General features: G+C 72.1%; 110 protein-coding genes, 3 tRNA genes and 1 pseudogene (1 of these 114 cut by a window edge). 84 read left to right on the forward strand and 30 right to left on the reverse strand.

The window, feature by feature from the left end; genetic code table 11:
• Window positions 1-438: the beginning of a valine--tRNA ligase gene (locus RLT57_RS08115; RefSeq protein ID WP_311296686.1), read on the reverse strand. 2,190 nt of this gene lie to the left of the window's left edge; the window shows 438 of its 2,628 coding nt (coding positions 1-438); it begins with the start codon at window positions 436-438; its stop codon lies off the left edge, out of view.
• 117 nt (window positions 439-555) lie between these two features.
• Between RLT57_RS08115 and RLT57_RS08120 the strand changes: the two genes are divergently transcribed.
• A complete protein-coding gene (locus tag RLT57_RS08120; RefSeq protein ID WP_311296687.1) occupies window positions 556-1,449 on the forward strand; it encodes a hypothetical protein in 894 nt (297 codons plus the stop codon).
• Window positions 1,450-1,562: 113 nt separating this feature from the next.
• Here the strand turns inward: RLT57_RS08120 and clpX are convergent, their stop codons facing one another.
• From clpX to RLT57_RS08145, 5 genes are all read right to left on the reverse strand, one after another.
• Window positions 1,563-2,846, reverse strand: coding sequence for an ATP-dependent Clp protease ATP-binding subunit ClpX (clpX, locus tag RLT57_RS08125; RefSeq protein ID WP_311296688.1), 1,284 nt, complete (start codon window positions 2,844-2,846; stop codon window positions 1,563-1,565).
• Between the two features lie 187 nt (window positions 2,847-3,033).
• Entirely contained in the window at window positions 3,034-3,708 is a 675-nt protein-coding gene (locus RLT57_RS08130) for an ATP-dependent Clp protease proteolytic subunit (protein ID WP_311300629.1), read from the reverse strand.
• Between the two features lie 71 nt (window positions 3,709-3,779).
• A complete protein-coding gene (locus RLT57_RS08135) occupies window positions 3,780-4,385 on the reverse strand; it encodes an ATP-dependent Clp protease proteolytic subunit (protein ID WP_311300630.1) in 606 nt (201 codons plus the stop codon).
• 278 nt (window positions 4,386-4,663) lie between these two features.
• A complete protein-coding gene (gene tig / locus RLT57_RS08140) occupies window positions 4,664-6,079 on the reverse strand; it encodes a trigger factor (protein ID WP_311296689.1) in 1,416 nt (471 codons plus the stop codon).
• A 190-nt stretch (window positions 6,080-6,269) separates the two neighbouring features.
• Window positions 6,270-6,346 (reverse strand) — tRNA-Pro (locus RLT57_RS08145).
• Window positions 6,347-6,456: 110 nt separating this feature from the next.
• On the opposite strand from RLT57_RS08145, the gene RLT57_RS08150 reads away from it, so the two are divergent.
• Window positions 6,457-6,527: transfer RNA gene (locus RLT57_RS08150), tRNA-Gly, on the forward strand.
• A 113-nt stretch (window positions 6,528-6,640) separates the two neighbouring features.
• On the opposite strand, the gene RLT57_RS08155 is transcribed toward RLT57_RS08150, so the two are convergent.
• Window positions 6,641-7,093, reverse strand: coding sequence for an Lrp/AsnC family transcriptional regulator (locus tag RLT57_RS08155; protein WP_311296690.1), 453 nt, complete (start codon window positions 7,091-7,093; stop codon window positions 6,641-6,643).
• A gap of 124 nt (window positions 7,094-7,217) precedes the next feature.
• Between RLT57_RS08155 and RLT57_RS08160 the strand changes: the two genes are divergently transcribed.
• A complete protein-coding gene (locus RLT57_RS08160) occupies window positions 7,218-8,261 on the forward strand; it encodes an asparaginase domain-containing protein (protein WP_311296691.1) in 1,044 nt (347 codons plus the stop codon).
• On the opposite strand, the gene RLT57_RS08165 is transcribed toward RLT57_RS08160, so the two are convergent.
• Both RLT57_RS08165 and RLT57_RS08170 read right to left on the reverse strand, forming a co-directional pair.
• Entirely contained in the window at window positions 8,226-8,420 is a 195-nt protein-coding gene (locus RLT57_RS08165; protein WP_311296692.1) for a hypothetical protein, read from the reverse strand. The genes RLT57_RS08160 and RLT57_RS08165 overlap by 36 nt on opposite strands.
• A gap of 155 nt (window positions 8,421-8,575) precedes the next feature.
• Window positions 8,576-9,718 carry a PP2C family protein-serine/threonine phosphatase gene (locus RLT57_RS08170; RefSeq protein ID WP_311296693.1) on the reverse strand — a complete coding sequence of 381 codons (1,143 nt, stop codon included), beginning with the start codon at window positions 9,716-9,718 and terminating at the stop codon, window positions 8,576-8,578.
• Window positions 9,719-9,847: 129 nt separating this feature from the next.
• Between RLT57_RS08170 and RLT57_RS08175 the strand changes: the two genes are divergently transcribed.
• On the forward strand, window positions 9,848-11,077 hold the full coding sequence (locus RLT57_RS08175; RefSeq protein ID WP_311296694.1) for a GNAT family N-acetyltransferase: 1,230 nt from the start codon (window positions 9,848-9,850) through the stop codon (window positions 11,075-11,077).
• A 50-nt stretch (window positions 11,078-11,127) separates the two neighbouring features.
• Here the strand turns inward: RLT57_RS08175 and RLT57_RS08180 are convergent, their stop codons facing one another.
• From RLT57_RS08180 to RLT57_RS08195, 4 genes are all read right to left on the reverse strand, one after another.
• Window positions 11,128-11,943: an Fpg/Nei family DNA glycosylase gene (locus RLT57_RS08180; protein WP_311296695.1), complete on the reverse strand. Its 816-nt coding sequence runs from the start codon at window positions 11,941-11,943 to the stop codon at window positions 11,128-11,130.
• Between the two features lie 8 nt (window positions 11,944-11,951).
• The gene (locus tag RLT57_RS08185) at window positions 11,952-12,440 is read right to left on the reverse strand and encodes a ribose-5-phosphate isomerase (RefSeq protein ID WP_311296696.1); all 489 of its coding nucleotides are present in this window, start codon (window positions 12,438-12,440) and stop codon (window positions 11,952-11,954) included.
• Window positions 12,441-12,541: 101 nt separating this feature from the next.
• Entirely contained in the window at window positions 12,542-12,928 is a 387-nt protein-coding gene (locus RLT57_RS08190) for a VOC family protein (protein WP_311296697.1), read from the reverse strand.
• Between the two features lie 12 nt (window positions 12,929-12,940).
• On the reverse strand, window positions 12,941-13,582 hold the full coding sequence (locus tag RLT57_RS08195; RefSeq protein WP_311296698.1) for a DsbA family protein: 642 nt from the start codon (window positions 13,580-13,582) through the stop codon (window positions 12,941-12,943).
• 225 nt (window positions 13,583-13,807) lie between these two features.
• Between RLT57_RS08195 and pepN (RLT57_RS08200) the strand changes: the two genes are divergently transcribed.
• From pepN (RLT57_RS08200) to RLT57_RS08220, 5 genes are all read left to right on the forward strand, one after another.
• The gene (gene pepN, locus RLT57_RS08200; protein ID WP_311296699.1) at window positions 13,808-16,402 is read left to right on the forward strand and encodes an aminopeptidase N; all 2,595 of its coding nucleotides are present in this window, start codon (window positions 13,808-13,810) and stop codon (window positions 16,400-16,402) included.
• A gap of 347 nt (window positions 16,403-16,749) precedes the next feature.
• Window positions 16,750-17,844 (forward strand): hypothetical protein, encoded by a 1,095-nt coding sequence (locus tag RLT57_RS08205; RefSeq protein WP_311296700.1) that lies wholly within the window; start codon window positions 16,750-16,752, stop codon window positions 17,842-17,844.
• A 217-nt stretch (window positions 17,845-18,061) separates the two neighbouring features.
• Window positions 18,062-21,385, forward strand: coding sequence for a S8 family serine peptidase (locus RLT57_RS08210; protein WP_311296701.1), 3,324 nt, complete (start codon window positions 18,062-18,064; stop codon window positions 21,383-21,385).
• A gap of 350 nt (window positions 21,386-21,735) precedes the next feature.
• Window positions 21,736-23,784: a 4-alpha-glucanotransferase gene (malQ, locus tag RLT57_RS08215; RefSeq protein WP_311296702.1), complete on the forward strand. Its 2,049-nt coding sequence runs from the start codon at window positions 21,736-21,738 to the stop codon at window positions 23,782-23,784.
• A 119-nt stretch (window positions 23,785-23,903) separates the two neighbouring features.
• Complete coding sequence (locus RLT57_RS08220; RefSeq protein WP_311296703.1) at window positions 23,904-24,146, forward strand: hypothetical protein; 243 nt, start codon at window positions 23,904-23,906, stop codon at window positions 24,144-24,146.
• Between the two features lie 127 nt (window positions 24,147-24,273).
• On the opposite strand, the gene RLT57_RS08225 is transcribed toward RLT57_RS08220, so the two are convergent.
• From RLT57_RS08225 to pepN (RLT57_RS08235), 3 genes are all read right to left on the reverse strand, one after another.
• A complete protein-coding gene (locus tag RLT57_RS08225; protein ID WP_311296704.1) occupies window positions 24,274-25,536 on the reverse strand; it encodes an MFS transporter in 1,263 nt (420 codons plus the stop codon).
• A 316-nt stretch (window positions 25,537-25,852) separates the two neighbouring features.
• Window positions 25,853-27,280 (reverse strand): alkaline phosphatase family protein, encoded by a 1,428-nt coding sequence (locus RLT57_RS08230; protein WP_311296705.1) that lies wholly within the window; start codon window positions 27,278-27,280, stop codon window positions 25,853-25,855.
• A 336-nt stretch (window positions 27,281-27,616) separates the two neighbouring features.
• Entirely contained in the window at window positions 27,617-30,187 is a 2,571-nt protein-coding gene (gene pepN / locus RLT57_RS08235; protein ID WP_311296706.1) for an aminopeptidase N, read from the reverse strand.
• A gap of 220 nt (window positions 30,188-30,407) precedes the next feature.
• Here pepN (RLT57_RS08235) and RLT57_RS08240 point away from each other — a divergent pair, with 220 nt between their 5' ends.
• Complete coding sequence (locus RLT57_RS08240) at window positions 30,408-34,016, forward strand: beta-N-acetylglucosaminidase domain-containing protein (RefSeq protein ID WP_311296707.1); 3,609 nt, start codon at window positions 30,408-30,410, stop codon at window positions 34,014-34,016.
• 96 nt (window positions 34,017-34,112) lie between these two features.
• Here the strand turns inward: RLT57_RS08240 and RLT57_RS08245 are convergent, their stop codons facing one another.
• Window positions 34,113-34,649, reverse strand: a complete 537-nt coding sequence (locus RLT57_RS08245) for an HNH endonuclease (RefSeq protein ID WP_093737143.1) — start codon at window positions 34,647-34,649, stop codon at window positions 34,113-34,115.
• A gap of 269 nt (window positions 34,650-34,918) precedes the next feature.
• Here RLT57_RS08245 and RLT57_RS08250 point away from each other — a divergent pair, with 269 nt between their 5' ends.
• From RLT57_RS08250 to RLT57_RS08320, 15 genes are all read left to right on the forward strand, one after another.
• Complete coding sequence (locus RLT57_RS08250) at window positions 34,919-36,049, forward strand: mechanosensitive ion channel family protein (RefSeq protein ID WP_399128270.1); 1,131 nt, start codon at window positions 34,919-34,921, stop codon at window positions 36,047-36,049.
• Between the two features lie 325 nt (window positions 36,050-36,374).
• Window positions 36,375-37,610 (forward strand): ROK family transcriptional regulator, encoded by a 1,236-nt coding sequence (locus tag RLT57_RS08255; protein ID WP_311296708.1) that lies wholly within the window; start codon window positions 36,375-36,377, stop codon window positions 37,608-37,610.
• A gap of 155 nt (window positions 37,611-37,765) precedes the next feature.
• Entirely contained in the window at window positions 37,766-39,097 is a 1,332-nt protein-coding gene (locus tag RLT57_RS08260) for an extracellular solute-binding protein (protein ID WP_311296709.1), read from the forward strand.
• Window positions 39,097-40,047 carry a carbohydrate ABC transporter permease gene (locus RLT57_RS08265; RefSeq protein ID WP_311296710.1) on the forward strand — a complete coding sequence of 317 codons (951 nt, stop codon included), beginning with the start codon at window positions 39,097-39,099 and terminating at the stop codon, window positions 40,045-40,047. Before RLT57_RS08260 ends, RLT57_RS08265 begins: the two co-directional genes overlap by 1 nt.
• 1 nt (window position 40,048) lies before the next feature.
• Window positions 40,049-40,951 (forward strand): carbohydrate ABC transporter permease, encoded by a 903-nt coding sequence (locus tag RLT57_RS08270; protein WP_311296711.1) that lies wholly within the window; start codon window positions 40,049-40,051, stop codon window positions 40,949-40,951.
• Window positions 40,948-42,210, forward strand: a complete 1,263-nt coding sequence (locus tag RLT57_RS08275) for a 6-phospho-beta-glucosidase (protein ID WP_311296712.1) — start codon at window positions 40,948-40,950, stop codon at window positions 42,208-42,210. Before RLT57_RS08270 ends, RLT57_RS08275 begins: the two co-directional genes overlap by 4 nt.
• Entirely contained in the window at window positions 42,207-43,244 is a 1,038-nt protein-coding gene (locus RLT57_RS08280; protein WP_311300632.1) for an N-acetylglucosamine kinase, read from the forward strand. Before RLT57_RS08275 ends, RLT57_RS08280 begins: the two co-directional genes overlap by 4 nt.
• Before the next feature lie 365 nt (window positions 43,245-43,609).
• The gene (locus tag RLT57_RS08285; protein WP_311296713.1) at window positions 43,610-45,010 is read left to right on the forward strand and encodes a hypothetical protein; all 1,401 of its coding nucleotides are present in this window, start codon (window positions 43,610-43,612) and stop codon (window positions 45,008-45,010) included.
• A gap of 56 nt (window positions 45,011-45,066) precedes the next feature.
• Entirely contained in the window at window positions 45,067-46,107 is a 1,041-nt protein-coding gene (locus RLT57_RS08290; protein ID WP_311296714.1) for a glutamate ABC transporter substrate-binding protein, read from the forward strand.
• Between the two features lie 161 nt (window positions 46,108-46,268).
• Complete coding sequence (locus RLT57_RS08295; protein WP_311296715.1) at window positions 46,269-47,558, forward strand: hypothetical protein; 1,290 nt, start codon at window positions 46,269-46,271, stop codon at window positions 47,556-47,558.
• A gap of 202 nt (window positions 47,559-47,760) precedes the next feature.
• Complete coding sequence (locus tag RLT57_RS08300) at window positions 47,761-50,412, forward strand: tetratricopeptide repeat protein (protein WP_311296716.1); 2,652 nt, start codon at window positions 47,761-47,763, stop codon at window positions 50,410-50,412.
• A gap of 732 nt (window positions 50,413-51,144) precedes the next feature.
• Complete coding sequence (locus tag RLT57_RS08305) at window positions 51,145-52,026, forward strand: PP2C family protein-serine/threonine phosphatase (protein WP_311296717.1); 882 nt, start codon at window positions 51,145-51,147, stop codon at window positions 52,024-52,026.
• Between the two features lie 211 nt (window positions 52,027-52,237).
• Window positions 52,238-53,569, forward strand: coding sequence for a vWA domain-containing protein (locus RLT57_RS08310; RefSeq protein ID WP_311296718.1), 1,332 nt, complete (start codon window positions 52,238-52,240; stop codon window positions 53,567-53,569).
• An 18-nt stretch (window positions 53,570-53,587) separates the two neighbouring features.
• On the forward strand, window positions 53,588-54,550 hold the full coding sequence (locus RLT57_RS08315; protein WP_311296719.1) for an FHA domain-containing protein: 963 nt from the start codon (window positions 53,588-53,590) through the stop codon (window positions 54,548-54,550).
• 561 nt (window positions 54,551-55,111) lie between these two features.
• On the forward strand, window positions 55,112-55,516 hold the full coding sequence (locus RLT57_RS08320; protein ID WP_311296720.1) for a globin: 405 nt from the start codon (window positions 55,112-55,114) through the stop codon (window positions 55,514-55,516).
• 23 nt (window positions 55,517-55,539) lie between these two features.
• On the opposite strand, the pseudogene RLT57_RS08325 reads toward RLT57_RS08320, so the two are convergent.
• From RLT57_RS08325 to RLT57_RS08355, 7 genes and pseudogenes are all read right to left on the reverse strand, one after another.
• Window positions 55,540-56,192, reverse strand: a pseudogene (locus tag RLT57_RS08325) (SDR family NAD(P)-dependent oxidoreductase); the annotation flags it as partial.
• A 424-nt stretch (window positions 56,193-56,616) separates the two neighbouring features.
• Window positions 56,617-57,336 (reverse strand): hypothetical protein, encoded by a 720-nt coding sequence (locus RLT57_RS08330; protein ID WP_311296721.1) that lies wholly within the window; start codon window positions 57,334-57,336, stop codon window positions 56,617-56,619.
• Window positions 57,333-57,755 (reverse strand): acyl-CoA thioesterase, encoded by a 423-nt coding sequence (locus RLT57_RS08335; protein ID WP_311296722.1) that lies wholly within the window; start codon window positions 57,753-57,755, stop codon window positions 57,333-57,335. Before RLT57_RS08335 ends, RLT57_RS08330 begins: the two co-directional genes overlap by 4 nt.
• Window positions 57,755-59,419 (reverse strand): energy-dependent translational throttle protein EttA, encoded by a 1,665-nt coding sequence (ettA, locus tag RLT57_RS08340; RefSeq protein ID WP_311296723.1) that lies wholly within the window; start codon window positions 59,417-59,419, stop codon window positions 57,755-57,757. Before ettA ends, RLT57_RS08335 begins: the two co-directional genes overlap by 1 nt.
• 350 nt (window positions 59,420-59,769) lie before the next feature.
• Window positions 59,770-60,276, reverse strand: a complete 507-nt coding sequence (gene ssb, locus RLT57_RS08345) for a single-stranded DNA-binding protein (RefSeq protein WP_311296724.1) — start codon at window positions 60,274-60,276, stop codon at window positions 59,770-59,772.
• Window positions 60,277-60,528: 252 nt separating this feature from the next.
• Window positions 60,529-62,397 carry a GTPase gene (locus tag RLT57_RS08350; RefSeq protein ID WP_311296725.1) on the reverse strand — a complete coding sequence of 623 codons (1,869 nt, stop codon included), beginning with the start codon at window positions 62,395-62,397 and terminating at the stop codon, window positions 60,529-60,531.
• Window positions 62,398-62,402: 5 nt separating this feature from the next.
• The gene (locus RLT57_RS08355) at window positions 62,403-64,022 is read right to left on the reverse strand and encodes a dynamin family protein (RefSeq protein ID WP_311300633.1); all 1,620 of its coding nucleotides are present in this window, start codon (window positions 64,020-64,022) and stop codon (window positions 62,403-62,405) included.
• Window positions 64,023-64,358: 336 nt separating this feature from the next.
• Here RLT57_RS08355 and RLT57_RS08360 point away from each other — a divergent pair.
• Both RLT57_RS08360 and RLT57_RS08365 read left to right on the forward strand, forming a co-directional pair.
• Window positions 64,359-64,431 (forward strand) — tRNA-Arg (locus RLT57_RS08360).
• Between the two features lie 184 nt (window positions 64,432-64,615).
• Window positions 64,616-65,566, forward strand: a complete 951-nt coding sequence (locus RLT57_RS08365; RefSeq protein WP_311296726.1) for a tyrosine-type recombinase/integrase — start codon at window positions 64,616-64,618, stop codon at window positions 65,564-65,566.
• Window positions 65,567-65,571: 5 nt separating this feature from the next.
• Here the strand turns inward: RLT57_RS08365 and RLT57_RS08370 are convergent, their stop codons facing one another.
• Window positions 65,572-65,772, reverse strand: coding sequence for a hypothetical protein (locus tag RLT57_RS08370; RefSeq protein ID WP_311296727.1), 201 nt, complete (start codon window positions 65,770-65,772; stop codon window positions 65,572-65,574).
• Between the two features lie 151 nt (window positions 65,773-65,923).
• Complete coding sequence (locus RLT57_RS08375) at window positions 65,924-66,334, reverse strand: hypothetical protein (protein ID WP_311296728.1); 411 nt, start codon at window positions 66,332-66,334, stop codon at window positions 65,924-65,926.
• 251 nt (window positions 66,335-66,585) lie between these two features.
• Here RLT57_RS08375 and RLT57_RS08380 point away from each other — a divergent pair, with 251 nt between their 5' ends.
• From RLT57_RS08380 to RLT57_RS08635, 52 genes are all read left to right on the forward strand, one after another.
• Complete coding sequence (locus RLT57_RS08380; RefSeq protein ID WP_311296730.1) at window positions 66,586-66,876, forward strand: hypothetical protein; 291 nt, start codon at window positions 66,586-66,588, stop codon at window positions 66,874-66,876.
• On the forward strand, window positions 66,863-67,132 hold the full coding sequence (locus RLT57_RS08385) for a hypothetical protein (RefSeq protein ID WP_311296731.1): 270 nt from the start codon (window positions 66,863-66,865) through the stop codon (window positions 67,130-67,132). Before RLT57_RS08380 ends, RLT57_RS08385 begins: the two co-directional genes overlap by 14 nt.
• 93 nt (window positions 67,133-67,225) lie before the next feature.
• Window positions 67,226-67,579 carry a hypothetical protein gene (locus tag RLT57_RS08390; protein ID WP_311296732.1) on the forward strand — a complete coding sequence of 118 codons (354 nt, stop codon included), beginning with the start codon at window positions 67,226-67,228 and terminating at the stop codon, window positions 67,577-67,579.
• Window positions 67,576-67,881, forward strand: a complete 306-nt coding sequence (locus RLT57_RS08395) for a hypothetical protein (protein WP_311296733.1) — start codon at window positions 67,576-67,578, stop codon at window positions 67,879-67,881. Before RLT57_RS08390 ends, RLT57_RS08395 begins: the two co-directional genes overlap by 4 nt.
• Window positions 67,878-68,465: a hypothetical protein gene (locus tag RLT57_RS08400; protein ID WP_311296734.1), complete on the forward strand. Its 588-nt coding sequence runs from the start codon at window positions 67,878-67,880 to the stop codon at window positions 68,463-68,465. The genes RLT57_RS08395 and RLT57_RS08400 overlap by 4 nt, the downstream gene beginning before the upstream one ends.
• 45 nt (window positions 68,466-68,510) lie before the next feature.
• Complete coding sequence (locus tag RLT57_RS08405) at window positions 68,511-68,708, forward strand: hypothetical protein (protein WP_311296735.1); 198 nt, start codon at window positions 68,511-68,513, stop codon at window positions 68,706-68,708.
• A 136-nt stretch (window positions 68,709-68,844) separates the two neighbouring features.
• A complete protein-coding gene (locus RLT57_RS08410; protein WP_311296736.1) occupies window positions 68,845-69,189 on the forward strand; it encodes a hypothetical protein in 345 nt (114 codons plus the stop codon).
• Complete coding sequence (locus RLT57_RS08415) at window positions 69,182-69,526, forward strand: hypothetical protein (RefSeq protein WP_311296737.1); 345 nt, start codon at window positions 69,182-69,184, stop codon at window positions 69,524-69,526. Before RLT57_RS08410 ends, RLT57_RS08415 begins: the two co-directional genes overlap by 8 nt.
• Window positions 69,523-70,227 (forward strand): hypothetical protein, encoded by a 705-nt coding sequence (locus RLT57_RS08420; protein WP_311296738.1) that lies wholly within the window; start codon window positions 69,523-69,525, stop codon window positions 70,225-70,227. Before RLT57_RS08415 ends, RLT57_RS08420 begins: the two co-directional genes overlap by 4 nt.
• Window positions 70,220-71,053, forward strand: a complete 834-nt coding sequence (locus RLT57_RS08425) for a hypothetical protein (RefSeq protein ID WP_311296739.1) — start codon at window positions 70,220-70,222, stop codon at window positions 71,051-71,053. Before RLT57_RS08420 ends, RLT57_RS08425 begins: the two co-directional genes overlap by 8 nt.
• Before the next feature lie 2 nt (window positions 71,054-71,055).
• On the forward strand, window positions 71,056-72,081 hold the full coding sequence (locus tag RLT57_RS08430) for a hypothetical protein (protein ID WP_311296740.1): 1,026 nt from the start codon (window positions 71,056-71,058) through the stop codon (window positions 72,079-72,081).
• 5 nt (window positions 72,082-72,086) lie between these two features.
• Window positions 72,087-72,674: a hypothetical protein gene (locus RLT57_RS08435; protein ID WP_311296741.1), complete on the forward strand. Its 588-nt coding sequence runs from the start codon at window positions 72,087-72,089 to the stop codon at window positions 72,672-72,674.
• Entirely contained in the window at window positions 72,671-73,501 is an 831-nt protein-coding gene (locus tag RLT57_RS08440) for an exonuclease domain-containing protein (RefSeq protein WP_311296742.1), read from the forward strand. Before RLT57_RS08435 ends, RLT57_RS08440 begins: the two co-directional genes overlap by 4 nt.
• Window positions 73,501-73,737, forward strand: coding sequence for a hypothetical protein (locus RLT57_RS08445; protein WP_311296743.1), 237 nt, complete (start codon window positions 73,501-73,503; stop codon window positions 73,735-73,737). The genes RLT57_RS08440 and RLT57_RS08445 overlap by 1 nt, the downstream gene beginning before the upstream one ends.
• A 3-nt stretch (window positions 73,738-73,740) precedes the next feature.
• Window positions 73,741-74,355 (forward strand): hypothetical protein, encoded by a 615-nt coding sequence (locus RLT57_RS08450; RefSeq protein ID WP_311296744.1) that lies wholly within the window; start codon window positions 73,741-73,743, stop codon window positions 74,353-74,355.
• A gap of 208 nt (window positions 74,356-74,563) precedes the next feature.
• On the forward strand, window positions 74,564-74,701 hold the full coding sequence (locus RLT57_RS08455; RefSeq protein ID WP_311296745.1) for a hypothetical protein: 138 nt from the start codon (window positions 74,564-74,566) through the stop codon (window positions 74,699-74,701).
• Between the two features lie 47 nt (window positions 74,702-74,748).
• A complete protein-coding gene (locus tag RLT57_RS08460) occupies window positions 74,749-75,114 on the forward strand; it encodes a hypothetical protein (RefSeq protein WP_311296746.1) in 366 nt (121 codons plus the stop codon).
• On the forward strand, window positions 75,111-75,953 hold the full coding sequence (locus RLT57_RS08465) for a DUF2303 family protein (protein ID WP_311296747.1): 843 nt from the start codon (window positions 75,111-75,113) through the stop codon (window positions 75,951-75,953). The genes RLT57_RS08460 and RLT57_RS08465 overlap by 4 nt, the downstream gene beginning before the upstream one ends.
• Window positions 75,953-76,303, forward strand: a complete 351-nt coding sequence (locus RLT57_RS08470; RefSeq protein WP_311296748.1) for a hypothetical protein — start codon at window positions 75,953-75,955, stop codon at window positions 76,301-76,303. Before RLT57_RS08465 ends, RLT57_RS08470 begins: the two co-directional genes overlap by 1 nt.
• 16 nt (window positions 76,304-76,319) lie before the next feature.
• On the forward strand, window positions 76,320-78,062 hold the full coding sequence (locus tag RLT57_RS08475; protein ID WP_311296749.1) for a DnaB-like helicase N-terminal domain-containing protein: 1,743 nt from the start codon (window positions 76,320-76,322) through the stop codon (window positions 78,060-78,062).
• Window positions 78,063-78,074: 12 nt separating this feature from the next.
• Window positions 78,075-78,245 carry a hypothetical protein gene (locus RLT57_RS08480; RefSeq protein ID WP_311296750.1) on the forward strand — a complete coding sequence of 57 codons (171 nt, stop codon included), beginning with the start codon at window positions 78,075-78,077 and terminating at the stop codon, window positions 78,243-78,245.
• A 119-nt stretch (window positions 78,246-78,364) separates the two neighbouring features.
• Window positions 78,365-78,994, forward strand: a complete 630-nt coding sequence (locus RLT57_RS08485; RefSeq protein WP_311296751.1) for a WhiB family transcriptional regulator — start codon at window positions 78,365-78,367, stop codon at window positions 78,992-78,994.
• A gap of 35 nt (window positions 78,995-79,029) precedes the next feature.
• On the forward strand, window positions 79,030-79,446 hold the full coding sequence (locus tag RLT57_RS08490; RefSeq protein ID WP_311296752.1) for a hypothetical protein: 417 nt from the start codon (window positions 79,030-79,032) through the stop codon (window positions 79,444-79,446).
• On the forward strand, window positions 79,446-80,345 hold the full coding sequence (locus RLT57_RS08495) for a hypothetical protein (protein WP_311296753.1): 900 nt from the start codon (window positions 79,446-79,448) through the stop codon (window positions 80,343-80,345). Before RLT57_RS08490 ends, RLT57_RS08495 begins: the two co-directional genes overlap by 1 nt.
• Before the next feature lie 244 nt (window positions 80,346-80,589).
• On the forward strand, window positions 80,590-81,024 hold the full coding sequence (locus RLT57_RS08500; protein ID WP_311296754.1) for a hypothetical protein: 435 nt from the start codon (window positions 80,590-80,592) through the stop codon (window positions 81,022-81,024).
• Between the two features lie 724 nt (window positions 81,025-81,748).
• Window positions 81,749-82,270 carry an HNH endonuclease signature motif containing protein gene (locus RLT57_RS08505; RefSeq protein WP_311296755.1) on the forward strand — a complete coding sequence of 174 codons (522 nt, stop codon included), beginning with the start codon at window positions 81,749-81,751 and terminating at the stop codon, window positions 82,268-82,270.
• On the forward strand, window positions 82,254-83,198 hold the full coding sequence (locus RLT57_RS08510; protein ID WP_311296756.1) for a hypothetical protein: 945 nt from the start codon (window positions 82,254-82,256) through the stop codon (window positions 83,196-83,198). Before RLT57_RS08505 ends, RLT57_RS08510 begins: the two co-directional genes overlap by 17 nt.
• A 9-nt stretch (window positions 83,199-83,207) precedes the next feature.
• Window positions 83,208-85,520, forward strand: a complete 2,313-nt coding sequence (locus RLT57_RS08515) for a phage portal protein (RefSeq protein WP_311296757.1) — start codon at window positions 83,208-83,210, stop codon at window positions 85,518-85,520.
• A 3-nt stretch (window positions 85,521-85,523) separates the two neighbouring features.
• On the forward strand, window positions 85,524-85,721 hold the full coding sequence (locus RLT57_RS08520; RefSeq protein WP_311296758.1) for a hypothetical protein: 198 nt from the start codon (window positions 85,524-85,526) through the stop codon (window positions 85,719-85,721).
• Window positions 85,721-86,077, forward strand: coding sequence for a hypothetical protein (locus RLT57_RS08525; protein WP_311296759.1), 357 nt, complete (start codon window positions 85,721-85,723; stop codon window positions 86,075-86,077). The genes RLT57_RS08520 and RLT57_RS08525 overlap by 1 nt, the downstream gene beginning before the upstream one ends.
• Window positions 86,077-86,742, forward strand: coding sequence for an HK97 family phage prohead protease (locus RLT57_RS08530; RefSeq protein WP_311296760.1), 666 nt, complete (start codon window positions 86,077-86,079; stop codon window positions 86,740-86,742). The genes RLT57_RS08525 and RLT57_RS08530 overlap by 1 nt, the downstream gene beginning before the upstream one ends.
• A 173-nt stretch (window positions 86,743-86,915) precedes the next feature.
• Complete coding sequence (locus tag RLT57_RS08535; protein ID WP_311296761.1) at window positions 86,916-88,226, forward strand: phage major capsid protein; 1,311 nt, start codon at window positions 86,916-86,918, stop codon at window positions 88,224-88,226.
• The gene (locus RLT57_RS08540; RefSeq protein ID WP_311296762.1) at window positions 88,226-88,456 is read left to right on the forward strand and encodes a hypothetical protein; all 231 of its coding nucleotides are present in this window, start codon (window positions 88,226-88,228) and stop codon (window positions 88,454-88,456) included. The genes RLT57_RS08535 and RLT57_RS08540 overlap by 1 nt, the downstream gene beginning before the upstream one ends.
• Before the next feature lie 2 nt (window positions 88,457-88,458).
• Window positions 88,459-88,773, forward strand: coding sequence for a hypothetical protein (locus RLT57_RS08545; protein WP_311296763.1), 315 nt, complete (start codon window positions 88,459-88,461; stop codon window positions 88,771-88,773).
• 15 nt (window positions 88,774-88,788) lie between these two features.
• Window positions 88,789-89,457: a hypothetical protein gene (locus tag RLT57_RS08550; RefSeq protein WP_311296764.1), complete on the forward strand. Its 669-nt coding sequence runs from the start codon at window positions 88,789-88,791 to the stop codon at window positions 89,455-89,457.
• Window positions 89,458-89,492: 35 nt separating this feature from the next.
• Window positions 89,493-89,921 carry an HK97 gp10 family phage protein gene (locus RLT57_RS08555; protein WP_311296765.1) on the forward strand — a complete coding sequence of 143 codons (429 nt, stop codon included), beginning with the start codon at window positions 89,493-89,495 and terminating at the stop codon, window positions 89,919-89,921.
• Window positions 89,921-90,373: a hypothetical protein gene (locus tag RLT57_RS08560; protein ID WP_311296766.1), complete on the forward strand. Its 453-nt coding sequence runs from the start codon at window positions 89,921-89,923 to the stop codon at window positions 90,371-90,373. The genes RLT57_RS08555 and RLT57_RS08560 overlap by 1 nt, the downstream gene beginning before the upstream one ends.
• Window positions 90,370-90,693 (forward strand): hypothetical protein, encoded by a 324-nt coding sequence (locus RLT57_RS08565; protein ID WP_311296767.1) that lies wholly within the window; start codon window positions 90,370-90,372, stop codon window positions 90,691-90,693. The genes RLT57_RS08560 and RLT57_RS08565 overlap by 4 nt, the downstream gene beginning before the upstream one ends.
• Window positions 90,694-90,726: 33 nt before the next feature.
• Window positions 90,727-91,302: a phage tail protein gene (locus RLT57_RS08570; protein WP_311296768.1), complete on the forward strand. Its 576-nt coding sequence runs from the start codon at window positions 90,727-90,729 to the stop codon at window positions 91,300-91,302.
• An 86-nt stretch (window positions 91,303-91,388) separates the two neighbouring features.
• Window positions 91,389-91,904, forward strand: a complete 516-nt coding sequence (locus tag RLT57_RS08575; RefSeq protein WP_311296769.1) for a hypothetical protein — start codon at window positions 91,389-91,391, stop codon at window positions 91,902-91,904.
• The gene (locus RLT57_RS08580) at window positions 91,892-92,053 is read left to right on the forward strand and encodes a hypothetical protein (RefSeq protein WP_311300634.1); all 162 of its coding nucleotides are present in this window, start codon (window positions 91,892-91,894) and stop codon (window positions 92,051-92,053) included. Before RLT57_RS08575 ends, RLT57_RS08580 begins: the two co-directional genes overlap by 13 nt.
• 24 nt (window positions 92,054-92,077) lie before the next feature.
• Window positions 92,078-95,542: a hypothetical protein gene (locus tag RLT57_RS08585; protein ID WP_311296770.1), complete on the forward strand. Its 3,465-nt coding sequence runs from the start codon at window positions 92,078-92,080 to the stop codon at window positions 95,540-95,542.
• Window positions 95,542-96,399, forward strand: coding sequence for a phage distal tail protein (locus tag RLT57_RS08590; RefSeq protein ID WP_311296771.1), 858 nt, complete (start codon window positions 95,542-95,544; stop codon window positions 96,397-96,399). Before RLT57_RS08585 ends, RLT57_RS08590 begins: the two co-directional genes overlap by 1 nt.
• Window positions 96,400-96,413: 14 nt before the next feature.
• Window positions 96,414-97,517: a hypothetical protein gene (locus RLT57_RS08595; protein WP_311296772.1), complete on the forward strand. Its 1,104-nt coding sequence runs from the start codon at window positions 96,414-96,416 to the stop codon at window positions 97,515-97,517.
• Window positions 97,518-98,720 carry a hypothetical protein gene (locus RLT57_RS08600; protein ID WP_311296773.1) on the forward strand — a complete coding sequence of 401 codons (1,203 nt, stop codon included), beginning with the start codon at window positions 97,518-97,520 and terminating at the stop codon, window positions 98,718-98,720. It abuts the gene before it with no gap.
• Window position 98,721: 1 nt separating this feature from the next.
• A complete protein-coding gene (locus RLT57_RS08605) occupies window positions 98,722-99,210 on the forward strand; it encodes a hypothetical protein (protein ID WP_311296774.1) in 489 nt (162 codons plus the stop codon).
• An 11-nt stretch (window positions 99,211-99,221) separates the two neighbouring features.
• Window positions 99,222-100,034: an N-acetylmuramoyl-L-alanine amidase gene (locus RLT57_RS08610; RefSeq protein WP_311296775.1), complete on the forward strand. Its 813-nt coding sequence runs from the start codon at window positions 99,222-99,224 to the stop codon at window positions 100,032-100,034.
• Window positions 100,035-100,088: 54 nt separating this feature from the next.
• Window positions 100,089-100,355, forward strand: a complete 267-nt coding sequence (locus RLT57_RS08615) for a hypothetical protein (RefSeq protein ID WP_311296776.1) — start codon at window positions 100,089-100,091, stop codon at window positions 100,353-100,355.
• A gap of 30 nt (window positions 100,356-100,385) precedes the next feature.
• Entirely contained in the window at window positions 100,386-100,676 is a 291-nt protein-coding gene (locus tag RLT57_RS08620) for a hypothetical protein (protein ID WP_311296777.1), read from the forward strand.
• Entirely contained in the window at window positions 100,660-100,848 is a 189-nt protein-coding gene (locus RLT57_RS08625; protein WP_311296778.1) for a DUF7620 family protein, read from the forward strand. The genes RLT57_RS08620 and RLT57_RS08625 overlap by 17 nt, the downstream gene beginning before the upstream one ends.
• Window positions 100,848-101,162 (forward strand): putative phage holin, encoded by a 315-nt coding sequence (locus tag RLT57_RS08630; protein WP_311296779.1) that lies wholly within the window; start codon window positions 100,848-100,850, stop codon window positions 101,160-101,162. Before RLT57_RS08625 ends, RLT57_RS08630 begins: the two co-directional genes overlap by 1 nt.
• Complete coding sequence (locus RLT57_RS08635) at window positions 101,149-102,150, forward strand: hypothetical protein (protein WP_311296780.1); 1,002 nt, start codon at window positions 101,149-101,151, stop codon at window positions 102,148-102,150. The genes RLT57_RS08630 and RLT57_RS08635 overlap by 14 nt, the downstream gene beginning before the upstream one ends.
• On the opposite strand, the gene RLT57_RS08640 is transcribed toward RLT57_RS08635, so the two are convergent.
• The 3 genes from RLT57_RS08640 to RLT57_RS08650 are packed head-to-tail and all read right to left on the reverse strand — an operon-like array spanning window position 102,147 to window position 102,903.
• Window positions 102,147-102,338, reverse strand: a complete 192-nt coding sequence (locus RLT57_RS08640) for a hypothetical protein (RefSeq protein WP_311296781.1) — start codon at window positions 102,336-102,338, stop codon at window positions 102,147-102,149. The genes RLT57_RS08635 and RLT57_RS08640 overlap by 4 nt on opposite strands.
• Window positions 102,335-102,595 (reverse strand): hypothetical protein, encoded by a 261-nt coding sequence (locus RLT57_RS08645; protein ID WP_311296782.1) that lies wholly within the window; start codon window positions 102,593-102,595, stop codon window positions 102,335-102,337. The genes RLT57_RS08640 and RLT57_RS08645 overlap by 4 nt, the downstream gene beginning before the upstream one ends.
• Before the next feature lie 56 nt (window positions 102,596-102,651).
• Entirely contained in the window at window positions 102,652-102,903 is a 252-nt protein-coding gene (locus tag RLT57_RS08650; RefSeq protein WP_311296783.1) for a winged helix-turn-helix domain-containing protein, read from the reverse strand.
• A 158-nt stretch (window positions 102,904-103,061) separates the two neighbouring features.
• Between RLT57_RS08650 and RLT57_RS08655 the strand changes: the two genes are divergently transcribed.
• Window positions 103,062-103,277, forward strand: coding sequence for a hypothetical protein (locus RLT57_RS08655; RefSeq protein WP_311296784.1), 216 nt, complete (start codon window positions 103,062-103,064; stop codon window positions 103,275-103,277).
• Window positions 103,278-103,798: 521 nt separating this feature from the next.
• Here the strand turns inward: RLT57_RS08655 and RLT57_RS08660 are convergent.
• Window positions 103,799-104,686 (reverse strand): NAD(P)-dependent oxidoreductase, encoded by an 888-nt coding sequence (locus RLT57_RS08660; protein WP_311296785.1) that lies wholly within the window; start codon window positions 104,684-104,686, stop codon window positions 103,799-103,801.
• Window positions 104,687-104,995: 309 nt separating this feature from the next.
• On the opposite strand from RLT57_RS08660, the gene RLT57_RS08665 reads away from it, so the two are divergent.
• The 4 genes from RLT57_RS08665 to RLT57_RS08680 all read left to right on the forward strand — a co-directional run bounded on the left by RLT57_RS08665 (window position 104,996) and on the right by RLT57_RS08680 (window position 114,500).
• Window positions 104,996-106,192, forward strand: a complete 1,197-nt coding sequence (locus RLT57_RS08665; protein ID WP_311296786.1) for an MFS transporter — start codon at window positions 104,996-104,998, stop codon at window positions 106,190-106,192.
• A gap of 1,786 nt (window positions 106,193-107,978) precedes the next feature.
• Window positions 107,979-111,107: a hypothetical protein gene (locus RLT57_RS08670; protein ID WP_311296787.1), complete on the forward strand. Its 3,129-nt coding sequence runs from the start codon at window positions 107,979-107,981 to the stop codon at window positions 111,105-111,107.
• Window positions 111,091-112,833: a hypothetical protein gene (locus RLT57_RS08675; protein WP_311296788.1), complete on the forward strand. Its 1,743-nt coding sequence runs from the start codon at window positions 111,091-111,093 to the stop codon at window positions 112,831-112,833. The genes RLT57_RS08670 and RLT57_RS08675 overlap by 17 nt, the downstream gene beginning before the upstream one ends.
• A gap of 158 nt (window positions 112,834-112,991) precedes the next feature.
• A complete protein-coding gene (locus tag RLT57_RS08680) occupies window positions 112,992-114,500 on the forward strand; it encodes a hypothetical protein (protein WP_311296789.1) in 1,509 nt (502 codons plus the stop codon).
• Window positions 114,501-115,343 lie beyond the last annotated feature (843 nt).

The raw sequence follows: 115,343 nt of genomic DNA on the forward strand, positions 1-115,343 counted from the left end.
GCGCATCTGGCCCAGGATCCGGCCGCCGTACTCTTCCTTCCACTGCCAGACCCGCTCGACGAACGCCTCCCGGCCGATGTCCTGCCGGGACTTCCCCTCGTCGGCGAGCTGCTGCTCGACCTTGTTCTGGGTGGCGATGCCGGCGTGGTCCATGCCGGGCAGCCAAAGGGACTCGTAGCCCTGCATGCGCTTGCGGCGGGTGAGGGCGTCCATCAGTGTGTGCTGGAAGGCGTGCCCGAGGTGCAGCGTGCCGGTGACGTTCGGCGGCGGGATGACGATGGTGTACGGCGGCTTGCCGCTCTTCGCGTCGGCCTCGAAGTACCCCCGCTCCACCCAGCGCCCGTACAGCGCCCCCTCTACCTCGGCCGGCGCGTACTGGGTCGGCAGTTCGGGGGTGCTGGTCGGCCCGCGGTCGGGGCGCTGAGTGTTGTCGGTCACGGAGCCGATTCTACGGGGGCGAACCGGGCCGTTACGAACCGGTTGCCGCCCCGGGGAGTGGAGGGGACATGCCATCCGCGAGGATGGGCGGACGCGTACACGGAGGGGACGAAAGACATGAGCCACAACCAGCCGCCGCCGAACCCGTACGAACCGCCGCCCGCGGAGGGCGGCTACGGGTCGCCGCAGCCCCCGCAGGGGGAGCCGCGGCCCGGCTACGGCTCCCCTCAGGAGCCGCCCGCGCAGCCGGTGCACGGGGAGGTGCCGCCGCAGCCGGCGTACGGGCAGCCCGCCCACGGGTACGGGCAGCCGTCGGTGCCGCCGCGGGCCGGCCGGGGCCGGCGGACCGGGGTCGTCGTGGCCGCGGCCGTGGTGGCGCTGGTGGTGGCCGGCGCGGCGGTCGTCCTGGTCAACCGGGGCGGCGGGTCGTCCGGCGACGGTAAGAGGTACAAGCTGGCCACCCCGGCGACGGTCGCGACGGACTACAAGAAGAGCAGCGACCCGTCGGCGTCGCAGGACGGTTTCGACGACGACGACGTGGCCCTGCTCAAGAAGCTCGGCATGGCCGACCCGCAGCCGGTGTCGGCCGGGTACGTCGAGGGCTCGGAGACGACCGGCAGGCTGCTGTCGTTCAGCGGGGCGTGGGGCAGCGTCAAGGACCCGAAGAAGGTCGCCGACGGCATGATGGCCGAGATGCGCTCGCAGGCCGCGAAGGACAACGGTGTCGAGAGCGACGGCACCACGACCGAGCTGATCGGGGGCGTCCAGACACTGCACCCGGCCGGGGCGGACGACGCGGTCGTGGAGTGCCAGAGCGCGAAGATCACCGACGGGCAGTCGAAGCAGGCCATCACGCTGCCGATCTGCCTGTGGGCGGACCGCAGCACGGTCGGCACGATCACCCCGATCGACCTGTCGTTCTTCACCGCCGGCGGCGGGGCGACCAGCGCCCAGAGCACCGCGGACCTGCTGGCGAAGGTGCGCACCGACACCCGGGTGGAGGTCGGGTAGCGACCCGGCCGCCGGCCGCGCCGCCGCCCGGCGGCGGCGAAGGGGGCGCCCGGTCCGCGATGGACCGGGCGCCCCCCTTTCCGCAGGCTCGCAGCGCGTCGTACGGCCGCGGGCTAGGCGCTCTTCTGCTCGCCCTTGCCGATGATCCGGGGCTCGCGGGGCACCAGCGTGGGGTTGACGTTGGAGTGCACCACGTCCGCGGTGATGACGACCCTGGCCACGTCCTTGCGGGAGGGCACCTCGTACATCACCGACTGGAGGACTTCCTCCATGATGGCGCGCAGGCCGCGCGCACCGGTCTGCCGCAAGATCGCCTGGTCGGCGATGGCCTCCAGCGCGGCGCGCTCGAACTCCAGCTCCACGCCGTCGAGTTCGAAGAGCTTCTGGTACTGCTTCACCAGCGCGTTGCGCGGCTCGACCAGGATCTGCAGCAGTGCCTCGCGGTCCAGGTTGTGGACGTTGGTGATGACCGGAAGCCGGCCGATGAACTCGGGGATCATGCCGAACTTGACCAGGTCCTCCGGCATGATCTCGGAGAACTGGTCGGCCATGTTCAGCTCGCGCTTGGAGCGGATGGTCGCGCCGAAGCCGATGCCCTTGGCGCCCGCCCGGGCCTCGATGATCTTCTCCAGGCCGGCGAACGCGCCGCCCACGATGAACAGCACGTTCGTCGTGTCGATCTGGATGAACTCCTGGTGCGGGTGCTTGCGCCCGCCCTGCGGCGGCACCGAGGCGGTGGTGCCCTCCAGGATCTTCAGCAGCGCCTGCTGGACGCCCTCGCCGGAGACGTCCCGGGTGATCGACGGGTTCTCGCTCTTGCGGGCGACCTTGTCGATCTCGTCGATGTAGATGATCCCGGTCTCGGCCTTCTTGACGTCGTAGTCCGCCGCCTGGATCAGCTTCAGCAGGATGTTCTCGACGTCCTCGCCCACGTAGCCGGCCTCGGTGAGGGCGGTGGCGTCCGCGATGGCGAACGGCACGTTCAGCATCCGGGCCAGGGTCTGGGCCAGCAGGGTCTTGCCGGAGCCGGTGGGGCCCAGCAGCAGGATGTTGGACTTCGCCAGCTCGATGGCGTCGTCATGGCCGGGACGGCCGCTCTCGCCCGCCTGGACGCGCTTGTAGTGGTTGTAGACCGCGACCGAGAGGGCCTTCTTCGCCGGCTCCTGGCCGACCACGTAGCTCTCCAGGAACTCGTAGATCTCCCGCGGCTTGGGCAGATCCTCCCACCGCACCTCGGAGGACTCGGCGAGCTCCTCCTCGATGATCTCGTTGCAGAGGTCGATGCACTCGTCGCAGATGTACACACCCGGGCCTGCGATGAGCTTCTTCACCTGCTTCTGGCTCTTTCCGCAGAACGAGCACTTCAGCAGGTCTCCACCGTCACCGATGCGTGCCACGAGGTGTTTCCCCTTCGCCTGGGATCCGCCGACCTTCAACGGAGCCTGGTGCTTCTCTCATCGACGGTACCTTGCCGCGCCCCCCGTGTGGGCCCCCCTTGGACGTACTCGCTCTCCGAGTCCAAGGAGGGCCGGCCACGGGTGCGGGCCCACGACGCCGTCAGTCGCCGGCTGTCAGACGTTCACGTCAGACACTGACCGAGGTCTTGCGAGTGGAGACGATCTGGTCGATCAGACCGTAGCTCAGCGACTCCTCGGCGGTGAGGATCTTGTCCCGCTCGATGTCGTCGCGGATCTGCTCGATCGGCGTGGTGGAGTGCTTGGCGAGCATCTCCTCCAGTTGCTGGCGCATCCGGATGATCTCGTTGGCGGCGATCTCCAGGTCGGACACCTGACCGCGGCCGGTCTCACTGTACGGCTGGTGGATGAGCACCCGGGCGTTGGGGAGCGCCATCCGCTTGCCGGGGCTGCCGGCCGCCAGCAGTACGGCGGCGGCGGAGGCCGCCTGGCCCATGCAGACCGTCTGGATGTCGGGCTTCACGAACTGCATGGTGTCGTAGATGGCGGTCAGCGCGGTGAAGGAGCCGCCGGGGCTGTTGATGTAGACCGAGATGTCGCGGTCGGGGTCCATCGACTCCAGGCACAGCAGCTGCGCCATGACGTCGTTGGCGGAGGCGTCGTCGATCTGCACACCGAGGAAGATGACGCGCTCCTCGAACAGCTTCGCGTACGGGTCGTACTCGCGCACGCCCTGCGAGGTGCGCTCGACGAAGCGCGGGATGACGTAGCGGGCCTCGGCGCCGAACACACCGGGCCGCTCGGCCTTGGTGCGCTCGTACAGACCGCTACCGGGGAAGTTCATGGGGTTCACGTCCACCGTCCTGGTGATGAAGAGCTTCGAGGGATCTGCGGGGCCGCCGGGGCTCGGACCGGTCAGGCCGCACCGGTGCCGCCGCCGCCCGGGACATGCGCGGCGGAGAGCATCACGCCGTCCAGCAGGCCGTACTCCTTGGCCTCCTCGGCGGAGAACCAGCGGTCGCGGTCGGAGTCCTTGGTGATCTGCTCGAAGGTCTGGCCGGAGTGCTGGGCGATCAGCTCGGCCATCCGGCGCTTGGTGTGCAGCAGCTGCTCGGCCTGGATCTTGATGTCGGTGGCGGAGCCGCCCAGGCCGGCGGAGGGCTGGTGCATCAGGATGCGGGTGTTCGGCAGCGCGAACCGCTTGCCGGGGGTGCCCGCGGTGAGCAGGAACTGGCCCATCGAGGCGGCCATGCCCATCGCGATGGTCACGACGTCGTTCTTGATGAACTGCATCGTGTCGTAGATGGCCATGCCGGCGGTCACGGAGCCGCCGGGGCTGTTGATGTACAGGTAGATGTCCTTGTCCGGCTCGGCGGCAAGGAGGAGCAGTTGCGCGGTGATCTTGTTGGCGATGTCGTCGTCGACCGCCTGGCCGAGGAAGATGATTCGCTCGCCGAGCAGCCGGTTGTAGACCTGGTCGCCGAGGCCACCGAAGGTCGGCTCGCCGGCGGCGGAAGGCATCGGAGTCGTCACGTATCCACCTGCTCGTTGTCGCGGACGGCAGGAGTGCCGCCACAGGGTCTTCTCAGGGCCGGGGCCCGCGCTCCGGCGTCGCCGGTGCTGCACCCCTGCCCTCCTCCTTACGGACCCTAACGCGCAGGTGGGGCCCAGCAGTCCCCTACGTGGAACTGTTCGCTGTCAGCGCAGGGTGCGGGCCGGGGCCGGGCGAAGGGCACGGGCCCGAACGCGGCAGGGCGTTCGGGCCCGTGGACGGCTGTACGGACGGCGGTGCGGCCGGGTCAGCCCTTGGCGGTGTCGTCCGCGTCGCCGGCGCCGTCCGCCTCGTCCGCGTCGCCGGAGGCGGCGAGGGCGGCCTGGAGCGTCTCCGCGGCCGCGTCCTCCTCCTCGTCCTGCAGGTCCACCGGCTCACCGTTGGTGTCGGTGACCTTGGCGGCCTCGACGACCACCGCGAGCGCCTTGCCGCGGGCGACCTCGCCGACCAGGATCGGCACCTGGCCGCCTTCGACCACGGCCTGGGCGAACTGGTCCGGGGTCATGCCGGAGGTGGCGGCGCGGCGCATGAGGTGCTCGGTGAGCTCCTCCTGGTTGACCGACAGCTTCTCCTTGTTGACCAGCTCGTCGAGGATGAACTGGGTCTTGATGCCCTTGACCGCCTGCTGTTCGAGCTCCGCGTCGTACTCCTCGCGGGTCTTGCCCTCGCCCTCCAGGTACGTCTCCCAGGTCTGGCCGGTGGCCGGGAACTGGTGGTGCTCCAGGTTGTGGATGCGGGTGCCGATCTCGTCCTGGAGCAGCTTCTCCGGGATCGGGACCTCGACCAGCTCGATGAGGGCGTCCAGGACTTTCTCCTGGGCCTGGGTGGCCTGGTCGAACGACTTCATCCGGGCGAGGCGCTTGCGGTTGTCCTCGCGCAGCTCCTCAAGGGTGTCGAACTCGGAGGCGAGCTGGGCGAAGTCGTCGTCCAGCGCGGGCAGTTCGCGCGCCTGGACGTCGGTGACGTCGACCTTGACGGTGGCCTCGCGGCCGGAGGCGGTGCCGCCCTTGAGCTCGGAGGTGAAGGTGGCCGAGCCGCCCTTCTCCAGGCCGATGACCGCCTCGTCGATGCCGTCCAGGAGCTGGCCGGAGCCGATGGTGTAGCTGACGCCGGTGGCGACGCCGTCCTCCAGCACCTCGCCGTCGACGCCCGCCTCCAGGTCCACCACGACGACGTCGCCGTCGGCGGCGGGGCGGTCGACCGGGGTGGTGGCCGCGAAGCGGTCGCGCAGCTCCTCCAGGGAGGTGTCCACGTCCTCCTCGGTGACCTCGACGGCGTCCACGACGACCTCGATGCCGGAGTAGTCCGGGATCGCGATGGCCGGGCGGATGTCCACCTCGGCGGTGAACTTGAGCTCGTCGCCGTCGTTGAACTCGGTGATGTCGACGTCGGGCTGGCCGAGAACGTTCAGCTCACCTTCGTTGACCGCATCCGTGTAGAACTTGGGCAGCGCGTCGTTGATGGCCTCTTCGAGGACCGCGCCACGGCCGAACCGCTGGTCGATGACGCGCGCAGGGATCTTGCCCTTGCGGAAGCCCGGCACCGTGACCTGCTGGTTGATCTTCTTGTACGCCGCGTCGAGGCTGGGCTTGAGCTCCTCGAAGGGCACCTCGACAGTGAGTCGAACCCGGGTCGGGTTCAGAGTCTCGACGGCGCTCTTCACGGTTGGGTCTCCTTGGGGGCTTTACGTTGATGGGGCGGTTCGCCGTGCGCCGGTAGGTTGCGCGCGTCCTGTCACCGACCGCCCATCCTACCGGTTACCACAAAGCTCGCTGAGGGGGTCGTACCGCGGCCCCCGGGGGCCGCGGGCCTCCGGGACGGCGGCGCCGGACCCCGGCCCGCCACGGAACTGCTGGTCGGGGTGGCCGGATTCGAACCGACGGCCTTCCGCTCCCAAAGCGGACGCGCTACCAAGCTGCGCCACACCCCGCTGGTGCGACACGTAGAGTACATGCCTCCGTACCCCTGGGCAGCCCGTGCTCACGCGCCGTCGCGCCGGTTCGACCGGCCGCTGTCCGGTGTGCCAGAATCACAGGCGTCGCGGGCGTAGCTCAATGGTAGAGCCCTAGTCTTCCAAACTAGCTACGCGGGTTCGATTCCCGTCGCCCGCTCTCGGTCGTCCTTCCCGCGGCGGCCCGGCCGGCTCCCGCCGTCCGGGCCGCCGCGGTCTGCGCCCCCGGCCGGGCCGTCCGCTCCGCCGCCCGGCTCCGCCCGCTCCCGCGGGTCAGTCGACCGGGATGCCCTGGGGGGACTTGATGCGCTTCATGATCATCTGCGAGTTGACGTCGGTGACCCCCGGCAGGGCGATGAGGCGGTCGGTCCAGAAGCGCTCGTAGGCGTCGGAGTCGGCCACCGCGATGCGCAGGAGGCTGCCGGGCGCGCCGTAGAGGCGGTACGCCTCGACGACGTCCGGGATGGACTGCAGGCGCTCCTCGAAGGCGGCCACGGAGGCGCGGTCGCGGCGGACCTCGACGGAGGCGAAGACCTCGAACCCGCGGGCGACGGCGGCCGGGTTGACCACCGCGCGGTAGCTCTGGATGACGCCGTCGTCCTCCAGCTGGCGCACCCGGCGCAGGCACGGGGACGGGGTGAGGCCGACGCGCTGGGCGAGTTCCTGGTTGGTGAGCCGGCCGTCCGCCTGGAGCTCACGCAAGATACTTCTGTCGATGGCGTCCATGAAGGCACTTCATAGCACGGAACGACCGGATACCGGTGAGTATTAGCAATCATCTGGCAGGTCTACGCGCATATCATTGTGTCGGCGGGCAGCACCCATCAGCACCCTTGGAGGCGAAGGCATCGTGCGACACGTCGTGGTCATCAGCACCGGAGGCACCATCGCCAGCCGGTGGCAGGGCGACGGGTACGCGGCCGAGGCCGCGGGGCAGGAGGTGCTGGCCGCCGGGGCCGTACCGGAGAGCGTGGACGTGACGGTGGTGGACCTGTTCACCGTGAACAGCTCCCGGCTGACCACCGACCACCAGCTGCGGCTGCTGCACACCGTGCACGAGGTGCTGGCCGACCCCTCGGTGGACGGCGTGGTCGTCACCCACGGGACCGACACCCTGGAGGAGTCGGCGTTCTTCCTGGACCTCTTCCACCGCGACCGGCGCCCGGTGGTCTTCACCGGCGCCCAGCGGCCGCTGGACGCCGAGGACGGTGACGCGGCGGGCAACCTCTACGACGCGCTGCTGACCGCCGCCACCGGCCGCGACATCGGCGCGGTGATCGTCTTCGCGGGCCAGGTCTTCGCCGCCCGCGGCACCGTGAAGAAGCACACCGTGGACGCGCGGGCCTTCGGCGACCCGGACGGACTGCCGCTGGGCCGGGTCGAGTTCGGCCGGGTCAGCTGGGGCCGGCGGCGCAGCCGGCCGGCCGCGCTGCCGCTGCCGGCGCCCAGGGCCGCCGCCCCCAGGGTGGACATCCTGATGCACCACAGCGACGGCGACGCCGTCCTGCTCGACGCCTCGCTGGCGGCCGGCGCCCGGGGCGTCGTGGTGGTCGGCACGGGCGCGGGCAACGCCAACCCGCAGGTGGCCGGATCCGTCGCCAGGGCCACCGCCGACGGAGTGCTGGTCGCGGTCAGCACCCGGGTCGCGGCCGGCGCGGTCGCCCCGCTGTACACCGGAGGCGGCGCCGTGGACCTGGCGGCGGCCGGCGCGCTGCTGGCCGGCACGCTGCGCCCCGGTCAGGCGCGGATCGCGGTACTGGCCGCGCTGCTGGCCGCGGGGGCCCCGGGCGCCGACGGCGCGGACGCCGCGCAGATCCTGCGCGGCATCCTGGAGGCCGCCCCGCAGGCGCTGCCCGTCTCAGAGCTTTATCTGATTGATCGTGTCGGCAAGTGACGTGAGGAAGCGGTTGACGGACGGGGCCATGTTCGTCGAGGCGACGAAGAACCCGAAGAGGGCCGCCACGATCGCCGGGCCGACCTTGATGGACTTGCTCCTGATCATCACGAACAGCACGATCGCCAGCAGCAGCACCACGGACAGGGAGACAACCACAGCGGATCACTTCCTCTTTCGGTAATTCCTTGCCGGACTCGCCGGTCCGGGGACCGTGCCGCGCGTGCCGCCGCCTCCCTCCCCGCCCGTCCCCATGGTGCCATTCGGCCATCCGCAGCGGGGACCTGTCCGGCCCATGGTCCCATTCCCCGGGGTCAGTCGCGGCACACCACGAGCAACGCCCGGTCGTCGTTGACGTCCTTGGCGACCGCCTCGATCAACCGCCAGGCGGAGCCGTGGAATCCGGTGGCCACGTAGCGGTCCGCCTCGCCGATCAGCCGGTCCATGCCCTCGGTGATGTCCCGGTCCGGGGCCTCCACCAGGCCGTCGGTGAACAGCAGAAGGACGTCTCCGGCCCGCAACCGCCCTTTGACGCCCTCGAACACGGCGCCGTCGTAGACCCCGAGCAGCGGGCCCTCCGCGGCCTTCTCCTCCCATCGGCCGCTGCCGGCGTGGAGTTGGACCCCCGGCAGGTGTCCGGCGGACAGCAGCTCGTAGTCGCCGCTCTCCAGGTCCAGCACCAGATGCACCGACGTGGCGAAGCCCTCGTCCCAGTTCTGCCGCAGCAGGTAGCCGTTGGCGGCGGTGAGGAAGGCGTGCGGCGGCAGCGAGCCGAGCAGGCCGCCGAAGGCGCCGGACAGCAGCAGCGAGCGGGACGCGGCGTCCATGCCCTTACCGGAGACGTCGGTGAGCACCGCCTCCAGCACCCGGCCGCCGGAGCTGCGGGTGGCCACCACGAAGTCGCCGGAGAAGGACTGGCCGCCGGCCGGGCGCAGCGCCATCTCCGCGTGCCAGCCGCCGGGCAGCCGCGGCAGCCTGCTCTGCACCCTGATGCGTTCGCGCAGGTCGAACAGCATGGTGTGGCCGCGCCGCCAGGGCACCCCGACCCGGGCCCGGAACTGGGCGATGATCAGACCGGCCAGCGCCACCGCGGTGACCACCAGTACGGTGCCGGGCGTGACCCGGGCCGGGCCCTCCCGGTACGGGCCGAGCACCGCGGACTCGCAGACCAGCGCGACCGCGGAACCCGCGTAGACCAGCAGCAGGCTGGACGGGCGCAGCAGCAGCCCGCCGGCCAGGATCGGCAGCACCAGGGAGTTGGGCGGGCACCACACCGGGGTGGCCACCGTGGTGAGGGCCAGTGCCGGGATGGTGAGCAGCAGCACCGACAGGCCGGTCCAGTCCGAGGCGTCGCCGCGGAAGTAGTCGACGGCGGACTTGCGCACGGCGAGCCGGGCCCGGTGCAGCCCTCTGCTCCACCGGAACCGCAGATCTTCCCTTGCCGAACGCTTTGCCATGTTGCGGCGACCCTACCGATCTGCGGGCTCGCCGTGCAGGCCGGGTGACCTGTGAGATGAGCCGCGAAGTGCGAAAACGGGTACGGAAATACGTTCGCCGCCGGGGACCGCGGCTGATAGGCAGGAGATATGACGACCGAAGTGCGGCAATTGCTGCCGGAGCAGTGGGACACGATGTTCGACCGGCTGGAGCGGGCCTTCGGCGGCCCGGCCGACTCCCCGGAGGACCGGGCGCAGTGGCGCCGGGTCACCGAGTACGAGCGGACACTGACCGTCTGGGACGGCGCGGACATGATCGGTACCGCGGGTGCCTTCTCGTTCCGGATGACGGTGCCCGGGGGGGCGCTGCTGGCGGTGCCCGGCGTCACCATGGTCAGCGTGCAGCCGACCCACCGCCGCCGCGGGGTGCTGACCGCGCTGATGCGGACCCAGCTGGACGACTTCCGGGAGCGCGGCGAGGCGGTGGCGGTGCTGACCGCCTCCGAGCCCGCGATCTACGGCCGGTTCGGCTACGGCGTCGCCACCAAGCAGCTGCACGGCACGATCGACACCACCCGGGTGTCGTTCGCGGTGCCGGCGGGCGCCGAGCGGGTGCGGTTCCGGCTGCTGGCCGCCCACGAAGGCCGCGCGGCCTGCGAGGAGGTGTACGCCCGGCTCGTCGCGGGCCGGCCGGGGATGCTGGCCCGGCAGCCCGGCTGGGAGACCCGCCCGACGCTGGACCCGCCGAGCGGCCGGGACGGCGCGGGGCCGCTGCACTGCCTGCTGGCCGAGGTGGACGGCGAGGTGCGGGGTTACGCACGCTACGCGGTGACCGGCGAGTGGAGTCTCGCGGGCGCCGACGAGACGGTCAGGCTGCGCGACGTCGAGGCACTCGACCCGGTGGTGTACGCGGCGCTGTGGGACTTCCTGGCCGCCATCGACCTCACGTCGAAGATCGCCTTCCACAACCGCCCGGCCGACGACCCGGTGCAGCACCTGGTCTCCGACGTGCGCCGCTGCGGGCTCGGCTACCGCGACGGTCTGCACCTGCGGCTGGTGGACGTCGGCGCGGCGCTGGCGGCCCGCGCCTACAGCGCGCCGGTGGACGTGGTGCTGGCGGTCGAGGACGCCTTCTGCCCCTGGAACAGCGGGAACTGGCGGCTGACCGCCGACGCCAAGGGCGCGAGCTGCGAGCGGACCGGGGACCGGGCGGAACTGGCGCTGCCGGTCAGGGAGCTGGGCGCGGCCTACCTCGGCGGCTTCGGCCTGTCGCCGATGGCCGGGGCCGGCCTGGTACGGGAGCTGCGGCCGGGCGCGCTCGCCGAGGCGTCGACGGCGTTCCGTACCGACCCCGAGCCGTGGCTGCCGCACGGCTTCTGAGCGGCCGGTCCGGCGTGAGGACCCGGCCGCGCCCGGCCTGCGGGGAGCGCTCAGCTCCGCGCGGGCTGGCAGCCGGGGCACCAGAAGAGGTTGCGCGCGGCCAGCGTGGCGGTGCGCACCTCGGTGCCGCACACCAGGCACGGCATGGCGGCCCGCCGGTAGACGTACACCTCGCCGCCGTGGTCGTCCCTGCGCGGCGGACGGCCCATCGCCCCGGGCTCGTGCTCGGGCCGCACGGTGTCGATCCGGTTGGTGCGTACGCCCTCGCGCATCAGCGCCACCAGGTCCGCCCACAGGGCGTCCCACACCGGGCGGGGCAGTTCGCGGCCGGGCAGGAACGGGTCGACGCCGTGCCGGAACAGCACCTCGGCGCGGTAGACGTTGCCGACGCCCGCGATGATCCGCTGGTCCATCAGCAGGGCGGCGACCGTGACCCGGGAGCGGGAGACGCGGTTCCAGGCCGGCTCGGGGTCGTCGCCGGGACGCAGCGGGTCGGGGCCGAGCCGGGCGTGCAGGGCCGCCTTCTCCGGGTCGGTGACCAGCTCGCACGCGGCCGGGCCGCGCAGGTCGGCGTGGTGCCCGGCGGTGGCCAGCCGCAGCCGTACGGTCGCGGTCGGCGGCGGCGCCGGGCCGTCGCCGAAGCCGAACCTCCCGATCAGGCCGAGGTGGACGTGCACCCAGCCGAGCGGGCCGAAGCCGAGGAAGAGGTGCTTGCCGTGGGCCTCGGCGGACTCCATGACCGTGCGGTCGAGCAGCGCCGCGGCGTCGGAGAACTTGCCCTGCGGGCTGCTCGCCCGCACCACCCGGCCGCCGAACCGCTCCTCGTGGTCGGCTGCCAGCCGGTGGATCGTGTGGCCTTCCGGCATGCCGCGCGTCAGTCCTGCGCGGGGTGGCCGGCGGGGATGGGCGGCAGCGCGCCGGTCGCCTCGTAGGCGGTGAGCATGTCGATCCGGCGCTGGTGGCGCTCTTCGTGCGAGTAGGGGGTGGCCAGGAAGAGGCCGACGAACCTGAGCACGTCCTCCCGCGGGTGCATCCGGGCCCCGACGCTCAGCACGTTGGCGTCGTTGTGCTCGCGGGCCAGGGTGGCGGTCTGCTCGCTCCAGGCGAGGGCCGCGCGGACGCCCTTCACCTTGTTCGCGGCGATCTGCTCGCCGTTGCCGGAGCCGCCGATCACGATGCCGAGGGCGCCGGGGTCGGCGGCGGTCCGGGTGGCGGCGCGCAGGCAGAAGGGGGGGTAGTCGTCCACCGCGTCGTAGAGGTGCGGGCCGCAGTCCACGGGCTCGTGCCCGGCCGCGACGAGCCACTCCACGAGGTGGTTCTTCAGTTCGTAACCGGCATGGTCGGAGCCGAGGTAGACGCGCATGGGTCGAGTTTCGCACGGCGGACGCGGCGCGGCCATCAGGGCCCGGGGCGCCCCGGGCCGGCGGCCGGCGCCGTGGCGGGCGCCGACGCCGGCCGGCACCCTCACGCGGGCTGGATCAGGTCCCAGCGGTTGCCGTACAGGTCCTCGAAGACGACGACCGCGCCGTACGGCTCGTAGCGCGGCTCCTCCTCGAAGACGACACCGGCGGCGACCATCCGCTTGTAGTCGCGGTCGAAGTCGTCGGTGTTCAGGAAGAGGCCGACCCGGCCGCCGGTCTGGTCGCCGACCCGGCCCGCCTGCTGGGCGGTGGCGGCGCGGGCCAGCAGCAGCGCGGTCTCGCGGGCACCGGGCGGGGCGACGACGACCCAGCGGCTGCCGTCCCCCCTGGGGGTGTCCTCCCTGAGCTCGAAGCCGAGGGCGTCACGGTAGTAGGCGATGGCCTCGTCGTAGTCGCGGACGACGAGGGTCACCAGGCCGAGGTGTGGCATGACGGAAGGCCCTCACTCGAAGCTGGGACCCGCCGTACGGGAGCGCTTGATCTCGTAGAAGCCGGGCACGGAGGCCACCAGCAGGGTGCCGTCCCACAGCTTGGCGGCCTGCTCGCCGCGCGGGGTGGGGGTGACGACCGGGCCGAAGAAGGCGATCTGCTCGCCGTCGGCGCCCGGGACCGCGATGACGGGCGTGCCGACGTCCTGGCCGACCTTGTCGATACCCTCCTTGTGGGAGGCGCGCAGCTCGGTGTCGTAGGTGTCGGAGTCGGCGTAGTCGGCCAGCTCGGCGGGCAGGCCGACCTCCTCCAGGGCGGCGACCACGGTCTCCCGGGTCCTGGGCTGCGCCTGGTTGTGGAAGCGGGTGCCGAGCGCGGTGTAGAGCGTGCCGAGGACCTCCTCGCCGTGCAGCTCGCGGGCGGCGACGGCGACCCGGACCGGGCCCCAGGCGTCCTTGAGGAAGCTCGCGTACTGCTCGGGCAGGGTGTCGAGTTTGTCCTCGTTGAGCACGGCCAGGCTCATCACGTGCCAGCGGACCTCGACCGGGCGGACCTGCTCGACCTCCAGCATCCAGCGGGAGGTCATCCACGCCCAGGGGCACAGCGGGTCGAACCAGAAGTCGACTGGGGTCTTGGCGGTTTCGGTGGCGGTCACAGCGTGCTCCTCGGATGACGGACCGGCGATGCGGCGGGGTGCGGACGGGCCCGGCCGGCCACGGCCGCCCCGTCAGCGGTCAACCGGGACGGGCGCGCGGGCATTCCCCCCTGCCCCGGATGTGCCCCCATGGGAGGATGCGGAGCGTCCGACCGGTCGGCCACCCGGAATACAGGGTTTTCGACCGCTTCCACCTGCCAGGGACCGAACGAAGAGGAGCCGCCCGTGCCCGGCGAGAACCTGAGCCGTGAGGAGGCCCGCGAGCGGGCCGCGATCCTGTCCGTCGAGCGGTACGAGGTCGCGCTGGACGTGCGGTCCGCCGTGGGGCCGGCCGCGGCGGCGGGGCCGCGCACCTTCCGCTCCACGACGGTGGTCGACTTCCGCTGCTCACAGCCGGGCGCGTCGTCGTTCGCCGACCTGATCGCGCCCGAGGTGGTCTCGGTGCGGCTCAACGGCCGCGAGCTGGACCCGGCCGGGGTCTTCGACGGCGCCCGGATCGCGCTGGACGGCCTGGAGGGGAGCAACACCCTGGTGGTGGACGCGCGGTGCGCGTACAGCAGGACCGGCGAGGGGCTGCACCGCTTCGAGGACCCGGAGGACGGCGAGGTCTACCTCTACACGCAGTACGAGCCGGCCGACGCCCGCCGGGTCTTCACCACCTTCGAGCAGCCGGACCTGAAGGCGCCGTTCAGCCTGCGGGTGACCGCGCCCGCGGGCTGGACGGTGCTCGGCAACAGCGCCCGCGACGGCGAGCCGGAGCCCGCGGCCGGCGGCGGCGAGACCTCCCGGTTCCTGCCGACGCGGCCCGTCTCGACGTACATCACGGCCGTCCTCGCGGGCCCGTACCACGTGGAGTACGACCACTACTCCCGCACGCTGGACGACAGGACGGTGCTGGACGTCCCGCTGAGCGCGCTGTGCCGCAGGTCGCTGGCGCGGCACTTCGACGCGGACGAGATCTTCGCCGTCACCAAGCAGGGGCTGGACTTCTTCCACGACCACTTCGACTACCCCTACCCGTTCGGGAAGTACGACCAGGCGTTCGTGCCGGAGTACAACCTGGGCGCGATGGAGAACCCCGGACTGGTCACCTTCCGGGAGGAGTTCGTCTTCCGCGGCAAGGTCACCCGGGCGTCGTACGAGCACCGGGCGAACGTCGTGCTGCACGAGATGACGCACATGTGGTTCGGCGACCTGGTGACGATGCGGTGGTGGGACGACCTGTGGCTGAAGGAGTCCTTCGCGGACTTCATGGGCGCCCTGTCGCAGGTGGAGGCGACCCGGTACACCGAGGGCTGGATCACCTTCGCCAACCGGCGCAAGGCGTGGGCCTACCGGGCGGACCAGCTGCCCTCCACCCACCCGGTGGTGGCGGACATCCGGGACCTGGAGGACGCCAAGCTCAACTTCGACGGGATCACGTACTCCAAGGGCGCCTCGGTGCTCAAGCAACTGGTCGCCTACGTGGGCCGGGAGGCGTTCCTGGAGGCGGCCAGGCGCTACTTCAAGCGGCACGCCTACGGCAGCACCACGCTCGCGGACCTGCTGTCGGTGCTGGGCGAGACCTCGGGCCGGGACATGGCCGGCTGGTCGCGCGCCTGGCTGGAGACGGCCGGCGTCAACTCGCTGACGCCGCAGGTGGTCCACGACGAGCAGGGGCGGATCACCGAGCTGTCGGTGATCCAGACCGCCGACCCGGCCTACCCGGAGCTGCGCCCGCACCGGGTGGCGGTCGGCCTGTACCGGCGCGGCGAACAGGGCACGCTGGAGCGGTACGCGCGGGCCGAGTCGGACGTGGCGGGCGCCTCGACGGTGGTGGCGGAGCTGGCCGGGCAGCCGCGGCCGGACCTGGTGCTGGTCAACGACGACGACCTGACGTACTGCAAGATCCGCTTCGACGCGGACTCGCTGGCGACGCTGCGGGCGCACCTGGGCGAGCTGACCGACCCGCTGGCGCGGGCGCTGGCCTGGTCGGCGGTGTGGAACCTGACCCGGGACGGCCTGATGCCGGCCCGCGACTACCTGGAGCTGGTGCTGCGGTTCGCCGGCCGGGAGAGCGACATCGGGGTGCTCCAGACCCTGCACCAGCAGGCGCGGACCGCGCTGACGCACTACGTCGCGCCGGACGCGCGGGCGGCGGCGGCCGGGGCGCAGGCGGAGGGCGCGCTGCGGGAGCTGCGACTGGCCGAGCCGGGCAGCGGGCACCAGTTGGCGTGGGCGCGGTTCCTCGCCGAGGTGGCGTCCTCGGCGGCCGACCTCCAACTGCTCCAGGGGCTGCTGGACGGCACCGCGAAGATCGACGGGCTCGACGTGGACCAGGAGCTGCGCTGGGCCTTCCTGGAGACGCTCACCGCCGAGGGCGCGGCCGATACGGCGGCGATCGCCGCCGAGCGGGCCAGGGACGACACCGCGTCCGGGCACCGGCACGAGGTGCGCTGCCTGGCGGCGCGGCCGTCGGCCGAGGTCAAGGCGGCGGCCTGGGCCGACGTGGTGGACTTTGACACGCTGTCCAACGCGCTGGTCGAGGCGACCATCGCCGGGTTCGCCCAGCCGGGCTCCCGTGAGCTGACCGCCCCCTACGTGGCGCCCTACTTCGCCGCCCTCGAAGGGCTGTGGGCCTCCCGTTCCATCGAGATCGGCATGTCCGTGGTCCGCGGCCTGTTCCCCGCCCTCCAGGACCGCGAGTCGACGCTGAAGGCCGCCGACGCCTGGGTCGCCGCCCATCCGTCCGCTCCCCCGGCCCTGCGCCGCCTCGTCCTGGAGTCCCGCGACGACCTGGCGCGGGCGCTGCGCGCCCAGTCCTGCGACGCGGGCCGCTGACCTGACGCGCCGCCGCTCCGGGCGGGAGCCGCCGCCCGGAGCCGGCGCCCGCGGGGGACTCCCGCGAAGGGCTCCCGCGAGGGCGGGGCCGGCCGCCGCGGGTCGGGACGGCGGGCGCTGGCGGCAGGGGCCGGGGGCCGGGTCCACCCGGGCGCGGGACCGCGGGGGCTTGCGGGGCCGCGGGGTTGCGGACGTGCCGACGCGGCCGGGCCGCCGGGCCGGCTTCCGCCGGGGAAGGCGTCCCGTCGGCATCCGCGCGCGGGGACTTCAGCCCGGGGACGTACCGCTTTGCCGACGGGCCGGTAACAGCGGTTAGCGGCGGGGGCGCGGACGGGAACGTCCTGGCCATGAACGCGAACCGGCAGACCCCCCCTTCCTCCCCTTCCCCGTGCACCCCGGACGGCCTGACGGCCGCGGCCCAGGGCGTACTGACGGCACGTCAGCTCAAGGCGCTCGGGGTGAGCGCCGCCGTACTCGCCGAGTGGTGCCGGGACGGCGGGCCCTGGCAGCAGGTGCTGCCCCAGGTGTACGTGCTGCACCAGGGGCCGCCCAGCGGCGAGGAGCGGGTCAGGGCGGCCCTGCTGTACACCGGGCGGACCTCGCAGGCGCACGGGCCGCACGGGCCGCTCGGCGGCGCCCGGGACGCGGTGGTGACCGGGCCCGCCGCGCTGGCGCTGCACCGCTTCGCGTCGGTGCCGCCGCTGCGCGGGGTGCCGGTGATCGACGTCCTGGTGCCCCACCAGCGGCGGTTGCGGGACGCCGGGGACGTGCGGGTGCACCGGGTGCGGGAGCTGCCGCGGCCGGTGGACGTGGGCGGGCTGCCGTGCGCGCCCGTGCCGCGCGCGCTGGCCGACACGGTGGGCGCGGTCGCCCTGGGCGGGGCCGCGGGCGCGCGCGGCGGATCCGGCGACGGGTCCGGCGACGGGTCCGGCGGCGCCGACGCCGTACGCCGGCTGCTGACCGAGGCGGTCCGCGCCGGGCACACCGACCCGGCGTCGGTACTGCGCGAACTTGCCGCCGCCGGGCTGCTGGAGCTGCCGCCGGTGGCCGCCGCGCTGCCCGCGCTGCGGGAGGCCGGGCGCACGACGGCCGAGCAGCGGCTGTACACGATGGTGCGCTGCGGCCTGCTGCCGGACCCGGTGTGGAACGTCCGGCTGCGGCTGCCCGGCGGCCCGGTGCTGGGCGGGGTGGACGCGTACTGGCCCGAGCACGCGGTGGCCGTCGTGGTGGACGCCAGGACCGGCGCGCCGGACGACGGCACCGTGTGGGCGCGCGCGGCGCGGCAGCGCGAGCGGCTGGACGCGCTGGGCGTCACCCTGGTGCACCTGACGCCCGCGGAGCTGCGGGACGCGATCGACGAGGCGGCGAGCGTGGTCAGGACAGCGCTCCTCGCGTCCACCGACCGGACACCGGCCGCCTACGTGGTGGTCACCCCGCGCTGATCACCCATCCGCACCGGCCTTTCACGGCGACTCCACAACCCGCGCCGTTTTACCCGGGTTCACCCGCAAGCGTCCGCGATGGCGGGTGGCGGGTTTACGTCACGGCCGGACCATAACCAGGTCAACACTCCCCAAAGGGCAGCCCGTTCCACCAGTGTGAGCCGTCGTACGGCTCCGCACTCCGAACAGACCTCCCATTGTCCGAACAGGGATGCCCATGCCTTTCGATCACATATCCGCGAAGAGACGCGCGGCCCGAATCGCGCTGGCCGCGGGCCTGGTCGCCGCGCTGTCGGCCGCCGGGCCCGCGCTCGCGGCCGCCGACCCGGCGCCCTCCCCCACCGCCACCGCGGCCGGCGACACCCCGGCCCAGGACACCCCCACCAAGGACGCGTCCGACAAGCTCGGTGCGGCCGACGCCACTTTGCTGGCCAAGGCCGAGTCGAACGGTGACAAGAACGTCACCTTCATGCTCGCCACCACCCCCGGCGACACCGCGCAGGTCAGTGCGAAGCTGCACGCCCAGGGTGCCAGCGTCGGCCAGACGTACGACACGATCGGCTACGTACGCGCCACCGTGCCCACCGCGAAGGCCGGTGCGGCGATCGCGGCGGCCCAGAAGCTCCCGCAGGTGCTCGCGATCGACCTCAAGCAGGAGATCGCGCTCGACGACCCGACGCCGGCCGCCGACACCACCGCCTCGGCCGCGCGGCACGGCAAGCCGGCCGCGACGTACCCGGGGCCGGGCAAGAACACCCCGGCGAAGAACCCGTACCAGCCGGCCTTCGAGACCGGCGCGGTGGACTTCGTCAAGGACCACCCCGCCGCCGACGGCCGCGGTGTCACCATCGGCATCCTGGACGCGGGTGTGGACGTGGGCCACCCGGCGCTGCAGAAGACCACCACCGGCGAGCGCAAGATCGTCGACTGGGTGACCGCCACCGACCCGATCCTGGACGGCGACGCCACCTGGCGCCCGATGGTCACCGCGGAGACCGGACCGGCCTTCACCGCCTCCGGCCGCGCCTGGAAGTCGCCGGCCGGCTCGTACTACTTCAGCACCTTCGCCGAGGCCGCCACCAAGGGCGGCGACATGAACGGCGACCTGAACCGCGACGGCGACACCACCGACGTCTGGGGCGTGCTCTACGACCCGGCCGCCGGCACCGTGCGGGTCGACCTGAACAACAACGGCGACTTCACCGACGACACCGCGCTGAAGCCGTACAAGGACGGCTTCCAGACCGGCCACTTCGGGACCGACAACCCGGCGACCGCCATATCGGAGTCGATCCCCTTCACCGTCGAGATCCGCAAGAACGTGCCCATGGACCCGTACGGTGGGACCTGGGTCGGCAAGACCGCGGACTTCGTGAACATCGGCGTGGTGGAGTCCGAGCACGGCACCCACGTGGCCGGCATCACCGCCGCCAACGGCCTGTTCGGCGGGAACATGGACGGCGCCGCGCCCGGCGCGAAGATCGTCTCCTCCCGGGCCTGCACCTGGACCGGCGGCTGCACCAGCATCGCGCTCACCGAGGGCATGATCGACCTGGTGGTCAACCGGCACGTGGACATCGTCAACATGTCCATCGGCGGCCTCGGTTCGCTCAACGACGGCGCCAGCGCCCGCGACGAGCTCTACAAGGAGCTGATCGACACCTACGGCGTGCAGCTGGTGATCTCCGCGGGCAACGACGGCCCCGGCGTCAACACCATCGGCGACCCCGGGCTGGCCGACCACGTGCTGAGCGTGGCCGCCGCCATCTCCAAGGAGACCTGGGCGGCCAACTACGGCTCGGTGATGTCCGTGCCGTACTCGCTGATGCCCTTCTCCTCCCGCGGCCCGCGTGAGGACGGCGGCCTGGCCCCGGTCATCACCGCGCCCGGCGCGTCCATCAACGCCATCCCGACCTGGGAGGCCGGCTCGCCGGTCGCCGAGGCCGGCTACAGCCTGCCGCCCGGCTACGCGATGCTCCAGGGCACCTCGATGGCCTCCCCGCAGGCCACCGGCGCCGCGGCGCTGCTGCTGTCCGCGGCGAAGGCGCGCCACCTGACGGTCACCCCGGCGCAGCTGCGGACCGCGATCACCAGCACCGCCAAGAACATCCCCGGCGCCCAGACCATCGAGCAGGGCGCCGGCCTGATCGCCGTCGGCCCGGCCTGGGAACTGCTCAAGCGCGGGGTCTCCGCCGACACGTACACCGTCAAGGCACCGGTGAACACCACGCTGTCGGACTTCCTGCAGACCCCGGGCTTCGGCACCGGCGTCTACGACCGCGAGGGCGGCCTGAAGGCCGGCCAGCGGAAGACGTACAGCGTCACCGTGACCCGCACCAGCGGTCCGGCCTACGCCCAGCTGCACACCCTGAGCTGGGCGCACAACGACGGCACGTTCAAGGTGGCGAGCCCACTGGTGCTGCTGCCGCTGAACAAGCCGGTCACCGTGAAGATCACCGCCAAGCCCGCATCGGCGGGCGCGCACAGCGCGCTGCTGAACGTCGACGACCCGCTGACCCGCGGCACCGACACGCAGATTTCGGCGGCGGTCGTCGTCTCCACCCCGGCGGCGGGCCCGTCGTACACGCTGACCCGCTCCGGCAGCATCGGCCGCGACGTCACCACGTCGTACTTCATCACCGTGCCGGCCGGCGCCACCTCACTGGAGGTCGCCATGGACGGGCTGAAGCCGGGCAGCCAGACCCGCTTCGAGACCATGCACCCGTACGGCGTGCCGCTGGACTCGACGCAGACTCCGGACTGCTACCCGAACTACGACAACCCGGCGAACACCTGCCGGCCGGACCTGCGGTCGTACGCCGACCCGCTGCCCGGCGTGTGGGAGATCGAGGTGGAGGCGCGCCGCACCTCGCCGCTGCTGGACAACCCGTACAAGCTCACCGTCTCGGTGCTCGGCGCCGCCTTCGACCCGGCGACGCAGACCCTCGACGAGGCGACGGTCGGCACGCCGACCACCGCCACGTGGGACGTCACCAACGACTTCGCCCCGATCCAGGGCAAGCTGCGGGGCGGCCCGCTGGGCTCGGCGCTCACCGCCAAGCCGACGATCACCGAGGGCGAGACGCAGACCACCGAGCTGACCGTCGGCGCGGGCGTCTCACGGCTGGACGTGTCGATCGGCTCGCCGTCGGACACCTCGGCCGACCTCGACCTGTACGTGTACCTGGACGGGGTGCTCGTCGGGCAGTCCGCGGACGGTGACGCGGAGGAGTCGGTGAGCCTGGCCGACCCGGCGGCCGGTACGTACACCTTCGAGGTGGACGGCTACGCGGTACCGGCCGGCTCGACCACCTACGACTACGAGGACGTCTACTTCTCCGACGGCCTCGGCACGGTCTCGGTGGACGACTCCGCCACGATCGCCCTGCCGCACGGCAGCACCACCCAGGTCTCGGCCTCGGTGCTGGCCTCGGCCGCCGCTCCGGCGGGGCGGCAGCTGTTCGGTGAGGTCCAGCTGCTGGACGCCCGCGGCACGGTGGCGGGCCACGGCAGTGTGATCATCACCAAGACCGTGTCGTAGGAGATCGGCCGACGGCCGGAAATCCGGCGGCGCCGTGACCCATACGGCGCCGCACCGGCTACGAAGCTCCCCCCGGGGAGGAGGCGGGGCGGGCGCTCAGGGCGCGCGCCCCGCCTCGCCGTTCCCGCCCGGCCGCGCCCGCGTACGCCCGACCGGAGCCCGACCGGAGCCCGCACGCGCCCGACCGGGCCGGCACCCCGGCCGCGCCCGCCCGGCCATCCCGGTCAGCCGTTCCTGCCGGGACCGGGGCCGTACCGGGGCCGTACCGGGGCCGCTGGATGATCTCCGGCGGGGTAGGGGCAGCATGGACGGGGTAGGGCTTACGCATTACCCGCAAGGACGGAGACTCGATGGACCGGGTGCGCCTGGCTGCCCTGTACGGCGTGGACGTGACGTACCGCCCCGCCCCCGGGACGGAGGTCGCCGTCCCCGAGGACACGGTGGTCGCCGTGCTGGCCGCGCTCGGCGTGGACGCGTCGACGCCGAGCGCCGTGGAGGAGGCCCTCGCCGCGTACGAACAGCGCGCGGCGCAGCGCCTGCTGGCGCCCTGCACCGTCCTGCGGGCGGGCCAGGCCCTGCCGCGGCTGCCGGAGGGCACGCTGCTGGACGGCGTCCCGGTGCGGCCGGGGCAGGCCGCGCCGGCCGCCCCCGGCCGCTACACCCTGCGGGCCGAGGCGGCGGACGGCCGGACCGCGCGCGGCGACCTGGTGGTGGCGCCGCGCCGCCTGGAACTGCCGCCCGGGCGGTCGTTCGGGTTCATGGCGCAGCTCTACTCCACCCTGTCGTCCCGCTCCTGGGGCATCGGCGACCTCGGCGACCTGGCCGACCTGGCCGCCTGGTCCGGCCGCACCCTGGGGGCGGGGTTCCTGCAGATCAACCCGCTGCACGCGGCCGTCCCCGGCCCCCCGACGGACCCCTCGCCGTACCGCCCCTCCTCGCGCCGCTTCCCCGACCCGGTCTATCTGCGGATCCAGGACGTCCCGGAGTACGCCTACCTCTCCCCCGAGGGCCGCGAGCGGGCCGAGTCGCTGCTGCTGCGGGCCGCCGGGCTGCGCGACGGCGTGCTGCTGGAGGGCGCGCTGATCGACCGGGACGCGGTGTGGGCGCTGAAGGCGCAGGCACTGGAGCTGCTGCGCCAGGTGCCGCTGAGCCCCGGCCGGCGGGCCGCGTACGCCGACTTCCTGGCCGAGCAGGGCCAGGCGCTGGACGACCACGCCACCTGGTCGGCGCTGGCCGAGCGGCACGGCCCCGACTGGCACTCCTGGCCCGCCGGGCTGCGCGACCCGCGCTCCCCGCAGGTCGCCAGGGCCCGCGGCGAGCACCTGGACCGGGTGGACTTCCACTGCTGGCTGAGCTGGCTGACGGACACCCAGCTGGGCGCGGCGCAGCGGGCCGCGAGAGAGGCGGGGATGCCGATCGGGATCGTGCACGACCTCGCGGTCGGGGTGCACCCGTCGGGCTCCGACGCCTGGTCGACGCAAGCCGTGCTGGCGGCCGGCATGTCGGTCGGCGCGCCGCCGGACGCGTTCAACTCCCGGGGCCAGGACTGGGGCCTGCCGCCGTGGCGCCCGGACGCGCTGGCCGCCGCCGGCTACGCGCCCTACCGCGACCTGATCTCCCAAATGCTGCGGCACGCCGGCGGTCTGCGGATGGACCATGTGATGGGCCTGTTCCGGCTCTGGTGGGTGCCGGCCGGCCGCCCGCCGACGGAGGGCACGTACGTCCGCTACGACGCCGAGGCGATGCTGGGGCTGCTGGCGCTGGAGGCACACCAGGCCGGCGCGGTGGTCATCGGCGAGGACCTGGGCACGGTGGAGCCGGGGGTGCGCGAGGAGCTGACCGACCGGGGCGTCCTCGGGACGTCGGTGCTGTGGTTCGAGCGGAACTACCAGGACGCCGACGGGAAGGCGGGCGACCGGCGACCGCTGCCGCCCGCGGCCTGGCGGGAGTTCTGCCTGGCGACGGCCACCACGCACGACCTTCCGAGCACCGCGGCCCGGCTGACCGGCGAGCATGTGGAGCTGCGGCACCGGCTGGACCTGCTGACCCGGCCGCTGGCCGAGGAGGAGGCCGAGGAGGCCGCCGACGTCAGCGAGTGGATCGCGGTGCTCGGCCGGCTCGGGCTGCTGCCGGAGGGCGCGGCGGATGAGGAGGCGGTGGTCAAGGCGGTGCACCGCTTCCTGGCCCGGACTCCGGCCCGGATGGTCGGGGTGTGGCTGCCGGACGGGGTGGGCGACCGCAGGCCGCAGAACCTGCCGGGGACATCGGCGGAGTACCCCAACTGGCGGCTGCCGGTGGCCGGCCCGGACGGCACACCGCTGACCCTGGAGCAGCTGGCCGCCTCACCGCGGCTGCACGCGCTGGCGGACGAGGTGCGGCGGGCGCTGGCCGCAGCGTAGGGCGCCTCGCCGGCGATCGGGACCGCCGCCGCGGCCCGGGGCCCGCGCGGGACCGGCCGCGCCACACCGTAGGCACCCCCGGGCGCGCGGGCCGGGGAGGCGGTCACTACATTGGGCGCGTGGACAAGAAGCTCAGCAAGAAGGCCGTGCGCGCCGGAGTCGTCACCGCTGGTACGACGATGACGGTGCTGATGTCGTCCCCCGCGTTCGCGGTCGTCCGTGACGACGGCGACGACCCGGGGTCCGGCCTGAGCGTGCTCCAGACGCTCGGCCTGTTCGTCGCCACCCCGATCGTGCTGTTCCTGATCATCGCGGGCCTGGTCACACTGGCCGAGCGGCCGCGCGGGCAGCAGGAGCGCTGAGCTCCGGCGGGCGGCCGCCCGCCGCGCACAGCACAGCCCGCCGCGCCCGCCGTTCCGCGGACGGACCGCCCCGAAGGCGCTCCGGGGGCCCGGCGCTGCCCGGCGCCGCGGGTCCCGGTCTCCCGCGCTATGCGCCGGGCGCGGAGTACGCCCCAGGCCCGGCCGCCGGCCGGCGCGCCGCCCCCGGCGCCAGATTGCGGCCGAAGGGCCGCCAGGACAGCGCGGTGACCGCCGCCATCGCCGCCGCCGAGCACCAGAACGGCGCCGTGACGCCCCGCCAGCCCGCCAGCGGGCCGCCGGTCAGCGCGCCCAGCACGTTGCCGCCCATCGCGAACGTCATGAAGACGCTCTGCACCCGGCCGCGCAGCTCCTCCGGGACCCGGCGCTGCCGGAAGGTGGTCTCGACCCCGGCGAAGACCGACGAGTGCACGCCGAAGGCGACCAGCACCGGGCAGGCCGCCCAGGCGGTGGTGGACAGCGCCAGGCCGACATGCGTCAGGGTCTCGACGACCAGTCCGGCCCGCAGCAGCACCGGCACCCGGAACCAGGACTGGAGCCGCGGCGCCAGCAGCGCGCCGGCCACCCCGCCCACCGCGCTCGCCGAGAGCAGGAAGCCGTAGCCGACGGCGCTCATGCCGAGCCGGTCCCGGGCGTAGAGGACCATGACGGAGAACCCGGCGGTCAGTGTGACGTTCATCAGGCACAGGGCGACCGCGAGCATCCGGATCACCGGGTCGCCCCACAGCCAGCGCACTCCCTCCGTGATGTCCGCGCGGATCGGGCGGCCGGACCCGGGCGCGGCCCGCGGGCCGGTGTCCCCGATCCCGCGCGTCGCCGCCACCAGCAGCGCCGAGACCAGGAAGGACGCGGCGTCCAGGCCGAACGGCAGCGCCGCCGCCAGCACGAACAGGCTCGCGCCGGCCGGGCGCCCGGCGAACTTGTTCAGCACGAAGTACGAGCCGTGCAGCCGCGCGTTGGCCCTCGGCAGCAGCCCGGACGCCACCACCGCCGGGACCAGGGCGGCTGCCGCGTTCTCCGCCAGCGTCTCGCCGGTGCCCAGCAGGAACGCGACGGCGTAGATCACCGGGATCGAGGCGTGGCCGGACCAGACGGCGAGCGCGAGGACGGCGGTGAGCAGGCCGCGGGCCACGTCGACCGCCACGACCAGCCGCCGCTTGTCGAGCCGGTCGACGACCGCGCCGCCGGGCAGCGAGAACAGCAGCCAGGGCAGTTGCTGGACGAAGACGGCGAGGCCGATCAGCACCGGGTCGTCGCGGACGGAGGCGACCAGCAGCGGCGCGGCGGCGGCCACCATGCCGTCGCCGAGCGTCGAGACGGAGTTCGCCGCCCACAGCGCCCGGAAGCCGGGGCCGAGTTCCGGCGCGGCCATGTCCGTACCCCCCGCGTCCGCCCGGCCGGTTCGCCCCGGCCCGGGTACCCGCTCCCGGACCCGCGCCCCGGAGCCCGCCAAAGAGGCCGACTCTAGCCGCGGTACGGCCGCGCGCCCACCGGTTTTCCGGCGGGCGCGGGGTTCCGGACACCGGGGGCGGCACGAGGCGGGTGCGGGCGGTCCGGACTGACGCCGGCCGGGAGGGCCGGTCGGGAGGTGGGCCGGGGGTGGGCCGGAGCACCGGCCGGGCGGGAGCGGCTGCGCGGTCCCGCGGGTGCGGGTCCGCGGGTGCGGGTCCGCGGGTGCGCCGGTGTGCCTATACGTGCGGGCGGCTGCCCGGCTCCTGGCGGGGTACGGGCTGGGTGGCGCCCGGCAGCACCGGTCTGGGCAGCGTCGCCACCTCCTGCTCGGCCTGCTCCAGCCGCTCGGCCGTGTCGTCCGGCAGCGGCGGCGGGGTGGGGCGGGTGTCGGTGAAGCGGAACACCGAGGTCAGATCGCCGAAGGTACGGCGTCGCCAGGCGGAGATGTTGGGCTCCTGGACGCCGGTGAGGTGTTCCAGCAGCCGCAGCGGGGAGGTGTGGTCGAAGGTCTCACCGGCGACCCAGCCGCCGACGGTCCACGGCGAGACGACGATGGCCGGCACCCGGAATCCGGCGCCGATCGGCAGGTTCTGCACGTACTCGCCGGCCGTGCCCGCGGGCGCGGTGGGCGGCGCCACATGGTCGAACAGGCCGTCGTTCTCGTCGTAGTTGAGGATGAACGCGGTCTTCGCCCACACCGCGGGGTTGGCCGCGATCGCCTCGATCTTCCGGGCCACGAAGTCCGCGCCGGCGGCCGGCAGGTAGTCGGGGTGCTCGGACTGGGTGCTGGTGGGGATGATCCAGGAGACGGTCGGCAGCCGGTCGTTGCGCGCGTCGTCCTCGAACGCGCCCGCCGGTCCCGGCCGCACGCCCCGCTCGTACAGCGCGGAGCCCGGCTTGGCGTCGATGAAGTGCTGGAAGTTCTCCAGCATGTTGCAGCCGTAGTCGTCGTCCTGCTGGTAGACCTTCCAGCTCACGCCGGCCGCCTGGAGCCGCTCGGCGTAGGTGGTCCAGGTGTACGGCTTGGGCGCGCTGTTGGAGATGACCGGGCCGCCGGCGGTGCCGCCGGGGTCGATGGTGCCGGTCATCCAGTACAGGCGGTTCGGCCAGGTGGGGCCCATCACCGAGCAGAAGTAGCTGTCGCAGAGGGTGAAGGTCTCGGCGAGGGCGAACTGGAAGGGGATGTCCTCGCGGTTGTAGTAGCCCATCACGTAGGGACCGTTGGCGCCGTCCGCCGAGCGGTGGGCGGGCAGCCACTTGTCCATCTTGCCGTTGTTCCACGCCTGGTGCTGCACGGACCAGGCGTGGCTGGTGGACGGGATGGCCTGCGCACTGGTCGTCTTGGTGTCCAGATGGAAGGGCAGCAGGTAGCCGTCGGGGTTCACCGGGTCCGGCTGGTAGAACACCGAGCGGCCGGTGGACAGCCGCAGCGCGTCCGGGTCGCCGAAGCCGCGCACGCCGGACAGGGTGCCGAAGTAGTGGTCGAACGAGCGGTTCTCCTGCATGAGCAGGACGACGTGCTCGATGTCCTGGATGGAGCTGCGGCGCGGCGGGCCCGCCGCCACCGCCCGCTGCACGCTGGCGGGCAGCAGCGAGAGCGCGGCCGTACCGCCGACGGCGCCCGCCGCGGATCCGAGGAGCCTGCGTCGTGTCAACCCGGCCATGTACGTACCCCCTGGGGCCTTGAGCCTGCCGAAGCCTGGAGCTGCCGCTGCCGGGCCTTTCCCCGGACCCCGTGCGACCCGTTCCGGAGGTGGGCGTGTGGCGATGGGGGTTGCCGATGAACAGGTGACCAGCGGGCAGGAGGCGGTTGGCTCCACCTTTGCGCGCTTTGCCCCTTTCTCGCCGCAGGCACGCCGGAGCGCCGACCGGACGCAGCCCGTTCACCACGCCGGCCCTGCCGGGCGGCCCCCTGGGGCGGCCCCCGGCCGGGCCGGGGCGGCCGCCCCGGGCTCCGCCGGCCGGGGGCCGGGGGCCGCGTCAGGCCCTGCCGGGCCGGGTCACGCCGCCGCCGCGTCCGCCTGCTGGGCGCGCAGGGCCCGTTCGACGCCGGCGCGGGACTCGATGACGAGGCGGCGCAGGGCGGGGGCGGGCTCGGCGGTGGCCAGCCAGGCGTCGGTCGCGTCCAGGGTGGCCCGGGACACCTGGTAGGCGGGGTAGAGGCCGATCACGATCTGCTGGGCCATCTCGTGGCTGCGGGTCTCCCACACCTCTTTGAGCGCGGCGAAGTACCGCTCGGTGTAAGGGGCCAGCAGTTCCCGCTGGTCGATCTGGACGAAGCCCCCGATCACCGACTCCTGTACCGCGTTCGGCAGCTTGTCGCCCTCGACGACGGACGCCCACGCCTCGGCCTTGACGTCCGCGTCGGGCCGGGCCGCCCGCGCGCTCGCGGCATGCTGCTCGCCGGCCGACGTGGCGTCCCGGGCCAGCTCGGCGTCGATCGCGTCCTCGCCGGCCCGGCCGGTCACGGCCAGCCGGGTCAGCAGCGTCCAGCGCAGGTCGGTGTCGACGGCCAGCCCCTCGTAGGAGCGCGAGCCGTCCAGCAGCCCCTGGAGGATGTCGAGCTGCTCGGGGGTGCGGGCGGTCGCGCTGAAGGCCCGGGTCCAGGCGAGCTGGTGGTCGCTGCCGGGGGCGGCGGCCTCCAGGTGCTCCAGCGCCGCGTCGGTCCAGCGGGCCAGGCCGGTCCGCCGCCAGGCCGGATCGGCGTACAGGTCGAGCGCAAGCTTCACCTGGCGGTGCAGCGACTGCACCACGCCGATGTCGGTCTCCTTGGCGATGCCGTGCAGCACCAGCTCCAGGTAGTCCCGGGCGGCCAGCTCGCCGTCCCGGGTCATGTCCCAGGCCGCCGCCCAGACCAGGGCGCGGGGCAGCGACGCGGTGAAGTCGCCCAGGTGGTCACGGACGGTGGCCAGCGACTGCTCGTCCAGCCGGATCTTGGCGTACGAAAGGTCGTCGTCGTTGAGCAGCACCACGTCCGGGCGGCGGACGCCGACCAGCTGCGGGACCTCGGTCAGCGGCCCGTCGACGTCCAGCTCGATCCGCTCGCCGCGGACCAGCCCGCCGTCCTTGAGGTCGTAGGCGCCGATCGCGATCCGGTGCGGCCGGAGCACCGGCTCGCCCTTGGCGCCGGCCGGCAGCGCGGGGGCCTCCTGGCGCACCGCGAAGGAGGTGATCACGCCCTGGTCGTCCACGGTCAGCTCGGGCCGCAGCACGTTGATGCCGGCCGTCTCCAGCCATGCCTTGGACCAGGTCCTGAGGTCGCGGCCCGAGGTCTCCTCCAGCGCGCCCAGCAGGTCGGAGAGCCTGGTGTTGCCCCACGCGTGCCGCCTGAAGTACGCCTGCACGCCGCTGAAGAACGCGTCCATGCCGACGTAGGCGACCAGCTGCTTGAGGACGGAGGCGCCCTTGGCGTAGGTGATGCCGTCGAAGTTGACCAGCACGTCGTCGAGGTCGCTGATCTCGGCCATGATCGGATGGGTCGAGGGCAGCTGGTCCTGCCGGTAGGCCCAGGTCTTCATGGAGTTGGCGAAGCTCGTCCAGGCCTGCGGCCACTGGGAGTCGGCGGAGTGCGCCTGGCAGGCGATGGAGGTGTAGGTGGCGAACGACTCGTTCAGCCACAGGTCGTTCCACCACTCCATGGTCACCAGGTCGCCGAACCACATGTGGGCCAGCTCGTGCAGGATGGTCTCGGCGCGCACCTCGTAGGCGGCGTCGGTCACCTTGGACCGGAAGATGTACTGGTCGCGGATGGTGACCGCGCCCGCGTTCTCCATCGCGCCCGCGTTGAACTCCGGGACGAACAGCTGGTCGTACTTGGCGAACGGGTACGCGTGGTCGAACTTCTCCTGGAACCAGTCGAAGCCCTGCCGGGTGACGGCGAAGACCGCCTCCGCGTCCAGGTGCTCGGCGAGCGAGGGCCGGCAGTAGACGGCGAGCGGGACGCTCCGCCCGTCGCCCTCCCAGCTGCTGTGCACCGACGCGTACGGCCCGGCGATCACCGCGGTGACGTAGGTGGAGATGCGCGGGGTCGGCTCGAACACCCACAGGCCGTCGGCGGTGGGCTCGGGCGTCGGGGAGTTGGAGACCACCGTCCAGCCTTCGGGAGCCCGCACGCTGAAGGCGAAGGTCGCCTTCAGGTCGGGCTGTTCGAAGCTGGCGAAGACGCGGCGGGCGTCCGGCACCTCGAACTGGGTGTAGAGGTAGACCTGCTTGTCCACCGGGTCGACGAAGCGGTGCAGCCCCTCGCCGGTGTTGGTGTAGGCGCAGTCGGCCACCACCCGCAGTTCGTTGCGGCCGGCGCGCAGGGCGGTCAGCGCGATCCGGGAGTCGGCGAAGACCTTCGCGGCCTCCAGCGGCTCGCCGTTGAGCACCACCTCGCGCACCGTGGGCGCCACCAGGTCGATGAACGTCGAGGCGCCCTCCTCGGCCGCGTCGAAGCGCACCGTCGTGACCGACCGGAAGGTGCCGCCCTCCGGGGCGCCGCCCAGGTCCAGCTCGATCGCGTAAGCGTCCACGCTGAGCAGGCGTGCACGCTCCTGCGCCTCCTCACGCGTGAGGTTCGTACCAGCCACAGCGGCCCACTCCTTCTCGTCAGGTGAGACGGCCATCCTCGCACGTCGACGCCGCCCGCCAGGGGAAGCCCTGTGGACAACTCCTGGCCGCCGGGGCCGGGCGGGCACCGGCGGAGCGGGGGCGCGGACGGCCGCGGTACGCGACGGGCGTTGACACACCGGGGGCGGGGGTGATGGGCTCGCGGTCCGTACTGGGTGTGGCGCCCCCCGGGAGGCAGTCGTGCTGCGCAGGAGTTCCGCGGTGGCGGTCGTGGCCACCGTGGTCGGCGGCTGGCTCGGCCAGGCACCCGCGCTCGCCGACCAGCCGGCCCCGCAGCCCACCGGCACGGCCACCGCCGCCGAGCGGTCCCCGGCCCCGCCCGCCGTCTGGCCCAAGCCGCAATCGCTGCGGGCGCAGGGGCGGTTCGCCCGGGTGACCGCCCACGTCACCCTGGTGGCCGATCCGGACGCCGACCCGTACGCGCTCGGGGTCGTCGAGGACGCGCTGCGGGCCGCGGGGGCGACGGACGTGGTGCGGGCCCCGCTCCCGGGCGCCGGACTGACGGTGTACGCCGGTGACGCCGCGCTCGCCCCGCTGTCCGCGCTGGGCGCGCCGCCGCAGGGCGACCTTCCGTCCGGCGGCTACCGGCTGGCGGTCAGTGGCGGCACGGTCGCGCTGGCCGGCGTCGGCGACGACGGCCTCTTCCACGCCGCCCAGACGCTGCGGCAGCTGGCGGCCACCGACCAGGGCGAGCGGGGCTTCGCGGCGGTCACCGTGCGGGACTGGCCGACCGCCCCGGTGCGCGGTGTGGCGGAGAGCTTCTACGGCGTCCCGTGGACCCGGCAACAGCGCCTGGACCAGTTGGACTTCATGGCCAGGACGAAGCAGAACCGCTTCCTCTACGCGCCCGGGGACGACCCCTACCGGCAGGCGCAGTGGCGCGAGCCCTATCCGGCCGCCCAGCGGGCCGACTTCAGGGCGCTGGCCCGGCGGGCGCGGCAGGACCATGTGACGCTCGCCTGGGCGGTCGCCCCCGGCCAGGCGCTGTGCTACGCCTCGGGCGACGACCGGCGGGCGCTGGAGAAGAAGCTCGACGCGATGTGGGCGCTGGGCGTCCGCGCCTTCCAGATCCAGTTCCAGGACGTGAGTTACAGCGAGTGGCACTGCGGCGCCGACCGGGCCAGGTACGGCACCGGCCCGGACGCGGCGGCCCGCGCCCAGGCGGACGTGGCCAACACGCTGGCCGGCTACCTCCGGGGCAGGTACGGCCCGGACGCAGAACTCTCGCTGCTGCCGACCGAATTCTACGAGGACGGCGCCACCCCGTACCGCACCGCGCTCGCCGACGCGCTGGACGCGGGTGTCGAGGTCGCCTGGACCGGCGTCGGAGTGCTGCCGAAGCAGATCACCGGCGCCCAGGTGGCCGGCGCCCGGGACGCGCTGGGGCACCCGCTGATGACGCTCGACAACTACCCGGTCAACGACTTCGACCCCGGCCGGCTCTTCCTCGGCCCCTACACCGGCCGCGAGCCGGCGGTGGCGACGGTGTCCGCGGGGGTGCTGGCCAGCGCGATGCAGCAGCCGGCCGCCTCCCGTATCCCGCTGTTCACCGCCGCCGACTACTCCTGGAACCCGCGCGGCTACGACCCCGCGGCCTCCTGGCGGGCGGCCGTCGACGACCTGGCGGGCCCCGACCCCGGCACCCGGGCGGCGCTCGCCGCGCTGGCCGGGAACGAGTCGTCGTCGGCGCTCGGCGGCCAGGAGTCGGCGTATCTCCAGCCGCTGCTGAGGGCCTTCTGGGCGGCGCTGGAACCGGACGCGGCCGGCGCCCCCAAGGACCCGGTGCGGCTCACGGCGGCCGCGGAGCGGCTGCGTTCGGCCTTCACCACCATGCGTACCGCCCCCGCCGTGCTCGGCCCCCTGGCCGGCGGCACCTTCGGCGACGAGGTACGGCCCTGGCTGGACCGGTTGTCGTCCTACGGCGCCGCGGGCGAGGACGCGGTGGACATGCTGGTGGCGCAGGCCGAGAGCGACGGGCAGACCGCGTGGCGGGCCCGGCGGGCGCTGGAGCACGACCGGGCCCCGCTCGACCAGGGCACCGCGAAGGTGGGCGCCGACGCCCTCGACGGCTTCCTGTCCCGGGCGGTGGACGACGGCGACGCGTGGCTGGGCCTGCGCGCGGACGGGCGTACCGCCACCACCACGATGGGCTCGGGCCGGGGCAGTGACCCGTCGGCGATGGTCGACGGCAAGGACGCCACCGCCTGGTCGAGCGCGGCCCCGCCGCAGCCGGACGACTCCTTCGGGGTCGATCTGGGCACGGACCGGCCGGTCAGCGCGGTGCGGATCGCGATGGGCGACGGCAGCGGCTCCGACGACTTCCTGCACGACGCGGTGCTCGAGGTGTCCGGTGACGACGGCGCCGGCTGGCGGCGGATCGGCGAGTACCACGACCAGGCGGTGATCACGGCCGCCCTCCCGCCGGGCACCCGGGCCCGCCAGGTCCGGCTGCGGGCGGCCGGCAGCCAGCCGGGCGCGGTGACGGTGCGCGAGTTCGCCGTCTCGGTGAGCGGCGCGAGCGTCCCCAGCGCCGCTGGCACCGCCCCGGGCGCGGCCTCGGTGGTGGACGGCGACCTGGGGACGAGGGCCGGCACCGGCGAGGTGACCGTGCGCTTCGGCGGCGCGCGCCCCCTGGACACGGTGACGGTGGCCGCCGACCCCCGTACCGCCCCGGCGGCGGGCGTCCCGGCCGGCGCCGCCGCGGACTCCGGCGCCTCCGCCGGCGAGCAGGCCGCCCGCTTCCCGCTGGACCTGCCGTACGTCACGCCCTTCCGGACCGCCGCCGCTGCCGACGACCCGCCGCCCACCGTCGAGGTCCACACCGCCTCCGGCTGGCACCGGCTCGGCACCCTGGACCGCTCCGGCTGGACGGAGCTGCCGGCGGGCCTGCTCGCCGACGCCGTGCGGATCTCGGACGCGGACGGCGTGCGCGAGGTCGTGCCGTGGTTCGCCGAGCCGCCCCGGGTGACCGCGGACCGCACCGAGATCGACGCCGAGGCGGGCGGCGCCCCGGTCTCGGTCACCGCCTCCGTCAGCGCCGGGCTGCCGCGCGACCTGACCGCCGCCGTGGCCCAGGCCGGCGCACCGCCCGGCGCACCGGGCCGACAGGGGAAGCAGGGGAAGCAGGCGGGGGCGCCCCGGACCGGCGGCCCGAACGCGCCGGGCAAGCACGGCGCGCCGGCCGAGCGGGGCATCACCGTCACCGCCCCCCGCCAGGTCGCCCTCCCGCGCGGCGCCACCGTGAAGGTGCCGCTCAAGGTGACCGTGCCGGCCGGCACCGCCCCGGGCACGTACACCGTCCCGGTCCGCTTCACCGTCGCCGGGCGCACGGTCGAGCGCCGCCTGACCGTGCGGACGCACCCGCGGACCAGGGGACCCGACCTCGTACCCGGGTCGGCCGCGACCTCGTCCGGCGACGAGACCCCGGACTTCCCGGCCGCCTCGGTGGCCGACGGCGACCCGGCGACCCGGTGGTCGTCACCGGTCGCGGACGACTCATGGGTCCAGGTGGAGCTGCCCGCCCCGGCGGAGGTCGGCCGGGTGGTACTGCACTGGCAGGACGCGTACGCCGCCCGCTACGAGATCAGGACCTCGGCGGACGGGGTGACCTGGCACACCGCGGCCACGGTGACGGACGGTGGCGGCGGCACCGAGACCGTGTGGCTGGACGCGCCCGCCGACACCCGGTTCCTCCGGGTGCAGGGGGTGCGGCGGGCCACCAAGTACGGCTACTCGCTGTTCGGCGTGGAGGCGTACCAGGCGTACCGGGCAGGCGCAACCGCGGGGTGACCCGCGGGCCGGATGGCCCGGTCGGGTGCCCCGTGGCGCGGCCCCGTGCGCCGTCCGGAGGCGGCACACGGGAGGCGACACGCAAAAGCCCGGACCTCAGGCTGATATGCCGTCGATCCGGGCCAGGGCGTCGTCCGCGCCGAAAGGTTGCAGGTATGGCAACCAGCGCGGGTCCCTATGTCCGGTCCCGATGATCCGCCAGGCGAGCCCGGACGGCGGGGCCGGTTGATGGCGCAGCCGCCAGCCGAGCTCGGCGACATGGCGGTCCGCCTTGACGTGGTTGCAGCGTCGGCACGCCGCCACCACGTTCTCCCAGGCGTGCTGGCCGCCCCGGCTGCGCGGAATGACGTGGTCGACACTGGTGGCGGCGGACCCGCAGTACGCGCACTTGCCGCCGTCGCGGGCGAACAGCGCCCGGCGGGTGAGCGGCACGGTGCCCCGGAAGGGCACCCGCACGAACTTGGTGAGCTTGACGACGCTGGGCGCGGGCAGCGCCTGCGTCTCGGAGTGCAGATAGGCGCCGGATTCCTCGAGGCACACGGCCTTGTTGTTCAGCACGAGGACGAGCGCGCGGCGGAGCGGTACGACGCCGAGCGGCTCGTACGACGCGTTCAGGACCAGCACATGTGGCACGGATGCCTCCTTTAACGCCGGCGGCGCGTGGCTCGCGCCGGGACGATCTGACTTCAGTCTCTCCGGAAGGCGGGGCCGCGCGCCACCATGCCCGGGTAACGGACCGTGGGTGTTTTGGACCACACTCCCGTGTGATCCAGCGTCCCCGCCGGCCGCCACATTCCCTGTATCCCCCGGTCGGCGGCCCCCCGCACCACGGCCATGGTGACAAGACGGCATCGGTCGCCCGTTAGATTGGATACTTCCCGCCCCCACGGAGGTTCCCGCTCGTGACCACCGCGACGACCCGCGCCGCCGCGCCCCACCCCGCAGCGGCCGACCAGGCGCTGCCGCACTCCATCACCCAGGCCGGCAGCTGGGTGGACGACAACTGGGCCGGCTGGCTGGCCGCCGGACTGCGGATCGTGCTGGTCGTGGTCATCGCGCTGGTGCTGCGGGCGCTGGTGCTGCGGACCATCACCCGGCTGATCGACCGGATGAACCGGGGCGCGGAGGCCGCCGCCAACACCACGCTGGGCGGGCTGCTGGTCAACGCCGAGCGGCGGCGGCAGCGCAGCGCGGCGATCGGCTCGGTGCTCAAGAGCGTCAGCTCGTTCGTGATCCTCGGTACCGCGGCGCTGACCGTGCTGTCGGTGCTCAAGATCAACCTGGCGCCGCTGCTGGCCAGCGCCGGGGTGGCGGGCGTGGCGATCGGCTTCGGCGCGCGGAACCTGGTGACGGACTTCCTGTCCGGGGTCTTCATGATCCTGGAGGACCAGTACGGCGTCGGCGACACCATCGACGCGGGCGAGGCCGCCGGCACGGTGGTCGAGGTCGGCCTGCGGGTGACGAAGCTGCGCGGCGACAACGGCGAGATCTGGTACGTGCGCAACGGCGAGATCAAGCGGATCGGCAACCTCAGCCAGGGCTGGGCCACGGCCATGGTGGACGTGCAGGTGGGCGCCGGGGAGGACCTGGACCGGGCCAGGGCGGTGATCACGGCGACCGCCGCGTCGATGTCCAAGGACGAACCGTGGAACGAGAAGCTCTGGGAGCCGGTGCAGGTGCTGGGCCTGGAGTCGGTTGGGGCCGAGTTCGTGGTGGTCCAGACGCAGGCCAGGACGATGCCGGGCGAGTCGGCGGCGGTGGCGCGGGAGCTGCGCTGGCGGATCAAGAAGGCGTTCGACGAGGAGGGCATCGTCATCACCGGCGGCTCGCCCGCCGCCGCGGCCCAGGAGCCGGGCCCGACCCCGGCCGAGCGGGCGCCGGCGCAGGTGTCCGAGACCCCGGCGTCCGCTCCGCCGGCCGCCGCCCCTGCCGCCGCCCCCGAAGCGCGCCCCGCCGTTCCCGATGCGCGTGCCGCCGCTCCCCGGCCGCCCGGGTCCCCGTCCGTGCCGCCGCCGGCCGCCGGGGAGCGCTGAGTCCGCCGGGCGCCGCCGGGGAGCGCTGAGTCCGCCGGGCGCCGCCGGGGACAGCCGCCGGGTGCCGGGGGAAGCCGCCGGGCCGCCCGCGCCGCCGGGGGGACGGCCGGCGGCCCCGCGCCGCGCGCCGGAGGAGAAGGACCGGGCCCGCCCTCTGTACCCGCTGTACCGCCCCTGTCACGCTGGACGTGTGCCAGGGGCGTCTTGGTAACGACTTGGCCGACCTTGCCGAACACGGGTCCGGCCCCCCTTGACGCCCTGCTGACGGCGGGCCTACCTTTCGTTTTGCCAATAGGAAACTTTCCTAACAGTGACCTGAGGGAGGATGGCGCGCATGGCTGGCACCCCTGGAACACCGCGCGTACTGCGCGCCATGAACGACCGCGCCGCGCTCGACCTCCTACTGGAGCACGGCACGCTCTCCCGGACCCGGATCGGCAAACTCACCGGCCTGTCCAAGCCGACCGCCTCCCAGCTGCTGGCCCGGCTGGAGTCGGCCGGCCTGGTGGTGGCCACCGGCACCACCGCGGGCCGCCCGGGGCCCAACGCCCAGCTGTACTCGGTCAACCCGGCCGCCGCGTACGTCGCCGCCCTGGACGTCGACCCGGAGCGGATCAGGGCCGCGGTCGCCGACATCACCGGCCGAACCGTCGGCTCGTTCCGGCTGCCCACCCCGCGCCGCCGGGCCGGCGGACCCGTCGAGCAGGTGGTGCAGGCGCTGGACGGCGCGGTGAAGGCGGCCGGGCTCAGCCGCTCCGACCTGCACCGGGTGGTGATAGGCACCCCCGGCGCCTTCGACCCCAGCACCGGGCGGCTGCGCTACGCCAGCCACCTGCCCGGCTGGCACTCCCCCGCGCTGCTCGACGAACTGGCCGCCACGCTGCCGATGCCGCTGGAGTACGACAACGACGTGAACCTCGCCGCGGTCGCCGAACAGCGGATCGGCGCGGCCCGCGGACACGGCGACTTCGTACTGCTGTGGAACGAGGAGGGCATCGGCGCCGCCATCGTGATCGGCGGCCGGCTGCACCGCGGCTGGACCGGCGGCGCCGGCGAGGTCGGCTTCCTGCCGGTGCCCGGCACCCCCCTGGTCCGCAACGTCACCAAGGCCAACAACGGCGGCTTCCAGGAGCTGGCCGGCTGCAACGCGGTGCTGCGGATCGCCCGTGAACTGGGCCTGGAACTGCCGGGCGGCACCCAGCCGGACGCCGCCGCCGAACTGCTGGCCGCCGCCGTGGCCCGGTACGAGGCGGCCGGCGAGGACGGGCTGCCCGACGGGGACCAGTACGGCGAGCTGCTGGCCCGCTGCGCCACCGGCACCGCGGTCGGCCTCGCCTCGCTGGTGGCGGTGCTCGACCCGGAGCTGATCGTCCTGTCCGGCGACGTGCTCGTGGCCGGCGGCGAGCCCCTGCGCGCGCTCATCCAGTCCGAGCTGGCCGAACTGGCCGTACCCCGGCCCCGGTTGGTGCTCGGCACGGTGCAGACGCACCCCGTGCTGAGCGGGGCGCTGGAAAGCGCGCTCGCCACCACCCGCGACGAGGTGTTCGACACCGCGCGCTGACCCCACCGCCCACCCGCCCCCGGCCGCCGGCCTCACCTCAGCCCGCCACCCGCCACCCGCCACCCGAGCCCGCCGACACCGCGGAACGGCACCCTCCCCCGCCGTTCCGACGGCACCGCACACCCGCGTAGGCCCTTTCCCGGAGGTAAAGAGCAGTGACCCGTCTGACGAAGGCAGCCGCAGCCATCGCGGCGACCGCCGCGATATCCCTGCTCGCGAGCGCGTGTACCGGCCAGAGTTCGAACACCGCGAGCGACGACACCGCCAAGGACGTCACCGTCAACTTCTGGCACGGCTGGTCCGCGCCCAACGAGTTGCAGGCGATCAACGACAACGTCGCCCTGTTCGAGAAGGCGCACCCCGCCATCCACGTCAAGGTGCAGGGCAACATCACCGACGACAAGATCAACCAGGCGCTGCGGTCCGGCGGCGACAAGGCCCCCGACGTGGTGTCCTCCTTCACCACCGACAACGTCGGCCAGTTCTGCTCCTCGGGCGCCATGGCCGACCTCGCCCCCTTCCTGCGGAAGTCCGGCATCGACCCGGCGGCCACCTTCCCCAAGCCGATGCTGGAGTACACCCAGTTCGAGGGCAGGCGCTGCACCCTGCCGCTGCTCGGCGACGCGTACGGCCTGTACTACAACAAGAAGGAGTTCGCGGCGGCCGGCATCACCGCCCCGCCGAAGACCCTCACGGAGTTCAAGCAGGACGCGGTCAAGCTCACCAAGTCCAGCGGCGACTCGTACAGCCAGCTCGGCTACATGCCGGACTTCCACGGCTACGAGTCGACCACCACCCACCTGGCGGCCCAGTGGGGCGTGAAGTACTTCGACGCCGCCGGCGCGTCGCAGGTCGCGGAGGACCCCGGCTTCACCTCGATGTTCGACTGGCAGCAGGACATGGTGAAGTCGCTGGGCGGCTTCACCAAACTGGAGAAGTACCGCACCACCTTCGGTGACGAGTTCGGCGCCAAGAACCCGCTGCAGACCGGCCAGGTCGCGATGGGCATCGACGGCGAGTGGCGGCTGGGCATGGCCCGGGACGCCGGGATGAACGACCTCGGGGTGGCGCCGTTCCCGGTCCCCGACGACCAGGCGGGCACCTACGGCAAGGGCTACCTGTCCGGCACGATCATCGGGATCGCGAACAACAGCGCCAAGAAGAACGCCGCCTGGGAGCTGGTGAAGTTCATGACCACCGACACCGACGCGGTGGTGTCCTTCGCCAACGCGATCCACAACGTGCCCTCCACACTCGCCGCGCTCACGTCGCCCGAGCTCGACGCCGACCCCGGCTTCAGGACCTTCATCGACATCGCCCAGAACCCGGACAGCACCACCACCCCGCCGAGCATCAACGGCGGCGCCTACCAGCTGACCCTGCAGGACTTCGGCTACGCCTACGAGTCCGGCAAGTCCAAGGACCTCCAGGCCGGTCTGCGAGGTGTCGACAAGCAGGTCGACAAGGACATCGCGCAGGCCCGGTGATGAGCGCCGCCGTCCACCCCCTGCTGAGGCGAAGGCGCCGCAGGGCCGCGCTGCGCACCCTCGCCTTCCTGTCCCCGTGGATCATCGGGTTCGGCGTCTTCTTCGTCTACCCGCTGCTGTCCACCGTCTACTTCTCCTTCATGCACTACAACGGCATCAACCCGCCCACCTGGGCCGGCGCGAAGAACTGGAAGTACGTCTTCACCGACTACCCGTTCTTCTGGCCGGCGCTGCGCAACACGCTGTGGCTGGTCATTGTGATGGTGACGCTGCGGGTGGTCTTCGGGCTGGGCATCGGGCTGCTGATCACCAGGATCAAGACCGCCGCGGGCCTGTTCCGTACCGCGTTCTACCTGCCGTACCTGGCCCCGCCGGTCGCCGCCACGATGGCGTTCGTCTTCCTGCTCAACCCCGGCACCGGGCCGGTCAACCACATCCTGGGCACCGTCGGACTGCCGACGCCCGGCTGGTTCACCGACCCGCACTGGTCCAAGCCGGCGCTGACCGTGCTGGCGGTGTGGGGCATCGGCGACCTGATGGTGATCTTCATGGCCGCGCTGCTCGACGTGCCCAAGGAGCAGTACGAGGCCGCCGAGCTGGACGGCGCGGGCGCCTGGCACCGGTTCCGCTACGTGACACTGCCGAACATCTCGCCGATCGTGATGTTCGCCGTGGTCACCGGGGTCATCCAGACCATGCAGTACTACACGCAGCCGCTGGTCGCCGGAAAGGTCGCCTCGGGCGTCATCGGCAACTCCGGCCAGCAGGTCGAGCCCGGCTACCCCGACAGGTCGACCCTGACCCTGCCGCAGCTGGTCTACGAACGCGGCTTCCAGCGCTTCGACTACGGCTCCGCGTGCGTGATCGCCCTGGTGCTGTTCGTACTGGCGATGGCGTTCACCGCGCTGCTGCTGCGCCGCCGCAGCGGCTTCCTGTCGGCGGAGGACTGACATGGCCCAGACGACCCTGACCGTACCGGTCCGCGAGAGCGGCACCGGCTCCGACACCCGCGCCCGGCGCACCGCCCGGCGCCGGCAGACGCTCCACTGGATCGCCGTGCACGCCCTCGGCATCGCGGCGGCGGCCTTCTTCATCCTGCCGTTCGTCTTCGTCCTGCTCACCGCGGTGATGAGTGACAACCAGGCGCTGACCCGGGACCTGTGGCCGCACACCTGGCAGTGGTCCAACTTCCGCACCGTGTGGGACACCCCCGGCTTCCTCACCTGGTGGCGCAACACCCTGCTCTACGCGGTGGCCGGCACGGTGCTGACCGTGGTGTCGTCGCTGCCGGTGGCGTACGCGCTCGCCAAGTTCCGCTTCCGCGGCCGGAACCTGGTCATGGTGCTGGTGATCTCGACGATGATGCTGCCGCCCCAGGTGGTCATCATCCCGATGTACCTGTTCTGGACCAAGCAGATGGGGATGGACGGCACCCTGTGGCCGCTGATCATCCCGATGGCCTTCGGCGACGCCTTCACCATCTTCCTGCTGCGGCAGTTCCTGCTGACCATCCCCAAGGAGTACACCGAGGCCGCCAAGGTCGACGGCTGCGGTGAACTGCGCACCCTGCTCACCGTGATCGTGCCGATGATCAGGCCGGCCATCGCCGCGGTCGCGCTGTTCCAGTTCTTCTCCTGCTGGAACGACTACTTCGGGCCGCAGATCTACGCCAGTTCCAACCCCGCGGCCTGGACCCTCAGCTACGGACTGGAGTCCTTCAAGGGCGCTCACCACACCAACTGGAATCTGACCATGGCGGCCACCGTTCTGGTGATGGCCCCCGTGATCGTGGTCTTCTTCTTCGCGCAAAAGGCCTTCATCGAAGGCGTGACCCTGACGGGAGTCAAGGGATGAAACTGGCAGTCGTGGGCGGCGGGTCCACGTACACACCCGAACTCGTCGACGGGTTCGCGCGGTTGCGCGACACCCTGCCGGTCGAGGAGCTGGTGCTGGTCGACCCGGCCGCGGACCGCCTGGAACTGGTCGGGGGCCTGGCCCGGCGGATCTTCGCCAAGCAGGGCCACCCCGGCACCATCACCACCACCGCCGACCTGGAGGCCGGCGTCGCCGGCGCCGACGCGGTGCTGCTCCAGCTGCGGATCGGCGGTCAGGCGGCCCGCAACCAGGACGAGACCTGGCCGCTGGAGTGCGGCTGCGTCGGCCAGGAGACCACCGGCGCGGGCGGTCTGGCCAAGGCGCTGCGGACCGTGCCGGTGGTGCTGGACATCGCCGAACGGGTGCGCAGGGCCGCGCCCGACGCCTGGATCATCGACTTCACCAACCCGGTCGGCATCGTCACCCGGGCACTGCTCCAGGCCGGGCACAAGGCCGTCGGGCTGTGCAACGTCGCCATCGGCTTCCAGCGGAAGTTCGCCGCGATGCTCGACGTGACGCCCGAGCAGATCCACCTGGACCACGTGGGCCTGAACCACCTCACCTGGGAGCGGGGGGTGCGGCTCGGCGGCCCGGACGGCGAGAACGTGCTGCCGAGGCTGCTCGCCGAGCACACCGAGGACATCGCCGCCGACCTGCACCTGCCGCGCGAGGTGCTGGACCGGCTCGGCGTGGTGCCGTCGTACTACCTGCGGTACTTCTACGCGCACGACGAGGTGGTGCGCGAGCTGCGCACCGGCCCGTCGCGGGCCTCCGAGGTCGCCGCGATGGAGAAGCAGCTGCTGGAGATGTACGGCGACCCGGCGCTGGAGGAGAAGCCGGCGCTGCTGGCCAAGCGCGGCGGCGCCTACTACTCCGAGGCCGCCGTCGCGCTCGCCTCCTCGCTGCTGCGGGGCACCGGGGACGTGCAGGTGGTCAACACCTACAACAACGGCACCCTGCCGTTCCTCGCCGACGACGCGGTGATCGAGGTACCCGCCGTGGTCGGTGCCGACGGCGCCAGGCCGCTGCCGGTGCCGCCGCTGGAGCCGCTGTACGCGGGGCTGGTCGCCAACGTCACCGCGTACGAGGACCTGGCCCTGGAGGCGGCGCTGCGCGGCGGCCGGGACCGGGTGTTCACCGCGCTGCTGTCGCACCCGCTGATCGGCCAGTACGCGTACGCCGAGGCACTGACCGACCGGCTGATCGCGCACAACCGGGAGCATCTGGCGTGGGCCTGAACCACCCCCAGAGCCCTTGGCCTGGGAGATACCCCCGACCGCTCGTCCCCGGTGGCGTCCTCGCCGTCGACGCGGGCAACAGCAAGACCGACGTGGCGCTGGTCGCCGCCGACGGGAGGGTGCTCGGCGCCGCCCGCGGCGGCGGCTTCCAGCCGCCGGTCGTCGGCGTCGAGGCGGCCGTGTCGTCCCTCGCCCTCATCGTGGCGCGGGCGGCGGCCGACGCGGGTTTTCCGACGGGCGGAGGGACGCCGCCCGTACCGCTGGCCGAACACACCTCGGCCTGTCTGGCCAACGCCGACCTGCCCGTTGAGGAACGGCGGTTGGCGACCGCGGTGCACGCCCGCGGCTGGGCGCGCAGTACCGAGGTCCGCAACGACACCTTCGCCATACTGCGGGCCGGCGTGGACGAGCCGCGCGGGGTCGCGGTGGTCTGCGGCGCCGGCATCAACTGCGTGGGCATGCTGCCCGACGGGCGGACCGCCAGGTTCCCGGCGATCGGCCGGATATCCGGGGACTGGGGCGGCGGATCGGGCCTGGCGGAGGAGGCGCTCTTCCACGCCGCCCGCGCCGAGGACGGGCGCGGCGGACCCACCGCGCTCGCCACCACGCTGCCCGCGCACTTCGGCCTCACCTCGATGTACGCGCTCATCGAGGCGCTGCACCTGGAAACGATTCCGGCGGCCCGGCGCTACGAGCTCACCCCGGTGCTCTTCGCCACCTCCGACGCGGGCGACCCGGTGGCCCGGTCCATCCTCGACCGCCAGGCCGAGGAGATCGTGGCGCTGGCCACGGTCGCGCTCGGCCGGCTCGGCCTGCTGGACGAGGAGGCCGACGTGGTGCTCGGCGGGGGCGTCATGGCGGCGCGCAACCGGTATCTGATGGACGCCATCACCGACCGGCTCACCGCCCGCGCCCCCAAGGCGCGGCCGCACGTCGTGACGGCCCCGCCGGTCCTCGGCGCCGCGCTGCTGGGCCTGGACCACGTGGCGGCCCCGCCGCAGGCCCGGTCGGCGCTGCGCGCGCACTACGCCTGACCGGGCGGCAGCGCCCCGCGACCGCGCCCGGCTTCCGCGTGCGGCCGCGGGGCGCCGTGCCGCCCGCCACCGCTCGGCGGCTTCCACCCGGCGGACAGCCCCGCGGCGGCTTCCACCCGGCGGGTTCCCCGGCCGATCCCACCCGGCGCACGACCCCCGGCGGCCTCCGCCGGGGGTGCCACCGCACCGCGACGCGCCGTGCCGCTTACCACACCCGGCCGGGCGGGCTGGAACCGAACCTCTGACCGGACGCGTGTGACCTGGTGGGGCCGGGGGAGATCTCCCGGGGCGCTGGAACCGCGCGGGACACGACGGCCATACTGCTGGGTGACCCCGCGCAGAGCGGGTCCGCCGGGGGAGGACATGTGACGTACACGCCGACACAGGGCGTTCGGCCGACGGTGCCCGCGCGGCGGGGGCCCGCGCCGCGGCGCCGGGCCTGGGCGGAGGGCGCCGACCGGCTGCGGACCGCTCTGACCACCGAGCCGGGCCGGCTCCGGCTGATCGGCGCCGTGCTAACCGTCCTCGTCGTCGCGTTCGGCGCCGTCACCGCCTGGCAGATCACCGAACGGGCCGCCGCCGCCGACCGCGTGGTGCACCGCAGCTCCCAGGTGAGCCGGAACGCCGCCGACATATACCGCTACCTCGCCGACGCGGACGCGACCGTCTCGGAGGGCTTCCTCGGCACCGGGCAGGAGCCCGCCGAGGACACCGCGCGCTACCAGAAGGACATCACCAGCGCCGCCCGGCTGATCACGACGGCCGCGGCCAGCAGCGCCGGGTCCTCCGAGGCGGCCGAGCAGATCGTCTTCCTCAGCACCCGTCTGCCGGCGTACGCGCAGCTGGTGGCCACCGCGCAGGCCGACGACCGGCAGGGTTTCCCGCTCGGCGCCGCGTATCTGCGCTACGCCGACAGCCAGATGCAGACGCGGGGCGGACTGCTGGACTCCGCCGCCGCGCTGTACCGGATCGAGAACGACCGGCTGAGCCGCGACTACGCCGACGCCAAGGCGCTGCCCTGGGCCGCCTGGGTGCTGGGCGCGCTCGTCCTGACCGGCCTGGTGTGGGCGCAGCGCCGCAACTACCGGCGTACCAACCGGGTGTTCAACCAGGGCATGCTGGCCGCCAGCCTGGCCTGCGCGATGGCGCTGGTGTGGCTGGTGGCCGGGCACACCCTGGCCAGGACCCGGCTGTCGGACTCCTACGTGCACGGCGCGCGATCGGTCCAGGCGCTCAACAACGCCCGGATCACCGTGCTCCAGGCCCGGTCGGACGAGAACCTGACCCTGGTGGCGCGGGGTTCGGGGCAGAAGTACGAGGACGGGTTCGGCGCCGAGATGAAGAAGCTGACCGCGGACGATCCCAGGGACCCGGGCGCCCAGCTCGCGTACGCCTTGGCGCTGGCCGACAGCGCCGCGGGCCGCGACCCGGTCCGGGCCGCCATAAAGAAGGTGCGCGGCTGGGGCGCCCAGCACGACAGCTCCCGCGCGAGTGACAAGGCGGGCGAGTACGACCGCGCCGTGGCCCAGGTGATCGGCACCGACTGCGACGGCAGGAAGGTCGCCGACCCGGCCGAGGAGTGCTTCCGGATGGTGGGCAGCGACCTGGACGCGGCACTCGCCCAGGAGCAGTCGGAGTTCGCGCGGGCGGCGGACAGCGGACACGGCGCCCTGTCCCTGCTGCCGGTGGGGGTGGCCCTGCTCGCCCTCCTGGCGGCGGCGGGCACCGCGATCGGCATCGGGCGCCGCCTGTCGGAATACCGGTGATACCGGTGAGGGGCATGACGGACGGCGGACCCGATCCTCGACGGACAGGACGTACCGTGAACGGGAGTTGGCGTGGCTGGGGCGGCGTGGCCGCGATGGCGGCGGCCTGCGGGCTGGCCCTGACCTGCGCGGTGGCACCGCTGCACGGCGACAGCGGCACCGGGCAGGCGAAGGCGGCACACGCCCGGGGGGCCGTCGTGCAGGCGCGGTACGCGTCCGCGCAGGACGCCGCCGGCACGTGCACGCCGGCGAACATGGCCGAGAGCCTCGACCCGGCCCTCGGCGACACCGACGGCGCCGCGGTGCGGGCCATCGTCAAACGGGGCCGGCTGGTGGTGGGCATCGACCAGGACAGCTACCTGTGGGGCTTCCGGGACCCGAAGCAGAAGGGCAGGCTGGCCGGCTTCGACATCGACATCACCCGGGCGATCGCCAAGGGCATCCTCGGCGACCCCGACAAGGTGCAGTATCTGGCGGTGCCCACCGCGGAGCGCTTCCCCGCCATCGAACACGGCGACGTGGACATGGTGGTGCGCACCGTCAGCATCACCTGCGCCCGTCTCCACGCCACCGACTACCCCGTGGTCTTCTCCACCGCCTACTTCAACGCCGGGCAGCAGCTCCTCGTCCCCGACGGCTCGGCCGTCACCGGGTACGACGAGAGCCTGCGCGGCAAGCGGGTGTGCGTGGCCGACGGCGCCTTCGGCGAGACCACGCTCACCGGCAAAAGCCCCGGTAAGGAGTCGGACGCCGAGCGGTTCGGCGCGAAGGTGGTGACGGTCGACAACCAGCTGGACTGCCTGGTCCTGCTGCAACTGGACAAGGCCGACGCGGTGTTCACCGACAACGCGCTCGCCGCGGGTCTGGCCGCCCAGGACCCCGGCGTGAAACTGGTGGGTGAACCGATCGACCCGGAGCCGTACGGTGTGGCCATGGCACCCGGAAGCCCCGATCTGGTACGCAGGGTCAACCGGATACTCGCCGCCTACGAAGCCGGGCCGAACAGCGGCTGGAAGCAGTCGTACGACCACTGGCTGTCCGCCGACCTGGGACCCACCAGTGGGCCGCCGACGCCTCAGTACCGGCGGGAGCGGTAAGGCGGTCGGGACGGTCAGGGCGGCCGGGACCGGGCCAGGACGGCGACGGCGAGGAACGGCAGGGACGGCGGAGGGGCGGGGAACGGCAGCGGGACGGCGGGCGGGACGCGCCGGCGGACGCACGAGCAGACGTACCGGAAGACGCACAGGAAGAGGATGTGATGGCGCTCGCGGGAGCATCCGGCCCGGTCATGGGCCGGGAGGACGTCGACCGTGCCCTGGCGCGGCTCGGCGCCGAGCACGAAGCCGTCGAGTCCTCGCTGCTGGCCCTCCAGGACCACTCGGGCCGCAGGCTGCTGGAAGGCGCCGAACTCACCGGCGTCACCAAGGAGCGGTGGGCCGAGACCGACGCGGCGATCACCGCGCTGTGGAAGCACTTCGAGGCGTACACCGACGCGCTGAACACCGCCCGGGAGCTGCGGGCCCGCCGCCGCTGGCCCACCCAGACCGAGCTCTCCCGGCTGACCGAGCTGCTGCGCGGCGACGGCATCACCGTCACCGGGGCCGACGTCCCCGACCACGCCCGCTCGCTGACCGGCCCGGCCCGGTTGACCGAACGGCTCAGCCTGGACCAGCTGCTGGCGCGGATGAACGACTGGTACGACCGGGCGATGGAGACGGTCGCCGCCGCCGACTCGGTGTGGTCCGCGCTGCCCGCCAGGATAGATCTGCTGGCCGCCGAGACCCAGCGGGTACGGTCGCTGGCGGACTCGGTGGGGGTGCGCCCCGGCGCGCACCCCTCGGGCGACGAACTGGAGGCGCTGGTCCGGGACCTGACCGAGCTGCGGGGCCGCACGGTCTCCGATCCGCTGGCCTTCTGGCGGAAGGCGCCCGCCCCCGGCCGGCCCGACACCTCGCGCTACGAGCAGGCCGGCCGCCGTCTTGAGGAGATCCGCCGCGAGGTGGAAGCGGTCATGCACGTACGGGACGACGCGGAGGACCGGCTCAAACGGCTGCGCGACGTGCTGTCCCGGGCCGACCGCACCCTGACCGAGGCCCGCAGCGCCCGGGTCGAGGTGCTGTCGAAGATCCTCGCCTCCGACGTACCCGCGGTCAGCGGCCCGGCCGCCCGGCTGCACGAACAGCTGGGCGCCGCGGAGGACTTCGCCAGGACCGCGCAGTGGCACCGGCTGTCCCCGCTGCTGGACAGCCTGGAGGAGCACGCCGACGAGGAACTGCTGCGGGCCCGTGAGTCGTTGACCGCGGTGACCGCGCCGTTGGCGATCCGCGCCGAGCTGCGCGGCCGGCTCGACGCGTACCGGGCGAAGGTGGCCAGGCTCGGCATGGCCGAGGACCCGCTGCTCATCGAACGGTACGACCAGGCGCGCCGGCTGCTGTGGAGCGCGCCCTGCGACCTGGCGGCGGCCGACCGTACGGTACAGCGCTACCAGCAGGCGGTGTCCGAGATCGGCACGCCGCGCACGCCGACGGACCGGCGGGGACCGGGATGAGCGGTGGGCGCGGCGGGCACGGCGGAGCGGGCGGTGGGTGCGGCACGGCGGGCGGGACGACGCGCCGCGGGACGCGCCGCGGGACACGCGGTGGGACGGGCGGTGGGACGGGCCGCGGGCGCGGGGCGATCGCCGCGGTGGCACACGACGGGTCCGGGCACCAGGTCAGTGCACCGGGCGGGGAAAGGCTGAGGGGGAGACCGTGAGCAAGTGCCAACGGCCCGGCTGCGGCGGGGCCTTGGAGGACGTAGGCGGCGGCGAGCTGTTCTGCGACACCTGCGGGCTGGCGCCGCTGCCGGCCGCGGCGGGGACCGGCACGGGGCCTGCGGGAGCGGGGTCCGCCGGAGCGGGGGCCGGCGCCGGGCGGCCGGGCGTGGCGGGAATCCCGCCCGCGCGGGCCGGCGCCGACTCCGGCCGGTCCGCGGCCAGCTCCTCCCGCTCGGCCAGGTCCTCCTCGCAGGCGTCCAGGCGCTCGGTGTCCGGGCGGCTCTCGCAGTCGCTGACCGGCAGCGGCACCGGCCGCGCGGTGTCGGTGCGCAGCTCCCGGGGGACGGCCAGCGCGCCCACCCGCGGCAAGCTGGGCGCCGGCCTGGTCTCCGTACCGCCCATCCCGCGGCCCGACCCGGCCGCCGCCGTCCTGGAAAACCCCGAGGTACCCGAGCGCAAGCGGTTCTGCAGCCGGGGCGAATGCGGCGCCCCGGTGGGCCGCAGCCGCGGCGACCGCCCCGGCCGTACCGAGGGCTTCTGCTCCAAGTGCGGCCACCCGTACTCCTTCACGCCCAAGCTCCGGCCCGGTGACGTGGTGCACGGCCAGTACCACGTGGTGGGCTGCCTGGCGCACGGCGGCCTCGGCTGGATCTACCTGGCGGTCGACCGCGCGGTCTCCGACCGCTGGGTGGTGCTCAAGGGCCTGCTCGACACCGGCGACGAGGACGCGCTGGCCGCGGCGGTCTCCGAGCGGCGCTTCCTGGCCGAGATCGAGCACCCCAACATCGTCCGCATCTACAACTTCGTCGAGCACCTCGACCAGCGCACCGGCACCCTCGACGGCTACATCGTGATGGCCTACGTCGGCGGCAAGTCGCTCAAGGAGATCGCCAACGAGCGCCGCACCCCGGACGGCAGGCGCGAGCCGCTGCCGGTCGCGCAGGCCATCGCCTTCGCCATCGAGGCGCTGGAGGCGCTCGGCCACCTGCACAGCCGCAACCTGCTCTACTGTGACTTCAAGGTGGACAACGCGATCCAGACCGGGGACCGGCTGGAGCTGATCGACATGGGCGCGGTCCGGCGGATGGACGACGCCGAGTCGGCGATCTACGGCACGGTCGGCTACCAGGCGCCCGAAGTCGCCGAGGTCGGCCCGTCGGTGGCCTCCGACCTCTACACGGTGGCCCGCACGCTGGCCGTGCTGACCTTCGACTTCCAGGGCTACACCAACGTCTTCGCGGACAGCCTGCCCGACCCGGGCAGCATCGAGGTGTTCTCCCGGTACGAGTCCTTCTACCGGCTGCTGGTCCGGGCCACCGACCCGGACCCGCGCCAGCGGTTCGCCTCCGCCGAGGAGATGGCCGAGCAGCTGCTCGGGGTGCTGCGGGAGGTCGTGGCGCTGGAGTCCGGCGTGCCGCGGCCGGCCCTGTCCACCCTGTTTGGGCCCGAGCTACGGGTGGTGGACACCGAGTTGGTACGGCCGGTGACCGGTGACACCTCGGCGCTCGGCGCGGACCGGGCGCTGGAGAAGGCGGCGCGCAGACGGGGCGGGGCGGGGGCGGCGCCCTCGGGGCCGGCAGGGACCGCGCCGGCGGGCCCGCCGGTGAGCGCGCCCGCGGCCGCCCCCGCGGTCGCCGGGACCTTCGGGCCGCCGCCGGTGCTGTCCGGCCCGGCGGGCGGCGGCCCGCCGGCCGTTCCCGCGGCCGGGCCGGTCGTCTCCCGGCTGGACCAGGCCGCCGCCGTACTCGCCCTGCCCGTACCCCACGTGGATCCCGGCGACCCCAACGCCGGTTTCCTCGCCGGGCTGTCGGCCGCCGCGCCGGCCGAGACGGTCGCCGCGCTCCAGTCGGCGCCGGAGGACTCGGTGGAGAAGCGGCTGCGGGACGTACGGGCCCGGCTGGAGCTGGGCGACACCGAGGGCGCGCACCTGGTACTGCGGACGCTCGCCGACGACGACCTGGACGACTGGCGGGTGGTGTGGCACCGCGGCCTGGCGGCGCTGTCCACCGGCGACTTCGAAACGGCGGCGCTCAGCTTCGACGGCGTGTACGACGCGTTCCCCGGCGAGCCGGCGCCGAAGCTGGCGCTCGGCGTCTGCGCGGAGGTGCTGGGCCAGCTGGACAACGCGGCCGACTACTACCGGCTGGTGTGGACGACCGACCACAGCTATGTCAGCGCCGCGTTCGGCCTGGCCCGGGTGCTGCTCAAGTCCGGCGACCGGGTGGGCGCGGTGAGCGCCCTGGAGTCGGTGCCGGAGTCCTCCATCCACTACACGGCGGCCCGGGTGGCCGCGGTACGGGCCCGGCTGCGGGACCGCTCACCGGGCGAGCCGCTGCTGCCCGACCTGTACGCCGCCGGCCGGCAGTTGGAGGACCTGCAGCAGCAGGGCCTCGACTCCGACCGGCGCGAGCAGCTGGCCACCGAGGTGCTGGGCAGCGCACTGGACTGGGTGCTGGCCGGCCGGAACGGCGAGGTGGCCGGCGGCCCCGCGCCGGCCGGCCTGCTCGGCGCCGGACTCACCGAGCGGGACCTGCGGCTCGGCCTGGAGCACTCGTACCGGGTGCTGGCCAGGCTGGCCCAGCAGGGCGGCGCGAGGATCGAACTGGTGGAGCGGGCCAACCGCTTCCGCCCCCGGACATGGGTATAGCCGATGCCACCACTGCCCGACTCGGCGGCCTCCGCGGCCCCCGTGCCGCCCACCGCCGCACCCGACCGGTGCCCCAACTGCGGGGAACACCTGGGGGCGAGGGACCGTTTCTGTGAAGGCTGCGGGCTGAATCTCGCGGCTCCGCCCGCCGACGGGATGCCTGCCGGCGGCCCCGTGCCTGCCGGTGGGACACCCGCCGGTGAGGCCGCCGCCGGCAGAGCGCCCGCCGGTGAGGCCGCCGCCGGGGATGTGCCTGCGGGTGCGGTGCCCGCCGGCCGGGCGGCGGTCGAAGGCGGGAGCGGGGTGAGCGGGGTGCGGGGCGACCGTGCGGATGGCCCGGCGGGCGGCTCCGCAGCCGATCCCGCGGCTCGCCCCTCGGCCGGCCTCGCTGCCGGGCCCGCCGTCGAATCCGCGGCCGGCGCCGCAGCCGTCGCCGTGTCCGCGGCTCCGTCGGGGACATCCGGTGTTGGCGGGGCGCCCGGCCGTTCCACCGGGGACGGCGGAACGGCAGAAGCCGGCGGGGCCGGCGGGGCCGGCGGGGCCGACGGGGCCGACGGGGCCGACGGGGCCGACGAAGCCCGCGCCCCTGCCGACCCCGGCGATCCCCCCCGTTCCGGAACCGATGGCACCCTCGTCCTCGGCGGCGCCGCCCGCCTCTCCGACCCCCGGCAGGAGTCCGCCGGGCCCCGCCGGGGCGGCGGCGCCGTCTGCGTCGCCTGCGGCCTCGGCGGGGTGGACAAGGACGGCTACTGCGAACACTGCGGGCACGCGCAGCCGCGTCAACGGGACCACCAGGAGCAGGAGCTGGAGGGCGTGGCGGCGGTCAGCGACCGCGGTCTGCGGCACCACCGCAACGAGGACGCCTTCACCGTGGCCGCCGCCTCGCTGCCCGACGGCACCCCGGCCGTCGCCGCCGTGGTGTGCGACGGCGTGTCCACCGCGTACCGCCCCGACGACGCCTCGGCCGCCGCCGCCGCCGCCGGCAGCGAGTCGCTGCTGGCCGCGCTGGAGCGGGGCTCGACCGCCGAGGACGCCATGCGCGGCGCGCTGCTGGCCGCCTTCGACGCGGTCTCCGCGCTGGCCGAGGAACCGGCGCCGGACGGCGCGGCCCATCGCAACGCGCCGGCCTGCACCTGTGTCAGCGCCGTCGTCGCCGGCCCGGTGTTCACCGTCGGCTGGATCGGCGACAGCCGCGCGTACTGGGTTCCCGACGACCGCTCGCTGCCGTCGTCACGGCTCACCGAGGACGACTCGTGGGCGGCCAGAATGGTCGCGGCGGGCCTGATGACACAGGCGGAGGCGTTCGCCGACGAGCGGGCGCACGCGATCACCGGCTGGCTGGGCGCGGACGCGGTGGAGGTCGACCCGCACGTGGCGGCCTTCCAGCCGGAGGGGCCCGGGGTCATCGTGGTGTGCACCGACGGGCTGTGGAACTACGCGGAGTCGGCCGCGGAACTGGCCGAGGCCATCCCCGCCGACGCCCGGGCCCGCCCGCTGCACAGCGCCCGCACCCTACTCGGGGTGGCGCTGGACGGCGGCGGCCACGACAACGTAACGGTCGCGGTGCTGCCGTTCCCGGCCGCCGTGTCACGGGCAGGATTTCCACCGGCCTAGGGTCTGTCGTCTGGATCTGCGTGGGTGGCGGAGCGGGGTCCGGTGCGTGCGGCCGCGAGGCCGGGGGGACGGCGTGGTGTGTCGTCGACCGGCGGGAACGCGGCAGGTGTGCGTGCCGGGGCCCGCGACGCCGCGGAGATCCGCACGACAGGCCCTGGCTTCGGGAGCCGGGGCGGGGCTGGACAAGGGCTTTAAGGAGCGCAGGAAGACGATGGCCATTCTCTCCAAGTCGAACGTGCCGCGGTTCTCGGTCGACGTGTACCAGAACGAGTTCCTGCCCGAGGGCGGCCGTGAGGTCAACGCCATCGCCACGGTCACCGCGACCGGCGGCGGCACCACCGGGGCGCGGCTGCTGCCGGGAGCGGGCCAGGCGCCGAACGCGGGCGTGGTGATCATGGTGGACTGCTCGGGATCGATGGAGTACCCGCCTACCAAGATGCGCAACGCGCGGGACGCCACCGCCGTCGCCATCGACGCCATCCGTGACGGTGTCGCCTTCGCGGTGGTCGCCGGCACCCACCAGGCGCGGGAGGTGTTCCCCGGCGGCGGCCGGCTGGCCGTGGCCGACCCGGCCACCCGCGCGCAGGCCAGGCAGGCGCTGCGCAAGCTCACCGCAGGCGGCGGCACCGCCATCGGCACCTGGCTCACCCTCGCCGACCAGCTGCTGCGGGCGGGCGAGGTGGCGATACGGCACGCCATCCTGCTCACCGACGGGCGCAACGAGCATGAGGAGCCGCAGGCACTGCAGGCCGCCCTCGACCGGTGCGCGGGCTCCTTCACCTGCGACGCGCGCGGGGTCGGTACCGACTGGGAGGTCAAGGAGCTGACCGGCGTCGCCTCGGCGCTGCTCGGCTCGGTGGACATCGTGGCCGATCCGGCGGGCCTGGCCGCCGACTTCCAGGCGATGATGGAGAACGCGATGGGCAAGGAGATCGCGGACGTCGCGCTGCGGCTGTGGACCCCGCAGGGCTCCGAAATCGTCTTCGTCAAGCAGGTCGCGCCCAACGTGGAGGACCTCACCGCGCGCCGCACCGAGGCCGGGCCGCGGGCCGGCGACTACCCCACCGGTTCGTGGGGCGACGAGTCCCGCGACTACCACGTGGCGGTCCGGGTGCCGGCCGCCGGCGTCGGGCAGGAGATGCTGGCCGCGCGACTGTCCCTGGTGCTGCCGCAGCCCGACGGGACCTGGCAGCCGCTCGCCCAGGGCCTGGTGCGGGCGGTGTGGACCGACGACATGGCCGCCTCCACCCGGATCAACCCGCAGGTCGCCCACTACACCGGGCAGGCCGAACTGGCACAGGTCATCCAGCAGGGGCTGGAGGCCCGCAAGTCCGGCGACGTGGACGGCGCGACCGCCAAACTGGGCCGTGCGGTGCAGCTCGCCAGCGCCTCCGGCAACGAGGACACCGCCAAGCTGCTGGCGAAGGTGGTGGACGTGGTGGACGCGGCGAGCGGTACTGTGCGGCTGAAGGCGAGGGTCGCCGACGCCGACGAGATGACCTTGGAGACGCGGTCGACGAAGACCGTACGCGTGAAGAAATGACCAGGGGGAGCCGGCACCATGCCGATGTGTCCGAACGGCCATCAATCGACCACCGACGACTGGTGCGAGGTCTGCGGTATGCGGATGGCCGCGCCGCCGGCGCCGCCCTACGGGTCGCGTCCCACATCGTCCAGTTCCGCGTCCTCCCCCGCCTCGACCCCGCCCACCTCGATGTCCCCGCCCGGTTTCGGCGAGCCCGGGGAGGCGACCGCGGTGGCCGAGCTGTGCCCGCAGTGCGGCACCCCGCGGGAGGGCGTCGCGCTGTTCTGCGAGGAGTGCCGGTACAACTTCCGCTCCCACACGGCGACAGCCGCCCCGGTCACCCAGGCGGCGCCGCCCGCCGCACCCGACACCCGGGTGCCGCCGGTCGCCCCGCTCCCGCCCGCTTCGGCGGGCTTCCCGCCGTACCCGACGTACGAGTCGCCCCTGTCGGAGCCCTCGGCGATCAACCGCCCGGCTGAGCCGGTGCCCTCGGGGTCGGTCACGGTCACCTCGGGCTCGGGCGACTACCTGATCGGGCCGCCGTCCGCCCCGGTGACGCCCCGCGGGCCGGCGACGGCGAAGGAGGGCACAGGTACGGCGTGGGTCGCGGTGATCGCCGCGGACCGCGAGTACTTCTCGGCGATGATCGCCCGCAGCGGCCCCGAGGGGCAGAACCTGTACTTCCCCGCTTTCGCCCCCGAGGTCCGGCTGCCGCTCACCGGCGACCAGCTCACCATCGGCCGCCGACGGCAGAGCACCGGTGACGCCCCCGACATCGACCTGTCCCGCGCGCCCGAGGACCCCGGGGTCTCCCACCAGCACGCGATGCTGGTCCGGCAGCCGGACGGCACCTGGTCGGTGGTGGACCAGGACTCGACCAACGGCACCACCGTCAATTTCGGCGAGGACCCGATCCGCCCGTACACCCCGGTCCCGCTCGCCGAAGGCGACCGCGTGCACGTCGGGGCATGGACCACGATCACCCTGCGGCGGGTATGAACCCCCGGCCGGGCCATGCTGCGGCCAGGGCCTCCGGGTGGATCGTCGCGGCGTCGTGGGCCCCGGTCCGCACGCCCGCCGCGTTCCCGCCGGTCGACGACACACCACGCCCCCCTCCCCGGCCTCGCGGCCGCACGCACCGGGCCCCGCCCCCTGATCCGCGCAGATCCGCACGGCAGGCCCTTGGACACCCACCTCCCAGGTGTCCGGCCCGGCCGGATCGTCCCGCCACACCCACTGCCGGGGGCCGGCCACGGTGAGCCCGTACCGGGTCCGGTCCGCCTGCCGCCCGTCACCGAACAGCCGCTGCCCCGAACCGCCGCGCGTACCCCGGGCGCCCTCCCCGCGCAGCGCCACGAAGAACGCCGGGGTCGGCGGGAACCGCCCCGCTGCCTCCTGCGGCCCCTGTACCGCCAGCGCCAGCAGGCCCGTCGCGATCGGCGCCAGGATCCGGCCGCCGGGCCGCGTCTGCGCCAGCCACGCCGCCGCCCACCGGCCGGCCCCGCCGCCGCCCCCGACCTGGCCCGGTCGTCCGGCCGGGCCGTCTGCGACCATGGAGAAGTGACTGAGATCCCGCGCGGCACGCTCCCGCAAGCGACGTTCTACGACCAGGTCGGCGGCGAGGAGACGTTCCGCCGACTGGTGCACCGCTTCTACGAAGGTGTCGCCGGCGACACCGAGCTGCGCGCCATGTACCCGGAGGAGGACCTCGGTCCGGCGGAGGAGCGGCTGACCCTTTTCCTCATCCAGTACTGGGGTGGACCCCGCACCTACAGCGAGGCACGCGGCCACCCCCGGCTCCGCATGCGGCACTTCCCCTTCACCGTCGACAAGGCCGCGCACGACGCCTGGCTGCGCCACATGCGCGACGCTGTCGACGCCCTCGACCTGGCCCCCGAACACGAACAGCAGCTCTGGGACTACCTGGTGTACGCGGCGGCCTCCATGGTGAACACCCCCGGCTGACACCCGACCCTCCCGGAGACGGCCGGGTGCACCGCGTTGACCGTGATCCCGTCACCCGCCCAGCGGCGGTTCGCCTCCACCGCGAACCGCGAGTCGCGGTCTTGGACTGGCCGTACGCGACGGCCGGGTCGTACGCGCGAGTGCGGAAGTGGATGTCGTCGAAGTCCACGGGCGCGCGCAGGTGCCCGATCGAGATGAGGCTCACCACCCAGGCCGCGCCCACCGCCGCCAGCGCCTGACGCAATCCGGTCGCCAGTGCGAAATGCCCGAGGTGGTTGGTGGCGAACTGGAGCTTCCACCCCTCCGGGGTACGCAGCTCGGGCGTCATCATCACCCCCACGTTGTTGACCAGGAGGTCCAGCGGCCCGTCTCAGCCGGAGACGAAGGCCGCCACCGACTTCCGGTCGGCGAGGTCGAGCCTGCCGGCCCGCACTTTCCCATCGCCGGTGGACGCGGTGATGTCCCGCGCGGTCCGCTCCCCGGCCTCCTCGTCGCGTACGGCGAGCGTCACCTCCGCTCCCGCCCCCGCCAGCGCCCTGGCGGTCTCGACCCCGATCCCGGAGGCCGCCCCGGTGACGACGGCCCGCCGCCCGGTCAGATCGATACCGTCGATCACCTCGGCGTCGGTGGACTCGGCGGTGAAAGGGGTGGTGATACGACTCTGCTGCACGGTCATGGCGCGGCCTCTCCCTGCGGTACGTGTGCTCTCCGGCGTCCGGCTCTCCCGGGTTCCCGGTCCGCCTCCCAGGCATCCGCCCGGTACCGCCTCCCGGACGCCCCGAACAGGCCCGCCTACGCCCCGGGTCTGCCAGTCCCTCCTCGGAACGCGTCCCGCCCCTTGCGCCGTCCGTGTACCTCAGGCCCTCCGACAGGACCCGACCGCCCCGGCTCTCCAGCCGGACCCGGGCTTCCGGGCTTCCGGGCTTCCGGGCTTCCGGGCTTCCGGGCTTCCGGGCTTCCGGGCTTCCGGGCTTCCGGGCTTCCGGGCTTCCGGGCTTCCGGGCTTCCGGGCTTCCGGGCTTCCGGGCTTCCGGGCGGACCGTACCCGGACCAAACCCGTGGCTCGGCCCGCCGTCCGGCCGACCCCGGCCTGATTCCGCTCAGGCCGGGGAGACGGTGAGCCCCGCCCCGGCCGACGCACCACGCGTCGCCACCGAGCCGTACGCCGTGCGCAGTCGCACCCACGCTCCCGCCGACAGCACCGCCACCGTGTCGTCCCGGCCCTGCGCCGACAGGAAACCGAGCGCGTGAGCGGCGTGCACCGACCGCAACGTGACCGCCGTCCCGCCGGTCCCGGCCCGGTCTACAGGCAACGGCCTACGCCACAGCTCCTCGGCGAGCCCGTCCAGCTCGGCCCGGGTCCGCCGCTCCGGTACCAGTGCCTCGGTCCTGGCCCGGAACTCCGCCACCACCCGCGCCGCCAGCTCCCGCACCGCGGCACCCTCGAACTCCGCCTCGCGCCGCCATCCCCCGCGCGGCGGCAGCAGACCGGCCCAGGCCGGCCCGGTGACGGATCGCGGCACCCCGAACTCCCCGCCCTGCGCGGCCTCCGCCACCGCCTCCAGCAACTCCCCCGCGGAGACGGTCGCGTCCACCGCCTCCCCGATCCCCCCGCCACGCAGCGCCATGCTCTTCACCGCGAGCACGCCCCCGAACGGCGGCTGCCCGAACACCCCGAGGGCGGGCTCCTCCGCGGCGGACCTGAGCCGTACCACCGCCGCCCTGTCCCAGCGCACCAGCCGCCCGAGGAACGCGGCGAGTTCCGCCTCGGCGGCGCCATCCCCGCCGGGCCCTTCCGCGAAGCCGAGCCGCACACTCATGCGGCGACGGCTCCCTCGTCCAGGTACCGCTCGAGGAACGCCTTCTCCTCCGCGGTGATCCGCCGGGGCCGCTGCTCGGCCAGGTTGTAGGGCACCACGACCGTGGCCGCCCGCGCGTACACCGTTCCCTCGTCCTTGACCTCGTACTTCACCGTCATGGACGCGGCCGTTATGTCCGTCACCCAGGTCTCGATGACGACCGGCTCGTGCCGGTGCACCAGCGGACGCAGGTAGTCGATCTCGTGCCGCGCCACCACCGCGCCCCCGGCGAAGGTCGTCTCCCCCTCGCCGGGCGCCAGGCGGAACATGAAGTCGATCCGCGCCTCTTCCAGGTACCGCAGGAAGACGACGTTGTTGACATGCCCGAAGGCGTCCATGTCCGCCCAGCGCAACGGGCAGCGGAAGATGTGTCGTGCCATCAGCCGCGGGTCAGCTTCTTGTAAGTGGTCCGGTGCGGACGGGCGGCGTCCGGGCCGAGCCGCTCGACCTTGTTCTTCTCATAGGACTCGAAGTTGCCCTCGAACCAGAACCACTTGGCCTCACCCTCGTACGCGAGGATGTGCGTCGCCACCCGGTCCAGGAACCAGCGGTCGTGGGAGACGACCACTGCTGCCCCGGGGAACTCCAGCAGCGCGTTCTCCAGCGAGGACAGGGTCTCCACGTCGAGGTCGTTGGTCGGCTCGTCGAGAAGCAGCAGGTTCCCGCCCTGCTTGAGGGTGAGTGCCAGGTTGAGGCGGTTGCGCTCGCCACCGGACAGCACCCCGGCCGGCTTCTGCTGGTCCGGGCCCTTGAAGCCGAACGCCGACACATAGGCCCGTGACGGCATCTCCACCTGTCCGACGTTGATGTAGTCCAGGCCGTCCGAGACGACCTCCCACAGCGTCTTCTTCGGGTCGATGTTGGCCCGGCCCTGGTCGACGTAGGAGACCTTCACCGTCTCGCCGACCTTGATCTCGCCGGAGTCAGGCTCCTCCAGTCCCTGGAGCATCTTGAACAGGGTGGTCTTGCCCGCCCCGTTCGGGCCGATGACCCCCACGATGCCGTTGCGCGGCAGCGTGAACGACAAATCCTCGATCAGCACCTTCTCACCGAACGCCTTCGACAGGTGCGCGACCTCGACCACGATCGCGCCCAACCGCGGACCCGGCGGGATCTGGATCTCCTCGAAGTCCAGCTTCCGCATCTTGTCCGCCTCGGCAGCCATCTCCTCGTAACGGGCCAGTCGCGCCTTCGACTTGGCCTGCCGCCCCTTGGCATTGGAGCGGACCCACTCCAGCTCCTCCCTGAGGCGCTTCGCCCGCTTGGCGTCCTTCTGGCCCTCCACCTTGAGCCGCGACGCCTTGTTCTCCAGATATGTCGAGTAGTTGCCCTCGTAAGGGATCGCCCGGCCGCGGTCCAGTTCGAGAATCCACTGCGCCACGTTGTCCAGGAAGTACCGGTCGTGGGTCACGGCCACGACGGTCCCGGCGTACTTCGCCAGGTGCTGCTCCAGCCACTGGACCGACTCGGCGTCGAGGTGGTTGGTGGGCTCGTCCAGCAGCAGCAGGTCAGGCGCTTCCAGCAGCAGCTTGCACAGGGCGACCCGGCGCCGCTCGCCGCCGGAGAGCGTGGTGACCGACCAGTCGCCGGGCGGGCAGCCCAGCGCGTCCATCGCCTGCTCCAGCTGCGCGTCCAGGTCCCACGCGTTGGCGTGGTCCAGTTGCTCCTGGAGCTGGCCCATCTCGTCCAGCAGCGCGTCCGAGTAGTCGGTCGCCATCAGTTCGGCGATCTCGTTGAACCGGTCCAGCTTGGCCTTGGTGTCCGCGACTCCGTCCTGGACGTTCTCCAGCACCGTCTTGGTCTCGTCCAGCGGCGGCTCTTGCAGCAGCATCCCCACGCTGTACCCCGGTGACAGGAAGGCGTCCCCGTTCGACGGCTGCTCCAGCCCCGCCATGATCTTCAGAACCGTGGACTTACCGGCACCGTTGGGGCCGACCACACCGATCTTCGCGCCGGGCAGGAAGCTCAGCGTCACGTCATCGAGAATGACCTTGTCGCCGTGCGCCTTGCGCGTCTTGCGCATCGTGTAGATGTACTCAGCCAAGAGAAACCGTCCGGCATTCGAGAAGGGCCAATGTGCGGCTCCGCCGCGTGAGGGCAGATACACCCCATCTTGCCGTACGTCCACCCTCGCGGGCCAACGGGTAGCCCGGTGTCCCGGCGGCGTCGGGGCGCCGGGAAGGCCGCTGCCAGGCCGGTCCTGCCCGGTCGCTGTCGGTGACGTGCGCGGATCGGTGCTGCCGCCCACAGCACCGACCTGTCGCGGAGGTGGTCGGCCCGATCGAGTCGGGCCGGAGCGGAGCCCGGGTGGGACTTCGCGTGGACTCGGCCTCGCTCGTCGTCGCGGCCCCCACCCCCGGCCGGATGAGGTCCGCCACGTGGACGGTCAGACGGTCACAGCGCCGAGGCCGCCAGGGGCGGCGAAGGTACCCCGGACCCAGCCGGCTTCTCCCGGCCGGGACGCTTCCCGCGCCTCGGCCGGTCTTCCCGCTCGGACCGGTCCGGCCGGCCCGGATGCTCGGACCGCACGATGACAGGGGCCGTCGTCCCCCGTGTGAACCGGGCGATCCCGCGGGTCAGATCGTGTCCCACAGCCACGGCCTCGATCTCCGCGGTCAGATAGCGGCGCCCTTCCTTCTCCTCTTCTCGGATCTTCAGCCGCCCCTGCACGACGAGGGGTTCACCGAGTCCGATCGACTCCTTGACGTTCCCGGCGAGGTTGCGCCACGCGCGCACCGTGAAGAAACTCGTCGACCCGTCCGTCCACCCGCCGCGTTCGGCGTCCCAGCGGCGCGTGGTGGTGGCCAGCCGGAACCGGGTCATGGGCACACCGGTCGCGGTCAGATGGGTCTCCGGCTCAGTTGCGACGTTCCCTACTACGGTCACCAGCGTCTCGTTCATCGGGTGTCCTCCTGTCGAATCGCGCTCCCGTGCGGAACGCGCTGAGAACATCCTGCGCGAATTCCGGATGCCACAACCAAGTCATCTGAAATCTGTGGATAACTCTCTCTGTGTGGATAAATCCGTCACTCGCAGGGGTGATGGGCGGGCCGGAACGGCTCGAACGGCCCGCCCGGAAGGCCCGGACGGACCCATCCGGGGCTTGTGCCGCCGACCCGCCGCGCCGGGGCTATATACAACGCCTCCCGAATCTCAGGAATCGGCCGCGCGGGGCCCGGAAAGCCGCGGCACCGAACCCGCCACCACCGCGAACTGCTCGCGCACCTCGCGGTACCGCAGCAGCTCGGCCGCGACCGGCTCCAGCACCCCCGCCCGTCCGCAGTCCGCCGCCGCGTCCCGCAGCCGGCGTTCGGCAACCTGCCCGTAGCGCCGGGCCGGACCTCGTGCGGCGAGCCGGCAGACCGAGGTGACCAGCGGCCCGCCCACCCCGCCGACCGCGGTCATCACCAGCGGCAGCCACCAGACCAGTTCGAACGTGCCCGACACGATCGCCGCCGCGCACACCACGCCCGCCACCGCCACCGTCATCAGCAGCCACTGCACCGCACCGGCCGCCGCCCACCAGCCGGGCCGCTCCGGCACTCCCGGCCGAGACCGCTCGGCTGCCGCGTCCAGTGCTGCCGGCAGTCCCTCGCCGCCGCGCCGCGCCGCGTCCCGTACCGCCTGGGCCCAGGGAGCGGGCAGCCCGCGGGCGGCGTCGGCGGCCAGGCCCCGTACGGCTTCGTCGGTCAGCGGTCGGGACGCCGACGGGCTCGCGGGCTGCGCGGGACCGCGTCCCGCCTCCCGGCTCGCCGGCAGGGCCGTCCCGTACCGGGAACGGCCCTGAACTCCCTGTGCCGCACCGGTGTTGCCGCCCGACCCCGCTCGTTGCCCGCTCCCTCGAAAGGGTGAAACCCTGACTTTACGACTGAAACGGGAACAGCTCGCGAGACCGGTCCGTTCCCCCATCAGTCGACTCCACGGCGTGCCACACGCGTTCTGTGCGGCACCCGACCAGTCCCTCTCCGCCGACTGGCCGGCGGCGGTCGCCCCGACGGCGTCCGCGAGCCGGTCGATGAACTCCTCGCGCGCGGGATCGGTGAGGCCGGCGCCGCCCTCGCCGACGTAGAGCGGGCGGAGTCTGCTCGCCGCCTGGTCCACATCGGCCGCCAGCCGCCGCCCGGCCGCGGCGCGCTCGGTGACGATCTGGGCCAGCACGGCACGCAGGTCTCCTACGCCCTGTCCGGTGAGAGCGGACGTGGCGAGCACGACGGCTCCGGCCTCGCCGTGCTCTCCCACAGCGACTCCGTCCTCGTCGAGCAGCCGTCGCAGGTCGTCGAGGACCAGGTCCGCCGCGTCCTCTGGCAGCCGGTCGACCTGGTTGAGGACCAGCACGGTCACGTCGGCGTGCCCGGCCAGGGGCCGCAGATAGCGCTCGTGCAGTACGGCGTCGGCGTACTTCTCCGGGTCCAGCACCCAGACGACGACGTCCACCAGCCGCAGCAGGCCGTCCACCTGCTCGCGGTGACCGGCGGCGGCGGAATCGTGGTCGGGAAGGTCGATCAGCACCAGCCCGTCGAGGCTCTGCTCCTCGGCGCCCTCGGGGGTCTCACCGCCCCCGGCGGCGTCACCAACTGAACAGTGTGCCGTGCCGGCCGCCCCGGCGGGGCCCGGCGCCTGCGGGTGCCCCTGCCCGGCGTGCCGGTCCTGGGGGGCGATGCCGAGGCGGTCGAGCAGGCCGGCGGTGTGCGCGAGCTGCCAGGTGCAGGCGACCGGGTGGGCGGTGGTGGGCCGCCGCACGCCGGTCGGAGAGAGGGCGCGTCCGGCCAGCGCGTTGAAGAGGGAGGATTTGCCGCTGCCGGTCGCCCCGGCCAGGGCGACCACGGTGTGAGCGGGCGACAGGCGACGCCGTTCGCCGATGCGCGCCAACAGGTCACCGGTCTCGGTGAGGGCGTCCGGACTGAGCCTGGCCCTGGAGAGCCCGAATAGTTCACCGAGCGCGTCCGTCCGCACCGCCAGCTGGTCGCCGGCTGTCCTGCCGGCTCCGGTCGACGCGATTTCGAGTGGGCGGGTGACGGCCATCCCGGTCACCTCTCCTTCTGCAGTAGGGACAGGGCGGCGATCAGAGCGGACTGCTGTCCCGCGGTGACGTCGTAGCCACCGACGGGCGCCGCCCTGCGGTCACGTTCGGCGCGGAGGAGCCCGACCACGGTGTCCTCCAGGGCACCGCCGGCGGCATGCCGCAGCCGCAGAGCGGCCTGCGCGCCTACGGCCTCGGCAAGCCGTTCGCCTGCGATCCGTCCACCGGGCCGCCCACCGAGCAGGGCTGCGGCCAGCAGCGCGGCCGTGTCGTGCGCATCGGCGGGGGGGCGGCCGGCAGCACGTGCCGCTCGGGCCTCCGCGCGGGTGAGTTCCGTGAGGCGCCGGTGCCAGCGGCGTACACCCTTGTCGATCCGGGCCGCGACGGCCACCGCGTCCCGGTCGGGCCGCGTGGTCGGTTCGTCGAACAAATCGGCACCCGCCGGGTCGCGCCGCCATGTCTCGCCGATGCGCTCGTCGGCGGCGTCGGTCTCGGCTCGCAGCAGAGCGGCCAACTCGTCGGCCAGCGCGTGCTGGAGGGCGGCGGGGCCGCAGGCGGGATAGCCCCGCCAGTAGGTGAGCGCCTCTCCGGCCAGGGGCACGCCGGCGGCGATGGCGGCGGCGACGCGGGTGGCGGCCTGCTGGTAGGACTGCTCGGCGGCATTGGCCAACCGCAGGGCCGCCGCGTGCTGGGCCGCGGAGGCGGCGGCGAGGGCTGGCAGTCGGCGGCGCAGCGAGTCAAGGGCGCCGGTCAGCGTCCGGCGGGCGGCGCGCTGCCGGGCGGCGGGGTCCTCGGCGCAGTGCGCCAGCCAAGCACGCAGCCCGGCGACGGTGGTCTGCGGCAGGAGTCCGCCACCGCCTGCGGACTCCGGCAGTTCGGGAACGGTGAAGCGGGGTGCGTCTCCGAGCCCGGCCGTGGTCAGTATGGCGGCGAAATGGCCGCTCACGACATCGGCCACCTGATGGGGCACCCGGTCGAGGACGGTGGCAAGGGTGACCTCGTATTCCTTGGCGGTATGAAGCAGATACCAGGGCACCGCGTCGGCGTAGCGGGAGGCGGTGGTGACCAGGATCCAGATGTCGGCGGCGCAGATGAGTTCGGCGGCCACCTCGCGGTTGCGGGTGACGAGGGAGTCGATGTCGGGGGCGTCCAGGATGGCGAGGCCGCGGGGAAGGGAGTCGTCGGTCTCCACCCTGAGTTCGGCCCGTCCGGATTCCGCCCGGTCGGGTGCGTCCTCGTCGGCGCGGGACCGCTGCCGCACGGCCCAGGTCCGGGTCAGCCGGGGCAGCACCCGGGGGTCCGCGAACCAGGCGCGGTCCTCCGGGTGGCAGACCAGGACCGGGGTGCGGGTGGTCGGCCGCAGCACCCCCGAGGGGCTGACCCGACGGCCCACAAGCGAGTTGACCAAGGTCGACTTCCCGGCCCCGGTCGAGCCGCCGACCACGGCCAGCAAAGGCGCATCCGGTGCCTTGAGCCTGGGTACGAGGTAGTCGTCGAGCTGAGTGAGCAGTTCCTCGCGTGTGCGGCGGGCCCGGGCGGCCCCGGCCAGCGGGAAGGGGAAGCGTGCGGCGTCGACACGGTCACGCAGTGCGGACAGCGCGTCAAGCAGCTCGGGCCGTACGTCCAAGATCACCACAATGGCAGAATGCCCCATATTGCAGCACTTTTGAAGCGCATTCGAGGTAATTTGCCCTATTTGGCCCGCTCGGGGTACCAGTGGGGCCTACGAGGACCAGGGGACAGAACGAGCCACCGGCATAACGACTGCACAACAGCAGGATTTCGACGCGTCAAAAGCGGTGCACCTTCTGCACATGCCTGCGATTATCGGACCGCTTCACCGAACCTACACAACGTGTCACGCGGGTGAAGCGCCCGGCAGCAGGCGTGTGGCGCCCTATCCTTGACCTCGGTACAAGGTCACGGAAGAACCCAGGGGCGGAGCAGCCGCGGCCACTGTCCGGCCCCCGTAGCTCAGTGGATAGAGCAGGCGCCTTCTAAGCGCTTGGCCGCAGGTTCGAGTCCTGCCGGGGGCGCAAACACCCTCCCACCTGCAAGTTCCCCAAAGCGCAAGTCCGGGGCCGCCAAACCGCAGCGCATATCAGCCAAGCGCCCCCGCAGTGTCCGATTCCGGCGTACCGTCGTCCTCAGACCCCAGTCACCTGCACCGCCACCGCGCAGGCGACCCGCATCCCCATCCTCGTATGGGAACGGAGGACCGTGACCGGATATGACCTTTCCCCGCTGGCCGCATCCTGGAAGAGATCGCTGCGAGCCCGGAACCTCAGCGCCAACACCCAGCGGATCTACACCAGGGCCATAGACGCTTTCGCCGAGTTTCTGCTGACGTACGAACCAGAGCCCACCGACGACGGCGAGACACCGCGGCCTGCGCCGGCCGACCTGGAGGAGATCCACCGGGAGCATGTCGAGGCGTACGTCACCGACCTCATGGAGAGGACGAGCCCGGGGAACGCGCACCAGCACTTCCGCAGCTTGAGGACGTTCTTCGGCTGGCTCGTCGACGAGGAGGAGCTGATGCGCTCACCGATGCGGACGATGAAACCGCCCAAGGTCAACGAGCCCGAAGTGCCGATCATCCCCGAACCAGATCTCAAGGCACTGCTCGCCACCTGCAAGGGCACCGGATTCATGGACCGCAGGGACAGGGCACTACTGCTGATGTTCCTCGACACCGGCGGCCGACTGTCCGAGGTGATCGACCGGCGGCAGGCCGCGCTCGACCTGGACGTGAACGTGCTGCACGTGATGGGCAAGGGCGGCCGGGAGCGGCCGTTGCCGTTCGGCCGGACGACGGCGCAGGCGATGGACCGGTACCTGCGGGCCGCGGGCAAGTATCTGGGCCGCGGGCTGGAGCCGCTGGATCCGCTGTGGTTCTCGTACAAGCGCCGGGACGCTTTCCAGATCTGGGGTATGGAGCACATGCTGCGGCGTCGCTGCGCCGAGGCTGGCATCGAGCGCGTTCACCCGCATCAGTTCCGGCATTCGTTCGCACACTCCTGGAAGGTGAACGGGGGCAACGAGGACGCGCTGATGCGGATCATGGGGTGGCGGTCGCGGGAGATGCTGTCCCGGTACGGGGCGAGCGCGGGGGAAGCGCGCGCCCGCCTCCAGCACCAGGAGTTGAGCCCGGGAGACCGGCTCAGGTAGAGCAGTCAGGAGGGCCCGGCGTTCCCCTTGCGCCGGGTCCACCGGCCGCTGTCGACTGCCTCCTGCCAGACAGCGGCGAGCGCTGCTGTGATGTCTTCCGGCGATGCGGTGAAGTCGATCGCCAGGTCGTACACATTCACTGTGTCCCGGAGGACGACAGGACATCCCTCGTCGAGGTGCACAGCTCGGACACGTACCTCGGTCACTCGGCCCCCATTCCCGGGCGCGCGCAGCATCATTGGTTCGCACGCCCGTTCGATCGCGCGAGGTGCGCTCACTCTACGCTGAGGGGTACAGCATTGCAGTCACCCGTTCGGGTGTATCTCAAGCGAAAATAGCACTAGCGGGTTTGTTCGATTACTCCTCGTCAGGCTCATCTTCTTCCCGAGATTTACGGACGAATTCCCCAACTCGCCTGGTGTCACGCGGAGTGACCCCGGTGCGTCTGGCCACCCTGATCACCTCGTCATCACTTCCCTCGCTGACACCCGGGTCCACCGCCTCCCACCCGAGATACTGCCGCGCCGCCGCGGCCTGGACTCGCGCGAGGGGGAGTCCGAGGCCGGCTGCGACGGCCCGGATGAGGCTGGGGTTCATCTTCACGTCCTGCGCTGTGCCGATCCGGTGCAGCAGATTTCGGGACGGGCGGTAGCCGGTCTCCGGGTCGGCGGACCGGTCGGAGAGCTGCTCGTAGGTGAGGCCGCTGCCTCGCGTGCCGGCGGCGTCGGCGACGAGTTGCGTGAGGGTCTCGGCGTCTCGAGTCGTCATGGCGTCCAGGCTCCAGCCTGCGCGACGCGGTCCGGGTGTGTCGGCTTCACCCGGGCGGGGAGGTGCCACGCGCGCACAAGACCATTGTCCACATCTTGTGATGGTGATGACCATCCGGCCTGCGCAAAGAGGCTGAAAACCGGGGGGCGTGTGTACGCATAAGGGGATTTGCCGTGTTCGCTTGACGCGGTGGGCAACTCTACGCTTAGCTATCCCCATCCCGAGACGGGGATGAGACCGGAGGACAGCACGTGCACACCGACAGGTACCGCCTGCACGACGGGCCGCTTCTGCGGCGGCTCATGGAATGCCCGCCGCCTGGTGGGCAGATCCACACCGTGCGGTCCCTGGCAGCGGCAACGGGACTGTCCTACAGCAAGATCCAAAAGCTGATCACCGAGGACCGGCCCACCGCCACCCTCGCCGAGGCGGACCGCATCGCCCGCGAGCTGCGCGTGCGCCGAAAGGCACTTTTTTCGCCATCATCATCCCCATCCCAGGATGGGGACACCAGGGAGGAGACACCTGATGGACCCCGCTGACCGCACGCTGCGCGCCCGGCTCGGAGCCCACACACAGTGGGCGAACGAACTCGACCCGGTGGGCCGCACCGCGAAGGCGCGCGCCGCCGCCGACGACCGGTTCGTGAAGCAGGCCCGGGAGAAGCACCCCGACGCAACGGAAGAGCAGATCGCGACGACGGCCGAGCACCTGCGCAAGGCGCACTACGTGCGGATGGGCCTGGCGTCGGCCGCGGCCCGCCGCCGGGGCGCCGCCGGCCAGACGAAGGCCGCCTGACCTACCCCCGACGTGACGCAGGGCCGCCCGGCCAGGGGCGACCCCACTGGCGTCACGCCTCCTGATCAACGACACAAGGAAGAGGCGAGAGCCTTGAAGAAGAACCCTACCTTCGCAGACCAAGTCCCGGTGTTCCTCGGCTACGTGGCCATCGCTGCGGAGTTCCCCGACCTGCCGGACGTGTACGTGACGACGCCGGGGACGCACGACCTCGACATTCAGGCCACCAACGCTGGTGACTTCGAAGCGTGGCGGTCGGCGTTGAACCTGTCGCCGGACGGCGTGAAGATCGTTTTCTTCCAGGGGAGCCGGTGGCTGGCCGTGCGCGGTGTGTGGCGTGGGCTGTCGGTCAACCTGACGACGCACGGTGTGGACATCCCGGCGGAGCCGGAGGACGTGGCGCCGGTGGGTCTGCCGTCGGAGTGGGTCGCGGCGGTGTCGGCATGAGCTTCAACGCCACGTTCTTCCTGTCGGCGCACGCCTACGCGCAGGCCACCGGGATGCCGAATCCGGTGCTGTACGTGTACCCGGACGGCGGCTACACGGGGAGCGTCAACTTCCAGATCCCGAACGGGGTTTCCCTGGATAAGCAGGTGAAGATCGCTGAGTCGATCTTCCGGGGGGCGAAGGCTTTCCGGGACGCGGTCGTGGCCGACGTTCACCGGCAGCGCACCGCCGAGGATGAGTTGGCTGAGGCGCGTGCGGAGATCGCCCGCCTCAAGGCCGACGCCGAGGACGGTGCCTCGTGACCGCCCCGCTGAGCGAGCAGCGGCTCGCCGAGATCGCGGCCCGGGTGGCCGCCGCGTCGGCTGGCCCGTGGATGGCCGACGGTGCGGAGATCTATCGCGCGCCGTGGGGCTACGTCGTCATTGACCTGTGGGTCGGCGAGATGCTGCGCATCGACGATCAGGGCGGCAGCAACGCGGACGCCGAGTTCGTCGCCCACGCCCGGACCGACGTGCCCGTGCTGCTGGCCGAGGTCGAGCGGCTGACCCGGCTCGTCGCCGCGATGCACCGTGCAGCCAGGGGCGATGACGCCCCCGTGCTGCTCGGTCTGGTGGACGACGTAGCGCTGACGCGGGATGCGTTCCTCGCGCAGCAGTCGAAGGCGGCGACGTTCGAACGGCTGCTGACGATCGAGAAGGCCGAGAAGAAGCGGCTGCTGACGCTGCTGCACGACGTGCAGAAGATCGCCCGCGACCGTGGGGCCGAGGCCAAGGGGCGCCGGATCCACGGTGAGGAGCTGGCCGCCCGCGTCGCCGAGCTGGAGGCGGAGCGGGCGAAGAACCCGCGGACCGCGCAGGACGCCGCCGGGGCGGGTGAGCTGTCGTGAACTGGCTGCCGTTGAAGCCCAAGCCGAAGCTCGGAGGTGGTTTCCGTGGCTGATCCGAGTGCTGACCTCGCTTTCCTGCGGGCCTTGCTCTACGCCCTGCTCGCGGTGGTGACCCTGTTCGCCGTCAGCCAACTCGTCGCCGTGCTGGGCACCGTCTCCGCCGCCGGGCGGGCCCGTGCCGGGCTCGCTGCTCTGCTGCTGGCTCTGGTGATCGGCCTGGCCCCGACGCACCGGGAGGCCTGATGTTCCCGTCGTGGTTCTGGCCCGCGATCTACGGGTGGGTCTGCCTGTGCGGCGCGTGCGTTGTGGCCTGGTGCCTGACGGATGCCCGCGCCCGGCGCCACCGCAAGTCCACCAACCGCAACAACAGGGGGGACCGATGAACGGACCCGAGCACTACACCACGGCCGAAGAGCTGCTGCGCAACGAGGACACCACCGTGTACGAGCTGCGGACCGGCCCGGACGACGACCCCCGCCCCGACGTGGTGGCCACCTACACCACGGCCCTCTCCGCGATAGAGCACGGCGAGGCCCTGTATCAGGCCAAGCACGGCAGCGCCGACGCGCTGGAGTGGCCGGTCACCGGCACCGACTCCGCGCCCCGGTGGCGGCTGGAGGCCGTGGACGGGATGGACGGCGAGGAGATCCTGACGGACTGGCACGTCGTAGCCGTCACGATCCCGGCCGCGTACATCCCGGCGGGCGGTGGCGCCGATGTCTGAGCCGCGCCTGCACGGCGTCACTGCCACCCCGCGCCCCGACGGCGCCGACCTCCACGTCGACACCTACCTCCGCACCACTCTGCACGACCTCATCGGCCTCCTCGACGAGCGGCCCGACCTCCTGGACGACCTGCTCGACCTGTACGCCGACCCCGCCCCCGCGCAGGACCGGTTCGCCCCGGCCCGGCCGGACCGGGGTGACGAGCTGGTGGAACGGCTCCTCACCGGGCTGCGCAGCACGATCCGCCTGTACGGGCCGGACGCGCAGCAGCTGGGTGCGGACCTGGACCGGATCACCCGGGCGCAGGCTGCCCCCGCGCGGGGTGAGGCAGCATGAGCGCCCGCGATGGACTGCTCCGGCACCTCACGGGTCAGTCGCTGTGCCCGCCGCCGCGTCCTGCCGAGGAAGCGACCGGACTGCTGGCCGAGGCCGCCGACGAGTTGGAGAACCTGCTCGCCGAGCACGAGTCCGGGAACGCCCCGGAGATCGTCTTCCAACGTGCGGTGGCGGGGCTCTACCGGCAGTGGCGTGACGAGGCTGGGAAGGACGCCCGTGAGGGCGAGTCCATCGAGGTCACACCGGACTTCTTCCAGCCCGGCCGCGAGACCCGCGCCGCCGCCCGCGAGGCGCTCCGCGGACTGACCGGCGGCGACGCCGCCCCTAGGTGGCGGGTGGTGTGGACCGACGACGAGTACCCCACGGACATCGGGCCCGTGTGCGGGGACCCCGACCACGAGCCGACCGATGGCAGCGCGTACAGCTGCTGCCCGGAGCCGATCATCGAGATCGGTGACGAGGCCCTGGCCGCGTACCTGGTCGCGCTGCTCAACCAGGACCGCACCCCTCCGGACGGCCCGGTGCAGTACGGCATCCGCCACGGTAACGGCGAGGTCCAGCCGGTGGGCGGCGACCGCCAGTACGCCGCCGGAACGCGCGCCAGAATGCGGGCCACCACCGACCCTGACGCCGTACTCGTCCAGCGCACCATCACCCCCGGCAGGTGGACGCTCGTCGGGAGCGAGGCGCCCCGTGACTGACCCGCGTCTCGCGGTCGCCACCGAGCGGGGTCGCTACTACCGCGACCCCGCCGGGGGCCCCGACCTCATCTCGGTGACCAACGCCCTGTCCGCCATCCACAAACCCGCGCTCGTCCCGTGGGGCGCCGGGCTGGTCGCCGATCACATCATCACCGCCCCGATCGAGACCGCCCGCCGGGCCCGCACCGAACCCACCGCGCTCCGCCGCGAGCTGGTCGCGCTGCCGTTCCACAACAGCGAGCGGGCCAAGAAACTCGGCACCCGTGTTCACGTCCGCGCGCAGCAACTCGTCCTCGGCACGCCGTACGCCGCCGACCCGGAAGTCGAGCCCTACGCGCAGCAGCTCGCCCGCTGGTTCCGGCTGTGGCGCATCGACTTCGAGCGGGACATCGAGGCCGTCGAGTCCACCGTCTTCAACCGGAAGCGCGGGTACGCCGGAACCGGCGACCTGTGGATCTGGCTCCCCACCGGCCCGCACGGCCGCCGGCAGCTCTGGCTCATCGACTACAAGACCAGCGCGAAGAAGCCGGCCACCACGGTCTACGACGAGCAGCCGCTCCAGCTGGCCGCGCTCCGGCACGCACCGCTGATCATCCTGCCCGACGACACCGAGGAACCGGCGCCGAAGGCCGTGCGCACCGCGCTGCTCAACTTGCGCCCGCGGTCGCACCGCCTCATCGAGGTGCCCTCCGGCCGGACCGAGTTCGCCGGGTTCCTCGGCGCGCTGGCCACCACCCGATACCTGCACTCCGCACCCGCCGCCAGCGCCTACCCGACGGTCGTCCCGTCGTGGGCGCCGACCGCCGCCGACCGAAAGGCAGCCTGACCGTGGGCTCCCGCCTGAAGAACATCCAGGCCCGCGCCGCCGAACATGGGCGCCTGCGCACCGGCTACACCCAGGGCAACCGCCCCGTCCGCTCCGCGACGTTCGTGGTCACCTCGCACTCCGAGGAGCACGTCCGCAAGGCCGCTGAGCTGTGGGGCGGCGCTCCCGAGCAGTGGACGCCGCTCAACTCCAACATCGCCCAGTGGCGCGTCATCACCACGGCGTCGTCCATCGAGGCGCTGATCACGCCGGGCGACCCTCTCAACCAGTACAACGAGCTGTGGACGGGCGGCGGGTGCCAGCGCCGCTGCGACGGCGAGACCGAACTCCTGACCCGGCAGCCGTGCCTGTGCGCCCGGCAGTTCGGCGAGGACTGGCACCAGCAGAAGAAGGGGACCGTCTGCTCCGCAACGTCCCGGCTGAACGTCATGCTGCCCGACCTCGCCGGCATGGGCATGTGGCGGGCCGAGACCCACAGCTTCTACGCCGCCGCCGAGTGGGGCGGCATGGTCGACATGGTCCTCAAGGGCACCAACGGGGACGGCTTTGTGCCGGTGACGCTGCGGATCGAGCCCCGCCAGGTGGTGCGGGCCGGGAAGACCACGAAGTTCCCGGTGATCGTCGTCGAGCTGCGCGGGGTCACGCCGCGGCAGGCCCTGGCCGGGCCGCTGTCGACGGCCACCGCTCTGGACCCGGCGGCGGCTGGACGCCCGGCCCTGGAGGCTCCGCGGCCGGACTACGCCGCGGAGGCCCGCGCCTGCCGGACCGTCGAGGATGCCCGCGCGGTGTGGCACCGGGCGAACCGCGTCGGGCACGTCGCCCGGGACGGGTCCGACCCGCTGTCGCAGGAGCTGGTCAAGATCGCCGACGACATCGGCAAGGGCATCGACACCCGCACCGGCGAGGCGCCCGCTGACGAGCCGGGCCCGGACGACGAGGGCGTGTACGACGTGGAGATCGTCCACGACGACGAGCCGCCCGCCGCATGGCCCGAGGTCGCCGCGCCCGGAGCAGGGGCCGCGCGATGAAGCCGATGATTCCTCTCCGCGCGGGAGCGCGCTTCGGCCGACTGACGGTCACCGTCGACCGCAAGCTCGGCGACAAGCGCATCCAGTGCATGTGCGACTGCGGCAACGAGCACTCGGTCATTCCGAAGGAATGGGGTCGTACCCAGTCCTGCGGCTGCCTCCGCCGCGAGTCGAACTCCGCCCGCAACACCACCCACGGCATGAGCAAGACCCGCGAATACGGCATCTGGAACCACATGCGCGAGCGCTGCCAGAACCCCGGGGATGACGACTGGCCCGAGTACGGCGGTCGCGGCATCACCGTCTGCGAGCGCTGGCAGGACTTCGCCGACTTCTACGCCGACATGGGCCCCCGTCCCACGCCGGCCCACTCGATCGACCGCATCGACAACAGCCGGGGTTACAGCCCCGACAACTGCAGGTGGGCGACTCCGAAGGAGCAGGCCAACAACCGCCGTGCGCGGCGGCTCAGCCCGGCGTGTGGAAACGGTCACCTGTTCACCGCGGAGAACACCCGCATGTACCGGGGCCATCGGGTGTGCCGGACCTGTCATCGAGAGAACGAGCGCGCACGAAAGGCGGTCACGGCATGACCATCCCCTGGCATCAGCAGCGGCTCGCCGCCCTCGACTTCGAGTCCTCGGACAAGATCCCGCAGACGGCCCGCATCGTCTCCTGCGCTCTCATCCTCGTCGGCGGAGGCCAGCCCACCAGCACACGCGAGTGGCTGCTCAACCCCGGGATCCCTATGGAGCCTGACGCGATCAAGACCCACGGCATCACCGACGAGTACGCCGCCGCGCACGGCAAGGACGCCAAGCAGGGCGTCCACGAGATCGCCCAGGCCATCGCCGAGGTCGTCACCGCAGGTGTCCCGCTCGTCGGCCACAACCTCGGCGGCTACGACCTCAACCTGCTTAACCACGAGTGCATCCGGCACCTCGGCGACACCCTCGAAGGGATCTGCCAGCAGCCGCTCACGCAGGTCATCGACTCGATGATCCTCGACTGGTACGCCGCGCCGTACCGGCAGCGGGTGTCGCCAGAGCAGGGCCCGTACGAGATGAAGACCACGGCCCAGACCTATGGCCTGGGCTGGGATGACGACAAGGCGCACGGAGCGACCTACGACGCTCTGATGTCGGCCCGCGCCGCCTACAAGATCGGCTCCATCGCCCACACACCGCGTGGCCAGCGCCCGGAATGGGTGCAGCAGTTGCGGAACCGGCGCGGCCCGTACGAGCGGTTCGACCACCTGGCCGGAATCGATGTCGCCGAACTCCACCGCCGTCAGGCCGTCTGGGCTGCCGACCGTGCGGCCGGGCTCCAGGAGCACTTCCGCAAGACGGACCCGACCGCTGTGGTCCGTGGCGAGTGGCCGCTGATCCCCGCGCCGACCGACGGCGGGGTGACGAGCTGATGTCCGTCACCCACATCGTCCTCACCCTCGTGGTCGGCGCCGCTGCCGTCATCGTCCTGATGGGCACCCGCGGCTACCGGCCGGTCGCGCCGACGCCGGATGCCGAGCCCGGCCACATGGTCACGGCGACCCGGTACTGCCCGGTGGAGCTGCGGTCCCGTACGGCGGTCGTGCACGCGGACGGCTCGGCGGAGTGCCTCGACTGCGGCACCCTCATCCTCGCCCGGGAGGTGTGAGCGATGCAGCTCGCCCTCGGCACGCCGACCCCGGCCGCCCCCGCGGCGGCCGGGCCGGGCCCCCGGCCCCTCGTCATCGGCCTCGACCTCAGCCTTCGCTCCACCGGATTGGCCGGCGCCGACTGGACCGACGCCATCCGCACCACCACCGTCCTCACCGGGCCAGCCCGGATCACCTACCTCCGCCGCGAGATCCGCGACCGCGTCAAGGCCGCGGACCTCGCCGTCATCGAAGGCCCGTCGCACGGCTCGGCGCTCCAGACCGGGCACCACGAGATGGCCGGCCTGTGGTGGGCGGTCGTGTGCGACCTGCACGCGGCGGGCATCCCGTACGCGGTCGTGCCGCCGGACTGCCGCACGATCTACGCCACCGGCAAGGCGCGGTGGGCCGGGGAGAAGAGCCCGCAGGTAAAGGGGCGGGTGCGGGACGTGGTCCGGGAGCGGTACGGCGTGGAGTGCGAGGGGCCCGCCCGGTACGACCGGGCGGACGCGTTCATCCTCGCCGCGATGGGCCTGGATTGGCTCGGCTACCAGCTCGCGCTGGTGCCGGTGCCGTCCTGCTCGCGCGGCATGGACGGCGTCACCTGGCCCGCCGTCGTCCCGGTGGTGGCCCGGTGACCGGCCGCCGGCAGGTCGTGGACGCGTGGCTCCTAGTCGTCGCCGAGCCGGCCCCGGCCGCGGACTTCGCCTGCTGCATCTGCCCGTACACGGCGTCCGCCGGCGGGCGCCGCCGGGATGCCGCGGCGGTCGCCGCATTCGTCGCCACGATCCGCAGTGATCACCGGGCTGTGTGCCCGGCCCTTCACCCCGAAAGGACCCACGCCGCATGACCGCTACCTTCACCGCCCGGTATGAGGGCTGGTGCGCCGAGTGTGGCGCCGAAATCGAGCCCGGCGACACCGCGGGCTACCTCGATGACGAGGTCTGTTGCGAGGACTGCGTCGAGAGCGCCGCCGAGGACTGACCTGCGGCCCGATCACCTGCACCACCAACTCAGAAAGGTCCGCCCACATGACCACCACACCCGAGCGCACCGGCGAGATCGTCGACCTCGCCACCTGGCTCGCCGGCCACCTCAACGGCCGCACCGTCGAACAGCTCAGCAACGAGTTCCACCAGCTCCTCGACGCCGTCCGCGAACACGGCAAGAAGGGCTCCCTCACCATCACCCTCGTCGTCGAGCCGGCCGCCAACGGAGTCGAGAGCGCGCCCCTGCCGATCGGCGTGGAGTCCACCGTCAAGGCGCCGAAGGCCATCGCGCCGAAGGCCCTGTACTTCCTCGACCCGGACGGCAACCCCGTCCGCGACGACCCCCGCCAGATGTCCATCCCCTTCCACACCGCCCCCGCCACCACCACTTTCAAGGACGCCCGATGAGCAGCACCTACGACAGCACCCTCCTCCGCGCCGCCACCGGCGACGGCGTGCAGGCCATCATCACCACCGCCCAGCAGGCCGCCGCCCCCGCCGAGCTGACGATCGGCAAGGTCTACGCCGTCCGCACCTCGACCGGCGTCGAGCGGATCGACCTCACCGGCGAGCAGTACCGCGACCTGCCCAGCCGCAAGACCGGCACCACCACCGTCCGCGACGCCATCAGCTTCGACGCCTACTGGTCCAAGCACGCCACCGACGACAGCGAGATCTACGCCGACGCCGACCAGCTCAGCGTCACCGCCGTCCTCGACGCGCACAGCGAGACCGCCGCCAACTGGTCCGGCCACCGCCTGCACCTGCGGCTGCGCGAGACCGACGCCTGGAAGGCGTGGACCGCGCTCGACGGCAAACTCCTCGACCAGGAGCAGTTCGCCGAGCACATTGAGGACCGCCTGCCGGAGATCCTGGAGCCGGCCGCCGCCGACATGCTGGAGATCGCCCAGTCCATCAGCGGCACCGTCAAGGCGGACTTCGCCTACGGCACCCGCCTCGCCACCGGCGCCCGGCAGTTCCAGTACACCGAGACCGTCACCGCCAAGGCCGGCCAGAAGGGCACCCTGACGATCCCGGAGACCTTCGTGGTCGGGCTGATCCCGTTCGAGGGCAGCGAGGGGTACCGGCTCACCGCCCGGCTCCGCTTCAAGATCGAGGGCTCCAGCCTCCGCATCGGCTACCGCCTCCAGCAGCCCGGCGACCTCCGGCGCACCGCGTTCGCCGACGTGGTGAAAACGATCGCGGAGCAGATCGAGACGCCGATCCTCAACGGCACCCCCGCCTGATGGCCACCCGCACGCGCCGCACCCCGCCCCCGGCCACCACCGGCCCGGCCCAGTGCGGCGCGTGCGGCGCCCCCGTCATCCGCCAGGTCGTCGGCCGCGTCGCCGCACTCACCATCACCGCCGACACCACCCCCATCCCGCGGGCCGACGAGCACCGGCTACGCGAACCCAACCGCCTCACCTGGTGCCTCACCACCAGCCGCTGGGCACCCACCGAACTCCGCTGGCGCTGCACCGAATACACCACCCGCTGCGACCACCAGATCGTCATCGAACACCGCTGCACCACCCCCCGCCGACCGCCCGCCGACCCGCAACAGCCCGCCGCCGCACAGCCGAGCCTGTTCTGAGCACCAGGAGACCCGCGTGGAGAACGTCCGCCACCTCACCCCCCGCGACACCGACGCGGGCGACGGCGGCCTCGAGCGGGTCCCACCGCAGGACCTGGACGCCGAGCAGTCCGTCCTCGGCGCCATGCTGCTCGCCGCACAGGCCATCACCGACACCGCTACCGCGATGGACCCCGCCGACCACTACCGGCCGGCCCACGAAACCATCCACCGCACCATCCTCGACCTCTACGCCAAGGGCGAGCCCGCCGACCCGATCACCGTCGCCGACGCCCTCACCAAGCGCGGCGAGATCGCCCGCGTCGGCGGCTCCAGCTACCTCTTCCAGCTCGTCAACGCCGTGCCCACCGCGGCCAACGCCGAGTACTACGCCGACATCGTCCACAGCAAAGCCCGGCTGCGCAGACTCATCGAGACCGTGACCCGCATCGCCGCACGCGGCTACGCAGGGGACGGCGACGTAGACGAGATCCTCGACCAGGCCCGTGCCGACTTCGAGGCCGCCACCACAACCACCGCCCGCGGCCCCGGCCACCTCGCCGAATCCCTCCTGAACTGGGACGACTTCTTCAACACCGACTTCGGGTCAGTGCAACTCCTCGTTGGCCGCCTCATGGGCCCCGGCGAGCAGATCGCCATTGTGGGCGACGGCAAAGCCGGCAAGAGCCTGTTCACGCTGGAGTGGCTGTGGCGCATGGCCGCCGGCCGGGCGTTCCTGGGCGACCGCCCCGCCGACCCCGTGCCCGTGCTGTACGTCGACGGCGAGAACGGCCGCGACAAGATCCAGGAGCGGCTGTTCTCCTACGGCGCCGGCCCCGGCCGGATGGGCCTGCTCACCTACGCCAGCTTCCCGCCCATCCGCCCCCTGGACACCCCGGGCGGGGGCGCAGACCTCATGGCCATGGTCCGTGCCACCGGCGCCCGCGTCGTCTGCCTCGACACCGTCTCCCGGTTCATCTCCGGCGAGGAGAACAGCGCGGACACCTGGCTGAGCCTCTACCGCTGCACGCTGCTGCCCCTCAAGCGCGAGGGCATCGCCAGCATCCGCCTGGACCACTTCGGGAAGGACAAGGACCGCGGCGCCCGCGGCAACAGTGCGAAAACGCAGGACGTGGACCACGTCTGGGAGCTGTCCGCGCAGGGCGGCGGAATGCTCTCCCTGCGCCGCACCCACACCCGGACCGGAGTCGGCCCCGGCAGCTTCGCGATGCGACGTGAGGCGAGGCAGGACGGCGACAACTGGATCCCCGGAGCCACCCGGCATGTCCTGTATGAGCCCGACGGGTTCGGCATGGACGACCCTTCCGGCATGGCCGCCGTCCCCGGCACCGTCGAGTACATCGTCGCGCACCTCGACAAGCACACCGTGCCCGAGGAATGGGGCTCCCCCCGCGTGATCAAGGCGTGCGCCGAACTCGGCATCCAGGCCCGCAAATCCAAGATCGAAGAAGCGGTACGAATCCGGAAGAACCGGACCCCCGGAGACCTCCCCCCGCACCTCCCCCCTTCAACTTTCAACCAACCTCCCCCCAATCCGGGGGACCCCCCACCTCTTTCCGCAGGTCAAACATCCCCCGGGGAGGTCGGGGGGAGGTCGGGGGGAGGGTCCCCCCAAGGCACCTCCCCCCGCCCCCCCTCTAAAGAGGGGGGAGGGGCCGAGGACCGGGGGACCCCCACCCCCCTCTGCCTCCTCTGCCGAACCCCCCTCGACCCCACCCGGCACGCCGCCGGATACGACACCCACCACCCCTGCCCCTGAACCGGAGACCCAGTGCCCAAGCCCCGCGTCACCCGCACCTACACCCCCGACCAGCTCGAAGCGATCGGCGTGCCCCACGAACTCCCCGGGCCAACCGGCCCCGAGGTCGCGCAGGTGCCCGTCACCGTCCAGCGCTGGAAGCCCGTCGAGGCCGCCGCGCCCATCGAGGAGCCCACCCCGTGACCGCCGTCCTGTACATGGTGCGCGCCGATCTGGACAAGCCGCACCGCTGCCCAGCTCCGGACCCACCCCCGCCTCACCCGCGCCGCCCACACCCCGCTCACAGCCCCGAGGAGGGCCCCATGACCGCCACCCCCCGCGCCCTCTGCGCCACCCTCCTGCCTACGGTTGGCGACCTCTGGTTCAGCACCAGCCCAGCCGACCGCGAGCAGGCCAAGGCCATCTGCTCCCGCTGCCCTCTGAAGGCCACCTGCGCACAGGCCGGCTTCGCCGAGCCCACCACGCGAGGCGTGTGGGGCGCCCTCGACTCCGGGGACCGCCTCGCCCACCGGGGGCAGACCGGCCTGCCCAACCCCGACGACGAGGGCGACGACGAGGGCGACGACGAGGGCGACGACGAGGGCGACGACGAGGTCTTGGCCCTCCGCCGCAGCTGCGGGACCGAGACCTCGTTCAAGGTGCACCGGCAGCGGGGCGAGTCCTGCCAGCGGTGCGAGACGGCGCACGACGCCCGGGTGCTGGAGCAGCGCCGCGCGGCCCTGGACGCCGCGCACGTGGCCGGCGGGACCGAGGCCGGGGCGCAGACCCACCGCGTCCTCGGCGAGCGCCCGTGTCCTGCCTGCCTGCTGGCGTCGCGGCGGGAGCAGGCCCGGCGGGACGCGAACCGCCGCAGCCGGCGGCTGGGCAGTATGCCGAGCCGCCGGCAGGCAACCACCAGGGCCCCGGACACGGCCGCCCGGGACGCCGCATAACCACCACTCTCCACCACCCCGACCAAGGAGCCCAGATGACCGACACCACCCCGGCCGCCGAGCTGCGCAACGCCGCCGCCCGGCTCCGCGCCCACCTGACCGACCCCCAGCTCACCCCGGGCCCGTGGCTCTCCCTCGACCACGGCGACCGGCTCCTGCGCAACCAGCCCGGCGACGAGGACCGGGCCCCGGTCTACGTCGTAGACGAGCCCATGAGCAACGGCGCGAACGCCGACTACATCGAGCTGGTGCACCCCGGCGTCGGCGCCGCGCTCGCAGCGTGGCTCGACTCCGCCGCCCACGGCTGGGAGGCCCTCCAGCTCGCCGCAAAGCGGGGGCTCGACCCCACCAACCCGGACCACGTCAAAGCGGCCCGGCTGCTCAACGACGGCCCGTACGACGCCCAGGACGCGCTCGCCCTGGCCCGCCTGATCAACGCCACGGAGTCCTGATGACCGACACGACCACCGCTCGCCGCGCCCTGCTCGCACTCCTCCTCGACCGAGCCGACCGCGGCGCGCTCCTGCCCGCCGAGATGCTGCTGCTGCGCCCGCTCATCGCCGCCGAGCAGGAGAGCGCCGACGCCCGTGGCACGGCCGCCCACGGAGCGAACGAGGAAGCGTGGGACTGGCACGACCGCGCGAGCACCGCCGAGGGCACCATCGCCCGCGTCGCCGACGCCCTCAACTCCCTCGGCCCCCTCGCCCGCTTCCACATCGCCACCGCCCTCGGAGCCACCGAGACGGCCGCCGCCGCCCGCCGCGAAGCCATCGCCGGGCCGTCCGGCGGGCGGCACTACCGGAGCACCGACGGGGAGGACATGCACGCCGCGTACATGGACGGACAGGCCGCCCTCGCCCGCGTCCGGGTCCTCGCCAACGGCCTGGAATCCTTCGCCGGAGGAGCCCACCCCGACGACGAGATCAGCCGCGGCCTTGCCGCGCAGTGGATCCTCACCGCCCTCGACGGCCCGTCGCCGACGGACGACGCCACCGAGCCGACGCCCCGCTACGGCGGTCCCCTCTGCCACGACACGGACCCCACCACCCTCAAGGAGTGCGCCCTCGACCACGAACACACCGGCGATCACGCCGACGCCAACATCACCTGGCCCCGGCAGCCGGACAACGACACCCAGCCCTATGACGACGACGGCCGGCCCACCTGCCGCGTCATAGAGACCCGTACCTGCCCCGACAGCTACGACGGCCAGCCTTGCGGCGACCGGCCGTGCGCCCGCTTCGAGTCCGACGACCCCACCCCCTGGGTACCCGAAGGCACCCCGGCCGCCGTCATCGAGGCCCTCCGCACCGGCCAGCCCGTCACCCTCACCCGCTGCTCGCCGCTGTGAACCCGAACTGCCCCGGCCACACCGACGGCAGCACCTGCGACCACGCGCCGTCAGCCCACCGGCCGGCGGGGCGCAGCTGGGCTCGACCACCCGGACGAGAGGACACTTGACCGACACACCGACCGGACCCCTGCCGACTCTCCAGCGGCAGGGGCCCGCCGCATGCCCGCCAGGTGCTTGACAGCACCCAAGATCCCCGAACCCACGGTTCGTCTACCCTCCCGACAAAAGGGAGGGCAGACCCATGGGCGGATCACAGCGCGGACCCACACCGATCAACGAAGCCATCGCCAGGCAGCGCGAGGACGACGTGGTCCGCCTGCGGACCCGCGAGCGCCTCATGTGGAGAGAGATCGCCGCCGAGCTGAACTGCGACGAGAAGACCTGCCGCGAGGCATGGAAGCGCGCCCGGACCAAGTCCAACCAGGACGCGCAGCAAGCCCTCGACGCATGGCGCGGCGAGATGATCGCCACCTGCGAAGCCATCATCGACGGCCTCATGCCGAAGGTGCTCGCCGGTGACCCGCGGGCCGCCGAGGCCGCCACGAAGACGATTGAGCGCACGTCGAAGCTGCTCGGCCTGGACGCGCCGACCCGTATCAACGCGACCGTGACCGACGAGATGACCGCCCGGGTCAAGGCCCTGGCCGAGGAACTCGCCGCGATGGCCGACGCGTGACCACACCGGACCTGGACGCGCGGCTTGCCGGCATGGGCCCCGAGGAGCTGGCCCTGCTGGAGGAAGAGCTGCGCACCGCCCTGTGGAACCGCCGGTGGGGCCGGTGGACGCCGTACCCATGGCAGGTGCCCCCGGACCAGATCAGCACGCTCGGGTGGTGGCTCCAGCTTGGCGGCCGCGGCACGGGCAAGACGGACGGCTGCGCCCGGTACATGGTGGCGCACGTCAACGGGCCCGCCTGCACCGACAAGGTGAGGGGCGGGCACCGCATGGCCATCGTCGCACCGACACAGGGCGACGCCGTTGAGGCGTGCGTCAACGGCCCGTCCGGTCTCAAAGCACACGACCCGCGGGTGGTCCTCCGCACCACCACCGGCGGCACGTACGTCCGCTGGCCGTCCGGCGCCGAGGCCAAACTCTTCGGCGCCCACAGCTCGGATGACATCGAGCGGCTGCGCGCAGGCGGCAACCGGTGCGTCGCCGAAGGCACGCCCGTCCAGACCGAGCACGGTCCCGTGCTGATCGAGCAGGTCCGCCCCGGCGACCGGGTGTGGACCCGCAACGGGCTGCGCCGCGTCCTGCACGTCTGGGACAACGGCGTCCGTGAGGTGCAGTCGTTCGAGCACGACGGCGGGGCAGTGTGGCTCACCCCGGACCACCAGGTGTGGACGGCCGAAGGATGGAAACCAGCCTGCTTCGTCCGGACGAACGATAGACTTTCCGCATGGGCATACACGGCGAGTCCGTCGACTACGCAGGCGTCAAGTGGCACCCCCGCAAGGACGGCTACTACCAGAACAAGCACCGCGGGCTGCTGCACCGCTTCATGTGGGAAGAGGCAAATGGGGCGATCCCTGACGGCATGCAGGTGCACCACCGCAACCACGACAAGCGCGACAACCGCGTCGACAACTTCGTCCTCGTCACCCCCGGTGAGCACTGGCAGGAGCACGGCGACGAGCGCGGCGCGGACTGGCACAGCCTCGGCGGCCAGTCCGGCTGGGTGGACAAGCCCTATCGGTCAGTCACCTGCACGATCTGCGGCGAGGACTTCACCACCCGCGCCACCGTTGACCCCAAGTTCTGTTCACCGATCTGCCGCAACCGAACGCCACGACCGCAGTCCGAACGGGTGTGCGTGGTGTGCTCAGCACGGTTCACCGTCCGAGCAGGGACGCCGACCCGCACCTGTTCGCGCAAGTGCACTTCGGTCCACGCCTACGCGCAGCGTGGCAAGGGTCTATGACCTGACCGTCGAGCACGACCACGAGTTCTTCGCCGGTGGCCTCCTCGTCGCCAACTGCCTGGTGTGGATGGAGGAGGTAGCCGCGATGCGCCGCCTCAAGGAGGCCATCACTCACAGTGAGATGGGTCTCCGTATCGGGCCGAATCCGCACTACATCGCGTCCACGACCCCGAAGCCGCGCACCGAGATCCGCGAGCTCAAGGCCCGCGCCGACGTGACCGTGACCCGCGGCCGGACCCGCGACGCCGTGCACCTACCGCAGGCGCAGCGGGACTTCCTCGTCGCCAAGTACCAAGGCACCCGCATGGAGGCGCAGGAGCTGGACGGGGAAATCCTGGAGGAGATCGAGGGCGCCCTCTGGTCGGCCGGCCTGCTCGACGCCACCCGGGTCGGCGCCACCCCGCCGCTGTCCCGCGTCGTCGTCGCCGTCGACCCCGCCGCCACGTCCACGGACGAGGCGGACGAGATGGGCATCATCGTCGCCGGCCTCGGGCGGCAGCGCATCCCGGACCTGAACGGCACGTTGCGGCAGCACGGATACGTGCTGGACGACCTGAGTAAGCGCATGCGCCCGATCGAGGCAGCGCGCGCCGCCGTCCGGGCGTACCACCTGCACAAGGCCGACGCGATCGTTGCGGAGGTCAACAACGGCGGCGAGTGGATCGGCACCGTCGTGCGGCAGGTCGACCCCACGGTGAACTACCAGACGGTCAGCGCCTCGCGCGGCAAGGCCACCCGCGCGGAGCCCGTCGCCGCCCTCTTCGAGCAGCGCGCCGCGCACATCGTCGCGTCCCTCCCGGAGCTGGAGACGCAGCTCACGACCTGGGTGCCCGGCGAGGACGACAGCCCCGACCGGCTCGACGCCATGGTGTGGGCGCTCACCAAGCTCCAGCTCGCGTCGGCGGGCAACATGTTCGCGGTCGCGTAGGAGGACGAGTTGAGGAACCCCACCAGCCCGCAACTGCGCCGGGCCGCCGAGCGCCGGGCCTTCGGCGGCCTGGACACGCTCCGTGACCGGCGGCCGATGACGGTGGCCGGGGTCGGCGGCCAGTACACCGTCGCGCTGTCGCTGGACGCCGAGTCGCGCGGGTACAGCCACAGCGCGGTCGCGTACCGGTGCGTCGCCGCGATCGCCGACAACGGGTCGTCGGTGCCGCTCGCGGTGCGCCGGCCGGACGGCTCCGTGATCGCCGGGCACCCGATCATGCAGCTGTTCAACAAGACCCCGAACCCGCAGATGAGCGCAAGGGTCCTCAAGTCGATCGTGCTTCAGCAGATGGAATTGGCCGGGCAGTCCTTCGTGTGGCTGGACCGCGGAGAGACCGGCCTCGGGGAGCCGACCGAGGCGCACGTCCTGTTCGACAGCGTGCAGGTCATGGTCGACAAGCCGATTCAGGACCGGCCGACGACGGCCAACGTGATCGGCTTCATCATCAACCGGGCTGACGGCGCCCGGGTGCCGGTGCTGCCCGAAGAGATGCTCTGGCTCCGCTACCCCCACCCCTTCGACCCGCTCGGCGCGCTCGCCCCGTGGAAGGCCGCCCGGCACGCCGTGGACATGGACGCCTACGCCCGCGAGTGGCAGCGCTCCAGCTACAAGAACGGCGCCGCACCCAGCGGCGTGGTGTACCTCGGCGAGATGGATAACGAGACGCTGGCCGCTGCACGTGCGGCGTGGCGCTCCGGCGTGCAGGGCCCCGAGAACGCGGGCAAGAACCTTCTCATCTCCAGCCCGCCAGGCGGCAAAACCCCCGCGTCGTACTCCCGGGTCACGCTGACGCCGGAGGAGATGGACTACCTGGAGTCCAGGGTCGCCAACCGGGAGGAAGTCGAGCTCGCCTTCGGCGTCCCGCACGACTACCTGTCCGGCGGCACGACGTACGAGAACCGCACGGCGGCGAAGACCACGTTGTGGAGCGACACGATCGTCACCAAGCTGGAGATCATCGGCAGCGAGATCGACCGCGTGCTCCTCCCCAGCGACAGCGAGGAGGCCGAGTTCGACCTCAGCGGCGTCGACGCCTTGCAGGACAGCCAGGACGCCAAGGCGTCCCGGGCGCGGATCGCGGTCTACGCGGACATCGCGATGATCGACGAGGCCCGCGCTGACCTGGGGTACGACCCGCTGCCGAACGGCCTCGGGCAGCACACCCTCACCCCGTACCGGGCGCAGTTCGCCCCGGTATCCGGATCTGCGCCCGTCGGCGCCGACGCGGCCGGGCAGGCATTCGCGGACCTGTCGGCCGTCGTCGAGCGCCTCGACGGCCTCGACGGCGACGAGCTGGTCCGCACCCTCCAGTCCATCGAGGCCACCCTCGCCCGCGGGCGGCAGATCATCGACGCAACTGCCAGGCCCGCGCTGCCCCGGGCCGCCGAGCGCCGGGGCCCGTCGCTGGCGGACATCAACCAGGCGTACGACGCCCTGGAGGCCACCGGCCGGGCCGCGGTCCGGGCACTGGCCCGGGAGCAGCGCGAGCGGGTGCTACGCGACTTCGACCGGCTCATGAAGAAGCCCGAGCGGTCCGTGCAGTGGCTCGGCGAAGTCCGCGACAGCGCGGCCGCCCTGGCCCGGGAGCAGACCCTCACCCTCGCCGTGCCGGACCTCGACGCCGTACCGGCCACCGCAGTCACCGGCCTGTCGGTGGCATCCGGCCCGGACGGCTGGGAGGAACGCATCGGGCTGAGGGACCTTTTCGACGGCGCCTACTGGCGGAAGCGCACCGCGGCGCTGCTCGCCCCGTTCGTCCGGTCGGCGGCGAAGCGCGGCGGCACATCGATCACCGCCAGCTTCGACCTGGACGAGCCGGCCGTGAGCGACTTCCTCGCCGAGCGTGTCGCCGAGCTGGCCGGCCAGGTCACGGCGACCACGGAGGCGGTGCTGCGGGCGAGGGTGCTGGAGCACGGTGTAGCGGCTGGCGAGTCGGTGCCGGAGCTGCGGGCGCGGTTGCAGTCGGTGTTCGCGGACCTGTCGGACTACCGGGCGACGATGATCGCGCGCACGGAGACCGTGGGCGCCTACAGCGCGGCGGCGCAGCAAGCCGCGCTGGACGCGGGCGCGGTCCGGAAGACGTGGTTGGCGACGGACGACAAGCGGACCCGGCGGACGCACCGGGCCGCGTCGGGGCACAGCGTGCCGCTCAACAAGAAGTTCCAGCTTACGCAGTCGCGGTGGCCGGGGGATCCGGTCGCGCCCGCGAACCAGTCGATCAACTGCCGCTGCTGCTTGACGTTCCAGTTCGAGGAGGACTGACCCATGGACCGAGCCGACGCCGCTGCCCTGCGAGCGGCCATCACCGCGCTGCCCGCTCGCTGCCGCTACCACGGCGACAACACCGAGCCGTCCGAGTCGCTGATCCACCGAGAAGCGTGCTGCGACACCGGCATCCCGGCGCAGCGCCGGAAGCACGCCGAGGCTATTCTCGCGCGGCTCGCCGGGGAGGTGCGGGTCTGATGGCCACGCTGTTGCGCGGTGAACTGCGTGAGGTCCGCGTGATCCTCCAGCCCGCCGCCTACGCCCAGTACCGGGGTGCGTACTGCCCGCCCGGTGTGCCGTTCGCGGAGGTCCGCCGGGGCCCGCTCGACGGCCACAGCCAGTGGACGGTGACGGCCGACGCCGACGGCGAAATCCCCAAGGTCATGTCGTTCGACGGCGGCCGGTTCGCGTACGAGTACGACGGCCGCGACCAGCAGGGCCGCGCCGTCTACCGGTACGCCCCGAACCTCAGCCCGGCGCACCGGGGAATCATGGACGGCGTCGCCGAGGTCTACGCCCAGCACGCCCGCAACCAGGCCGCAGGAGGCCAGTGATGGACCTGGAGTTCCGCTCCCTTGACGACGTGCAGTGGCGCGTCGACCCCGGCGACGAAGGCACCTTCGAAGGCGTCGCCTGCCGCTTCAACGTCGTCGACTCCTACGGCACAACGTTCCACCCCAACGCCTTCAAGAAGGGCGGCCTGCGCGGCTCGTACGCCCTGCTGTTCATGCACGACCCGTACCAGCCCGTCGGCACCTTCACCGCCGAGGAGCGCACCGACCACCTGTGGATCTCCGGACGGTACGACGACACGCAGGCCGGCCAGGACGCCCGGACCATGGCCCGCTCCGGCAGCGCGAGTGAGCTGTCGGTGGGGTTCGTGCGGACCGACATCCCCAAGTGGGACAAGGTCAAGGAACTTTCGGAGGAGGATCAGAAGGAGCTGTTCGCGAACATTCGCGCGGTGCGGTTGGTGGAGACCAGCCAGATCACTGCCCGGATGGCGGCGGTGCCCGGCTCGAAGCTGAAGACGGTGCGGCACACCCTCGGTGATCTGTACGCCGAGGCCGGTGAGCCGACTCTCGCTGACCGCCTCGCTGAGCAGGAGCAGCAGCGGGCGGCGGCCGGGGAAGAGCAGCGGGGGGCGCGGATGCGGGCTGCGGCCCGGCTCCGGCTGACCGCCGCGGGCCCGGCTCCGGCCGCCCCCGGGCGTGCTTGACAGCACCCAACGCCGCGCCCGTCCCGATGTGATCTACTCTCCGACCATCCGGGCCACCCGCACCGGACGTGAAAGCCGCGGGCATGCCGGGCGCGATCCACCGGCCGTGAAAGACGGACGCAGACACCCAGACATGGGCGGCTGCGAGCCGTCCACGGACCGAGAGGACCGGCATGAGCACCAGCCGCGCACTCGGCTACCGCAAGGGACGCGCCTCTCGCGGCGAGGACCCCCGCAAGCGGTACCCGATCTACCCCATCCGGGGCGCCGCCCCGACGCTGACCGAGCAGCGCGACGAGGTCATGCGCCTCCTCGCCGACGACGGCTACGACGGCGACCTCACCGAACTCTTGCAGCGGGCCGAGGCCATCACCGGCCAGATCGAGCTTGCGCAGCAGCGCGACGCCCGGCTCCGCGCGCTCCAGGGCGCGCTTCCCCCGGGTGACCCGCAGCCCACTCCCGGGCAGCGCCGCGACATCCCCGGCCAGCAGCCCGGCGACACCCCGCAGGACCCGGTGTCCGTCGCTGAGGCGTTCGTCCGCTCCAAGGCCCTGGAGAACTTCCGGGCCAACGGCAAGCAGGGCAAGTTCGCCGTCGAGCACCGCGCGGCCCCGGCTGGCACCGTCACCACCGGGACGCTGCTGCCGCAGAACAACCGGATTCCGGGGATCATCCCGCAGAACCCTGACTTCCCGCTGCTCATCGCGAACCTCCTCGACAGGCAGACCAGCGACGGCACGACCCTGGAGTACATGCGGGACACGTCCGGCCCGCAGTCGACGTGGAACGCCGCTGCGGTCGTCGCCGAGGGCGCGACCAAGCCGCAGTCGGGCCCGTTCACGTTCGACCTGATCAGCACCAGCCTCAAGACCGTCGCCCACTGGGTGCCGATCACCCGGCAGGCCGCGGACGACGACTCGCAGCTCATGGGCTACATCAACGGGCGCCTCACCTACGGCCTCGATTTCAAGCTGGACCGGGAGATCCTGACCGGCAACGGGTCGACGCAGATGCAGGGCATCCTCACCACCGCGGGCATCGGCGCGTACCAGCCGCCGGTCGGCAACACCGACTCCAAGCTGATCACGATCCGCAAGGCCAAGACGCAGGGCGAGTTGGCGCTGTACCCGCCGGACGCCGTCGTCCTCAACCCGCTCGACTGGCAGGACGTCGAGCTGGACCAGGACGGCACCGGCCAGTTCCGGGTCATCACCGACATCACCGGAGGCAGCGCCCCCACCCGCATCTGGGGTCTGACCGTCGTGTCGTCCGTGGCGATGGCGGCCGGCACGGCGCTCCTCGGCGGCTACCGGATGGGCGCCACCCTGTGGGAGCGGCAGGGCGTCACGATCCTGATGACGGACTCCCACGCGGACTACTTCACCGCGAACACCTTGGTGATCCTCGCGGAGCGCCGGGCGAACGTGGCGGTGCACACACCCGCCGCGTTCGTGAAGATCACTTTCGCGGCGGCGACGTCCTGATGGCCACCGCCCCCATGCAGGTGAGCCTGGTCAAGGGAGGAACGAAGCTCCCCGGTCAGGACACCCTCACGCTCCAGGTGCTGGGAACCGCCCCGGCTCTCCTCGACGGCACCACGAAGCCCGTCGTCAACAACTCCGCCGTGCCCTTCGCGGATCTCACCGCGGCGGCCAACGCCTACAACTCGCTCCTCGCCGCGCTCCGTACGCGCGGCGTCATCGGAGGTGCCTGACCATGGCCGACAGCCCGACCACCACCCCGCCGACCGAGCCGGAGAAGACCCCGCCGCCCGCCGCCGCGCCCGCGCCGCTGCCGCCGGCCACCGTCCGCCCGCAGGAGTACGCGGCCGGCGCCGGCTGGGACGTGGGCCAGACCGCCCCCGAGGACGCCTTCCGGGCGCTCGACACCGCGGACTTCGCGACGCCCACCGGCCCCGTAGTCCACCGGCACCCGGGCGGGTACGCCCGGCAGATCGTCGCCAAGGGCGCCGTCATCACCGAGGGCGTGCGCCGCGAGCTGGACGCCGCCGACGAGAGCGCCGGGGCCTGACCGATGCTCTGCACCGTGCAGCAGGCCAGAGACGCCGGCACCACCGGGACAGACCCGGAGGTAGCCGCGTGGATCACCGCTGCCACGGAGCGCATTACCCGGTACACCTCGCAGCTCTTCGAGCCCACCACGGTGGCGGTGGTCGCGGACGTGGCGCCGGACGGATTGGTCATCCTCCCGCGCCGCGTCCGCACAATCACCAGCGTCACTCCCCTCTGGCCTTGGGCCAGCGACCCGCCTGCGCTTCCCGCGTCGGCGTACCGCGTGTCCTCGTCGGCAGTGCTCGGCGCGGTGGACTCGGTCTGTATCGCGCTCGGCGGCTGGGACGACCTCGTGGTCGGTGCCGAGTCGTATAACGGTGGCTGGGGCAACCTGCTGGACGGATGCGGGCAGGTCACCGTCGCCGGGAGCTTCGGGTACGACAGTCCGCCGGCCACGGTCGTCACGGCGTGCGCGCTGCTGGCCGCCGACATGCAGGCCAAGGCCGTCCCGTCCGACGCTGATGCGGCGGCCGGTGGCAGCGGCCTGGACGTGGACGACGAGGGCAACAACGTCCGCATCACCTCCGACAGCAGCGCGCAGGCCAGCGCCGCGCACCCTTCCTCTTCTACCGGTTCGGCGGCGGTGGACGCGCTGCTCGCGCCGCTCATCGGCGGCGGCCGGTTCGTGCTGGGGGGCATCTGATGGCGGTCCGTCCCGGCTCCGGCACCAGCGCCTCGGTGTCGCTGAACACCCGGCAGTACGAGAATGCGCTGCGGCGCGCGCTCGGGCAGCAGTCCGAGGACGTGCGGCGGGCGATCGTACAGACCGGCGTCGACGTGCAGAACGACGCGCGGCAGCGCTGCCCGGTCGACACCGGCCGCCTGCGGTCCAGCATCGTGCACCGCACTGACGGCTCCGGTCGGGTGACGGGCGTGGTCGTCGGCACGAACGTCAGCTATGCGGCTGATGTCGAGTACGGGACGGCGCCGCACGTGATCGTGCCGGTGAACAAGAAGGCCCTCTACTGGCCCGGGGCGAGCCACCCGGTGTCGCGCGTCAACCACCCGGGCACTCGCGCGCAGCCGTTCATGCGGCCCGCGCTGGAGTTGGCGCCGATCTTCTTCTCGCGGAACATCGACCGCATCCGCGCCGGGCGGGGGCGCTGATGGCGGCCACATCGAGCGGCGCGATCAAGGCGTACCTCGAATCCCTCGCCTTCGGCGTGCCGGTCTTCCGCGACGGTCCCCGGCCCGGCCAGGGCATCCCGTACATCGTCGTCACCGAGGGCGTCTCCGCAGGGCTCGACGGCAGCGGGAACGGCGACTACGGCGACCCGCACGCCCCGCTCAACATCATCGAGCTGGTCACCGTCGACCTCGTCCAGCAGGCCCGCGTCAAGGCGTCCGGCGGCGGCACCAAGTCGGCTGAGCGGTACGGGCTCGCCGAGGCCATCGCGCACGCGCTGAACCACGCGACGCTACCCGCCCACCCCGCGAAGGTCACCGCGGTCCGGGTGCAGGACATCGACCGCATCCCCATCGCCGACAACACCGTCCGGCACGCCATCCACATCGCGATCCACCGCGAGCTGCTGCTCTCCGAGGTGATCCCCGCATGACCACCCCTCCCCCGCCGGTGTTCACGCCGTTCAACCGCGACGAGGTCATCCGCTACCTCGGCCCGTTCTGGCCGCCCCGCAACAACAGGCCGAGCCTGACCCTCCCGCCGGACGCGACCGGAACGGACGGGGAGCCCTTCACCACCGGCGCCGTCGCGGTCTGGCCCGTGCCCGGCCGGCCGGGCCAGACGTGGTGGGCCGTTGACGGGTCCGTCCCCACGCAGCCGGCCGGTGCGCCCGATCAGGCGCTCGCCGACATGGTGCCCGGCTCGGTCCTCGTCGTGCCGCCGCCGGACAGCCCCCCGTTCCCGCCCAGCTGAGCCGGACCCCGGCACCAGAAAGGACACACCCCGATGCCTCTCTCCCCTGTGACGAAGCTCTACTCCGTGCAGGACTGCAAGATCTCCCCGCTGCTGACCGACCCGGCGGCCGGGGCCGCGACGTACGGCGACCCGATCGACGTGCCGGGTATCCAGACGATGGCGATCTCCGGGTCGATGGAGACGAAGGTCCTGCGCGGCGACAACATGAAGCTCGCCAGCAACAGCGCGCTGACGGATGTGAGCGTGCAGGTCACCCACGCCAAGCTGAGCGTCGCGGTCCTCGCGGCGATCCTCGGCGGCGCGTCGACCGCTGCGGGCACCACCCCGACCCAGACCCTCACCTGGGACCTGAGCAGCGACGATGCGACGCTGCCGCCCTTCAAGCTCGAAGGGATCACACCGCCGAACGGCGTCGACATCATCGGCGGCGACCTCCACTGGATCCTCCACAAGTGCAGCCTCAGCGCCTTCCCCGACCTCGGGTTCGCGCAGGAGGACTTCCGCGTCGTGTCCTTCACCGCGGCGGCCGACCCGCTGATCTCCACCGGCAAATGGATCACCGCTGTCCTCCACGAGACCTACACCGCGATCGACGACGGCTCCTGACCCCGTGCCGGGCGCGGCCCCCACCCCGCCCGGCACGGCCCCCTCCACCCGCAGGCCGAAGCCCGGCACTGACCCCGGAGACACCCATGACCACCGCACCGCCCACCGCCCCCGGCCTCGCCCTCGCAGGCGACGGCCTCACCATCAGCCTCACCGACGGCAGCGTCGTCCGGATCCGCTACAGCATGCGCAGCCTCGCCCTGCTGGAGGCGAAATTCGGTAGCGTCCAGGCCATCCAGACCGCCATGGACGCCACCGGCGCCGGCGCGGCTTTCGGCCCGATCATCGACCTCGTCGGGCCCGGCACCATCGGCGCCGGGGGTTTCGAGCCCCACATCCGCGAGCACCTCGACGCCAAGGGCACCCGCACCATTAGCTCCGTCACCTACCGGCGCAAGAGCGACGGCGTCGAGCTCGGCGAGCTGCTGAGCCCGGCCCTGATCACCGAGTACGTCACCGCCATGGCGACCGGCATCACCGAGGGACTCGGCGGTGGCCAGGGAAACGACAACGCCCCGACGGCTGGGGCGACGGAGACGGTCCTTTCCCCTGGGCTGACCTCTACTACCTCGCCGTCGGCGCCCTCCACATCAGCCCCGTGACCTTCTGGGACATGACGCTCCACCAGCTCATGACCCTCATCGACCGGCACCGGCTCGCGACCGCGAGCAGCCAGCCCCCCGCCCAGCCCGGCGGCCAGCCCGACACCGGAGTTGGTGTCCTCGGCCTGGCCGCCGTGGGCGCCATCTGACCAGCACATAGGAGGTGACCACCAGTGGCCGACGACATCAATTTGCCGAACCTGGTGTCGCACCTCCAGGTGCAGTTGGCGGACACCAACGGGATCGTCGCGGACGCCGCCAGGCAAGGCTCGTCCGTCGGCGCGGCCCTCGGGGAATCCCTCCGGCACCGCGTCGAAGACGCGACCCGGGCGATCCCCGAGGTGCAGATCGACGCGGACTCCACCGAGTTGGACCGCGACCTCGACCGCGTCCGCCGCGACCTCGACCGGCTGGCCGACACCCGCATCGGGGTCGACATCAGCGTCGCCGAGGCGCTCCGGCAGCTGGACGAGCTGGAGCCGCATCTCGACCGGCTGGAGCGCACCCACCCGCGGATCGACGTGCAGGCCGCGGTCGGCGGGGCCCGCGCGGGCCTCGCGGAGATCCTCGACGAGGCCCACCGGGTCGACGGCACGGACGTGGACATCAACGTCCGCGCCGACACCGCGCGGCCGGTCGCCGACCTGCGTGACCTGGACCGCGCCAGCGGGCTGCTGACGCGGTCGCTGGGCGGCATCGGCAGCGCGGCGGCGTCGCTGGGCACGATCGGTGCCGTCGCGGGCGGGGCGATCCCGCTGGTAGCCGGGCTGGTGGCGACGCTGGAGCAGATCGCGCCGGCGGCGGCCATCGGCGCGGCGGCGGCTGCGGCGGTCGGGTCGGCGGTCGGCGCCATCAAGATCGGCACGTTGGGTGTGGGCGATGCCCTGTCGGCGGCGTTCGCCCCGGTCACCGGCGGCGGGGGTGGCGGCGGGGGTTCGGCCGGCGCCGCGGCGGCAGCGACGAACGCGGTCGCGGACGCGCAGCGCAATCTGCGCGACGTGGTGCAGCAGACTGCGCTGTCCAACCGGGAGGCGCTCCGCCGCGTGGCTGATGCGCAGCGGGACCTCACCGACGCGCAGAAGGCCGCGACCGACGCGCAGAAGGCTTTGCTGTCCGCGCAGAAGGACGCTGCTCGGCAGCTGGAGGATCAGAACGCGCAGCTCGCGGACGCGCAGCTGGACGAGCGCGATGCCGTCCTCGCGGTGCAGGACGCGCAGCAGACCCTGGACGCCGTCAAGGCCAAGGGATCGGCCGCGTCTCTTGAGGACCAGCAGAAAGCGCAGCTCGCGTACGACAGGGCGGTGCAGCAGCTGGCCGAGCAGAGGACAGCGGTGCAGCGTCTCCAGGCCGACACGGACGCCGCGAACCGGGCCGGGGTCAACGGCAGCCAACTGGTGGTCGACGCGCAGACGAAGGTCAGCAGCGCCGCCCGGGACGTGTCCGACCGGCAGCGCGATGTGTCCGACGCGCAGCAGGAGGTAGCCCGCACTGCGGCGCAGGGCGCCGAGGCCGTCGACAGGGCCACCGAGGCGCTCAAGGCCGCGGGCGCGGCGGCGGCCGGCGGGTCCGGTGGCGGGGCGGCCGGCGGCGTGAACGCGCTCGCCGCAGCCATGGCCGCGCTGTCGCCGTCAGCGCGGGCGTTCGTGCTGGAGGTCGTGAAGCTCAAGCCCGCGTTCGACAGCCTCAAACTGGCCGTGCAGGAGCGCCTGTTCGCGGGGCTCGCCGCCGAGCTGGACACCACCGCGCGCAGCCTGCTGCCGGCATTCCGCCGGAGCTTGGACGACTCCGCGTCCAGCCTCAACCTCATGGCCAAGGGGACAGCCGCCGCCGCGCGGGACCTCGCGGACAGCGGCACTCTCGGCCGGGCGCTGGACGGCGCGAACCGGGGCCTGTCCAATTTGGTGCCGATCCCGGGGCGGGTCGTCACCGCCCTCGGCCAGATCACCGCCGCCGCCGCGCCCGCATTCGACACGCTGACCGGCGCCGCTGCGGACGGGGTGACCCGCCTCGCCGACAGACTCGACAAGGCTTTCGCGTCCGGGGGCCTGGAGAAGGCCATCAGCTTGGCGGTCGACACCCTCGGCGAGCTGCTGCACGTCGGCGGCAACGTCGCCACGATCATCAGCCACATCCTCTCCCCGGCGCACGCCCAGGGTGGGGGACTCATCGGGATCCTGGACCAGGTCACCGAGGCGCTGTCGAAAGCGACGGGCACGGAGGGCTTCCAGTCCGCGCTGGTCGCGCTCTTCGGGGTGATGGGTGAGATCGGCCGGGTGGGTGGCCCGCTGATCGTCAAAGCTCTGGGCGGCCTGGAGCCGGTGCTCGTCCAGCTGGGCGGCCCGGTCACGTCCCTGGTGGACGCGCTGGGAGACGCTCTGGGGCCGGTCCTCGATGCGCTGGGCCCGCTGCTGACCACCGCTGCGGTGGGCGTCGGTGACCTGGTCGTGGCGGCGCTGCCGCTGCTGCCGGTCGTGTCGGACCTGATTGCCAGCCTGGGCCCGGACTTGCAGCCGATCCTCGATGATCTCGTTCAGGTGGTCGAGGAGCTGACGCCCGTGGTTGAGGATGTGGCCGACACGCTGACCGTCGCCCTCCAGCCCATCCTCGCCGACCTGCCCCAGCTGATCGGCCCCATCGCCGACCTGATCGCCCGAAATCTCACCGTCGCCCTGACCGCCTTCTCCACCATCCTCACCCAGAACGCCCCGCAGCTCGCCCAACTCGGCCTGGACCTCGGCAACCTGGCCGTCGCCCTCGGCCCCCTGATCACCGCCTTCACGCTCCTCACGACCGAAGCCCTGATCAAGGTCTCGCCGCTGCTGCTGGGCATCCTCAACGCGGCGACCCGCGCCGGCGCCTACTTGGGCGGCGCCTTCTCCGGCGTCATCAACAACCTTGTGATCCCAGCGATCCGGACGCTGACCGACCTCCTCCACGGCAACTTCTCCGCCGCGTGGACCGAGGCCAGCACGCACGCGGCCGGCGCGGTCGGATCCATCGTGCGGCTGCTGACCGGTCTCCCCGGTGCGGCTTCGGCCGCCCTCAGCCCGCTCGCGTCCAAGCTGTCCGCGAGGGCGGTCGACGCTGCGAATCGGCTGACGGCACCGATAGGCGACGGGATCAACCGTGCTACCGAGTGGATCGGTGAGCTGCCGTCCCGGGCCGGGTCCGCGCTCGGTGACCTCGGCAACTACCTGTACAGGTCGGGGCGAGCGCTGATCGCCGGCTTCATCGAGGGGATGCTGTCGAAGCTGTCCGACGCGAAGGGGGCGGCCTCTTCGATCCTCGGGAAGATCAAGGACTACTTCCCGAACAGCCCGGCCAAGGCGGGGCCTTTCAGCGGGCGGGGCTGGACCGGGTACTCCGGGCGGGCCGTCGTCGACGACTGGGGCGGCGGCATGGTCGCCGCCATGCCCCGGCTGCTGGCCAACGTCCGCACCGTCGTCGGCGGCGCCTCGGCCGCCCTGGCACCGGGGCTCGCCGGCGCGATCCCGTCAGCGGGCGCCCTGGCCGCCTCGTACGCCGGGTCCGCGGCCCCGACGCAGGGCCCGGTCACGATCAACCTGTACGGGACTGAGGCCACCCCCGCGGGGGTCAGCGCCGCCCTGTCCTGGAACTCACTGGTAGGGAGGCGCTGATGGCGACGCCGCAGAGAATCGGCCGCATTCAGTGGGGTGATCTGCTCATCGGGCCCGGCACCGGGTACCACGTGCAGGCCCTCAGCGGCGTGGACGACTTGCCCGACGTGCGCAGCGCCGACACGGCGAAGTCGGACGCGCACGGCGACTACACCGGCCCGGACTACGTCGGCCCACGGGTGGTGCAGCTCAGCCTCAACCTCATGGCTGACACCCCCGACGAGCTGCGGCAGATGATCCTCGACCTCCGCCGAGCCACCCAGCCCGGCCGGGCCCCGGCCGACTTCCAGCTCCTGGACTGGGGCATCAGCGTCAGCGGCAAAGTCCGCAAACGCAGCATCCCGTACGACGCCGAATACCTGTGGCGGTCCGGTACCGCCGCCATCGAGTGGTACTGCGCCGACCCCTACCTGTACGGCCTCGACCAGCAGGCCGTGAGTACCGTCGCCTACTCCCCTTCAGCCGGCCGGACGTACCCGCGGACGTACCCGATGTCGTATGGCGCGACCGGCAGCTCCGGCACCGTCGACGCCGTCAACAACGGCGACAGCCCGGCATACCCGGTGCTGCGCCTGGACGGCCCCGTCGCCAACCCGTCGATTGAGCAGCCCGACACCGGGGCCCTGCTCGCCCTGGACGCCACCCTCACCACGGGCGACTACCTCCTCATCGACACCCGCTCCCGAGCCGTCCTCCTCCAGGGCACCACACCCCGCCGCAACTGGATCCGCGGCGGCTCCACATGGCCGCTGCTGATGCCCGGCTCCAACCAGCTCACCTACCGGGGCAGCGCGCTACCGGGCGCCCCGGGTCAATCGTCTCTGCTCACCGTCACCTGGCGCGACACCAGCCTGTAGAAAGGGGCGCCCTCATGGCCGTCATCTCACCGCCCGCGTGGCTCCAGGCCGGCTCGTACCCGGCCCGCACGGACCGGCTGTCCGCGATCACCAGCCAGCTCTGGTACTCCGGTTTCGCGATCGACGAATCGACGCCGCTCCGCCCCCGGCAGGGTGTCCGCCCTTCCTACCAGGGCTACCAGCTGAAGGTGCGGGCGGCCGGCACGCCGAACATGACCGTCATCGTGTCCGCGGGCATGGGCTTCATCGACAACCACGACATCAACGGCTACGGCACGTACACCGTCGTCAACGACGCGGACGTGACCCTGAACGTCGCAGCGGCCGGCGGCGCCGGGCAGTACCGCAAGGACTCCGTGTGCATCAGCGTCTACGACGCGGAGACCGCGGGCGCCGTGAACAGCGCGGTCCTGGAGATTATTCAAGGCCCGTACGCCTCCAGCGCCGGCGCCACCGTCCGCGGCACCCTCCCGCCGAACTCCATTGTCCTAGCCGACCTGGCGATCGCCCCGTCGCAGACGAGCGTGGCGGCGGGGGGCATCACCGATGTCCGGAATTTCACCGCCAGCTTGGGCGGCATCGCGCCGATCCCCAGCACCATCGCCCCGGGCCACCCCCACCCCGGGCAGATGTGGTACGAGGCGGACCTCGACCGGTTCCGGTACGGCGACAGCACCGGCACTGTCAAATCGCTCCTGCCGGAGTGGCAGACTTACACCCCCACCTGGACCGCGGCTACCACCAACCCGACCCTCGGCAGCGGCACCCTCGTCGGCCGGTACGCCATGGTCGGCAAGACCTGCAAGGTCAAGATCGAGCTGGCCACCGCGTCGAACACTGGCTTCGGCAGCGGCCAATACAGCTGGGCGCTGCCCTTCACCGCCTCGGCAGCGGGCACCGGCACCAGCGTCGGCGCCGGCCACGGCATCACCGCGGGCAACGCGAGGTGGCCGATTCAAGCTCTGGTGACGGCTGCTGGATCGACTGTTGCGGTCTACAGCCCGATCGGGTCGGGCGACTGCCGCCTCACCGTACTCGGCTCGGCGCAGGGCATGGGCAGCGTGGCGTGGGCCACCGGCCAGACGATGCGCCTCGCGTTCGACTACGAGGTCGCGTAGATGACCGCCGACCTCCTGAGCGCGCTCGCCGCCATCGGCCAGGCGAGCGACTACCCGGACCACACGTACACCTTCCTCGCGTGCGACCTGCTCACCGATCAGGTCATCGCCGAGCTGCCGTTGCAGCAGGTGCAGTACGAGCGGGTCCTGTCCGGCATCGGGACCCTGACTGCTTTCCTTCCGCTAGCCGACGAGACGCTGCCGCTGGACCCGATCACCGCGACGACCGGCGGCCGGACCGCGCTGTACGTGGACCGCGACGGGGTGATCGTCTGGGGCGGCATCATCTGGACGCGGCGCCCGGCGCCTGGCGGCGTCACCATTCAGGCTGCGGAATTCCTTTCCTACTACCAGCACCGCTATATCACGCAGACCCTTTCCACTGTGGCAGCGAATGTCACAGACACGGATCTCGTACCGAACGGGCAGCTCCTTTACGGTGATCAGAAATGGATGATGTGGTCACTATTCCAGTGGGCCGCCCTATCACCGGGCGGCAACATCGGGATAGATATCAACCTGCTCGGCGGCGCGGCCGATGGCATCACCCGTGAGGCGACATTCTTCGGGTACGAGCGGCCGGAGCTTTTCGCCACCATGCAGCAGCTCTCACAGGCGGACAACGGCTTCGACTTCGCAATAGAGGTCGGCTGGAATCCCATCCACAACAACGAGGCGCCCACCCGCTACCGCCGGGCCCGCACCTACTTCCCGCAGCGGGGCCGCTCAGCCGTCGACTCCGGTCTGGTCTTCTCCAAGGGCGGGCCGGCCGCCAGCATCGTGGCCTACGACTGGCCGGAGGACTGGACCTCGATGGCGACCCGTACGTACGCCCTGGGCGGCGGGGACGGCGAGGCCCGCCTGATCGCGCAGGGGGTCGACGCTGATCTCCTCATGTCGGGGTGGCCGCTGCTGGAGTCGGTGGCCACGTACTCCGGGGTGACGCAGTTGGCCACGCTCCAGGGGCACGCTAACGCGGACATCATCACGCGCAGCGGCGCGGCGGTGGCGCCTACGTTCGACGTGCTGGCCGACGGCGACCCGGCTTTCGGCACGTACACCGAGGGCGACAGGGCAATTTTCAGCATCGCACCGGAGCCGCGTTTCCCTGACGGCCTGGACGTGGAGCTGCGAATCCTGGGCGTGCAGGTGACTGCGGCGCGGGGACCGGAAATCGTACGGCTCACCTGCACGGGAGCCTGATATGCCCTCATACGCGCGGCAGAAAACATTGGATGAGCGGGTCGCTATTCTCGAAGAGCGCCTAGCGAAATTGGAACGCTCGGGTTCCGTCGTGGACGATATCAACCTGTTCCGGGTCGGATTCGAGAATTACAATTACGACGACTCACCATCCCTCAACACCATATTCGAGAACTGGTTTACACCGCGCGGCGGCAGGCTCACTCTCGGTCTGACATTTTATGGCGACCAGGTCGGCACCTCACCCGCCGTGAATACAGGCGGTGCGTGGACGATTCTGCTGAATTCCGTTGTGGCAGCGTCCGGGACGGTACCGGCGACATTCACCCTGACCGACGCTTATGTCGTTCTCGACATCAGCCCCTACCTGGGGCAGAACACGCTGCATCTGGAGGTCCAGACACAGCGCACCTCGGGCGCGACGACCGGCGGCCGGTACGGCGGTGGCGGCTGCATCGGCTCCGCTGTCCACCAGGCCCGCATCAACTGAAAGGGAACTCGATGGCCCGTATGCCGGGCGCTACCTGGCGCCCCGTACCGAACTGCACCAAGGGCGGCCAGCAGGCCGTGTACGGCGTGGTGCTGCACATCATGGAGGGCACCCTCGACGGGAGCGACGCGTGGTTCCGCAACCCGGCGGCGCAGGCGTCCTCTCACTTCGGCGTCGGCAAGGACGGCCGGATCTATCAGTGGGTGGACACCGCGGACCGGGCGTGGGCGCAGGAAAGCGGCAACCGCGCCTGGTTGTCGATCGAGCACGAGGGGAACAGCGGCGACAGCCTCACCCCCGCGCAGCTCGCCGCGACCGCGCGCGTCGTCGCCTGGGCCCACGCCGTGCACGGCGTGCCGCTCCAGACCACGGACTCCGTGACCGGCCGGGGCATCGGCTGGCACGGCATGGGCGGCGCCGCGTGGGGCGGTCACCCCGACTGCCCCGGCAACCCGGTCAAGGCGCAGCGCGCCGCCATCATCACCGCCGCCAAAGGCGGCACCCCGACCGTCCAGGAGGACGACATGGACCTCACCCCCGCCCAGCTCACGGCCATCGGGAAAGAGGCCGCCCACCAGACGGCCATCTACCAGTGGGCCGACCCGGTCACCGGGAAGCCGGCCATGCTCGGCAGCTTCATCGCGAAGGCGTCCGTGCTGGAGCAGACCGTCAAGGCGCAGGCCGCAGCCATCCAGGCGCTGGCCGCGAAGGTCGGCAGCGGCGAGGACACGGCCGCGATCGTCGCCGCCGTCGAGCAGGCCATCGCCAGCAGTGTCGTGCACGTCGACGTGGACGTAACTGGCGCGGCAGTGCCCACCAGTTGATCACTTTGCGGGCACCCGCAAAGCCACCACCAGCAGCAGAAAGGTTCCACCACCATGAGCACCATCGGACTCCCGTCCAGCACCACCGTCATCAAGGACGCCAAGACCTACGCCATCGACCTCGCCGAACGCGTCGCCACAACCTTCGTCGTGGCGGCCGGCGGCATCCTCATCACCGCCGACGCCGGCAACATCGGGCACGTCACCTTCTGGCAGGGCGTCGCAGCGGCCGGCGTCGCAGCGGCCGGGTCCCTGGTCAAGGGCATCCTCGCGCGCGCGTTCGGCACCAAGGACAGCGCGTCCCTGGCCAAGGGCGTCTGAGGTGAGCGTGGCACGAGGCGAGGTGAGCAGATGGGCGAGCTGATCAGCCAGGGCGGCCCGGTCGGGCTGCTGTCCCTCGGCGTGGTCCTCATCCTCACCGGCCGCCTTGTGCCGCGCTCCACCCTGCGGGACGTGCAGACCGAGCGGGACACCTGGCGCGAGGCCCACCGGGTCTCAGAGGAAGCGCGCCGGCTGGACCGCGAGCAGCTTGGCGAGCTGGCCGAGCTCGGCCGCACCTCGACCCGGCTATTGACGGCCCTGCCCCGCGGGGAGGTGAGCCATGGGACTGCTGCGGAGGTGGGTGATGCGTCGCCGCGGTGACGCGTCCGGCCAGGCGGCGGCGGACGCCGCTCTGGTCCGGGCGAAGTGGGCGAAGGACGAGGCGGAGAAGCGGGGGCCGGAGGTGTCCGAGATCGCGGGGAGGCTGCGGCATCTCCGGGAGCGGAACGGCTTCGCGGAGATGATCGACAGGGCTTTGCGAGGGGGGACGTGATGGGTGGGTCTCAGGGGTGGAGCGCAGCCGCATCAGGGCTGGTGGCTGCTGCGGCCGCGGTGTTCGTGCTGGTGTACAACCACCGGGCACCGACCTGGCGGCAGTCGGCGATCGGGCGCCACATGGTCGCGGTGACTGCGGTGATGGGTGCACTCGGCCTGTACACGGTGGTGATCACAGTGTGGCCGGAGACGCTGCCGCTGCTGCGCTGGGTGCGTACGGGTGTCGTGACGGCGGCGGCCGGCCTGCTGGTGCAGCGAACGGTGTTCGTGATCCGGGCGACCAGGAAGGATGAAGGCGATGGGTCTGCCTGAGGGAATCCAGACGGTGACGCTGACCGGGCACATCGCCCGACCGGACGGCGCGAACAGCCCGGACTGGGTGCGGGTCAGCCCGGCCGCGGGCGAGCTGGTGTCCGCCGTGCACGGGGTGATCCTGCGCGGCGACGTGCCCGCCGTGCCGGACAGCACGGGCGCCTGGTCCATGGTGCTGCCCGCGAACGACGACCCGACCTTGCAGCCTACGGGCGGGACGTACCGGGTCGACCGGCCCGGCCGGAGCTACTACGTGCAGCTGCTGCACGCGATGGGCAGCGTCGACCTCGCGGAGCTGACGCCCGTCCCGGAGGACGACGGCGAGTACGTCCTCACCCCCGGCCCGCAGGGGCCCACCGGACCGCCCGGACCGGAAGGGCCAGCAGGCCCACAAGGACCAGGTGGCGGCGACACCGGACCACAGGGCCCCGCAGGGCCGAAGGGCGACACCGGAGAGCAAGGCCCGGCGGGCACCACCGGTCCGAAGGGCGACAAGGGAGACCCCGGCGACCCGGGCAGCGGCAGCTCAGCGATCCGCACGGCGGAGACCCGGGTCATCGCCGGAGACGTGATCCTCGCCGCGTCCGTCCCATGGGTACCGGTGGTCAGCGGCGGCGCGTTCCCCCTGGCCGTCACCATCCCGGCCGCGGTCGGCGACCGCATCCGGGTCGACGCCGTATTTATGCGGACCGGCACCGGCTGCTACATGGACCTCGCCGTCCTCGACGCCAGCGGGGCACCGAGCTGGTTCCTCGGGTCCCGGTCGGCCACCCCCCTGCCGGAAGGCAACCCGCTCTACTACCCGCAGACCGGCGGCTTCCCGGCCGCCACGTCCTCGCTGCAATTCACCGTCGAGGCGGGGCACGTGCAGGCCGGGGCCGTCACGATCGGGCTGGCCTACCGCGGCTCAGGCCCGCAGACCGTGTACGCCAGCGCCACGTACCCGGCGAGCCTGCTGCTCACCAACCTCGGCGCCGAGCCGGCTTAGCCGGGGACGGGTCCGCGGTAGAGCCACAGCAGCGGGTCCCCGCCGGGCTCCGGCTCGTAGTCGGCCCGGTCCGCCCACCCGTCCACCACCTGGTAGACGCCCCGCCGGACGGAGTCCTCCGGCCAGGCGGCCACGTCCATCTCCTGGCCGTCGAGCGGCCCGCCCACGTACCGGACGATCCTGCTCACCGCGGCGGCCCCCAGTGCCCGGTGGGCGGCTGCTGCTGCGGGTACTGCGCGCCCGGCGGCGGCCCGTACGACTGGCCGGGTGGCGGGTAGTACCCGGCGGGCGGCTGGTACACGGTGGTCCGGGTCTTCCGCCCGAGGATGGCCGCGATGGGCCAGCCGGTGACAGCCCACAGGCCGCAGGTCGCGATGCTCAAGACGATGTGCAGGGTGTGGTTCGCGCCCCGTTTGGTGACGTACTGCTGCGGCCTCGGCTGCATGATCCCCCCGGATCTGGTCGTGAGGGCACGACCGTAGCGCCCACCGGGGCCGCGCGTCAGCGCTTCGCGACGAACGTCCCCTTCGCGGGCAGCGTGACCACAAGGCCGCGCTCCCTCAACAGGCGCACCGCGCCACGTGCCGTATTCAGTGCGACCCCGTACTCCTCGGCGAGCGCCCGCTCACCCGCGAGCATCGCGCCCGGGGCCAGCTTGCCCGCCTTGATCTTCCGCTCAATGTCATCTGCGACCTGCACATATACGTATTCAGGCCGGGACGGGTCAACCGCTGGGATGTCCGATTCGCCCATGCCCGGACCGTAGCCCGGCAGGGTGCGCCCTGCCCGGCCAGGACGCGGCAGGATGCGGCTAGCCGCTGCCATCTGCGGCCATTCCCTCTACGCTGTACGCAGGACAAACCCCCGCGGCCTGGCAGGGCCCGGGGGACGGACGACCGAGAGGGGTCGACATGGCCGAGCGTACCGGCGGCGGACACTGGCTGGACACAGGCGACGGACTGGTCTCGGTGGACCCGCTGATCACCGGGGACCCGGACCCGCATCGGGACGCGTGGGTCACGTATCTGGATCACGTCGACGGGTGCGCGGAGTGCAAGCGGCGCCTGTACGGGTGCCCCGACGGCGCCGACCTCTGGAAGGCGTACAAGGCGGGCCGGTCGCAGTAGCAATCCGCGGGCCATTCGGCGCCGAATGCGCCATGATGACCCACTGCCGCGCGAGGCGCCTTCTGCGCGAGGTGCGCCGTACCCGCCCAGACGGCGGGCGCGTGGCCACTGGACCCCACCCCGCTACCCTGCGGAGTGGGGTCCACGTGTACCCGGAGGATCAGGCCAAATCTAGGGGCGGATACGCCAAGCGCCCCCCATTAGTTCCGGGTACCGGACCCGCAGGAAAACGCAGGTAAGCGCAGCGTTCAGGGCAGCACACCTTCTAAGCGCTTGGCCGCAGGTTCGAGTCCTGCCGGGGGCGCTCCTCGTCGCCTCGTGCCTGATGGTGGACACCGGGCATCCGCGCAGGTCGATCAGCCCGGAGAGGCCGCCCGGGCGGTACCCCCGGAGCAGTCACAGCCAGCGGCCCAAGGCGGTGCCATCCGGTCGACGGTGACTGAAACCGTACAGGTCGCCCTCCCTCGCGCGTCCCACGGCTGGAGACTCCGTCGCTCGAGGACGTGCCGTTGCGATCCGGGTCAGGTGCGCAGGCGGATGCCGGTGCGCTCTTCCAAGAGGGCGACGGCGAGGAGTTCGCCGTCAACCGGGCCATAGCGCTCAAGGGCCTGTCGATGCAGCGCGCGTACCGTCTCGGCGATGTCGTGCGGGGTGCCCAGTTGGCGTGCGAGGTCGACCACAACGGCCAGTTGGTCATGGATGTGGTCGAGTCCGAAGGACCGCAAGTAGTCGCCGGCGAACAGCGCGGGCAGATCACGGCGGATGAAATCACTGCTCGCGGCGCTGTCCGCAAGGGTGCCGTGCAGCACGTCGAGGTCGATGCCGGCGCCGCGCCCCAGCAGCAGGACTTCAGCGGTCGCCGCGGCCTGTCCGAACCAGAGCATGTTGACGAGGAGTTTGAGCGTGTATCCGGTGCCGAGGCTCCCTGCATGCGCGATCCGGTCGGGCGCGGCGACGGCCGTGAGCAGGGTCCGGTGGCGTGCGAGCAGTTCGGCGTCACCCCCGACGAACAGCCGCAGCGTTCCGGCTTCGGCGTCCGCCGGACCGCCACCCACCGGAGCTTCGAGGACCCCGACGCCCATTGCCCGGGCCCGCTCCTGGACGGGCGCAGCCGCGGCGGGCGAGTTGCTGGTCATGTCGATCCAGGTGGCACCGCGCGCGAGGGCGCCCAGAAGGGAGTCGGTCACCGTCGCCGCCGCTTCCGCGGGGCCCGGCAGTACCGTGATGAGCACATCCGCGCCTTCGGCCGCCTCGGCGGCCGAGGCCCGCCACTGAGCTCCGGCGGAGACCACCGCCCGTTCACGCTCGGGCAGGATGTCGAAGGCGACCACCGGATGACCGGCGCCGACCAGGTTGGCGCATATGGGTGTGCCCATGCGTCCCACACCGACGAGTCCGATCCTGGCCACCACCGGAGCATAGCCCGTACGTGATCAGGCGTACGGCGGACCTCCGGCATCCGCGCCACCCCCGGCACTCCGGGGCTCAGGACCCTCCCGGCACCGCACGACAAGGGTTCGGCGGACGCACGGGAGACGGAGGGGAGTCACTCGGCGGCTCCCCGGCGACCGGCGTCAGAGCCCCGCTCGCAAGGCGTCCGCCCAGGTCAGGGGCCCGCCGGGATAGTACGCGATTATGCTGCTTGCGCTGATAGCCTGCGCACGCAATGATTGCAGACCGCGTATAAAGGCGCACGCACTGCGACGAAAGGTTTGGACATGCCTATCGGGCTTCTCGCCTTAGCACTGGGGGGCTTCGGCATCGGGCTCACCGAGTTCGGGATCGTGGGCCTGCTGCCCGAAGTGGCCTCGGACTTCGACGTCAGCGAGCAGGTCGCCGGATACCTGGTCTCCGGCTACGCGCTGAGCGTGGCGGTCGGAGCCGTGGCACTGACCGCCGCGATCGCCCGGTTCGACCGCAAGAAGGTTCTGCTCGCGCTGATGGTGCTGTTCATCGCGGGCAACCTGATCTCGGCGCTCGCGCCGATCTACTCGGTGCTGCTGGTGGGCCGGATCGTCGCGGCGCTGTGCCACGGCGCGTTCTTCGGCGTCGGCGCGGTGGTCGCCGCCGACATGGTCGCGCCGAACCGGCGGGCCGGCGCCATCTCGCTGATGTTCGCCGGGCTGACCGCGGCCAACGTTCTCGGCGTACCGCTGGGCACACTGCTCGGCCAGCAGCTCGGCTGGCGTTCGACGTTCTGGGCGATCACGATCATCGGTGTCGTCGCACTGGCCGGGATCCAGCTGCTGGTACCGCCGACGCCGGCGCCCGCCGAGCTGAACCTGCGCAAGGAGCTGGGCGCGTTCCGGCGCCCCCAGGTCTGGATCTCCGTCACGGTCAGCGCGCTCGCCTTCGGCGGAGTGATCGGCGGATTCACCTACATCGCCTTCACGCTCACCAAGGTCACCGGGTTCGCCACCGGTACGGTGCCCTGGCTGCTGGTGCTGTTCGGGGCAGGCACCTTCGTAGGCAACTTCGTCGGCGGCAAGACCGCCGACCGGGCGCTGAACACCTCGCTGATCGTGAACCTCGCACTGCTCGCCGCGGTGCTCGCGGTGTTCGCGCTGACGGCGCACAACAAGGTCATGACGGTCATCTCGCTGCTGCTCATGGGCACGATCGGACTGGCCACCGCGCCCGGGCTCCAACTGCGGACCATGAAGCACGCCCAGGACGCACCGACGATGGGCTCCGGCGCGAACATCGCGGCCTTCAACGTCGGCAACGCGCTCGGCGCGTGGCTGGGCGGCCTGGCGCTCGGCGCCGGATTCGGCTACATCTCGCCGCTCTGGGTCGGCGCCGGCGTCACCGCCGCCGGGCTCCTCGTCCTGGCCGCCGGGTCCGTACGGCCCGGCCGGACGGAAGCGGACGCAGCCCCGGCGGAAGCCGCCCCCGCCGGCGTGACGACGGGCTGAGGCCGCGACAGACTCCGACTCCCCGCGCCGGCCGGTCACCGGCCGGCGCGGGTGCCCACAGTGCCGCGCCGGCGCACTGGCGCACTGGCGGACCCGTCGGAAAGAGAATGACGCGTATCGCAGGGTGACGACGTGGTTGAGAAGTGTGACCGGGGGACCGACCGCCCACGGTTCGGGCCGTCCGGGTTGAGGAGCGACCGGGCACTCGACCGGAGAGATCCGCCCTCGGCCTCACGGACAGGACTCGGGGCAGGACCTGCGCCGTCCCGGCGATCGGCATGTGACCAGCCGGGGTAGTCCGTCGGAATTGATCTCGCTCCGACCAGGACGATCCGCGGATGACCCGCCCCTACGGGCCCCCCTGGCGAGCGGACGCTGGCCGGATCAACTCGCCGGTCAAACGCACCGGATAGCCGTTCCGGGTTTTGGTCATATTGTTACACCTATTCATACGCCGAAGAGATCCACTTCCCGGCGCCTTGCCGAGGCGAGTGCTTGCGCACTTCATCCGACACTCCCTGCTCATGCGTCACAATAGGCCAAGAGCCGAAATCAAGAAGCACCGGATTATCACCGGCTCACCGGCGGGGGCGTCGGATTCGGCGTCCGCCCAGCCCGTCCGCACGGCCGCGTCGGACCCTGTCCCGCCGCGCGGCGCGGGCCCGTCCGGGTGGATCTCCGCAGCTGGCGCCACGTTGCCATGAGTAATTTCACGGTTACTCCATGTCTCGTTGCGGGATCCACGATCAAGACTTCTGCGATCAACACGCCGGCAAGGGTGAAGAGTTGACAGGGGCCCGGGGAAAGACGCCGCCCGCAGCGGTGCCGCCTTTGACTTCCTCGTCCAGCCGCTTGATCGGATCCAACGATAAGATCCTCTTCCGGTACTCAGACGGGAAGCCGATGATCGCCGACAAGCGCCGGGCGGCGATGCCCGGCATCATCTTGACCTTGGCTGAAAATTGGGGGCTTGACCCTTGAAGGTCACCGGTGTTCAATAAACGCAGGTGCGATAGTCACCCATTGGCGTGCGATTACCGCCCGACTGCGTGAATGGCCGGATTATCGGCCTCGCTGCCGTCTCGACGGACTCACAATGGATGAGCCAGCTCGATGACCACCGAAATTGCGGTTCAGCATGGCGCCGGCACCCGGGCGTGGCTACTCCTGCTCCGGGCCGCCGCAGAAGCAGACCGATGCACTGATCCCGGAGTTCCTTGTCATCGCCCTGGGGGAAAAGCATGCTCCGAACACGCCTACAAGGCCAGCAAAGACCTTGTCATGTTGAACCGGTCCATCGCGGTTAGTTGACGGCCGCCGGCACCAGCGCCGGGATCAGATGATCCTACCGGCCGTCACGGGGGGAACTAGTTACGCGGGACTCACGTTCCCGGCGGAGTTGGCAGCATTTTCTCACGTAGCGGTAGCCGCAGTGCACTTTTCAGGCCGGATGCCGAGCGGAGCTGCGTCGATTTTTAAGAGTTGCTGACCATCAGATCGTGCAACGCTTAAACGTTCGCTCAAACCTCGGCGTCGCGTTGGACCTGGCGTGCGGCTGGGCGCAATCTCGACGACGAAGGGGTTCCTGGCTCGTGAACGAGACACGTGTACTTCCGACTGGGCGGACCAGCGGACTTCCCACCCGATTATCAGCGGCGCGGCCGACCCGCTCGAGGCCGCCGACACCCGGGCGGGCTGGGCTGAGCAGGATGTCCACGCGGCCGGCAAGGGGTGGGGAGGGCTTCCCGTCCGGGAGCCACTCCGTGCGCAAAGCCGGGTGGTTGCGATGAACCCGCAGAACACCCACCGGGCCACCGGGACGCTGCGCCCCGTCAGCCCGGACGTCCCCGGCATCCCCGATCACGTCCTGTCGTCCCTGCGGAGGACGTACCCGCGGGGCTATGCCGCCTTGGAGAAGGCGATCGCCGAGGCTCCGGGAGAGACCGGCCTCCAGCGCGTTGCGGACATCGAGGTCCACGCCGACCACCTGCTCCTGCGCACCGACTCGGGTGACGCGGTCAGGGAGATCCCCTTCGACGTGTCGAACATCACCCCGCGGGGTGGGACCTTCGACCTCCTGCTGGACCGTGATCAGCAGACCGTCTTCATACTGAGCGGGCACGACACCGGTGCTCTGACACCCGCCCTCAAGGGACGCCTTCTGGACGTCCTGCGCCCCCACTACTGGCTGGTGGAGGGAGCGAAGGAGCCCGCCGCCAATCCGTTCCTCTTCGGTACCCGGGAGATCAGGGAGTTCCTCTCGTCCCTCCTCGAAGAGCCCGCCGTGGGCGTGATCCACCCCCACATCCAGGCGGTCGCGCAGGCCATGAGCCGCGGGGAGTACCTGGGAGCGTCGGAGTTCGTACAGAGCCTCCAGCGCGCGTCCCTGGAACTGCGGCGCAGCGGCCTCGACCCGGCCCTCCAGCGCAGGCTCGAAACGGTCGCCCGCACCACCGCCCAGCTCCGCCGGGGCTTCCAGCCCGTTCTGGCCATCCGCAAGGTCACACGGCCGGCGATCCTGGAAACCCTGGGGGTGGACGACGCCAAATCCCTTCGGCAGACCCTGTCGAAGCCCGAAGTGCTGTCCCGCCTGATCCCCTCCCACGCGATCGACACCGAGTCCATCGGGAGCATGGACCTGGCGCGGCTCCTGGAGCTGGTGGAGGAGCTGCGGGAATACGAGTTCTGCGACATCTTCCTGGTCGACAGGACACCCGAGCCGCGTCCGGGAACGATCGGCGCGACGATGAGGCGCGAGGGCATGGAGGTTTCCCCCCTCTCGACCCCGGACAACCTGGGCGAGGCGATGAAGCTGATCCACTCCCTTTCCCGCGCCAGCTCGTTCCTGTTCTCCCGGGAGCAGTCCCGCCGGATGAACATCGCGGTCCAGGACCATCTGCCGAAGGCCGGCCGGGACCACATCGTCGGCTTCTTCCCCGGTCTGGGCAGCCGGGCCTCCTACCAGAACCTCGGACGCTCCCTTCTGGACTCCGGGATCCCGGACGTGGTCAGGATCTATCAGGACTGCGCGCGGGCCCTGGGTTTCCCCGGCCGGCCCGAGAAGCTCCTGCTGGTCCCGGAGAACATGCCCGAGGGAAAGATGGAGCAGCAGGGGTTCATCGGAGCGGCGCTCCTCGTGCACAGCCTGGCCCTGGAGGCCCATCTGCGGGCCGGGGCACAGGAAAGCGGAGCGCCGGTGAACTTCGTGGCCTACACCGGGGAGAGTTTCGGTGTCATAACGTCGGCGGTGGCAAGCGGTTCCATCTCCTTCGGCGACGGCGCCAAGATCGCGCAGGCGTTCACCCCGCTAATGCTGGTGGCCGCCGAGGGCGAGGCTCCCGACGAACCGTTCGCGCGGAAAATCGCCACCTATCTCCCCGACTCCCTGAAAGGGCAGAAACTGGTGCCGGAGCCGTCCCATGTGGTCGGTCTCCAGGCGGACCCCGAGGATCTCGCCGAAGCCCTGGAGGATATCGAGAGGAGCTATCCGAAGACGGACGTCGAGGTCCACAAGACCTATTCGCTGCGGCAGACGAACATCTACGTCCGGACCGGCGTCAAGTCGGACTTCGACCGGTTCATGAGGAAGTTCCCCGCCGTACGGATGGAGGAGCTGAAGGCTCCGACGAAGTTCCTGGCCCACTCGGAACGGATGACAGGCGTCCGCCAGGCCCTGGAACGGTTCATCGAGAAGAACAACATAGTTTTCCGGAAACCCCACACCCCGGTGGTCTCCAACAACAACGCCGGTCTGCTCACCACGGCCGCGGAGGTCCGCAGCGGAGTCCTGGCGATCACCAACGAGATCATGGCGTCCAGGACGACGGTGGAGACCCTGGCCAGCCTCCATCCCGACATGATCCTGGAGCTCGGGCTGGGGAACAAATCCGTGCAACTGCTGACGGACAACAACGTCGAGGCTCCCGTGCTGGCCTATACCGGAGCACCCGACGAGACGGACCTGTTCCTGCGCGCCGTGAAGCTGGTCGACGGCCTGATGGAGGAACTGGGCCGGCTGCACACCTCCGGCAGCCGGCTGGCGGCCCAGCACTACGGCACGCTCAGGGGCCTTTTCCGGCTGGCTTCGAAGAGCCCCTTCTACGAGCGGTACTTCCATCGGACCATGGGCCGCGTCATCACCAACGAGATGCTCCACTCCGAAAGGGACGGATCGCCGGCCTTCTACCGGTTCCTCGAGATCTTCCAGCACACCTACAACCACCGCGGCAGCATCCTGCCGGACCAGGGGGAGCTGGTGCTGCAGGCCCGGTTGAAGAAACGGATCGTCGGGCACCCGGAAAGGCTGGGCCAGGTCTACGCCGAGCTCCAGGTGATCAACGGGACGGGCGACGTCGCCGACCGGAGCTCGATCAACATCAGGCAGCCCGAAGTGGTGGTCTTCCATTTCGACCGTCTCGCGGACCTCGGCTATGCCGATCTCGCCCGCAAAACACGGCTACTACTCGACACGCAACCGCTGGCACGGCAGATCTACGACCAGATGCTGGAAAGCCTGCGGATCGAGGACGACGGTTTCCTCACGCTGGCGGGCACCACCGTGCCCACCGTCGACCAGATGGCCATGAGCCACATCGTCTATCAGTACACCCTGTTCCACATCCTCCACCTCTACCGCCCCGCCATGTTCGCGCAGAACGACTACTACCTCGAAGGCAGCGATCCCATGGGATGGCTGGTCGCCCTGGCGGCCTCGGGGGCGGTCACCCTGCCGGACATCGTCAAACTCTACGGTGCCTATCTGCGGGCGGGCGCGGATACCGACGGGGTTCAGGCCGCGCTGGACCGAATGCTCTCCGCACTGAAAAAGTCCGACGTCCCTGTCATATCGCCAGAGGGCATCCCCTTGCAGTCCAAGAAGGATTTGGAGGCCGCCACCCGTGCCGTCTTCCGCTGACAGCACCACTGACGCCCGGGTCCGCCGGATCCACCTGAACGGGAACTGCCAGATCCTCTCCTTGGGGTCGGCTCTGGACCCCACCCAGGTGAATGCGGGGCCCTACCAGACAAACGTCATCTCCGTGCTCTCCCCGACCGACATCTGGAAGAAGCGCGTCAATCCCGCCCTCGACGAGTTCGAGGAGCGCTCCACCCTGACCCTGACCGACGAGAACGAGAAAGTTTTGCGGCACGCCCAGGGCCGACGGCTCCTGAGCAGCACCGTCTACGCCTATGTCAACATCGGGGAACCGATCGTCGGCTTCGGCAAGGGCGGCAGCGAGTCCATGACGATCTTCCTCAAAAAGGAGCGGGAAGACCGGATCACCGTTCGCAAGATCCTGAGCGAGGCCCTCACCACCGCCAACTGGAACCCGGAGGGCGAGGGCGTGATGCTACCGCCCTTCGCCAAGGCCAAGAAGCAGGCGGAGTTCCTGCAGGCCCTGCCGGATTCCGTGCGCCGGAACTTCCCCGAGGTCTTCGACGTGGTGGAGCGGGACATTCCCATCCCTCCCCATCTGCAGAAGAACGGGAAGACGACCTATAAAGAGGTCATCTACGAGATGAGCTACGTGGCCGGCGAAGAGGTCAGCCGGTTCGTCGAGAAGTACTCCCCGCCGCCGGCGGTGATCGCCCGCCTCTACGAGGAGATCTTCCGGGTCCTGAACCAGAACGTCCACTCCGTCAACCGCGTCCCGGCTCCGGGCGAGACACTCGGCATCTCCTACTTCAAGAAGATCGAGGACCGCCTGGCGCTCTGCCGGCGCACCGCACCGCGCACCTTCAGTCCGGAACTGCTCGACACCGAGCGGATCGTCATCAACGGCGTGTCCTACCTCAACTCGTCGGCCCTCCTGCGACGGTTCCGGGAGCACCCGGAGTACCTGAAGGTCCTGGAGCCCCGGTTCCACTCCCTGGTGATGGGGGACACGAACACCGAGAACATCAAGATGGCCGACACCGAGCCCCTCCTGCGGGCACAGCGGCTGATCGAGGCCGGTGCGCCGCAGGCGGAGGTCGACGCGGCGCTGGCGGCCATCACCGCGGAATCCCTGGGAATCAAGTTCCTGGACCCGCGCGCCATCGGCTTCAAGAGCGACGGCAGGGACACCCGTGACGACCCGATGTACGACAACAAGCCCTGGCACAACTCCGTCGGCCACTACGACGAGATCCACTACGAGCAGTTCAGGCTGCAGATCCGGACCGGGCACGGGACGACTCCCAGCGTCGACATCGAGTTCAACGAGGGGAACGCCTACCAGCGGGCCTACCGCGTAAGGGATGTGACAGCCGAGGGCGGGACGACCGACCAGGCCGCTCCGCAGGGGATGGAAGACTATTTCGCCCCCGTGATGACGGCGGTCTACGGGCTGGACGACCCGGAGTCCCAGAACGTCAAGGACGATCCCTACTGGCTCATCCGTCTCGTCTTCATGATGGGCACCCACTTCACCGCGATGCCGCCCTTCCACTTCCAGGCCGAACTGGACGGGACGCTGACGGACACCTACCAGACCCAGCGCAGGCCGGTGGCCATTTACTGCGAGGGCGTCAAGTGGCTGAACTGGGCGCTGGAGATGCTCGAAGGGGAGCGGACGGAATTCCTGGGCGTCCGGGCTCCCCTTCTCCCCTATCTGCCCGAGGCGCGGCCGGACAACGCGGCGGCGACCTGGGCGGCGTAACACGAATCGGGCCGGGCGGACCGGCCCAGGCACGGGCGCCGCGTCCAGCCGTGAACAGCGACACCGACAGCGAAGTCGAATACGTCGCGGTCCGGCTGGACCGAGCACACCACCTTGTCGCCAGCCACTCATGATCATCCCACAGGAAGGCTTGACTCATGGCCACTGCTTCGACCCCCCTGCCCATAGCGGGGCTGAACGACCTGTCGAATGAATCCCGCATGATCGCGACGCCGTGGAGCCGAATGGTACGGGGTATCGGTCTCGGCCAATACCCCATAGATTACAGTCCGGAGGCCGCCGCGCAGATCCGCCATGCATTCGACCTCGTGGCGGCGAAGGTATCGGATTCCCAGGCGTACACCCTGTTCTCCCGGCTTCTGACGGATCTGGTCCTGAAGGTGGCGGACCCCGCGGGCGGCCTTTCCCGCGCCGACATAGAGCGGGAGCTCGGGCCGGTCCTGGAGGCGGTGCGGTCCGAAAAGAACCCCTACTTCCGCCTCACGGCCGGCTGCATCCTGATGGACGCCTTCGCCAATCTGGGTCTCGACCGGACACTGCTGGTCAACGAGGAGACGGACTTCCCCGGGGAAATGCTCGCCGTGACGGACGAGATCGAGCCGGACCAGATCAAGGACGAGAACAGCGGCCGGCACGGCGAATACGAGCGCCTCTCCGCCTATTCCGCGATCCTCCTGGCCTTCGGTCAGCTGGGGCTCAAGGACCGGCTGGTCTCGGGTCCGCGCAACTACGTCCAGGAAGCGCTGGACCTGCTGGACAGGGTCCCGGCCCCCTTCTTCCGCGGTCGCGGCGGATCGATGCTGCTTTCGGTGGTCTCACTGCTGGGACACGACGCGCTCATCTTCGACGGCGAACGGGACTACATGAAAGAGGTCCTGGACTACATGGACCGCGCCGACGAACTGAACAACCCGCCCGCGTTTCCGCAGCCCGCGTCCCCGGCCTTCGCGAAGGTGTATCCCCTGCTCACCATGCTGAACGCCGTCGCGATGTCGGGCCGGCCGGAATACCTGACCTACGGTAAGGACCGGTTGGCGGAGGCGAAGGAACTGATGGCCGAAATCGCTCCGGTGGAAACCACCCACATGAGCCTGTACTACGTCGTGGCACTGTACAACCTCGGCCGCCTGGAGGAGCAGCTGCCGGACCTGGACGCCTTCGTGGAAGGCGTGGTGGGCCAGTGGAAGGACGCCGACCCCGGCGCGGACTTCTTCCTCAGGGGGATCTCCTACCCCTACCTCATCCAGACCGCCATGATCACCGGCCGGATGAAGCTGGTCACCGACGCGATCCTCGACCGCATGGTGGATTCCTTCCCCGATCTGGACCGCACCGACCTGGACCGGATCAACCGCCCCTATCCGGTGAGCTACGCCCTGAACATCCTGGGGGAGATCGGCGCCGCGGACCTCCTCTTCACGCCCAGGACCCGCTACGGGGGCAGCTCGCCCATGGCCTGGGTCATCGACCACTTCTCGGAGAACGCCCGCGAGGAGGCCGGCCGGTTCTACATGCTGAACCACGCCCTGGTCAGCTACGCACTCCGCCTGCGGGGCACCCATCGGCAGGAGACGGAACTGTTCCGCAGTTTCCGTTTCCGCCTCGCCGACCCCCAGGAGGGCGAGCCGGTGTCCCCTCGGCTGTGACGCCTCCGTTCACGTCCGGTGCCACCGTTCCCGCCCGACACCGCCGCTCCCGCGCACCGGGGCCGGGGCGCGGGCGCTGATCTCCCGGGTAGCGGGGCACGCCCGAGTGGCGGGGCAGAGTGCCGAACCACACCGCACCTGCCCCGCCACCCCGCCGACCTGGTCGCCGCGACACGCGTGTTCGTGGTGACGCACTCGCAGGTCGCTCGTTGATCCGTTCGTGGGTGCCGCAAGGGGCGCGCCCGTCCCGACGGCCTCAAGGACACAACGAGACGCCATGCCGACACACCTCGCCCTACACGCCCGCACCGGCAGGGGCACCGGAGACCGCACCGGCAGGATCACCACGATCGCCGGTGCCTGCGGCGGCACCGGAGCCGCCGCGTCCCGGCGCCTCGCCGAAGCGCACCGCGCCGAAGCGCACCGCGCCGATGTGCGCCGCGCCGGCACCGCCGCTGCCACCGCCACCGCCGCAGGGGCGTCCCAACCCACAGGGCGGCCCGCCCCCGTCGCCTGCGTGGACTCGGCGGCCCCTCCCGCCCGTGCGGACGATCAGGTCATACGTGCGGCCGACCCGTTCCGCCCGCGGTCGGCCGCCGCCGCTCCCGTCGCGGAGCCCACGCGCCCCGCGGAACCCGCCCGGCGGGATCCTCCGGACCTGCCGGTCCGACCGCCCATACCGGTCCGACCGCGTATATGGTCGCTCGGCCGGCGCACATCAGCATGTGTCGGCATGCCGCACTCCGTCGTCACCCAGCCACCCCCGTCACCCCTCAACAGCCCGGCCGGAACGGCGCAAGCCCGCCCCCGCCGGTCCGAGAACACGCACTCCCGGTAGACCGC

The organism is Streptomyces sp. ITFR-21 (assembly GCF_031844685.1).
Taxonomy (GTDB): Bacteria; Actinomycetota; Actinomycetes; order Streptomycetales; family Streptomycetaceae; genus Actinacidiphila.

Coding starts and splice junctions, on each gene's coding strand:
- RLT57_RS08120 (WP_311296687.1), top strand. CDS start 556: ATGAGCCACAACCAGCCGCCGCCGAACCCGTACGAACCGCCGCCCGCG.
- RLT57_RS08130 (WP_311300629.1), bottom strand. CDS start 3,708: ATGAACTTCCCCGGTAGCGGTCTGTACGAGCGCACCAAGGCCGAGCGG.
- RLT57_RS08135 (WP_311300630.1), bottom strand. CDS start 4,385: ATGCCTTCCGCCGCCGGCGAGCCGACCTTCGGTGGCCTCGGCGACCAG.
- RLT57_RS08155 (WP_311296690.1), bottom strand. CDS start 7,093: ATGGACGCCATCGACAGAAGTATCTTGCGTGAGCTCCAGGCGGACGGC.
- RLT57_RS08170 (WP_311296693.1), bottom strand. CDS start 9,718: ATGGCAAAGCGTTCGGCAAGGGAAGATCTGCGGTTCCGGTGGAGCAGA.
- RLT57_RS08175 (WP_311296694.1), top strand. CDS start 9,848: ATGACGACCGAAGTGCGGCAATTGCTGCCGGAGCAGTGGGACACGATG.
- RLT57_RS08180 (WP_311296695.1), bottom strand. CDS start 11,943: ATGCCGGAAGGCCACACGATCCACCGGCTGGCAGCCGACCACGAGGAG.
- RLT57_RS08185 (WP_311296696.1), bottom strand. CDS start 12,440: ATGCGCGTCTACCTCGGCTCCGACCATGCCGGTTACGAACTGAAGAAC.
- RLT57_RS08190 (WP_311296697.1), bottom strand. CDS start 12,928: ATGCCACACCTCGGCCTGGTGACCCTCGTCGTCCGCGACTACGACGAG.
- RLT57_RS08205 (WP_311296700.1), top strand. CDS start 16,750: ATGAACGCGAACCGGCAGACCCCCCCTTCCTCCCCTTCCCCGTGCACC.
- RLT57_RS08210 (WP_311296701.1), top strand. CDS start 18,062: ATGCCTTTCGATCACATATCCGCGAAGAGACGCGCGGCCCGAATCGCG.
- malQ (WP_311296702.1), top strand. CDS start 21,736: ATGGACCGGGTGCGCCTGGCTGCCCTGTACGGCGTGGACGTGACGTAC.
- RLT57_RS08225 (WP_311296704.1), bottom strand. CDS start 25,536: ATGGCCGCGCCGGAACTCGGCCCCGGCTTCCGGGCGCTGTGGGCGGCG.
- RLT57_RS08230 (WP_311296705.1), bottom strand. CDS start 27,280: ATGGCCGGGTTGACACGACGCAGGCTCCTCGGATCCGCGGCGGGCGCC.
- RLT57_RS08255 (WP_311296708.1), top strand. CDS start 36,375: ATGGCGCGCATGGCTGGCACCCCTGGAACACCGCGCGTACTGCGCGCC.
- RLT57_RS08265 (WP_311296710.1), top strand. CDS start 39,097: ATGAGCGCCGCCGTCCACCCCCTGCTGAGGCGAAGGCGCCGCAGGGCC.
- RLT57_RS08270 (WP_311296711.1), top strand. CDS start 40,049: ATGGCCCAGACGACCCTGACCGTACCGGTCCGCGAGAGCGGCACCGGC.
- RLT57_RS08275 (WP_311296712.1), top strand. CDS start 40,948: ATGAAACTGGCAGTCGTGGGCGGCGGGTCCACGTACACACCCGAACTC.
- RLT57_RS08295 (WP_311296715.1), top strand. CDS start 46,269: ATGGCGCTCGCGGGAGCATCCGGCCCGGTCATGGGCCGGGAGGACGTC.
- RLT57_RS08310 (WP_311296718.1), top strand. CDS start 52,238: ATGGCCATTCTCTCCAAGTCGAACGTGCCGCGGTTCTCGGTCGACGTG.
- RLT57_RS08315 (WP_311296719.1), top strand. CDS start 53,588: ATGCCGATGTGTCCGAACGGCCATCAATCGACCACCGACGACTGGTGC.
- RLT57_RS08330 (WP_311296721.1), bottom strand. CDS start 57,336: ATGAGTGTGCGGCTCGGCTTCGCGGAAGGGCCCGGCGGGGATGGCGCC.
- RLT57_RS08335 (WP_311296722.1), bottom strand. CDS start 57,755: ATGGCACGACACATCTTCCGCTGCCCGTTGCGCTGGGCGGACATGGAC.
- ssb (WP_311296724.1), bottom strand. CDS start 60,276: ATGAACGAGACGCTGGTGACCGTAGTAGGGAACGTCGCAACTGAGCCG.
- RLT57_RS08350 (WP_311296725.1), bottom strand. CDS start 62,397: ATGGCCGTCACCCGCCCACTCGAAATCGCGTCGACCGGAGCCGGCAGG.
- RLT57_RS08375 (WP_311296728.1), bottom strand. CDS start 66,334: ATGACGACTCGAGACGCCGAGACCCTCACGCAACTCGTCGCCGACGCC.
- RLT57_RS08385 (WP_311296731.1), top strand. CDS start 66,863: ATGGACCCCGCTGACCGCACGCTGCGCGCCCGGCTCGGAGCCCACACA.
- RLT57_RS08395 (WP_311296733.1), top strand. CDS start 67,576: ATGAGCTTCAACGCCACGTTCTTCCTGTCGGCGCACGCCTACGCGCAG.
- RLT57_RS08410 (WP_311296736.1), top strand. CDS start 68,845: ATGAACGGACCCGAGCACTACACCACGGCCGAAGAGCTGCTGCGCAAC.
- RLT57_RS08415 (WP_311296737.1), top strand. CDS start 69,182: ATGTCTGAGCCGCGCCTGCACGGCGTCACTGCCACCCCGCGCCCCGAC.
- RLT57_RS08420 (WP_311296738.1), top strand. CDS start 69,523: ATGAGCGCCCGCGATGGACTGCTCCGGCACCTCACGGGTCAGTCGCTG.
- RLT57_RS08435 (WP_311296741.1), top strand. CDS start 72,087: ATGATTCCTCTCCGCGCGGGAGCGCGCTTCGGCCGACTGACGGTCACC.
- RLT57_RS08440 (WP_311296742.1), top strand. CDS start 72,671: ATGACCATCCCCTGGCATCAGCAGCGGCTCGCCGCCCTCGACTTCGAG.
- RLT57_RS08445 (WP_311296743.1), top strand. CDS start 73,501: ATGTCCGTCACCCACATCGTCCTCACCCTCGTGGTCGGCGCCGCTGCC.
- RLT57_RS08450 (WP_311296744.1), top strand. CDS start 73,741: ATGCAGCTCGCCCTCGGCACGCCGACCCCGGCCGCCCCCGCGGCGGCC.
- RLT57_RS08455 (WP_311296745.1), top strand. CDS start 74,564: ATGACCGCTACCTTCACCGCCCGGTATGAGGGCTGGTGCGCCGAGTGT.
- RLT57_RS08460 (WP_311296746.1), top strand. CDS start 74,749: ATGACCACCACACCCGAGCGCACCGGCGAGATCGTCGACCTCGCCACC.
- RLT57_RS08465 (WP_311296747.1), top strand. CDS start 75,111: ATGAGCAGCACCTACGACAGCACCCTCCTCCGCGCCGCCACCGGCGAC.
- RLT57_RS08470 (WP_311296748.1), top strand. CDS start 75,953: ATGGCCACCCGCACGCGCCGCACCCCGCCCCCGGCCACCACCGGCCCG.
- RLT57_RS08485 (WP_311296751.1), top strand. CDS start 78,365: ATGACCGCCACCCCCCGCGCCCTCTGCGCCACCCTCCTGCCTACGGTT.
- RLT57_RS08490 (WP_311296752.1), top strand. CDS start 79,030: ATGACCGACACCACCCCGGCCGCCGAGCTGCGCAACGCCGCCGCCCGG.
- RLT57_RS08495 (WP_311296753.1), top strand. CDS start 79,446: ATGACCGACACGACCACCGCTCGCCGCGCCCTGCTCGCACTCCTCCTC.
- RLT57_RS08500 (WP_311296754.1), top strand. CDS start 80,590: ATGGGCGGATCACAGCGCGGACCCACACCGATCAACGAAGCCATCGCC.
- RLT57_RS08505 (WP_311296755.1), top strand. CDS start 81,749: ATGGGCATACACGGCGAGTCCGTCGACTACGCAGGCGTCAAGTGGCAC.
- RLT57_RS08520 (WP_311296758.1), top strand. CDS start 85,524: ATGGACCGAGCCGACGCCGCTGCCCTGCGAGCGGCCATCACCGCGCTG.
- RLT57_RS08525 (WP_311296759.1), top strand. CDS start 85,721: ATGGCCACGCTGTTGCGCGGTGAACTGCGTGAGGTCCGCGTGATCCTC.
- RLT57_RS08530 (WP_311296760.1), top strand. CDS start 86,077: ATGGACCTGGAGTTCCGCTCCCTTGACGACGTGCAGTGGCGCGTCGAC.
- RLT57_RS08535 (WP_311296761.1), top strand. CDS start 86,916: ATGAGCACCAGCCGCGCACTCGGCTACCGCAAGGGACGCGCCTCTCGC.
- RLT57_RS08540 (WP_311296762.1), top strand. CDS start 88,226: ATGGCCACCGCCCCCATGCAGGTGAGCCTGGTCAAGGGAGGAACGAAG.
- RLT57_RS08545 (WP_311296763.1), top strand. CDS start 88,459: ATGGCCGACAGCCCGACCACCACCCCGCCGACCGAGCCGGAGAAGACC.
- RLT57_RS08560 (WP_311296766.1), top strand. CDS start 89,921: ATGGCGGCCACATCGAGCGGCGCGATCAAGGCGTACCTCGAATCCCTC.
- RLT57_RS08565 (WP_311296767.1), top strand. CDS start 90,370: ATGACCACCCCTCCCCCGCCGGTGTTCACGCCGTTCAACCGCGACGAG.
- RLT57_RS08570 (WP_311296768.1), top strand. CDS start 90,727: ATGCCTCTCTCCCCTGTGACGAAGCTCTACTCCGTGCAGGACTGCAAG.
- RLT57_RS08575 (WP_311296769.1), top strand. CDS start 91,389: ATGACCACCGCACCGCCCACCGCCCCCGGCCTCGCCCTCGCAGGCGAC.
- RLT57_RS08590 (WP_311296771.1), top strand. CDS start 95,542: ATGGCGACGCCGCAGAGAATCGGCCGCATTCAGTGGGGTGATCTGCTC.
- RLT57_RS08595 (WP_311296772.1), top strand. CDS start 96,414: ATGGCCGTCATCTCACCGCCCGCGTGGCTCCAGGCCGGCTCGTACCCG.
- RLT57_RS08600 (WP_311296773.1), top strand. CDS start 97,518: ATGACCGCCGACCTCCTGAGCGCGCTCGCCGCCATCGGCCAGGCGAGC.
- RLT57_RS08605 (WP_311296774.1), top strand. CDS start 98,722: ATGCCCTCATACGCGCGGCAGAAAACATTGGATGAGCGGGTCGCTATT.
- RLT57_RS08610 (WP_311296775.1), top strand. CDS start 99,222: ATGGCCCGTATGCCGGGCGCTACCTGGCGCCCCGTACCGAACTGCACC.
- RLT57_RS08615 (WP_311296776.1), top strand. CDS start 100,089: ATGAGCACCATCGGACTCCCGTCCAGCACCACCGTCATCAAGGACGCC.
- RLT57_RS08620 (WP_311296777.1), top strand. CDS start 100,386: ATGGGCGAGCTGATCAGCCAGGGCGGCCCGGTCGGGCTGCTGTCCCTC.
- RLT57_RS08625 (WP_311296778.1), top strand. CDS start 100,660: ATGCGTCGCCGCGGTGACGCGTCCGGCCAGGCGGCGGCGGACGCCGCT.
- RLT57_RS08630 (WP_311296779.1), top strand. CDS start 100,848: ATGGGTGGGTCTCAGGGGTGGAGCGCAGCCGCATCAGGGCTGGTGGCT.
- RLT57_RS08635 (WP_311296780.1), top strand. CDS start 101,149: ATGGGTCTGCCTGAGGGAATCCAGACGGTGACGCTGACCGGGCACATC.
- RLT57_RS08645 (WP_311296782.1), bottom strand. CDS start 102,595: ATGCAGCCGAGGCCGCAGCAGTACGTCACCAAACGGGGCGCGAACCAC.
- RLT57_RS08650 (WP_311296783.1), bottom strand. CDS start 102,903: ATGGGCGAATCGGACATCCCAGCGGTTGACCCGTCCCGGCCTGAATAC.
- RLT57_RS08655 (WP_311296784.1), top strand. CDS start 103,062: ATGGCCGAGCGTACCGGCGGCGGACACTGGCTGGACACAGGCGACGGA.
- RLT57_RS08665 (WP_311296786.1), top strand. CDS start 104,996: ATGCCTATCGGGCTTCTCGCCTTAGCACTGGGGGGCTTCGGCATCGGG.
- RLT57_RS08670 (WP_311296787.1), top strand. CDS start 107,979: ATGAACCCGCAGAACACCCACCGGGCCACCGGGACGCTGCGCCCCGTC.
- RLT57_RS08680 (WP_311296789.1), top strand. CDS start 112,992: ATGGCCACTGCTTCGACCCCCCTGCCCATAGCGGGGCTGAACGACCTG.